The organism is Pseudomonas fluorescens (assembly GCF_001307275.1).
Classification (GTDB): domain Bacteria; phylum Pseudomonadota; class Gammaproteobacteria; order Pseudomonadales; family Pseudomonadaceae; genus Aquipseudomonas; species Aquipseudomonas fluorescens_AA.
The window spans coordinates 3,269,023-3,381,837 of the sequence record NZ_CP012831.1; the positions used below are offsets into that span (position 1 = coordinate 3,269,023).

General features: G+C 59.6%; 108 protein-coding genes, 6 tRNA genes and 3 rRNA genes (2 of these 117 cut by a window edge). 88 read left to right on the forward strand and 29 right to left on the reverse strand.

Annotated features, from left to right (window positions below):
• From AO356_RS14395 to trpE, 10 genes are all read left to right on the forward strand, one after another.
• On the forward strand, positions 1-2,366 hold the 3' portion of the coding sequence (locus tag AO356_RS14395) for a PAS domain-containing sensor histidine kinase (RefSeq protein WP_060740365.1). 31 nt of this gene lie to the left of the window's left edge; only the last 2,366 of its 2,397 coding nucleotides appear in the window; its start codon lies beyond the left edge, outside the window; it ends in the stop codon at positions 2,364-2,366.
• Between the two features lie 121 nt (positions 2,367-2,487).
• Positions 2,488-3,117, forward strand: coding sequence for a response regulator transcription factor (locus AO356_RS14400; RefSeq protein ID WP_060740366.1), 630 nt, complete (start codon positions 2,488-2,490; stop codon positions 3,115-3,117).
• 346 nt (positions 3,118-3,463) lie between these two features.
• A complete protein-coding gene (locus AO356_RS14405) occupies positions 3,464-4,588 on the forward strand; it encodes an ABC transporter ATP-binding protein (protein ID WP_060740367.1) in 1,125 nt (374 codons plus the stop codon).
• 49 nt (positions 4,589-4,637) lie between these two features.
• The gene (locus AO356_RS14410) at positions 4,638-5,681 is read left to right on the forward strand and encodes an ABC transporter substrate-binding protein (RefSeq protein ID WP_042730717.1); all 1,044 of its coding nucleotides are present in this window, start codon (positions 4,638-4,640) and stop codon (positions 5,679-5,681) included.
• A gap of 201 nt (positions 5,682-5,882) precedes the next feature.
• Positions 5,883-7,130, forward strand: a complete 1,248-nt coding sequence (locus tag AO356_RS14415) for an ABC transporter permease (RefSeq protein ID WP_060740368.1) — start codon at positions 5,883-5,885, stop codon at positions 7,128-7,130.
• 12 nt (positions 7,131-7,142) lie between these two features.
• Positions 7,143-7,967 carry an ABC transporter permease gene (locus tag AO356_RS14420; RefSeq protein ID WP_060740369.1) on the forward strand — a complete coding sequence of 275 codons (825 nt, stop codon included), beginning with the start codon at positions 7,143-7,145 and terminating at the stop codon, positions 7,965-7,967.
• Positions 7,968-8,169: 202 nt separating this feature from the next.
• Positions 8,170-9,318 (forward strand): iron-containing alcohol dehydrogenase, encoded by a 1,149-nt coding sequence (locus tag AO356_RS14425; RefSeq protein ID WP_060740370.1) that lies wholly within the window; start codon positions 8,170-8,172, stop codon positions 9,316-9,318.
• Positions 9,319-9,396: 78 nt separating this feature from the next.
• Entirely contained in the window at positions 9,397-10,071 is a 675-nt protein-coding gene (rpe, locus tag AO356_RS14430; RefSeq protein WP_060740371.1) for a ribulose-phosphate 3-epimerase, read from the forward strand.
• Positions 10,068-10,886 carry a phosphoglycolate phosphatase gene (locus tag AO356_RS14435; RefSeq protein ID WP_060740372.1) on the forward strand — a complete coding sequence of 273 codons (819 nt, stop codon included), beginning with the start codon at positions 10,068-10,070 and terminating at the stop codon, positions 10,884-10,886. The genes rpe and AO356_RS14435 overlap by 4 nt, the downstream gene beginning before the upstream one ends.
• A 70-nt stretch (positions 10,887-10,956) precedes the next feature.
• Entirely contained in the window at positions 10,957-12,438 is a 1,482-nt protein-coding gene (trpE, locus tag AO356_RS14440; RefSeq protein ID WP_060740373.1) for an anthranilate synthase component I, read from the forward strand.
• Positions 12,439-12,608: 170 nt separating this feature from the next.
• Here the strand turns inward: trpE and estP are convergent, their stop codons facing one another.
• On the reverse strand, positions 12,609-14,516 hold the full coding sequence (estP, locus tag AO356_RS14445) for an esterase EstP (protein ID WP_060740374.1): 1,908 nt from the start codon (positions 14,514-14,516) through the stop codon (positions 12,609-12,611).
• A 409-nt stretch (positions 14,517-14,925) separates the two neighbouring features.
• On the opposite strand from estP, the gene AO356_RS14450 reads away from it, so the two are divergent.
• The 4 genes from AO356_RS14450 to AO356_RS14465 are packed head-to-tail and all read left to right on the forward strand — an operon-like array spanning position 14,926 to position 18,116.
• Positions 14,926-15,519: an aminodeoxychorismate/anthranilate synthase component II gene (locus AO356_RS14450; RefSeq protein ID WP_060740375.1), complete on the forward strand. Its 594-nt coding sequence runs from the start codon at positions 14,926-14,928 to the stop codon at positions 15,517-15,519.
• A gap of 9 nt (positions 15,520-15,528) precedes the next feature.
• Positions 15,529-16,578 carry an anthranilate phosphoribosyltransferase gene (gene trpD, locus AO356_RS14455; protein ID WP_060740376.1) on the forward strand — a complete coding sequence of 350 codons (1,050 nt, stop codon included), beginning with the start codon at positions 15,529-15,531 and terminating at the stop codon, positions 16,576-16,578.
• Entirely contained in the window at positions 16,575-17,411 is an 837-nt protein-coding gene (gene trpC, locus AO356_RS14460) for an indole-3-glycerol phosphate synthase TrpC (RefSeq protein WP_060740377.1), read from the forward strand. The genes trpD and trpC overlap by 4 nt, the downstream gene beginning before the upstream one ends.
• Before the next feature lie 3 nt (positions 17,412-17,414).
• A complete protein-coding gene (locus AO356_RS14465) occupies positions 17,415-18,116 on the forward strand; it encodes a lipoyl protein ligase domain-containing protein (protein ID WP_060740378.1) in 702 nt (233 codons plus the stop codon).
• Here the strand turns inward: AO356_RS14465 and crp are convergent.
• Positions 18,113-18,757, reverse strand: coding sequence for a cAMP-activated global transcriptional regulator CRP (crp, locus tag AO356_RS14470; protein WP_060740379.1), 645 nt, complete (start codon positions 18,755-18,757; stop codon positions 18,113-18,115). The genes AO356_RS14465 and crp overlap by 4 nt on opposite strands.
• 233 nt (positions 18,758-18,990) lie before the next feature.
• On the opposite strand from crp, the gene AO356_RS14475 reads away from it, so the two are divergent.
• Complete coding sequence (locus AO356_RS14475) at positions 18,991-19,413, forward strand: OsmC family protein (RefSeq protein WP_003206127.1); 423 nt, start codon at positions 18,991-18,993, stop codon at positions 19,411-19,413.
• 106 nt (positions 19,414-19,519) lie between these two features.
• Here the strand turns inward: AO356_RS14475 and coq7 are convergent, their stop codons facing one another.
• The 6 genes from coq7 to hemJ all read right to left on the reverse strand — a co-directional run bounded on the left by coq7 (position 19,520) and on the right by hemJ (position 23,964).
• Positions 19,520-20,167, reverse strand: coding sequence for a 2-polyprenyl-3-methyl-6-methoxy-1,4-benzoquinone monooxygenase (coq7, locus tag AO356_RS14480; RefSeq protein ID WP_060740380.1), 648 nt, complete (start codon positions 20,165-20,167; stop codon positions 19,520-19,522).
• Between the two features lie 75 nt (positions 20,168-20,242).
• Complete coding sequence (locus AO356_RS14485) at positions 20,243-20,581, reverse strand: histidine triad nucleotide-binding protein (protein ID WP_060743122.1); 339 nt, start codon at positions 20,579-20,581, stop codon at positions 20,243-20,245.
• Between the two features lie 82 nt (positions 20,582-20,663).
• Positions 20,664-21,452 carry an SDR family NAD(P)-dependent oxidoreductase gene (locus AO356_RS14490; RefSeq protein ID WP_060740381.1) on the reverse strand — a complete coding sequence of 263 codons (789 nt, stop codon included), beginning with the start codon at positions 21,450-21,452 and terminating at the stop codon, positions 20,664-20,666.
• A 62-nt stretch (positions 21,453-21,514) separates the two neighbouring features.
• Positions 21,515-22,477, reverse strand: a complete 963-nt coding sequence (locus AO356_RS14495) for a DUF805 domain-containing protein (RefSeq protein ID WP_060740382.1) — start codon at positions 22,475-22,477, stop codon at positions 21,515-21,517.
• A 52-nt stretch (positions 22,478-22,529) separates the two neighbouring features.
• Positions 22,530-23,498: an NAD(P)H-dependent flavin oxidoreductase gene (locus tag AO356_RS14500; protein WP_060740383.1), complete on the reverse strand. Its 969-nt coding sequence runs from the start codon at positions 23,496-23,498 to the stop codon at positions 22,530-22,532.
• A gap of 34 nt (positions 23,499-23,532) precedes the next feature.
• Complete coding sequence (gene hemJ, locus AO356_RS14505; RefSeq protein WP_003206117.1) at positions 23,533-23,964, reverse strand: protoporphyrinogen oxidase HemJ; 432 nt, start codon at positions 23,962-23,964, stop codon at positions 23,533-23,535.
• A gap of 134 nt (positions 23,965-24,098) precedes the next feature.
• Between hemJ and argC the strand changes: the two genes are divergently transcribed.
• Positions 24,099-25,133, forward strand: coding sequence for an N-acetyl-gamma-glutamyl-phosphate reductase (argC, locus tag AO356_RS14510; protein ID WP_060740384.1), 1,035 nt, complete (start codon positions 24,099-24,101; stop codon positions 25,131-25,133).
• Positions 25,134-25,239: 106 nt separating this feature from the next.
• Positions 25,240-25,590 (forward strand): iron-sulfur cluster insertion protein ErpA, encoded by a 351-nt coding sequence (gene erpA, locus AO356_RS14515; protein ID WP_003177727.1) that lies wholly within the window; start codon positions 25,240-25,242, stop codon positions 25,588-25,590.
• A 68-nt stretch (positions 25,591-25,658) separates the two neighbouring features.
• On the opposite strand, the gene AO356_RS14520 is transcribed toward erpA, so the two are convergent.
• Together AO356_RS14520 and AO356_RS14525 are read right to left on the reverse strand one after the other, a co-directional pair.
• Complete coding sequence (locus AO356_RS14520) at positions 25,659-26,750, reverse strand: anhydro-N-acetylmuramic acid kinase (RefSeq protein ID WP_060740385.1); 1,092 nt, start codon at positions 26,748-26,750, stop codon at positions 25,659-25,661.
• Positions 26,751-26,753: 3 nt separating this feature from the next.
• Entirely contained in the window at positions 26,754-28,172 is a 1,419-nt protein-coding gene (locus AO356_RS14525; RefSeq protein WP_060740386.1) for a peptidoglycan DD-metalloendopeptidase family protein, read from the reverse strand.
• A 212-nt stretch (positions 28,173-28,384) separates the two neighbouring features.
• Between AO356_RS14525 and tyrS the strand changes: the two genes are divergently transcribed.
• The 56 genes from tyrS (at position 28,385) to bfr (ending at position 72,062) form a co-directional block, all read left to right on the forward strand.
• A complete protein-coding gene (gene tyrS / locus AO356_RS14530) occupies positions 28,385-29,584 on the forward strand; it encodes a tyrosine--tRNA ligase (protein ID WP_060740387.1) in 1,200 nt (399 codons plus the stop codon).
• Positions 29,585-30,133: 549 nt separating this feature from the next.
• A 16S ribosomal RNA gene (locus AO356_RS14535) occupies positions 30,134-31,670 on the forward strand.
• Between the two features lie 81 nt (positions 31,671-31,751).
• A tRNA-Ile gene (locus AO356_RS14540) sits at positions 31,752-31,828 on the forward strand.
• 30 nt (positions 31,829-31,858) lie between these two features.
• Positions 31,859-31,934, forward strand: a tRNA-Ala gene (locus tag AO356_RS14545).
• Positions 31,935-32,179: 245 nt separating this feature from the next.
• Positions 32,180-35,071: ribosomal RNA gene (locus AO356_RS14550) — 23S ribosomal RNA — on the forward strand.
• Positions 35,072-35,241: 170 nt separating this feature from the next.
• Positions 35,242-35,357, forward strand: a 5S ribosomal RNA gene (gene rrf / locus AO356_RS14555).
• The 16S, 23S and 5S rRNA genes sit together here with 2 tRNA genes alongside, the layout of an rRNA operon.
• A gap of 133 nt (positions 35,358-35,490) precedes the next feature.
• A complete protein-coding gene (birA, locus tag AO356_RS14560; protein ID WP_060740388.1) occupies positions 35,491-36,447 on the forward strand; it encodes a bifunctional biotin--[acetyl-CoA-carboxylase] ligase/biotin operon repressor BirA in 957 nt (318 codons plus the stop codon).
• Positions 36,437-37,186, forward strand: coding sequence for a pantothenate kinase (locus AO356_RS14565; RefSeq protein WP_060740389.1), 750 nt, complete (start codon positions 36,437-36,439; stop codon positions 37,184-37,186). Before birA ends, AO356_RS14565 begins: the two co-directional genes overlap by 11 nt.
• Before the next feature lie 7 nt (positions 37,187-37,193).
• On the forward strand, positions 37,194-37,649 hold the full coding sequence (locus AO356_RS14570) for a hypothetical protein (protein WP_060740390.1): 456 nt from the start codon (positions 37,194-37,196) through the stop codon (positions 37,647-37,649).
• Positions 37,650-37,791: 142 nt separating this feature from the next.
• Positions 37,792-37,876, forward strand: a tRNA-Tyr gene (locus AO356_RS14575).
• A gap of 24 nt (positions 37,877-37,900) precedes the next feature.
• Positions 37,901-37,974, forward strand: a tRNA-Gly gene (locus AO356_RS14580).
• A 26-nt stretch (positions 37,975-38,000) separates the two neighbouring features.
• Positions 38,001-38,076: transfer RNA gene (locus tag AO356_RS14585), tRNA-Thr, on the forward strand.
• Positions 38,077-38,160: 84 nt separating this feature from the next.
• Entirely contained in the window at positions 38,161-39,354 is a 1,194-nt protein-coding gene (tuf, locus tag AO356_RS14590) for an elongation factor Tu (protein WP_003186103.1), read from the forward strand.
• A 53-nt stretch (positions 39,355-39,407) separates the two neighbouring features.
• Positions 39,408-39,483, forward strand: a tRNA-Trp gene (locus AO356_RS14595).
• A gap of 45 nt (positions 39,484-39,528) precedes the next feature.
• The gene (gene secE, locus AO356_RS14600; RefSeq protein ID WP_003206102.1) at positions 39,529-39,897 is read left to right on the forward strand and encodes a preprotein translocase subunit SecE; all 369 of its coding nucleotides are present in this window, start codon (positions 39,529-39,531) and stop codon (positions 39,895-39,897) included.
• Positions 39,898-39,906: 9 nt separating this feature from the next.
• Positions 39,907-40,440 carry a transcription termination/antitermination protein NusG gene (nusG, locus tag AO356_RS14605; protein ID WP_003186097.1) on the forward strand — a complete coding sequence of 178 codons (534 nt, stop codon included), beginning with the start codon at positions 39,907-39,909 and terminating at the stop codon, positions 40,438-40,440.
• A 117-nt stretch (positions 40,441-40,557) separates the two neighbouring features.
• The gene (rplK, locus tag AO356_RS14610; protein WP_003176435.1) at positions 40,558-40,989 is read left to right on the forward strand and encodes a 50S ribosomal protein L11; all 432 of its coding nucleotides are present in this window, start codon (positions 40,558-40,560) and stop codon (positions 40,987-40,989) included.
• Positions 40,989-41,684, forward strand: coding sequence for a 50S ribosomal protein L1 (gene rplA / locus AO356_RS14615; RefSeq protein ID WP_003186095.1), 696 nt, complete (start codon positions 40,989-40,991; stop codon positions 41,682-41,684). The genes rplK and rplA overlap by 1 nt, the downstream gene beginning before the upstream one ends.
• A 198-nt stretch (positions 41,685-41,882) precedes the next feature.
• Positions 41,883-42,383: a 50S ribosomal protein L10 gene (gene rplJ / locus AO356_RS14620; protein ID WP_060740391.1), complete on the forward strand. Its 501-nt coding sequence runs from the start codon at positions 41,883-41,885 to the stop codon at positions 42,381-42,383.
• A 78-nt stretch (positions 42,384-42,461) separates the two neighbouring features.
• Positions 42,462-42,827: a 50S ribosomal protein L7/L12 gene (gene rplL, locus AO356_RS14625; RefSeq protein ID WP_027617682.1), complete on the forward strand. Its 366-nt coding sequence runs from the start codon at positions 42,462-42,464 to the stop codon at positions 42,825-42,827.
• 220 nt (positions 42,828-43,047) lie between these two features.
• A complete protein-coding gene (rpoB, locus tag AO356_RS14630; protein ID WP_060740392.1) occupies positions 43,048-47,121 on the forward strand; it encodes a DNA-directed RNA polymerase subunit beta in 4,074 nt (1,357 codons plus the stop codon).
• A gap of 64 nt (positions 47,122-47,185) precedes the next feature.
• Positions 47,186-51,385, forward strand: coding sequence for a DNA-directed RNA polymerase subunit beta' (gene rpoC, locus AO356_RS14635; RefSeq protein WP_047230482.1), 4,200 nt, complete (start codon positions 47,186-47,188; stop codon positions 51,383-51,385).
• 216 nt (positions 51,386-51,601) lie between these two features.
• On the forward strand, positions 51,602-51,973 hold the full coding sequence (gene rpsL, locus AO356_RS14640) for a 30S ribosomal protein S12 (protein ID WP_003186084.1): 372 nt from the start codon (positions 51,602-51,604) through the stop codon (positions 51,971-51,973).
• A gap of 102 nt (positions 51,974-52,075) precedes the next feature.
• Entirely contained in the window at positions 52,076-52,546 is a 471-nt protein-coding gene (gene rpsG, locus AO356_RS14645) for a 30S ribosomal protein S7 (protein WP_003186074.1), read from the forward strand.
• Positions 52,547-52,576: 30 nt separating this feature from the next.
• Positions 52,577-54,682 carry an elongation factor G gene (gene fusA, locus AO356_RS14650; RefSeq protein ID WP_060740393.1) on the forward strand — a complete coding sequence of 702 codons (2,106 nt, stop codon included), beginning with the start codon at positions 52,577-52,579 and terminating at the stop codon, positions 54,680-54,682.
• A gap of 31 nt (positions 54,683-54,713) precedes the next feature.
• Positions 54,714-55,907: an elongation factor Tu gene (gene tuf, locus AO356_RS14655; protein ID WP_003186103.1), complete on the forward strand. Its 1,194-nt coding sequence runs from the start codon at positions 54,714-54,716 to the stop codon at positions 55,905-55,907.
• A 155-nt stretch (positions 55,908-56,062) separates the two neighbouring features.
• The gene (gene rpsJ / locus AO356_RS14660) at positions 56,063-56,374 is read left to right on the forward strand and encodes a 30S ribosomal protein S10 (RefSeq protein ID WP_003186070.1); all 312 of its coding nucleotides are present in this window, start codon (positions 56,063-56,065) and stop codon (positions 56,372-56,374) included.
• An 80-nt stretch (positions 56,375-56,454) separates the two neighbouring features.
• Complete coding sequence (gene rplC / locus AO356_RS14665) at positions 56,455-57,090, forward strand: 50S ribosomal protein L3 (protein WP_003186059.1); 636 nt, start codon at positions 56,455-56,457, stop codon at positions 57,088-57,090.
• 12 nt (positions 57,091-57,102) lie between these two features.
• On the forward strand, positions 57,103-57,705 hold the full coding sequence (gene rplD / locus AO356_RS14670) for a 50S ribosomal protein L4 (RefSeq protein ID WP_003186057.1): 603 nt from the start codon (positions 57,103-57,105) through the stop codon (positions 57,703-57,705).
• Complete coding sequence (gene rplW, locus AO356_RS14675; RefSeq protein ID WP_002555488.1) at positions 57,702-58,001, forward strand: 50S ribosomal protein L23; 300 nt, start codon at positions 57,702-57,704, stop codon at positions 57,999-58,001. The genes rplD and rplW overlap by 4 nt, the downstream gene beginning before the upstream one ends.
• A 14-nt stretch (positions 58,002-58,015) precedes the next feature.
• On the forward strand, positions 58,016-58,840 hold the full coding sequence (gene rplB / locus AO356_RS14680; protein WP_003186055.1) for a 50S ribosomal protein L2: 825 nt from the start codon (positions 58,016-58,018) through the stop codon (positions 58,838-58,840).
• Positions 58,841-58,856: 16 nt separating this feature from the next.
• A complete protein-coding gene (rpsS, locus tag AO356_RS14685) occupies positions 58,857-59,132 on the forward strand; it encodes a 30S ribosomal protein S19 (protein WP_002555486.1) in 276 nt (91 codons plus the stop codon).
• An 11-nt stretch (positions 59,133-59,143) separates the two neighbouring features.
• Positions 59,144-59,476: a 50S ribosomal protein L22 gene (gene rplV / locus AO356_RS14690; protein ID WP_003103908.1), complete on the forward strand. Its 333-nt coding sequence runs from the start codon at positions 59,144-59,146 to the stop codon at positions 59,474-59,476.
• A gap of 13 nt (positions 59,477-59,489) precedes the next feature.
• Positions 59,490-60,176: a 30S ribosomal protein S3 gene (gene rpsC / locus AO356_RS14695; protein ID WP_003176422.1), complete on the forward strand. Its 687-nt coding sequence runs from the start codon at positions 59,490-59,492 to the stop codon at positions 60,174-60,176.
• A gap of 12 nt (positions 60,177-60,188) precedes the next feature.
• Entirely contained in the window at positions 60,189-60,602 is a 414-nt protein-coding gene (gene rplP, locus AO356_RS14700) for a 50S ribosomal protein L16 (protein ID WP_025215754.1), read from the forward strand.
• Positions 60,602-60,793, forward strand: a complete 192-nt coding sequence (gene rpmC / locus AO356_RS14705) for a 50S ribosomal protein L29 (protein ID WP_002555481.1) — start codon at positions 60,602-60,604, stop codon at positions 60,791-60,793. Before rplP ends, rpmC begins: the two co-directional genes overlap by 1 nt.
• Positions 60,794-60,795: 2 nt before the next feature.
• Positions 60,796-61,062 (forward strand): 30S ribosomal protein S17, encoded by a 267-nt coding sequence (gene rpsQ, locus AO356_RS14710; RefSeq protein ID WP_003194644.1) that lies wholly within the window; start codon positions 60,796-60,798, stop codon positions 61,060-61,062.
• 23 nt (positions 61,063-61,085) lie between these two features.
• Positions 61,086-61,454 carry a 50S ribosomal protein L14 gene (gene rplN / locus AO356_RS14715; protein ID WP_002555479.1) on the forward strand — a complete coding sequence of 123 codons (369 nt, stop codon included), beginning with the start codon at positions 61,086-61,088 and terminating at the stop codon, positions 61,452-61,454.
• Positions 61,455-61,465: 11 nt separating this feature from the next.
• On the forward strand, positions 61,466-61,780 hold the full coding sequence (gene rplX, locus AO356_RS14720) for a 50S ribosomal protein L24 (protein ID WP_003186046.1): 315 nt from the start codon (positions 61,466-61,468) through the stop codon (positions 61,778-61,780).
• A gap of 20 nt (positions 61,781-61,800) precedes the next feature.
• A complete protein-coding gene (gene rplE / locus AO356_RS14725; RefSeq protein WP_003186044.1) occupies positions 61,801-62,340 on the forward strand; it encodes a 50S ribosomal protein L5 in 540 nt (179 codons plus the stop codon).
• Positions 62,341-62,353: 13 nt separating this feature from the next.
• On the forward strand, positions 62,354-62,659 hold the full coding sequence (gene rpsN, locus AO356_RS14730) for a 30S ribosomal protein S14 (RefSeq protein ID WP_003186042.1): 306 nt from the start codon (positions 62,354-62,356) through the stop codon (positions 62,657-62,659).
• 210 nt (positions 62,660-62,869) lie between these two features.
• Positions 62,870-63,262, forward strand: coding sequence for a 30S ribosomal protein S8 (gene rpsH / locus AO356_RS14735; RefSeq protein WP_017848802.1), 393 nt, complete (start codon positions 62,870-62,872; stop codon positions 63,260-63,262).
• Between the two features lie 12 nt (positions 63,263-63,274).
• Positions 63,275-63,808: a 50S ribosomal protein L6 gene (rplF, locus tag AO356_RS14740; RefSeq protein WP_003186039.1), complete on the forward strand. Its 534-nt coding sequence runs from the start codon at positions 63,275-63,277 to the stop codon at positions 63,806-63,808.
• 10 nt (positions 63,809-63,818) lie between these two features.
• Positions 63,819-64,169, forward strand: coding sequence for a 50S ribosomal protein L18 (rplR, locus tag AO356_RS14745; protein WP_003186037.1), 351 nt, complete (start codon positions 63,819-63,821; stop codon positions 64,167-64,169).
• 3 nt (positions 64,170-64,172) lie between these two features.
• The gene (gene rpsE / locus AO356_RS14750; RefSeq protein WP_003186035.1) at positions 64,173-64,673 is read left to right on the forward strand and encodes a 30S ribosomal protein S5; all 501 of its coding nucleotides are present in this window, start codon (positions 64,173-64,175) and stop codon (positions 64,671-64,673) included.
• A 2-nt stretch (positions 64,674-64,675) separates the two neighbouring features.
• On the forward strand, positions 64,676-64,852 hold the full coding sequence (rpmD, locus tag AO356_RS14755) for a 50S ribosomal protein L30 (protein WP_003176408.1): 177 nt from the start codon (positions 64,676-64,678) through the stop codon (positions 64,850-64,852).
• Between the two features lie 3 nt (positions 64,853-64,855).
• On the forward strand, positions 64,856-65,293 hold the full coding sequence (gene rplO, locus AO356_RS14760; protein WP_003186032.1) for a 50S ribosomal protein L15: 438 nt from the start codon (positions 64,856-64,858) through the stop codon (positions 65,291-65,293).
• Complete coding sequence (gene secY / locus AO356_RS14765; RefSeq protein ID WP_003186029.1) at positions 65,294-66,622, forward strand: preprotein translocase subunit SecY; 1,329 nt, start codon at positions 65,294-65,296, stop codon at positions 66,620-66,622. It abuts the gene before it with no gap.
• 30 nt (positions 66,623-66,652) lie between these two features.
• Positions 66,653-66,769, forward strand: coding sequence for a 50S ribosomal protein L36 (gene rpmJ, locus AO356_RS30960; protein ID WP_002555468.1), 117 nt, complete (start codon positions 66,653-66,655; stop codon positions 66,767-66,769).
• Between the two features lie 130 nt (positions 66,770-66,899).
• Positions 66,900-67,256, forward strand: a complete 357-nt coding sequence (rpsM, locus tag AO356_RS14770; RefSeq protein ID WP_003186020.1) for a 30S ribosomal protein S13 — start codon at positions 66,900-66,902, stop codon at positions 67,254-67,256.
• Positions 67,257-67,286: 30 nt separating this feature from the next.
• Entirely contained in the window at positions 67,287-67,676 is a 390-nt protein-coding gene (rpsK, locus tag AO356_RS14775) for a 30S ribosomal protein S11 (RefSeq protein WP_002555466.1), read from the forward strand.
• A gap of 18 nt (positions 67,677-67,694) precedes the next feature.
• Entirely contained in the window at positions 67,695-68,315 is a 621-nt protein-coding gene (rpsD, locus tag AO356_RS14780) for a 30S ribosomal protein S4 (protein WP_003176404.1), read from the forward strand.
• 22 nt (positions 68,316-68,337) lie between these two features.
• Positions 68,338-69,339 (forward strand): DNA-directed RNA polymerase subunit alpha, encoded by a 1,002-nt coding sequence (locus AO356_RS14785; protein WP_003186012.1) that lies wholly within the window; start codon positions 68,338-68,340, stop codon positions 69,337-69,339.
• 42 nt (positions 69,340-69,381) lie between these two features.
• A complete protein-coding gene (rplQ, locus tag AO356_RS14790) occupies positions 69,382-69,768 on the forward strand; it encodes a 50S ribosomal protein L17 (protein ID WP_003186009.1) in 387 nt (128 codons plus the stop codon).
• Positions 69,769-69,991: 223 nt separating this feature from the next.
• The gene (locus AO356_RS14795) at positions 69,992-71,440 is read left to right on the forward strand and encodes a catalase (RefSeq protein WP_060740394.1); all 1,449 of its coding nucleotides are present in this window, start codon (positions 69,992-69,994) and stop codon (positions 71,438-71,440) included.
• A 157-nt stretch (positions 71,441-71,597) separates the two neighbouring features.
• Complete coding sequence (bfr, locus tag AO356_RS14800; RefSeq protein ID WP_003186005.1) at positions 71,598-72,062, forward strand: bacterioferritin; 465 nt, start codon at positions 71,598-71,600, stop codon at positions 72,060-72,062.
• Positions 72,063-72,219: 157 nt separating this feature from the next.
• On the opposite strand, the gene uvrA is transcribed toward bfr, so the two are convergent.
• Positions 72,220-75,054 carry an excinuclease ABC subunit UvrA gene (gene uvrA, locus AO356_RS14805; RefSeq protein ID WP_060740395.1) on the reverse strand — a complete coding sequence of 945 codons (2,835 nt, stop codon included), beginning with the start codon at positions 75,052-75,054 and terminating at the stop codon, positions 72,220-72,222.
• A 179-nt stretch (positions 75,055-75,233) separates the two neighbouring features.
• On the opposite strand from uvrA, the gene AO356_RS14810 reads away from it, so the two are divergent.
• Both AO356_RS14810 and AO356_RS14815 read left to right on the forward strand, forming a co-directional pair.
• Positions 75,234-76,631 (forward strand): MFS transporter, encoded by a 1,398-nt coding sequence (locus AO356_RS14810; protein ID WP_053125859.1) that lies wholly within the window; start codon positions 75,234-75,236, stop codon positions 76,629-76,631.
• A 9-nt stretch (positions 76,632-76,640) separates the two neighbouring features.
• Positions 76,641-77,162, forward strand: a complete 522-nt coding sequence (locus AO356_RS14815) for a single-stranded DNA-binding protein (protein WP_003206078.1) — start codon at positions 76,641-76,643, stop codon at positions 77,160-77,162.
• 124 nt (positions 77,163-77,286) lie between these two features.
• Here AO356_RS14815 and AO356_RS14820 read toward each other — a convergent pair whose 3' ends face one another.
• From AO356_RS14820 to AO356_RS14830, 4 genes are all read right to left on the reverse strand, one after another.
• On the reverse strand, positions 77,287-77,907 hold the full coding sequence (locus AO356_RS14820; protein WP_203225781.1) for a hypothetical protein: 621 nt from the start codon (positions 77,905-77,907) through the stop codon (positions 77,287-77,289).
• A 146-nt stretch (positions 77,908-78,053) separates the two neighbouring features.
• Complete coding sequence (locus AO356_RS33065) at positions 78,054-78,236, reverse strand: hypothetical protein (protein WP_237140815.1); 183 nt, start codon at positions 78,234-78,236, stop codon at positions 78,054-78,056.
• 93 nt (positions 78,237-78,329) lie between these two features.
• On the reverse strand, positions 78,330-78,908 hold the full coding sequence (locus tag AO356_RS14825; protein WP_237140816.1) for a hypothetical protein: 579 nt from the start codon (positions 78,906-78,908) through the stop codon (positions 78,330-78,332).
• A 171-nt stretch (positions 78,909-79,079) separates the two neighbouring features.
• Positions 79,080-81,005 (reverse strand): MAC/perforin domain-containing protein, encoded by a 1,926-nt coding sequence (locus AO356_RS14830; protein ID WP_060740396.1) that lies wholly within the window; start codon positions 81,003-81,005, stop codon positions 79,080-79,082.
• 211 nt (positions 81,006-81,216) lie between these two features.
• Here AO356_RS14830 and AO356_RS14835 point away from each other — a divergent pair, with 211 nt between their 5' ends.
• Entirely contained in the window at positions 81,217-84,516 is a 3,300-nt protein-coding gene (locus AO356_RS14835; RefSeq protein ID WP_060740397.1) for an AAA family ATPase, read from the forward strand.
• Positions 84,517-84,597: 81 nt separating this feature from the next.
• Here AO356_RS14835 and AO356_RS14840 read toward each other — a convergent pair whose 3' ends face one another.
• Positions 84,598-85,152, reverse strand: a complete 555-nt coding sequence (locus AO356_RS14840) for a cysteine hydrolase family protein (RefSeq protein ID WP_060740398.1) — start codon at positions 85,150-85,152, stop codon at positions 84,598-84,600.
• 98 nt (positions 85,153-85,250) lie between these two features.
• Here AO356_RS14840 and AO356_RS14845 point away from each other — a divergent pair, with 98 nt between their 5' ends.
• From AO356_RS14845 to AO356_RS14855, 3 genes are all read left to right on the forward strand, one after another.
• Complete coding sequence (locus AO356_RS14845; RefSeq protein WP_060740399.1) at positions 85,251-86,246, forward strand: GlxA family transcriptional regulator; 996 nt, start codon at positions 85,251-85,253, stop codon at positions 86,244-86,246.
• A 371-nt stretch (positions 86,247-86,617) separates the two neighbouring features.
• The gene (locus AO356_RS14850) at positions 86,618-87,721 is read left to right on the forward strand and encodes a DUF3182 family protein (RefSeq protein ID WP_060740400.1); all 1,104 of its coding nucleotides are present in this window, start codon (positions 86,618-86,620) and stop codon (positions 87,719-87,721) included.
• A complete protein-coding gene (locus AO356_RS14855; RefSeq protein WP_060740401.1) occupies positions 87,711-88,469 on the forward strand; it encodes an alpha/beta hydrolase family protein in 759 nt (252 codons plus the stop codon). The genes AO356_RS14850 and AO356_RS14855 overlap by 11 nt, the downstream gene beginning before the upstream one ends.
• A 132-nt stretch (positions 88,470-88,601) precedes the next feature.
• Here the strand turns inward: AO356_RS14855 and AO356_RS14860 are convergent, their stop codons facing one another.
• From AO356_RS14860 to AO356_RS14875, 4 genes are read right to left on the reverse strand one after another with little or no spacing between them, the layout of a single operon-like run.
• Positions 88,602-89,603, reverse strand: a complete 1,002-nt coding sequence (locus AO356_RS14860; protein WP_060740402.1) for a lysylphosphatidylglycerol synthase domain-containing protein — start codon at positions 89,601-89,603, stop codon at positions 88,602-88,604.
• The gene (clsB, locus tag AO356_RS14865) at positions 89,590-90,888 is read right to left on the reverse strand and encodes a cardiolipin synthase ClsB (protein ID WP_060740403.1); all 1,299 of its coding nucleotides are present in this window, start codon (positions 90,886-90,888) and stop codon (positions 89,590-89,592) included. The genes AO356_RS14860 and clsB overlap by 14 nt, the downstream gene beginning before the upstream one ends.
• Positions 90,885-91,694, reverse strand: a complete 810-nt coding sequence (locus AO356_RS14870) for an endonuclease/exonuclease/phosphatase family protein (RefSeq protein ID WP_060740404.1) — start codon at positions 91,692-91,694, stop codon at positions 90,885-90,887. The genes clsB and AO356_RS14870 overlap by 4 nt, the downstream gene beginning before the upstream one ends.
• A complete protein-coding gene (locus tag AO356_RS14875) occupies positions 91,691-92,617 on the reverse strand; it encodes a DUF72 domain-containing protein (protein WP_060740405.1) in 927 nt (308 codons plus the stop codon). The genes AO356_RS14870 and AO356_RS14875 overlap by 4 nt, the downstream gene beginning before the upstream one ends.
• 257 nt (positions 92,618-92,874) lie before the next feature.
• Here AO356_RS14875 and AO356_RS14880 point away from each other — a divergent pair, with 257 nt between their 5' ends.
• Positions 92,875-94,962, forward strand: a complete 2,088-nt coding sequence (locus AO356_RS14880) for a mechanosensitive ion channel family protein (RefSeq protein WP_081015362.1) — start codon at positions 92,875-92,877, stop codon at positions 94,960-94,962.
• A gap of 126 nt (positions 94,963-95,088) precedes the next feature.
• Here the strand turns inward: AO356_RS14880 and AO356_RS14885 are convergent, their stop codons facing one another.
• Entirely contained in the window at positions 95,089-99,402 is a 4,314-nt protein-coding gene (locus AO356_RS14885; protein WP_060740407.1) for a DEAD/DEAH box helicase, read from the reverse strand.
• Between the two features lie 293 nt (positions 99,403-99,695).
• Here AO356_RS14885 and AO356_RS14890 point away from each other — a divergent pair, with 293 nt between their 5' ends.
• On the forward strand, positions 99,696-100,580 hold the full coding sequence (locus AO356_RS14890) for a sugar nucleotide-binding protein (RefSeq protein WP_060740408.1): 885 nt from the start codon (positions 99,696-99,698) through the stop codon (positions 100,578-100,580).
• Positions 100,573-101,502, forward strand: a complete 930-nt coding sequence (locus tag AO356_RS14895; protein WP_060740409.1) for an NAD-dependent epimerase/dehydratase family protein — start codon at positions 100,573-100,575, stop codon at positions 101,500-101,502. Before AO356_RS14890 ends, AO356_RS14895 begins: the two co-directional genes overlap by 8 nt.
• A gap of 104 nt (positions 101,503-101,606) precedes the next feature.
• On the opposite strand, the gene AO356_RS14900 is transcribed toward AO356_RS14895, so the two are convergent.
• The 5 genes from AO356_RS14900 to AO356_RS14920 all read right to left on the reverse strand — a co-directional run bounded on the left by AO356_RS14900 (position 101,607) and on the right by AO356_RS14920 (position 105,806).
• A complete protein-coding gene (locus AO356_RS14900; protein ID WP_060740410.1) occupies positions 101,607-102,305 on the reverse strand; it encodes an OmpW/AlkL family protein in 699 nt (232 codons plus the stop codon).
• 248 nt (positions 102,306-102,553) lie between these two features.
• Positions 102,554-103,072: a DUF3299 domain-containing protein gene (locus AO356_RS14905; protein WP_025215734.1), complete on the reverse strand. Its 519-nt coding sequence runs from the start codon at positions 103,070-103,072 to the stop codon at positions 102,554-102,556.
• An 11-nt stretch (positions 103,073-103,083) separates the two neighbouring features.
• On the reverse strand, positions 103,084-104,349 hold the full coding sequence (locus tag AO356_RS14910; RefSeq protein ID WP_060740411.1) for an ABC transporter permease: 1,266 nt from the start codon (positions 104,347-104,349) through the stop codon (positions 103,084-103,086).
• A gap of 1 nt (position 104,350) precedes the next feature.
• The gene (locus tag AO356_RS14915; protein ID WP_060740412.1) at positions 104,351-105,061 is read right to left on the reverse strand and encodes an ABC transporter ATP-binding protein; all 711 of its coding nucleotides are present in this window, start codon (positions 105,059-105,061) and stop codon (positions 104,351-104,353) included.
• Between the two features lie 157 nt (positions 105,062-105,218).
• Positions 105,219-105,806: a DUF2796 domain-containing protein gene (locus AO356_RS14920; protein WP_060740413.1), complete on the reverse strand. Its 588-nt coding sequence runs from the start codon at positions 105,804-105,806 to the stop codon at positions 105,219-105,221.
• Positions 105,807-105,926: 120 nt separating this feature from the next.
• Between AO356_RS14920 and AO356_RS14925 the strand changes: the two genes are divergently transcribed.
• Complete coding sequence (locus AO356_RS14925; RefSeq protein ID WP_060740414.1) at positions 105,927-106,277, forward strand: hypothetical protein; 351 nt, start codon at positions 105,927-105,929, stop codon at positions 106,275-106,277.
• Positions 106,278-106,376: 99 nt separating this feature from the next.
• Here the strand turns inward: AO356_RS14925 and trxA are convergent, their stop codons facing one another.
• From trxA to AO356_RS14940, 3 genes are all read right to left on the reverse strand, one after another.
• Positions 106,377-107,249 (reverse strand): thioredoxin, encoded by an 873-nt coding sequence (trxA, locus tag AO356_RS14930; RefSeq protein ID WP_060740415.1) that lies wholly within the window; start codon positions 107,247-107,249, stop codon positions 106,377-106,379.
• A gap of 186 nt (positions 107,250-107,435) precedes the next feature.
• On the reverse strand, positions 107,436-108,089 hold the full coding sequence (locus tag AO356_RS14935; protein ID WP_060740416.1) for a class I SAM-dependent methyltransferase: 654 nt from the start codon (positions 108,087-108,089) through the stop codon (positions 107,436-107,438).
• Positions 108,086-108,550 carry a YbaY family lipoprotein gene (locus AO356_RS14940; RefSeq protein ID WP_060740417.1) on the reverse strand — a complete coding sequence of 155 codons (465 nt, stop codon included), beginning with the start codon at positions 108,548-108,550 and terminating at the stop codon, positions 108,086-108,088. The genes AO356_RS14935 and AO356_RS14940 overlap by 4 nt, the downstream gene beginning before the upstream one ends.
• Before the next feature lie 127 nt (positions 108,551-108,677).
• Here AO356_RS14940 and nrdR point away from each other — a divergent pair, with 127 nt between their 5' ends.
• The 5 genes from nrdR to ribE all read left to right on the forward strand — a co-directional run.
• On the forward strand, positions 108,678-109,142 hold the full coding sequence (nrdR, locus tag AO356_RS14945) for a transcriptional regulator NrdR (RefSeq protein WP_013694316.1): 465 nt from the start codon (positions 108,678-108,680) through the stop codon (positions 109,140-109,142).
• A complete protein-coding gene (gene ribD, locus AO356_RS14950; protein WP_060740418.1) occupies positions 109,139-110,272 on the forward strand; it encodes a bifunctional diaminohydroxyphosphoribosylaminopyrimidine deaminase/5-amino-6-(5-phosphoribosylamino)uracil reductase RibD in 1,134 nt (377 codons plus the stop codon). Before nrdR ends, ribD begins: the two co-directional genes overlap by 4 nt.
• A 46-nt stretch (positions 110,273-110,318) precedes the next feature.
• On the forward strand, positions 110,319-110,996 hold the full coding sequence (locus AO356_RS14955; RefSeq protein WP_028237110.1) for a riboflavin synthase: 678 nt from the start codon (positions 110,319-110,321) through the stop codon (positions 110,994-110,996).
• 16 nt (positions 110,997-111,012) lie between these two features.
• Positions 111,013-112,104, forward strand: a complete 1,092-nt coding sequence (ribBA, locus tag AO356_RS14960; protein WP_003206026.1) for a bifunctional 3,4-dihydroxy-2-butanone-4-phosphate synthase/GTP cyclohydrolase II — start codon at positions 111,013-111,015, stop codon at positions 112,102-112,104.
• Positions 112,105-112,352: 248 nt separating this feature from the next.
• Positions 112,353-112,815 carry the 5' portion of a 6,7-dimethyl-8-ribityllumazine synthase gene (ribE, locus tag AO356_RS14965; RefSeq protein ID WP_003206025.1) on the forward strand. Its footprint extends 14 nt past the window's final position, so the window shows 463 of its 477 coding nt (coding positions 1-463); the start codon lies at positions 112,353-112,355; its stop codon lies beyond the right edge, outside the window.

Here is a 112,815-nt window from a genome sequence, read left to right on the forward strand (position 1 = left end):
GCTGTTTATGGCTTCCCTTGATGGCGTGGGCCGCGCCCGCGCCGTCGGCGCCTGGGGTGCAATTGAATGCAGGGCAGCGCCAATGGCTGGTGCAACATCCGCAGTGGCGGGTCGGCCTGGTCTTGCAGGCGCCCTATGCGCAATACGACCGGCGCTTGCAGCGTTTGTCCGGCACCAATGTCGAGTTGATGCAATGGCTGGGCAAGGCGCTGAACGTCGAGCTGACCTGGCGCAACTTCCAGGACGTGGCGCAACTGGAAGCGGCATTGCGTGCCGGCGAGGTGGACATCGCTCCGGGCCTGACCCAATCCCCAGGCGGGCTCAAGCTCTGGCAGTTTTCCGATCCCTACATGCGCGTGCCGCAATTGATCGTCGGTGCGCAGAAAGGCGCCGAGGGGGTGGAGTTGGAAAAACTCGACGCCCAGGCCCGCGTTGTGGTGCGCATGCCCAGTGCCACGGCCGATTACCTGCGCAGCAACTACCCGACGCTGAACCTGCAAGGCGTGCCGATGGAGCGCGAGGCCCTGCAATTGCTGCTGACCCAGCAGGCCCGGTACGCGGTGGTCGACGAGGCGCAACTGGGCAGGTTGATGGTCGAACCCGAATTCGCCGAGCTGGCGGTGGTGGGCGACATTGGCCTGCCGCAGTTGCTACGGGTTGCCACACGCCGGGACTGGCCGGAGCTGGCAGAAATCATCGACAGAGGGTTGCAGGCAATCCCGGCCAAGGAGCTGGAGCAACTGCACAGTCGTTGGCTCAAGCCAAAATACCCGCGCCTGACCGAGACCCCGGGTTTCTGGCAGAACCTGACCCTGTTGATCCTGGCCCTGCTGCTCAGCAGCGTTGCCATCGTGTTCTGGCAGCGCCGCCAGCAACGTGGACTGGAGCGCCGCCTGCGTGCCGCGAGGGAAGACATCGCCCAGCGTGCAGCCAGCGAAGAAGCCTTGCGCCTGACCCAGTTCTCCATCGATCAAAGCACGGTCGGCATCCTGTGGGTCAATTGGGACAGCCACGTGCGTTATGCCAACCGAGCGGCCGAAACCATGCTCGGCTACGCCTCGGGCGCCATCATCGAACGGCCCTTGATCGACTTCGAGCCGGGCTTGCACATGGATCGCTGGTTGAATCTGTGGAAGCGCGCCCGGGCCAGTGAAGAGGGGCCGCTGAGCTTCGAAACCGAGTGCGTGCGAGCCGATGGCAGCATTCTGCCGACCGACGTTTCCCTGAGTTTCCTGCGTTTTCGCGACGCCGAATACCTGGTGGTCTACCTCAATGATGTGACCGAGCGCCGACGTGCGCTGGCGGCGTTGCGCGAAAGCGAGGCGCGGCTGCAAGGCATCGCCGCCAACGTGCCGGGCCTGGTCTTTCGCCTGGAGCGGGCGCCGGTGACCGGCCAGATCGACTTTGCCTACATCAGCGAAGGCAGCGAAAGCCTGGTGGGCTATTCCCCTGCAACCCTGGCCCGCAGCGACACCGGGCTGCGCAGTCTGGTGCATCCGCAGGACAAGGCCGATTATCACCGCACCCAGGACCAGGCGCTGGATACCGACAGCGACTGGTCATGGCAGGGCCGTATCCTGACCCGCGAAGGCCAGGAGCGTTGGGCCGAGATCAAGGCGATCACTCGGCGTCTCGAAGATGGCGCCTATGTCTGGGACGGTATCGTCTGGGACATCACCGACAGCAAGCGCATCGAACTGGAGTTGGCCAGTTCCCGGGAGCAGTTGCGCGAGTTGTCGGCGCACCTGGAAAGCGTGCGGGAAGAGGAAAAAGCGCGGATTGCCCGGGAGGTCCACGACGAGCTGGGCCAGATGCTGACGGTGTTGAAGCTTGAAACTTCCATGTGCGAATTGGCTTACGCGCAGCTCGACCCGGGCCTGCATGAGCGGCTTAACAGCATGAAGCGCCTGATTGCTCAGCTGTTCCAGCTGGTGCGGGATGTGGCGACGGCGTTGCGCCCGCCAATTCTGGATGCCGGCATCGCTTCGGCCATCGAATGGCAGGCCCGGCGCTTCGAGGCGCGAACGCAGATTCCTTGCCTGGTGCAGGTGCCGGACAACCTGCCACCCCTGAGCGACGCCAAGGCCATCGGCCTGTTTCGGATTCTCCAGGAGGCGCTGACCAACGTGATGCGCCATGCCCAGGCGCATACTGTGGAGTTGACGCTGGTTCAGCAAGGCGCTGATTTATGTCTGACCGTCAGCGACGACGGTGTAGGATTTATTGCCGATACGAGCCGGCCAACGTCCTTTGGCCTGGTCGGCATGCGTGAACGGGTGTTGATCATGGGCGGAGAGTTGACCCTGGACAGTGAGCCGGGGGAGGGCACCACCCTGTCGGTGCGGGTGCCGTTGAATGAGGCCTGATGGTTTGGATTGCCTGGGCTGACGCTATCGCGAGCAAGCTCGCTCCCACATCGATTGAGGTGTACACACACCGTGTGGGAGCGAACTGGCTCGCGATGAGATCCTGAATCTGGAGAGTAATGTGATCCGTGTACTGGTAGCCGAAGACCACACCATCGTCCGCGAAGGCATCAAGCAGTTGATCGGCCTGGCCAAGGATCTGCTGGTGGTGGGGGAGGCGAGCAATGGCGAACAGTTGCTCGAAACCCTGCGCCAGGTGCCCTGCGAAGTGGTGCTGCTGGATATCTCCATGCCGGGTGTCAACGGCCTGGAAGCGATCCCGCGGATCCGTGCGTTGAACAATCCGCCGGCCATCCTGGTGCTGTCGATGCATGACGAGGCACAAATGGCCGCCCGTGCCCTGAAGGTCGGCGCCGCGGGTTACGCAACCAAGGACAGCGACCCGGCCTTGCTGCTCATGGCGATTCGCAAGGTCGCGGCGGGCGGGCGCTACATCGACCCGGACCTGGCCGACCGCATGGTCTTCGAAGTCGGCCTGACGGACACGCGACCGCTGCACTCGCTGCTGTCCGAGCGTGAATTCTCGGTCTTCGAACGCCTGGCCCAGGGCGCCAACGTCAACGACATCGCCCAGCAACTGGCCCTGAGCAGCAAGACCATCAGCACCCACAAGGCGCGGCTGATGCAGAAACTCAACATCACCTCATTGGCCGAGTTGGTGAAATATGCGATGGAGCACAAGTTGCTCTGAGCCCCGCAATTTCCACTTGTGGGAGCGAGCTTGCTCGCGATGGCGGCGGCACATTCAATATTGATGTCGGCTGACACTCCGCTATCGCGAGCAAGCTCGCCCCCACAGGGTTTTGTGTTGGCATATCCATTTGCGACACACCCCGACAGCGCTTTTTGCCCTTACTTGCAGCTTGGCGCTTGAAACGCGCCGCCGCACTTACCCAATCCCGCCATCCTTGTAGGGCGATCCCTACCCCGACTCTTCCATCCGGCTGAGGCGATTCTCTCCTGCGCCCCGATTTGCGCGGACCCCAGGGTCCACTAGGCTTGATTCACAAGCAGTCATCAAAACAAAAGGTGCGGGTATGAGCCAGGTCGATTCAAGCGCGGGGGCCAGCGATGTGCTGGTCAGCTTTCGTGGTGTGCAGAAGAGCTACGACGGCGAGAACCTGATCGTCAAAGACCTCAACCTGGACATTCGCAAAGGCGAATTCCTGACCCTGCTCGGGCCTTCCGGCTCCGGCAAGACCACCAGCCTGATGATGCTCGCCGGGTTTGAAACCCCAACCGCCGGCGAGATCCTGCTGGCCGGGCGTTCGATCAACAATGTGCCGCCGCACAAGCGCGACATCGGCATGGTGTTCCAGAACTACGCCTTGTTCCCGCACATGACCGTCGCCGAGAACCTGGCTTTCCCGTTGACCGTGCGAGGCCTGAACAAGAGCGACGTGAGTGATCGGGTCAAGCGTGTCCTGAGCATGGTCCAGCTGGACAGCTTCGCCCAACGCTACCCGGCGCAATTGTCCGGCGGCCAGCAACAACGGGTGGCCCTGGCCCGGGCGCTGGTGTTCGAGCCGCAGTTGGTGCTGATGGACGAACCCCTGGGGGCGCTGGACAAGCAATTGCGTGAACACATGCAGATGGAAATCAAACACCTGCACCAGCGCCTTGGCGTGACCGTGGTCTACGTGACCCACGACCAGGGCGAAGCCTTGACCATGTCCGACCGCGTGGCGGTGTTCCACCAGGGTGAAATCCAGCAGATCGCCCCACCGCGCACCCTGTATGAAGAGCCGAAAAACACTTTCGTCGCCAACTTCATCGGCGAAAACAACCGTCTCAACGGTCGCCTGCACAGCCACACCGGCGATCGTTGCCTGGTGGAGTTGGCGCGCGGCGAGAAAGTCGAGGCCCTGGCGGTGAATGTCGGTCAGCCGGGCGAGCCGGTGACCCTGTCGATTCGTCCGGAGCGGGTGAGCCTCAACGGCGTCAGCGAACAATGTGTCAACCGCTTCTCAGGGAGGGTGGCGGAATTCATCTATCTGGGCGACCACGTCCGGGTTCGCCTGGAAGTCTGTGGCAAGAACGACTTCTTCGTGAAGCAACCGATTGCCGAGCTCGATCCCGGGCTCGCCGTCGGCGACGTGGTTCCGCTTGGCTGGCAAGTCGAGCATGTGCGTGCGCTCGATCCCCTTCTAGAGGCGAATTGATCGCCCCCTGCTGTACCAACACCAACCCTGCACGTGGAGAGAACAATAAATGTTGAGATCCCTGAAGTTCACAGCCCTGACACTGGGCATGATGGGTGCGGCAAGCGCGATGGCGGCGGGCCCGGACCTGACCGTGGTGTCTTTCGGCGGGGCGAACAAGGCGGCTCAGGTCAAAGCCTTCTACGCACCGTGGGAAGCGGCTGGCAACGGCAAGATCGTGGCTGGCGAGTACAACGGCGAAATGGCCAAGGTCAAGGCCATGGTCGATACCAAGAGCGTTTCCTGGGACCTGGTGGAAGTCGAGTCTCCGGAATTGTCCCGTGGTTGTGACGAAGACATGTTCGAGCAACTGGACCCGGCCCTGTTCGGCAAGACCGAAGACTACGTCAAGGGCGCCATCCAGCCTTGCGGCGTAGGTTTCTTCGTGTGGTCGACCGTGTTGGCCTACAACGCCGACAAACTCAAGACCGCGCCGACCAGTTGGGCAGACTTCTGGGACACCAAGCAATTCCCGGGCAAGCGCGGCCTGCGCAAAGGCGCCAAGTACACCCTGGAATTCGCCTTGATGGCCGACGGCGTAGCGCCGAAAGACGTCTACAAAGTGCTGGCCGGCAAAGATGGCCAGGACCGTGCGTTCAAGAAGCTCGACGAGCTCAAGCCGAATATCCAGTGGTGGGAAGCCGGCGCCCAGCCGCCGCAATACCTGGCTTCCGGTGACGTGGTCATGAGCTCGGCCTACAACGGCCGGATCGCTGCGGTACAGAAAGAAAGCAACCTGAAAGTGGTGTGGAACGGCGGTATCTACGACTTCGACGCCTGGGCCATCCCGCGCGGCCTGGACAAGACTCGCGCCGAAGCGGCGAAGAAATTCATCGCCTTCTCGGTCGCACCGCAGCAGCAGAAGACCTACTCGGAAAACATCGCCTACGGCCCGGCCAATACCCAGGCTGTGCCGTTGCTGGCCAAGGATGTCCTCAAAGACATGCCGACCACCCCGGAAAACATCGCCAACCAGGTGCAGATCGACGTCAGCTTCTGGGCTGACAACGGTGAGCAACTGGAGCAGCGCTTCAACTCCTGGGCGGCCAAGTAACCCGACGCTCTGAAGCTGGATGAAATCCATGTGGGAGCGAGCTTGCTCGCGATAGCGGTTTGTCAGACACATCAATGTTGAATGTGCCGTAGCCATCGCGAGCAAGCTCGCTCCCACAGGTTTTTGCTCCAAGCGGGTGTTTCAAAAGAACAGAGGCGGCCCGCCGCCCCTGTAACGATAAAAAGATTTGCGGAGTTCGCCATGGCCATCGCCGTTCCACTGAACGCGGGCACCAGCCCCACCCTCAAGCAACGGCTCAAGCGCGCCGAGCGGGTCAACCGCTGGAAGGCCCAGGCCTTGATCGCGCCGCTGGTGCTGTTTCTGTTGCTGGTGTTCCTGGTGCCGATCGTGGCACTGCTGTTCAAAAGCGTCAGCAACCCGGAAGTGGTGGGCGCCATGCCTCGCACGGTCGCTGCCGTCGCGGCCTGGGACGGACGCGGTTTGCCGGGCGAGCCGGTGTACAAGGCTGCCAGTGAAGACCTGGCCGAAGCCCGCAAGAATCAGACCCTGGGTGACTTGTCCAAGCGCCTGAACATGGAACTGGCCGGCTATCGCAGCCTGCTGACCAAGACTGCTCGGGCGTTGCCGTTTGCCACCGAGCCGGCTTCCTATAAAGAAGCCATGGAGAACCTCGATGAGCGTTGGGGCGACCCGGCGTACTGGCAGGTGGTCCGCCGCAACACCAGCAACGTCACCCCGTACTACCTGCTGGCGGCCGTCGACCACCGCATCGATGACCTGGGGGAACTGGCCCCGGCGACTCCCGACCAGGCGATTTACCTGGATATTTTCACCCGCACGTTCTGGATGGGCCTGGTCATCACCGCGATCTGCCTGGTGCTGGCCTATCCGCTGGCCTACCTGCTGGCGAACCTGCCGTCGCGCCAAAGCAACCTGTTGATGATCCTCGTGTTGCTACCGTTCTGGACCTCGATCCTGGTGCGCGTCGCCGCGTGGATCGTGCTGCTGCAGTCGGGCGGCCTGATCAACAGTGGCCTGATGGCCATGGGCATCATCGATAAGCCCCTGGAGCTGGTGTTCAACCGCACCGGTGTCTACATCTCCATGGTCCATATCCTGCTGCCGTTCATGATCCTGCCGATCTACAGCGTGATGAAGGGCATCTCGCCCACCTACATGCGGGCGGCGATTTCCCTGGGCTGCCATCCGTTCGCCAGTTTCTGGCGGGTGTATTTCCCGCAGACCTATGCCGGTGTCGGCGCCGGTTGCCTGTTGGTGTTCATCCTTGCCATCGGCTACTACATCACGCCGGCGCTGCTGGGCAGCCCGAACGACCAGATGGTCAGCTATTTCGTCGCGTTCTACACCAACACCAGTATCAACTGGGGCATGGCCACGGCGCTCGGCGGGCTGCTGTTGCTGGCGACCGTCGTGCTTTACCTGATTTACAACCGGCTGGTGGGCGCCAGTCGCCTGCGCCTGAGCTAAGGGGAGATCGAAATGCTGAGTCCTTACATGTCTCCCGTCGAACGGGTGTGGTTCTACACCTTGCGCACGCTCTGCGGGCTGATCCTGTTGTTCCTGATCCTGCCGGTGCTGGTGATCATTCCGCTGTCGTTCAACTCCGGCAGTTTCCTGGTGTACCCGCTGCAAGGCTTCTCGCTGCAGTGGTACCACGATTTCTTCGCCTCGGCCGAATGGATGCGGGCGCTGAAAAACAGCATCATCGTGGCCCCGGCGGCGACGTTGCTGGCGATGATCTTTGGCACACTGGCGGCCATCGGCCTGACCCGCGGTGACTTCCCGGGCAAGGCGCTGGTGATGGCCCTGGTGATTTCGCCCATGGTGGTGCCGGTGGTGATCATCGGCGTGGCCAGCTATCTGTTCTTCGCACCGCTCGGGATGGGCAACAGTTTCCTCTCGCTGATCGTGGTCCACGCCGTGCTGGGGGTACCGTTCGTCATCATCACGGTGTCGGCGACCTTGCAGGGGTTCAATCACAACCTGGTCCGCGCCGCCGCCAGCCTCGGGGCTTCGCCACTGACGGCGTTTCGTCGGGTGACCCTGCCGTTGATCGCCCCGGGCGTGATCTCCGGCGCCCTGTTCGCCTTCGCGACGTCGTTCGATGAAGTGGTGGTGACCCTGTTCCTGGCCGGCCCCGAGCAGGCAACGTTGCCACGGCAGATGTTCAGCGGCATCCGCGAAAACCTCAGCCCCACCATCGCCGCGGCGGCGACGCTGCTGATTGCCTTCTCGGTGATCCTGCTGCTGACCCTGGAGTGGTTGCGTGGGCGTAGCGAGAAGTTGCGCACGGCCCAGGTCTGAAGGTCAGCGTTGTCCAAATGTGGGAGCGAGCTTGCTCGCGATAGCGGTAGAGCATTCAACATTGATGCTGAATGTCAGTGCGCTATCGCGAGCAAGCTCGCTCCCACAGGGTTTCTCATTGCATTCATAAGCTGAATGGCAGACAACCCTCAATACCGAGCTATCCTTGTGCCAGCCCATACTCGAATAAGAGGCCGCGCACATGAGTCTTTCCTCATTCAAGATCGCCCATAAACTGATCACCGGTGCCGCTGCCATCGAGCAACTGGCCGCCGAGTTGACGCGCCTGGACGTCGACAACCCGCTGATCGTGACCGATGCGGCGTTGGTCCAGTCCGGCACTGTGGAACTGGCCCTGCAACATCTGGGAGGACGCGACTACGAGATTTTCGACCGGGTCATGCCGGACCCGGAAATCGCCATCGTCGAGGATTGCATGCAAGCCTACCGCGACGGTGGTCATGATGGCCTGATCGGCCTGGGCGGCGGCAGTGCCATCGACATTGCCAAGTGCGTGGGCGTCTATGCCGGGTACCACGGCGAGCTGCAAGATATGTTCGGCGTCGATCAGGTGCCGCGCAAAGGCCCGCCCATGATTGCCATCCCCACCACAGCCGGGACCGGTTCGGAAGTCACCAATGTGGCGATCCTTTCCGACAAGGCCGCGCAGCTGAAAAAAGGCATCGTCAGCGATTTTCTGTTGCCGGACGTGGCGCTGGTCAGCCCGCAGATGACCCTCACGTGCCCCCGTGGCGTAACGGCGTCCAGTGGTGTCGACGCGCTGGTCCATGCCATCGAGGCCTACCTGTCGCTCAATGCGTCGCCGATCACCGATGCCCTGGCTATCGGCGCGGTCAAGCTGATCAGCAAGGCGTTGCCCAAGGCCTACGCCAACCCCGCGCATCTGCAAGCCCGTGAGGACATGGCCACGGCCAGCCTGATGGCCGGCATGGCCTTCGGCAATGCCGGGGTTGGCGCGGTGCACGCGCTGGCCTATCCGTTAGGTGGGCGCTTTCACGTTTCTCACGGCGTCGCCAATGCATTGTTGCTGCCGTACGTCATGGCGTGGAACAAGATGGCGTGCGTCGAGCGCATGCGTGACATCGCCGAAGCCATGGGCATCAGGACTGCCCATCTGAGCGATATGGAGGCCGCCGACGAAGCCGTGGAAGCCATGGTCGCCTTGTGCGCCGCCGTGGAAATTCCCAAGGGCCTGAGTACCCTGGGCGTGACCGAGGACGTGATTCCGTCCATGGCCCTGGAGGCCGTGGGGATCGAGCGGTTGATGCGCAACAACCCACGCAAGCTGACCGCCAGCGACATCGAGAAGATCTACCGCGCGGCGTATTGATCGACGGTCACGGTGGGCGCGCCAAATCTTGAGGTATACAATGCGCGCCATCGTGATTTCGCTCAAAACAGGTGCGTCATGCAGCCCTTCGCTATTGCTCCGTCGATTCTCTCCGCCGACTTCGCCCGCCTGGGCGAGGAAGTGGACAACGTTCTGGCCGCCGGGGCCGACATCGTGCACTTCGATGTCATGGACAACCACTATGTACCCAACCTGACCATCGGCCCGATGGTCTGCGCGGCGCTGCGCAAGTACGGCGTCACCGCGCCGATCGACGCGCACCTGATGGTCAGCCCGGTGGACCGCATCGTCGGTGACTTCATTGAAGCCGGTGCCACCTACATCACCTTCCACCCAGAAGCCACGCTGCACATCGACCGCTCCCTGCAGTTGATCCGCGAGGGCGGTTGCAAGGCCGGCCTGGTGTTCAACCCGGCGACGCCCCTGGACGTGCTCAAGTACGTGATGGACAAGGTCGACATGATCCTGCTGATGAGCGTCAACCCTGGCTTCGGCGGCCAGAAGTTCATCCCGGGCACCCTCGACAAGTTGCGCGAAGCCCGGGCGCTGATCGACGCCTCGGGGCGTGACATCCGCCTGGAAATCGACGGTGGCGTGAACGTGAACAATATCCGTGAAATCGCCGCGGCCGGCGCCGACACGTTCGTCGCGGGCTCGGCGATCTTCAACGCCCCCGACTACAACGAGGTGATTGCAAAAATGCGCGCCGAACTGGCCCTGGCGCGCCCATGAGCGGCTTCGAGCAGCTGTTCCCCGGCAGCTTGCCGCGTCTGGTGATGTTCGACCTCGATGGCACATTGGTCGATTCGGTCCCGGATCTCGCGGCGGCCGTGGACAGTATGCTGCTCAAGCTCGGGCGTCCGTCCGCCGGCATCGACTCGGTGCGCCACTGGGTGGGCAACGGCGCCCCCATGCTGGTGCGCCGGGCCCTGGCCAATCACATCGATGCCCAGGGCGTCGATGACGCCGAGGCCGAGCGGGCGCTGGAGCTGTTCAACGAAGCCTACGAAGGCAACCATGAGCTGACGGTGGTCTACCCCGGTGTACGCTCCACGCTCAAGTGGCTGAAAAAGCAGGGTGTGGAAATGGCCCTGATTACCAACAAGCCGGAGCGCTTCGTTGCGCCGTTGCTGGACCAGATGAAAATCGGCCGCTATTTCCGCTGGATCATCGGCGGCGATACCTTGCCACAGAAAAAACCTGACCCGGCCGCGCTGTTCTTCGTGATGAAAATGGCCAACATCCCGGCCTCCCAATCCTTGTTCGTCGGCGACTCGCGCAGCGATGTGCTGGCGGCCAAGGCGGCAGGGGTCAAATGCGTGGCGCTGAGTTACGGCTACAACCACGGCCGGCCCATCGCCGAAGAGTTTCCGACGCTGGTGATCGACGATTTGCGCCTGTTAATTCCCGGTTGCCTGGACCCGGCCGCTGAGATAACGTTGCCCGACGCTGTTCAATCCTCTTCTGGAAACGCCATCGTGGTGGTCACTCGCAAACTCTGGATGAAAGTCATGAAGGCCCTGGCCCGCTGGCGTTGGCGCGCCTGACGTGATCCTGGCCGGTTATCCGGCGCGTTTGCATACCTGACTGTCAGCTCCTCTTGCCACGAGGCACCCCATGATCCGCGAAGAATTCCTGCGTCTAGCCGCTGCCGGCTACAACCGCATCCCCCTTGCCTGCGAAACCCTGGCCGACTTCGACACGCCGCTGTCGATCTACCTCAAGCTGGCCGACCAGCCCAACTCCTACCTGCTCGAATCGGTACAGGGCGGGGAAAAGTGGGGCCGTTATTCCATCATCGGCCTGCCGTGCCGTACGGTGCTGCGGGTCCATGACCATCGCATCAGCGTGACCCACGACGGCGTCGAAATCGAAAGCCTCGACGTCGAAGACCCGCTGGCGTTCGTCGAAACCTTCAAGGCCCGCTACAACGTGCCGACCATCCCTGGCCTGCCGCGCTTCAACGGTGGCCTGGTGGGGTATTTCGGCTACGACTGCGTGCGCTACGTGGAAAAACGCCTTGGCACCTGCCCGAACCCCGATCCCCTGGGCGTGCCGGATATCTTGCTGATGGTCTCCGACGCCGTCGTGGTCTTCGATAACCTCGCCGGCAAGATGCACGCCATCGTCCTGGCTGACCCGTCCCGGGAAGATGCCTACGAGCAAGGTCAGAAAAGCCTGCAGGCGCTGTTGGAAAAACTCCGTCAGCCGATCACGCCGCGTCCGGGCCTGGATTTCAGCAAGCAGTCGGCGGCCGACCCGGTGTTCCGTTCCAGTTTCACCCAGGACGATTACGAACGCGCCGTCGATACCATCAAGGAATACATCCTGGCGGGCGACTGCATGCAGGTGGTGCCGTCGCAACGGATGTCCATCGACTTCAAAGCCGCGCCCATCGATCTCTACCGGGCGCTGCGCTGCTTCAACCCGACGCCCTACATGTACTTCTTCAACTTCGGCGATTTTCATGTCGTGGGCAGTTCGCCCGAAGTGCTGGTGCGGGTCGAAGACAACCTGATCACCGTGCGACCGATTGCCGGCACTCGCCCCCGTGGCGCCACGGAGGAGGCTGACCGGGCGCTGGAAGAGGACCTGCTGTCGGACGACAAGGAAATCGCCGAGCACCTGATGCTGATCGACCTGGGGCGCAACGATACCGGGCGGGTCTCGGAAATCGGTTCGGTGAAACTCACCGAGAAGATGGTCATCGAGCGCTATTCCAACGTGATGCACATCGTCTCCAACGTCACCGGCCAATTGAAGGCCGGGCTGACGGCCATGGATGCCTTGCGGGCGATCCTGCCGGCGGGCACCTTGTCCGGCGCGCCGAAAATCCGCGCGATGGAAATCATCGACGAACTGGAGCCGGTCAAGCGGGGGGTGTACGGCGGGGCCGTGGGTTATTTCGCCTGGAACGGCAACATGGACACCGCGATTGCTATCCGCACCGCGGTCATCAAGAACGGCGAACTGCACGTGCAGGCCGGCGGCGGCATCGTCGCCGACTCGGTGCCGGCATTGGAATGGGAAGAAACCCTGAACAAACGCCGGGCGATGTTCCGCGCCGTGGCGCTGGCCGAGCAGACCTCGAACGACTGAAAACCTCCAACAACTGTGGCGAGGGAGCGAACGTCCTCGCCACAGGTCCTTCAGCGACTCGATCAAAATGTGCGAGCGAGCTTGCTCGCGATGAGGCTGTCATATTCAACCCATAGGTCGCCTGACAGTCCGCTATCGCGAGCAAGCTCGCTCCCACCGGCTCGCCTCGATCAGAAGTCCAGGCTGACGCCCAGGCTCACCTCCTGCTGGGTCAAGTCATCATCCTTGCGCAACGTATAACCGCCCCGCAGCGCCAGGTCGTTGGTCAATTTGTGGCTGACCCCCAGGCTCAGGCGGTTCAGGTGGCTCTGTGGCGTGTAGCCTTCCAGCGTGAAATCGTTGGCTGGCAGGCTGTTGAGGGCGATGTTGACCTTTTGCGTGTCGTCTTCGTACTCGCGCTCGTGGGCATATTCGCCAAATACCTGGGTCTGCCGGGTGATGTTGTATTTGCCCTGCAAGCCAATGCCCAGGCGTTTCGAGTCGCGGGTCTGGTCATCGAAGGTCAGGGCCGTGGAGCGGTTGCTCTTTTCCGAGTAGCCATCGACTTCCACCTTCGCATAGTCAGCGCTGATAAACGGCGAGAGGTGCCATTCGCTGCCCGGCTGGGCAATGTCGTAGCCCACCCGTGTGCTGAATGCCCAGAGATGGCCGTCGGTGTCGCCTTTCTCTTGGGCTTCGTTGACGCCCAGGTCGAACTTGCGTTCCAGGTTGTCGTAGTCGAGTTTGCCGCCAGTCAGTGCCGCATCGGCCCACCAGCGGTTTTGCTGGAACTGGGCGAAGGCGGTGGCCAGGTAGCTGTTGAGCTTGTACTGCGAATCGTTATGGCCTGCTTCCATGTCCTGGCGGTAGAGGCCGGCGGCGACACCTACGCGCCAAGCCTCGTTGAGGCGATAGCTGCCGCCGACGTTGAGGCTGTAGCCGCTGCCATCGGCGCTGGCGCCGCTGCCCTGGCTGTCCATGTCCAAGTGTTGGCCGCCACCTGCCACGATGGCTCGCCACTGGCCGACCGCCTGCCAGTCCTCCCAGTCCGATTGCCACTGGCTGCGCAACTCGTCCTGGTGAGCACGCAGGGTCGAGTGGGCCATTTCCGGCAGCAACGTCAATTCCCAGGGCGCCGCGAGCAGAGAATAGGCGTAGTCGGCGATCAACTTTTGCCCGGTTTCGGTTGGATGGACCGCGTCGTTGTAGATCAGCTTGCTGGGGTCTGGTGTGGCACTGTTGATGCCGTAGGTGGCGTTTTCCGTGCAGCCGTTGCCGCTGAAGCAGGTTGCAGTCAGGTTCTCCCCGGTGGCAAGGCCGAATCTTGCCGGATCGGCGAAGCTTTCCTTCAGCAAGAGCGGAATGTTCAGTGGAATGATTTCAGCGTCGATGCCTTGCAGGCGTGTGATCAGTTGTTGGTTGAACTGATTGCCCAGTTGCGAAAAGGTGTCCTGCAAGGGGCCGCCGTTGAGGGCCGGCGTCAGGCCCAGGTCGGGCAACAGCCAGACCATCACATAGCGGGCACCGGCCGTTTGCAGCACTTGGACGCTGTCGGCCAGGCGGTCCGCGGCGGCGTTCGCTTGCGCGGTGTTCAATACCCGGCCTTGGAGGAAGTCGTTACCGCCACCGGAAAGGTAATACAGCGCATTCGGATCGGCCCGCAGGCCATTGGACTGCAGGTAGCCGGGACGGCTGCGCTCGCCGGTGTCGGATACACCGGTGATCGATTCGAGGATCTGGTCGGTACGATAACCGCCCACCGCCCAGTTGTTGCCGTCTGCCAGCCCTTGGTCGGCGCGGACCGCCGAGGTGGAGGCGGCGGTCTCGTCGGCGGAATAGCCCAGGCGCCCACCGAGCAGTTGGGTGGAGTTGGCCGAATAGGCTTCACCGCTGCCGTCCGTGTAGATCGGACCGGTTCGGTTGGTATAGCGCTCGGTCGAGCCGGGCGGGCCATTCGGGTCGGCGAACTGGCCTGCATCGTTGAGGCTGTCGCCGAACACAATGAATTTGGAGTACGGGTTGGGGGCGGCGCTCGCCTGGGCGCAGGCCATCGCCAGCAGGCAACCGGCAATCGGTACGAACAACGTCTTTTTGATCATGGGGAAATCCGTTTTTATTTTTTTGTTGTTAGAAAACGAAACGACAGTACCAAAAACTTTCGGCATTTTGCCATCTATCCGGAACGTCGCGATTGTTTCAAAGCCCTTCGGGAACGGTCATATTGCGTGCTCCGCCCAGCTAAGCTACTGTGCCGGAACGTATGAACGAGACTTCCCCTGTGTCGATTGCCAGCAAACTTCTGGATCAAATGATCAAGGCACACGCCCGTTGGCGTTGGCGCGCCTGAACATTCTCCGCCGGCTTCGCCGGACCTGTACCGATTTGCCTTCTTTACCCGCTGTAGAACCGCTTCGCCGGGGCATCAACCGCCTCGCCAAGCGCAGCAGCGTGCGGGTCACTCTCTGAAGGCTGTGTTCAAAGTCAGTGAATTCAATAGGTTGCTTAGCCATGTTGCTGATGATCGATAACTACGACTCTTTTACCTACAACGTTGTGCAATACCTTGGCGAGCTGGGCTCCGAGGTCAAGGTCGTGCGCAACGACGAACTGACCATCGCCGAAATCGAAGCCCTCAAGCCTGAGCGCATCGTGGTTTCCCCCGGGCCATGCACGCCGACCGAAGCGGGCATTTCCATCGACGCCATCAAGTATTTCGCCGGCAAGCTGCCGATCCTGGGCGTCTGCCTGGGGCATCAATCGATCGGCCAAGCGTTCGGCGGCGATGTCGTGCGCGCCCGACAAGTCATGCACGGTAAGACTAGCCCGGTATTCCATGAGGACAAGGGCGTGTTCGAGGGACTGAATCGTCCGCTTACCGTAACCCGCTACCACTCTTTGATCGTCAAGCGCGAAACGCTGCCTGACTGCCTGGAGTTGACGGCCTGGACCCAGCTTGAAGACGGCTCGGTCGATGAAATCATGGGGCTGCGCCACAAGACATTGAACATCGAGGGTGTGCAATTTCATCCCGAGTCTATTCTCACCGAGCAGGGCCACGAGCTGTTCGCCAACTTCCTCAAACAAACCGGCGGCACGCGCTAAGGACTTTTCATGGATATCAAGACAGCCCTGAGCCGTATCGTCGGCCATCTCGACCTGAGCACCGACGAGATGCGCGACGTGATGCGCGAGATCATGACCGGCCAATGCACGGATGCGCAGATCGGTGCGTTCATGATGGCCATGCGCATGAAGAGCGAGAGCATCGATGAAATCGTCGGCGCCGTGTCGGTGATGCGCGAACTGGCGGACAAGGTCGAACTCAAGACGCTGGACGGTGTGGTCGATGTGGTCGGCACCGGTGGTGATGGCGCCAATATCTTCAACGTTTCCACCGCCTCGTCGTTTGTGGTCGCGGCGGCCGGTTGCACCGTAGCCAAGCACGGTAACCGCGCGGTCTCAGGCAAGAGCGGCAGTGCCGATTTGCTGGAGGCCGCCGGCATCTACCTGAACCTGACACCGATTCAAGTGGCGCGTTGCATCGACAATGTCGGCATTGGTTTCATGTTTGCCCAGACCCACCATCGTGCCATGAAACACGCTGCCGCGCCGCGCCGTGACCTGGGCCTGCGTACGCTGTTCAACATGCTCGGCCCGCTTACGAATCCGGCCGGCGTGAAGCATCAAGTGGTTGGGGTGTTCAGCCAGGCGTTGTGCCGGCCATTGGCCGAAGTCCTGCAACGCCTGGGCAGCAAGCACGTGCTGGTGGTTCATTCGAAGGATGGCCTGGATGAATTCAGCCTGGCGGCGCCCACATTCGTGGCCGAACTAAAAAATGATCAGATCAGTGAGTATTGGGTCGAACCTGAAGACCTCGGCATGAAAAGCCAGAGCTTGCATGGCCTGGCGGTCGATGGGCCGGCCCAGTCGCTGGAGCTGATCCGCGATGCCCTGGGGCGCCGCAAGACCGAGAATGGCCAGAAAGCCGCCGAGATGATCGTGCTCAATGCCGGTGCTGCGTTGTACGCCGCCGACCACGCCAGCAGCCTCAAGCAAGGCGTGGAACTGGCCCATGACGCACTGCACACTGGCCTGGCCAGGGAAAAACTCGAAGAGTTGGGTGCATTTACCGCCGTATTCAAAGTGGAGAACGAAGGATGAGCGTGCCAACGGTTCTGGAAAACATTCTGGCTCGCAAGGTCCAGGAAGTGGCTGAGCGCAGTGCTCGCGTCAGTCTGGCCGAGCTGGAAAACCTGGCGCGTTCAGCGGATGCGCCGCGCGGTTTTGCCAAGGCGCTGATCGATCAGGCCAAGAAAAAACAGCCGGCGGTCATTGCTGAAATCAAGAAGGCCTCTCCCAGCAAGGGCGTGATTCGCGAACACTTCGTTCCGGCCGATATCGCACGGAGCTACGAGAAAGGCGGTGCGACCTGCCTCTCGGTGCTGACCGACGTCGACTTTTTCCAAGGGGCCGATGACTACCTGAAGCAGGCGCGGGCGGCGTGCAAGTTGCCGGTGATCCGCAAGGATTTCATGATCGACCCGTACCAGATCGTCGAGGCGCGTGCGCTGGGCGCCGATTGTGTGCTGTTGATCGTCTCTGCCCTGGATGACGTGAAAATGGCCGAGCTGGCGGCCGTGGCCAAGAGTGTCGGGCTGGATGTCCTGGTGGAAGTCCATGATGGCGATGAGTTGGAGCGAGCCCTGAAAACCCTCGATACCAAACTGGTCGGCGTGAACAACCGCAACCTGCACACGTTTGAAGTCAGCCTGGAAACCACCCTGGACCTGTTGCCACGCATCCCGCGTGATCGCTTGGTCATCACCGAAAGCGGCATCCTCAACCGGGCCGATGTCGAGTTGATGGAAGTCAGCGATGTGTACTCGTTCCTGGTGGGCGAGGCGTTCATGCGGGCCGAGAACCCGGGTACTGAATTGCAGCGACTGTTCTTTCCTGAACGAGGCCTGCCGGTGAGCGGCTCGACGCTGGACTGATCCATGTCGCCTGTGATTTCCCTCTCCGTCGAAGCTGGCCTGCAAGCCGAACAGGACCTGTTGGCCAGCATCTGCGCGGGCGACGCCGAGTTCGGCCTGCTGTTCTGGCAGCCCAATGACCGCGCGCTGGTCATGCCGCGCCGCTTGAGTCGACTGCCGGGGTTCGAGCACGCCAGTGAAGTATCGGCCGGCCAAGGCTGGCCAGTCCTGCTGCGTGAAACCGGTGGTGAGCCGGTGCCGCAATCGGTCGCTACGGTCAATATCGCCTTGGTCTACGCGCCACCGCGCAGCGAAGGCGACCATGGCCGCATCGAAACCGGGTATCGCCGGTTGTGCGACCCCATCTGCCAGCTGTTGGATGAATTGGGCGGGGTGGCTTCGCTGGGAGAAGTGGAAGGGGCCTTTTGCGACGGGCGCTTCAACGTCAACCTCGACGGCCGGAAAATGGTCGGCACCGCTCAACGCTGGCGCCAGAGCAAGGGTGGCCAGCGTCCGGTGGGGCTGGTGCATGGCGCGCTTTTGCTGGAGAACGAGCGCGAGTCCATGGTCGCGGCGGTCAATCGCTTCAATGAGGCCTGTGGCCTGGAGCAGCGAGTGCGTGCCGAGAGTCACATTGCCTTGCGTGAAAAATTCCCGGCGCCGCACGCACTGGAGCGACTCGACGTGCTGTACCGGGAACTGCTGACCCAACTGCTGGGTGCTTAACGCGTTCCGAACACCACCATGGTCTTGCCTTTGACGCTGACCAGGTTGCGCTCTTCCAGGTCCTTGAGTACGCGACCGACCATTTCACGGGAGCAACCGACAATCCGGCCAATCTCCTGGCGGGTCACCTTGATCTGCATGCCGTCCGGGTGGGTCATGGCATCGGGCTGCTTGCACAGCTCCAACAGACAACGTGCGACACGTCCAGTGACGTCGAAAAATGCGAGATCGCCGACCTTGCGGGTGGTATTGCGCAGGCGCTGTGCGATTTGTCCGCTGAGGACGTAAAGAATGTCCGGGTCTTGCAGGGACAGTTCTCGGAATTTGGCGTAGCTGATTTCCGCAACTTCACATTCAATCTTGGTCCGCACCCAGGCACTGCGTTCCTGTTCCTTGCCCGCCTGTTCGAACAACCCCAGCTCACCGAAAAAATCTCCGGAATTGAGGTAGGCGATGATCATTTCCCGACCGTCATCATCTTCTATCAGGATAGTGACCGAGCCCTTGATGATGAAAAACAGCGTCTCGGAACGATCTCCCGCACAAATGATGTTGTGTTTGGCTGGGTAGCGGCGGCGCTGGCAATGCATCAAGAGCTTGTCGAGATTCTTGATCTTGAACGTGGGAGTAATGGCAACCATGGTTGTATCCCGAAAGACTGCGCGGTGTGGTGGTTTGTTTTTGTATGAAGGCGAATAGCTATCGCTAAAAGCTGGCCATACGCCAGCGAGTTGGCGCCAGCTTAACAGAGGCGTCCTTAATAGATTTGAGAATTTACCTACAGGCTGGCAGGACGGGGCTCTAAGACGAAGAGCGGTCATGGCGAAGCGCTGTGCTAAGCTGGCGACCCTTTTTTAACAGTGGAGTCTTGGCGATGAAGGCACGCATCCAATGGGCTGGCGAAGCCATGTTCCTCGGTGAGTCAGGCAGTGGTCATGTGGTCGTCATGGACGGCCCGCCAGAGGCCGGTGGTCGGAACCTGGGTGTTCGGCCGATGGAAATGCTCCTGTTGGGCGTAGGCGGTTGCAGCAATTTCGACGTGGTCAGCATTCTTAAAAAGTCCCGCCAGGCCGTCGAAAGCTGCGAAGCGTTCCTGGAAGCGGAGCGTGCCACCGAAGATCCAAAGGTATTTACCAAGATCCACATGCATTTCGTGGTGAAGGGGCGAGCCTTGAAGGAAGCCCAGGTCAAGCGGGCCATTGAGCTGTCCGCCGAGAAATACTGCTCGGCTTCGATCATGCTCGGCGCCGCCGGCGTCGAAATCACCCACGATTATGAAATCATCGAATTGGGTTGAGTCGATCTCGATGGCGAAGCCCGCGACTCGCCGTGTTGAAGTCCTGAGCTAATGAAAAAGGCGACTCCCGCTGGAAGTCGCCTTTTTCATTGGTGTTGCAATGGCGTCAAATCCGATAAGTGCTCTTGGTCATGACCTTGGCCAGCAGGCTCATGCCGAACTTCACCGGCGCCGGAAAACGGAAGCCGCCGGCGTCAAGCGCACTTTCGGCATGGTGTTCTTCATCCACGCGCATCTGCTCGAGGATCGCCCGGGACTTTTCATCCTCGGCCGGCAGTTGCTCCAGGTGTTCGTTCAAGTGCTTGCACACCTGATGCTCGGTCGCGGCAACGAAGCCGAGGCTGACTTTATCGCTGATCAGGCCGGCGACGGCGCCGATCCCGAATGACATCCCATAGAACAGCGGGTTCAGGACGCTGGTGTGGCTGCCCAGCTGGCGAATGCGTTGTTCACACCAGACCAGATGGTCGATTTCTTCCTCGGCGGCGTGTTCCATTGCCTCACGCACCTGGGGCAGCTTCGCTGTCAGCGCCTGGCCCTGATACAGCGCCTGGGCACAGACTTCGCCGGTGTGGTTGATACGCATCAGGCCGGCGACGTGGCGGGTTTGCTCGTCACTCAGTTGCGCGTCCGGCTGCACGATAGCCGGTGATGGGCGGTACGGCTGGCCACTGAAGGGCAGCAGGGTGCGCATCGCGGTATCGGCTTGCAGCAACAGACGGTCAATCGGCGAGTAGTGACGTTGGGTAGTCATGCTTACCTCCGGGAAAAATCACGGCGGCCAGTTTAACCCAATCGGCCGCCGAAGATTTGCGTTGGGTCAGGGCTATCAGCCCGGCGGCCAGTGCATCTGGCGCTGACCCAGCACATGCATATGAATGTGATAGACCGTCTGCCCACCCAGTTCATTGCAATTCATCACCACGCGAAAACCTTCTTCGCAGCCCAACTCCAGCGCCAGGCGCTGGGCAGTGAACAGAATGTGCCCGGCCAGGCCCTTGTCTGCTTCGGTGAGGTCATTGAGCGTACGGATCGGTTTTTTCGGAATGACCAAAAAATGCACGGGGGCTTGCGGGGCGATGTCGTGGAAGGCCAGTACCTGGTCATCCTCGTAGATGATCTTTGCCGGGATTTCCCGGTTGATGATCTTGGTAAACAGAGTATCCACGGCTGTTTTCTCCATTGGGTTCGTCGAGGTCCGATGTCATGAAGGCTCCGGTTTAGGCGCCTGGTTGTTCAACGTGAAGGGATCAGCGCGGGCAATAAGCCTTGTTGATCATGCCGGCGATGTTCCGGACCAGCCATCGCGATCCCAGTCGCGGCAGTGCGGCCAGCCAGCGATTGCGGCGTCCAGGAATGATGATGGCGCGGTTCTTGTCCAGTGCGCGTACGGCGTACAGGGCAACTTCCTCCGGGCTCATCAGCAACTTGCTGTCGATGAGTTTCTGTTCGTCCATCTGCGCCCTGGCGAAAAAGCCGGTCCGGGTCGGCCCAGGGCAAAGCACCGAGACCTTGATCGCGCATTTCTTCAGTTCAACTCGCAGGGCTTCGGAAAAGTGCAGTACATAGGCCTTGCTGGCGTAGTACGTACTCATCCAGGGGCCGGGTTGGAAGGCGGCGATCGAGGCAACGTTGAGGATCTGGCCGCCGCCGAGCAGCGCCATGCTATTACCGACGGCGTGACAAAGCCGTGTCAGGGCGAGGATGTTGACTTCGATCAGGTCCTGCTCGGTCATCCAGTCCTGGCCCAGGAACGGCCCGCTGGTGCCGATGCCAGCACAATTGACCAGCAGATCGATCTGTCGCTCGCCTTCCTCCAGTTCCAGCAGAAAGCCTGAAAGCCTCAGCGGTTCGCCCAGGTCACAGGCCCGGAACAATACTTCCACGCCAAACCGCTGAGTCAGTTCGATTGCAATACTTTCCAGCCGATCACGCTGTCGAGCCACCAGTATCAGGTTGCGGCCGCGCCGGGCCAGCGCTTCGGCCATGGCCAGGCCGATACCGCTGGAAGCGCCAGTGATCAGTGCGTAACGGGTCATGCAGTTCTCCATCGCAACAGCCCGCCGCCAGTTGACTGGGCTGTCACCGGCATGAAGCGCGCTTATTGTTCCTCTTCTTCATAGTCTACAGAAGGCGGAGCGGGCTCGGCTGCCTCGACGGCGGGCTCTTCAGAGGTTTCGTTGCTGGATTCGCTGCTTTCATAGCTGCTCAGGCTGCTGCTGTCGTAGTCCTCCTGAAGGGCTCCGAAGATGCCGGCGAAGGTGGCCATGAAAATCAGGACGATCATCACCAGCCAGAGCGAGGCCAGCAATTTGACCGCTGTGGTATTGCGCGGCGGCGGGGGGCCGTACTGGTTTGCGCCGGTATTGCCCGGAGCGATGATGAGGATGAAGGGGAAGATGCTGCCCACGAATGGAACCAGGTTGATCAGCCACAACCATCCCGACCAACCGAGATCATGCAGGCGCTGGACGTTGAACTGGATGCTCACGAAGGCAAAGGCTAGCACGACGACTGCGGCGAGCAGGCCGCCGACGATGAGTCCCGCGACCGAGTCGGAAGCCAGCAGCCAGGCCGTGGCCAACCAGAAGCCTATGCCGACCAGGGGCAGTAGGGCCAGGGTCAACACCATGGTCCAGGCCAGGTAGCGTAGACGGCCGATACGCCCATCGAAGCTGAAGGGCTTGAGTGTGCCGTACTCGGCAAGCGCTTCACCGACTTGGGCGCGGGGAGGCGCGTATGGCGAGACAGGCTCGACGATCGAATCGGGATGGCGTCCACTCGGTTGCCGTGGTGCCTCCTGTACCTCGCCAAGGTTCAATTGGACAACGGGTTCGGCTTCGATCCTGGCATCGATTCCGCTCTTGTTGAGCGCTTCCAGGTACTGCTGCGCCTCGCTCTGGGACAGGTTGCTCTTGAGGGCTACCTTGCGACCGGTGAACAGCCGTTCAATGGCGCTGACATCGCTTTTGAACAGCTCGGCGAGGTTGAGTTTGGCGGTGGTGGTATCGACGCCCGGCATCAGGCCGCCGTCGAATACGATGTTGAAACGGGTTTCGCTCATGCCTGGCATCCTTGTCTCTAATAAGTTGATTGGTTGTTTTGTTCAGGCTGATTCAGCGGGGCCATTGCCCGCCAAGCTGCGTCGCCCGGGCTTGTGCCTGACGGTATTCTTCATCCAGGCGTGCCACCAACTGATCGACACTGGGCAAATCATCGATTTCACCCACGCCCTGGCCAGCGGACCATACGGTTTTCCAGGCCTTGGCTTCATCGTTCAGCGGTTTGAGTTTCGAGCCGAAATCCACGGCGCCTTTGTTCTGCAGGGCGGCCAGATCGAAACCGGCGTTCTCCAGGCTCTGGCGCATGAAACTGGCCGGTACCCCGGATACAGCAGGAGTATGCACGATGTCTGCGGCTCTGGATGTGAGCAACATCTCTTTATAAGCGTCAGGTGCGTGGCTTTCGCTCGTACCGATAAAGCGTGTACCGAAGTAGGCCAGATCCGCGCCGAGCAATTGTGCGGCCAAGATCTGATGGCCGTGGTTCAGGCATCCTGCCAGCAGCAGGGTCTTATCGAAAAACTGCCGGATCTCGGCGATCAGTGAAAACGGGCTCCAGGTCCCGGCGTGCCCGCCTGCGCCAGCGGCAACGGCGATCAAGCCATCGACACCGGCTTCGGCGGCTTTCTCGGCATGCCGTCGGGTCGTCACGTCATGGAACACCAGGCCGCCGTAACCGTGAACCGCGTCCACCAGCTCTTTCACCGCACCCAGGCTGGTGATGACAATCGGCACCTTGTGTTCGATGCAGATGGCCAGGTCGGCCTGAAGTCGCGGATTGCTGTGATGAACAATCAGGTTTACCGCGTAGGGCGCCGGGTTTTCCAGGGTTGCCAAGCCTGCTTCGATTTCTTCCAGCCAGGCCTTGAAGCCGCTGCTTTCGCGTTGGTTCAACGCCGGAAAGCTGCCGACAATGCCATTGCGGCAGCAGGCCAGCACCAGTTGTGGATTGGAAATCAGGAACATTGGCGCCGCCACGACGGGCAGTCGCAAGCGTTGTTCAAGCAGAGCGGGCAACGACATGGGAAGTACCCCGGAAATGGATGCTGATTGGAGGTTAGAACGGTCGAACGACGACCAGAATTACGATAGCCAGCAATATCAGAACCGGCACTTCATTGAACCAGCGATAAAAGACATGGCTGCGGGTGTTTTCGCCACGGGCGAAGCGCTTTACCTGGGCGCCGCACATATGGTGGTAACCGATCAGCAGCACGACCAGGGTCAACTTGGCGTGCATCCAGCCTCCCTGGGTGAAGTAGGCGCCGGCATTGAGGCTGAGCAACCAGATGCCGAATACCAAAGTGGCAATCATCGCCGGGCCCATGATGCCGCGGTACAGCTTGCGCTCCATGACGCTGAAGCGCTCTTTGCTGACACTGTCTTCGCTTTGGGCGTGATAGACAAACAGGCGAGGCAGGTAGAACAGGCCGGCGAACCAGCAGACCATGCTGACAATGTGAAGTGCTTTGAGCCACAGATAGAGCATTTTTAGTTATTCCTCGATTCACGGTAGCCCGATAGTAGAGGTTAGAGCGGCCACACGTCACCTTGACGGTTGTCGCAACGCCCTGCGGCCCCTATTATCGACGGCTTTCCAGTGGGTTCGTTGAGGGCAGGTTTATGGTCAAGGTCGGTATCGTCGGCGGCACGGGTTACACCGGTGTCGAACTGCTGCGTCTTCTGGCACAGCATCCGCAGGCTGAGGTGGTGGTCATCACTTCCCGATCCGAGGCCGGCCTGGCCGTCGCCGACATGTATCCGAACCTGCGCGGCCATTACGACGGCCTGGCGTTCAGCGTTCCGGACGTCAAGACCCTCGGTGCCTGCGATGTGGTGTTCTTCGCCACGCCCCACGGTGTCGCCCACGCCCTGGCCGGTGAACTGCTGGCCGCCGGGACCAAGGTGATCGACCTGTCGGCGGACTTCCGTCTGCAGGACGCCGATGAGTGGGCCAAATGGTACGGTCAGCCCCACGGTGCGCCGGAGTTGCTCGAGGAGGCGGTCTACGGCTTGCCGGAAGTCAATCGCGAGAAAATCAAGCAGGCTCGACTGATCGCCGTACCGGGTTGCTATCCGACCGCGACACAGTTGGGCTTCTTGCCGTTGCTTGAGGCCGGTCTTGCCGATACTTCGCGTCTGATTGCCGACTGCAAATCCGGGGTCAGCGGCGCCGGGCGTGGCGCCAGTGTCGGCTCGCTGTATTCCGAGACGTCGGAAAGCATGAAGGCGTACGCGGTCAAGGGGCATCGCCACCTGCCGGAAATTCGCCAGGGGTTGCGCCGGGCTGCGGGCAAGGACGTCGGCCTGACCTTCGTGCCGCACCTGACGCCGATGATTCGTGGCATTCACTCCACCCTCTATGCGACCGTCGTCGATCGTTCGGTGGACCTGCAGGCATTGTTTGAAAAACGTTACGCCAACGAACCGTTTGTCGATGTAATGCCCGCTGGCAGCCATCCAGAGACCCGCAGCGTGCGCGGTGCGAACGTTTGCCGGATCGCCGTGCATCGCCCACAGGACGGTGACCTGGTGGTGGTATTGTCGGTCATCGATAACCTGGTCAAGGGCGCGTCCGGCCAGGCGGTGCAGAACCTGAACATCCTGTTCGGCCTGGATGAGCGCCTGGGGCTGTCCCATGCGGGGATGTTGCCTTAAAAGCAGTTTGCCGCAGCTCCGCAAATAGTTGACCGATTTTGTAGGAGAAGCGGATAATGCCCGCCATCACGCATTATGGCGGCGTAAGCGCCGGGAGATATTCAGCATGAGCGTCGAAACCTTCACCCCCACGGCTTTGCAATTCACCCACGGTGCCGCGCACAAGGTGAAGAGCCTGGTCGATGAAGAGGGCAATGATCGTTTGAAGCTGCGCGTATTTGTTACGGGTGGCGGTTGTTCCGGTTTCCAGTATGGCTTCACTTTCGATGAGGAAGTGGCTGAAGACGACACCATCGTCGAGCGCGAAGGGGTCAGCCTGGTGGTCGATCCGATGAGCTTCCAGTACCTGGCAGGTGCCGAGGTGGATTATCAGGAAGGTCTGGAAGGGTCGCGTTTCGTGATCAAGAACCCTAACGCCACCACGACCTGTGGGTGCGGTTCTTCGTTCTCGATCTGAGACAGCTCCAATAAAAACGCCGCAGTGCCTTACGGTCCTGCGGCGTTTTTTTGTCCGTAATCCTGATCTCAGGCCGGGTAGATGGCGCCGAGTACGCGCAAGCCACGGGCGCCAGTGACACTCGGCCGATTGCCCGGAATGCCTTCAAGGCAGCAATGGGCTAGCCAGGCGAAAGCCATGGCTTCGACCCAATCCGGGTCCACGCCATACACCGCCGTACTGCTGACCTTGGTACCCGGCAGCAACTCAGCCAGGCGTTTCATGAGCGCCTGGTTGTGCGCGCCGCCGCCGCAAATCAGCAACTCCTGGGTATTCGATTGGGCATGCTGCAGTGATTCGACGATGGTCAGGGCGGTCAGTTCGAGCAACGTCGCCTGTACGTCTTGCGGGGCGAAGGTTGGCAACTGCGACAAATGCTGGCTCAGCCAAGGCAGGTTGAATACCTCGCGGCCAGTACTTTTCGGCCCCTTGGTGACGAAGAACGGATCGCTGAGCAGTGCCTTGAGCAGGGCTGGCTCGACTTTCCCGCTGGCAGCCCACTGGCCGTCACGGTCGAAATGGTCGCCTCGTTGTTGATGTATCCAGGCATCGAGCAAGACGTTGCCTGGACCACAGTCGAAACCGGCTACAGGTTTTGCGGGCTCTATCAGGCTGAGATTGCTGAAGCCACCGATATTCAATACGGCACGATTACCAGCTCGTTCTTCGAACAGTGCTTCGTGAAACGCCGGTACCAGTGGGGCGCCTTGTCCGCCAGCGGCAACATCACGGCTGCGGAAATCGCTGACGACGGCGATGCCGGTCAATTCGCTCAACAGGGCCGGATTGCCGATTTGCACGGTAAACCCACGGGCTGGTTCATGGCGGATGGTCTGGCCGTGGCTGCCAATCGCCGTGATGTCTTCAGGCTTGAGTTTCTGTTCGTCGAGTAGGGTATGGATACCCTGGGCGGCCAGCTTTACCCAGTTTTGCTGGGCAATGGCAGAGCGGGCGATTTCATCGGGCCCGCTGCTGCACAGTCCGAGTAATTCGGCGCGCAGGGCGGCGGGCATGGGGATGTAGTGCGTGGCAATCAATTTGATCGCCGGGGCCAGTTCGATCAGTGCGATATCCAAGCCATCCAGGCTGGTCCCGGACATCACACCGATATAGAGCGCCATGGCTTAGCGCTTGCTCGAGGCCAGCATGGTGGCTTTCTCTTGATCCATGCGAGCCATCAAGGGTTGGCTTTGCGCCAGGAAACGCGCGCGCTCGGCCTTGGCGATCGGATCGGCCATCGGCAACTTCTGGCCAAGCGGATCGACATGGACGCCGTTGACCTGGAACTCATAGTGCAAGTGCGGTCCGGTGGACAACCCGGTGGTACCGATGTATCCGATCACCTGGCCTTGCTTGACGGTGCCGCCAGTCTTCACGCCTTTGGCGAAGCCCTGCATGTGGCCGTACAGCGTGCGATAGGTGTTGCCGTGCTGGATGATCACGGTATTGCCATAACCGCCGCGACGTCCGGCCAACAATACCTTGCCGTCGCCGGCCGCCTTGATGGGCGTACCACGGGGGGCTGCGTAGTCGACACCTTTATGGGCGCGGATCTTGTTCAGGATCGGATGCTTGCGGCCGGCGGAGAACTTCGAGCTGATGCGGGCGAAATCAACCGGTGTACGGATGAATGCCTTGCGCATGCTGTTGCCGTCGGCGGTGTAGTAGCTGCTGTTGCCTTGTTTGTTGGTGTAGCGCACCGCGGTGTATGTCTTGCCGCGGTTGGTGAAGCGCGCGGAAAGGATCGGGCCGTTGCCGACGCTCTTGCCATTGACCACTTTCTGCTCATAGATGACGTCGAATTCGTCACCCTGGCGAATGTCCTGGGCGAAGTCGATGTCGTAGCCGAAGACGCTGGCCATGTCCATGGTCAGGCTATGGGAAAGGCCGGCGCGGGCAGCTGACTGGGACAATGAACTGTTGATGACACCATGGACATAGGCCGAGCGAACGGTAGGCTTGGCGGTGACGCGGTTGAATACGTAACCCTTGTCATTTTTGGTCAGGGTGATGCTTTCCAGGTCGCTCAGCTTGGTGTGCAGATTGTTCAGCTGTCCATCTGGATTGAGTTCGAATTCGAGCTTCTGACCGCGTTGCAGTTGAGTGAACTGCTTGGCTTGCTTGTCGCTGGCCAGGATTTCGTGGACCGATGTGGAGGGCAGGCCAACCTTTTCGAAGAGGGTGGAAAGCGTGTCGCCCTTGGCAACAATCACTTCGCGATGTTCCGGTCCTTTCTTTTCTTCCACGACAGGCGCTTCTACCGGAGCGGCGGCCTGGGCAGTGTCTTCCGGGCTGCTTTCAATCTGCGCAAAAGGAGAGGCGGCCGGTTCGTTTGTGGCTTGAACGGCTTCGGCGGCGTCTTGTTCTTGTGTCAGTTGTTCAGCAGGGCTTTCCAGTTCAAGACTCAGAGTCGTCTTTTTGGCTTCAACATCGCTGGAGGGAAACACCAGGAGCGCCAGGCTTAGGAGGGCTGCGATGCCACTGGCGGCAAGCAGGTGGGTCTTTGGGTAAAGCGGCGGCGCTTTAGACGGTTCTGTGGTCATAAGTAATTTTGACTTTTGAAAAGATGAATTGGAAAAGATGAATGACATGATGAAGATGAAATAACTGTATAAAATATAACCAAAACCCCTGCGAAGCAAGCCCGCGAATGCTCTGTTCTGTGGATCGGCGTCCGTGCGCCGGGCAAACCTTGTATTTGGTGCACGATCTTGTATGGTTGGGGCCCTTTGAATCTGAGCCTTACGGGTCTGTTATGAAGTCGGTTGAAGAGCAGCTAGCGCTGATCAAACGTGGTGCGGAAGAACTGTTGGTCGAGTCCGAGCTGATCGAAAAGCTCAAGCGCGGGCAGCCGCTGCGTATCAAGGCTGGCTTCGATCCGACGGCACCCGATCTGCACCTGGGTCATACCGTGCTTATTAATAAGCTGCGCCAGTTCCAGGATCTGGGGCACCAGGTCATCTTCCTTATAGGGGACTTCACCGGCATGATCGGTGATCCGAGCGGGAAGAGTGCGACGCGCCCGCCGCTGACCCGCGAGCAGGTTCTCGATAACGCCGAGACCTACAAGACTCAGGTTTTCAAGATTCTTGATCCGGCCAAGACCGAAGTGGCATTCAACTCCACTTGGATGGATCAGATGGGGCCGGCGGATTTCATTCGCCTGACGTCCCAGTACACCGTGGCTCGCATGCTCGAGCGCGATGATTTCGACAAGCGCTATACAACCAATCAGCCAATCGCCATCCATGAGTTCCTCTACCCGCTTGTTCAGGGTTATGACTCGGTCGCGTTGCGCGCTGACGTTGAGCTTGGCGGTACCGACCAGAAGTTCAACCTGTTGATGGGGCGTGAGTTGCAGCGTGGTTATGGTCAGGAGGCGCAGTGCATCCTGACCATGCCATTGCTGGAAGGTCTGGACGGCGTGAAGAAGATGTCCAAGTCGTTGGGCAACTACGTGGGCATCCAGGAAGCGCCGGGCGTCATGTACAGCAAGCTGGTCTCCATTCCTGATGTGCTGATGTGGCGTTACTTCGAGCTGTTGAGCTTCCGGTCCATGGATGAGATCAATGCGTTCCGTGCTGATGTAGAGGCCGGGGCCAACCCGCGGGACATCAAGATCAAGCTGGCTGAAGAGATCGTTGCGCGTTTCCATGGTGAGGAGGCTGCGGCCAATGCTCATCGTGCGGCGGGTAATCGTATGAAAGATGGCGAGCTGCCGGATGATCTGCCGGAGATCGAGTTGACTGCGGCTGAGAATATGCCAATCGCGGCGGTTCTTAATAAGGCTGGCCTGGTCAAGAATGCGGCGGTGGCGCGAGATCTCCTGGGTTCGGGTGGCGTGCGTATAGATGGTGAGGTTGTGGATCGCACCTATATATATGAGCTGGGCTCTACTCATGTATGCCAGGCCGGCAAGAAGGCTTTCGCCCGTATTACGCTGAAATCTGAATAAAGCGAAATTAAGGGTTGACGGCAGATTCTGGAAGTCTATAATTCGCCCCACTTCCGGCGCAGTCGAAACGGAAAACTCCTTGAGATTCAACGAGTTAAGTAGGTTTCGAAGGCGCAGGGCTTCAGTTCATCGAAGTCCGGAAGGAGCAGGTAGAGCAGTGTTGTTTGGCTCTATGTGCGGTTCGATCTTCTCGGTCGAAAGCGGTGAAAAAGAGGTGTTGACAGCAGCGAGTAACGCTGTAGAATTCGCCTCCCGCTAACGAGAGATCGGAAGCGCAAGTGGTTGAAGTTGAAAAGGAAACTTTGAAAACTTCTGAAAATAACCGCTTGACAGATGCACGGGGCGCTGTAAAATGCGCGCCTCGGTTGAGGCGAAAGACTCAGCCAACCGCTCTTTAACAACTGAATCAAGCAATTCGTGTGGGTGCTTGTGGAGTCAGACTGCTAGTCAACAGATTATCAGCATCACAAGTTACTCCGCGAGAAATCAAAGATGTAACCAACGATTGCTGAGCCAAGTTTAGGGTTTTCTCAAAACCCAAAGATGTTTGAACTGAAGAGTTTGATCATGGCTCAGATTGAACGCTGGCGGCAGGCCTAACACATGCAAGTCGAGCGGTAGAGAGGTGCTTGCACCTCTTGAGAGCGGCGGACGGGTGAGTAATGCCTAGGAATCTGCCTGGTAGTGGGGGATAACGCTCGGAAACGGACGCTAATACCGCATACGTCCTACGGGAGAAAGCAGGGGACCTTCGGGCCTTGCGCTATCAGATGAGCCTAGGTCGGATTAGCTAGTTGGTGAGGTAATGGCTCACCAAGGCGACGATCCGTAACTGGTCTGAGAGGATGATCAGTCACACTGGAACTGAGACACGGTCCAGACTCCTACGGGAGGCAGCAGTGGGGAATATTGGACAATGGGCGAAAGCCTGATCCAGCCATGCCGCGTGTGTGAAGAAGGTCTTCGGATTGTAAAGCACTTTAAGTTGGGAGGAAGGGCATTAACCTAATACGTTAGTGTTTTGACGTTACCGACAGAATAAGCACCGGCTAACTCTGTGCCAGCAGCCGCGGTAATACAGAGGGTGCAAGCGTTAATCGGAATTACTGGGCGTAAAGCGCGCGTAGGTGGTTCGTTAAGTTGGATGTGAAAGCCCCGGGCTCAACCTGGGAACTGCATTCAAAACTGTCGAGCTAGAGTATGGTAGAGGGTGGTGGAATTTCCTGTGTAGCGGTGAAATGCGTAGATATAGGAAGGAACACCAGTGGCGAAGGCGACCACCTGGACTGATACTGACACTGAGGTGCGAAAGCGTGGGGAGCAAACAGGATTAGATACCCTGGTAGTCCACGCCGTAAACGATGTCAACTAGCCGTTGGGAGCCTTGAGCTCTTAGTGGCGCAGCTAACGCATTAAGTTGACCGCCTGGGGAGTACGGCCGCAAGGTTAAAACTCAAATGAATTGACGGGGGCCCGCACAAGCGGTGGAGCATGTGGTTTAATTCGAAGCAACGCGAAGAACCTTACCAGGCCTTGACATCCAATGAACTTTCCAGAGATGGATTGGTGCCTTCGGGAACATTGAGACAGGTGCTGCATGGCTGTCGTCAGCTCGTGTCGTGAGATGTTGGGTTAAGTCCCGTAACGAGCGCAACCCTTGTCCTTAGTTACCAGCACGTTATGGTGGGCACTCTAAGGAGACTGCCGGTGACAAACCGGAGGAAGGTGGGGATGACGTCAAGTCATCATGGCCCTTACGGCCTGGGCTACACACGTGCTACAATGGTCGGTACAGAGGGTTGCCAAGCCGCGAGGTGGAGCTAATCCCACAAAACCGATCGTAGTCCGGATCGCAGTCTGCAACTCGACTGCGTGAAGTCGGAATCGCTAGTAATCGCGAATCAGAATGTCGCGGTGAATACGTTCCCGGGCCTTGTACACACCGCCCGTCACACCATGGGAGTGGGTTGCACCAGAAGTAGCTAGTCTAACCTTCGGGGGGACGGTTACCACGGTGTGATTCATGACTGGGGTGAAGTCGTAACAAGGTAGCCGTAGGGGAACCTGCGGCTGGATCACCTCCTTAATCGACGACCGCAGCTGCTTCATGAGCTCCCACACGAATTGCTTGATTCATTGAAGAAGACGAAAGAAGCAGCCCGAAATTGGGTCTGTAGCTCAGTTGGTTAGAGCGCACCCCTGATAAGGGTGAGGTCGGCAGTTCGAATCTGCCCAGACCCACCAATTTTGTGTGGGAAACGCCTGTAGAAATACGGGGCCATAGCTCAGCTGGGAGAGCGCCTGCCTTGCACGCAGGAGGTCAGCGGTTCGATCCCGCTTGGCTCCACCACTACTGCTTCGATTGTATAAAGCTTAGAAATGAGCATTCCATCGGTTCGATGGTGAATGTTGATTTCTAGTCTTTGACTAGTTCGTTCTTTAAAAATTTGGGTATGTGATAGAAAGATAGACTGAACGTTACTTTCACTGGTAACGGATCAGGCTAAGGTAAAATTTGTGAGTTGCTCTTTGAGCAAGATCGAATTTTCGGCGAATGTCGTCTTCACAGTATAACCAGATTGCTTGGGGTTATATGGTCAAGTGAAGAAGCGCATACGGTGGATGCCTTGGCAGTCAGAGGCGATGAAAGACGTGGTAGCCTGCGAAAAGCTTCGGGGAGTCGGCAAACAGACTGTGATCCGGAGATGTCTGAATGGGGGAACCCAGCCATCATAAGATGGTTATCTTGTACTGAATACATAGGTGCAAGAGGCGAACCAGGGGAACTGAAACATCTAAGTACCCTGAGGAAAAGAAATCAACCGAGATTCCCTTAGTAGTGGCGAGCGAACGGGGACTAGCCCTTAAGCTTCTTTGATTTTAGCGGAACGCTCTGGAAAGTGCGGCCATAGTGGGTGATAGCCCTGTACGCGAAAGGATCTTAGAAGTGAAATCGAGTAGGACGGAGCACGAGAAACTTTGTCTGAATATGGGGGGACCATCCTCCAAGGCTAAATACTACTGACTGACCGATAGTGAACTAGTACCGTGAGGGAAAGGCGAAAAGAACCCCGGAGAGGGGAGTGAAATAGATCCTGAAACCGTATGCGTACAAGCAGTGGGAGCCCACTTTGTTGGGTGACTGCGTACCTTTTGTATAATGGGTCAGCGACTTATTTTCAGTGGCGAGCTTAACCGAATAGGGGAGGCGTAGCGAAAGCGAGTCTTAATAGGGCGTCTAGTCGCTGGGAATAGACCCGAAACCGGGCGATCTATCCATGGGCAGGTTGAAGGTTAGGTAACACTGACTGGAGGACCGAACCGACTACCGTTGAAAAGTTAGCGGATGACCTGTGGATCGGAGTGAAAGGCTAATCAAGCTCGGAGATAGCTGGTTCTCCTCGAAAGCTATTTAGGTAGCGCCTCATGTATCACTGTAGGGGGTAGAGCACTGTTTCGGCTAGGGGGTCATCCCGACTTACCAAACCGATGCAAACTCCGAATACCTACAAGTGCCGAGCATGGGAGACACACGGCGGGTGCTAACGTCCGTCGTGAAAAGGGAAACAACCCAGACCGTCAGCTAAGGTCCCAAAGTTATGGTTAAGTGGGAAACGATGTGGGAAGGCTTAGACAGCTAGGAGGTTGGCTTAGAAGCAGCCACCCTTTAAAGAAAGCGTAATAGCTCACTAGTCGAGTCGGCCTGCGCGGAAGATGTAACGGGGCTCAAACCATACACCGAAGCTACGGGTATCACGTAAGTGATGCGGTAGAGGAGCGTTCTGTAAGCCTGTGAAGGTGAGTTGAGAAGCTTGCTGGAGGTATCAGAAGTGCGAATGCTGACATGAGTAACGACAATGGGTGTGAAAAACACCCACGCCGAAAGACCAAGGTTTCCTGCGCAACGTTAATCGACGCAGGGTTAGTCGGTCCCTAAGGCGAGGCTGAAAAGCGTAGTCGATGGAAAACAGGTTAATATTCCTGTACTTCTGGTTATTGCGATGGAGGGACGGAGAAGGCTAGGCCAGCTTGGCGTTGGTTGTCCAAGTTTAAGGTGGTAGGCTGGAATCTTAGGTAAATCCGGGATTCTAAGGCCGAGAGCTGATGACGAGTTACCCTTTGGGTGACGAAGTGGTTGATGCCATGCTTCCAAGAAAAGCTTCTAAGCTTCAGGTAACCAGGAACCGTACCCCAAACCGACACAGGTGGTTGGGTAGAGAATACCAAGGCGCTTGAGAGAACTCGGGTGAAGGAACTAGGCAAAATGGCACCGTAACTTCGGGAGAAGGTGCGCCGGTGAGGGTGAAGCACTTGCTGCGTAAGCCCACGCCGGTCGAAGATACCAGGCCGCTGCGACTGTTTATTAAAAACACAGCACTCTGCAAACACGAAAGTGGACGTATAGGGTGTGACGCCTGCCCGGTGCCGGAAGGTTAATTGATGGGGTTAGCTAACGCGAAGCTCTTGATCGAAGCCCCGGTAAACGGCGGCCGTAACTATAACGGTCCTAAGGTAGCGAAATTCCTTGTCGGGTAAGTTCCGACCTGCACGAATGGCGTAACGATGGCGGCGCTGTCTCCACCCGAGACTCAGTGAAATTGAAATCGCTGTGAAGATGCAGTGTATCCGCGGCTAGACGGAAAGACCCCGTGAACCTTTACTATAGCTTTGCACTGGACTTTGAATTTGCTTGTGTAGGATAGGTGGGAGGCTTTGAAGCGTGGACGCCAGTTCGCGTGGAGCCATCCTTGAAATACCACCCTGGCAACTTTGAGGTTCTAACTCAGGTCCGTTATCCGGATCGAGGACAGTGTATGGTGGGTAGTTTGACTGGGGCGGTCTCCTCCTAAAGAGTAACGGAGGAGTACGAAGGTGCGCTCAGACCGGTCGGAAATCGGTCGTAGAGTATAAAGGCAAAAGCGCGCTTGACTGCGAGACAGACACGTCGAGCAGGTACGAAAGTAGGTCTTAGTGATCCGGTGGTTCTGTATGGAAGGGCCATCGCTCAACGGATAAAAGGTACTCCGGGGATAACAGGCTGATACCGCCCAAGAGTTCATATCGACGGCGGTGTTTGGCACCTCGATGTCGGCTCATCACATCCTGGGGCTGAAGCCGGTCCCAAGGGTATGGCTGTTCGCCATTTAAAGTGGTACGCGAGCTGGGTTTAGAACGTCGTGAGACAGTTCGGTCCCTATCTGCCGTGGACGTTTGAGATTTGAGAGGGGCTGCTCCTAGTACGAGAGGACCGGAGTGGACGAACCTCTGGTGTTCCGGTTGTCACGCCAGTGGCATTGCCGGGTAGCTATGTTCGGAAAAGATAACCGCTGAAAGCATCTAAGCGGGAAACTTGCCTCAAGATGAGATCTCACTGGGACCTTGAGTCCCCTGAAGGGCCGTCGAAGACTACGACGTTGATAGGCAGGGTGTGTAAGCGCTGTGAGGCGTTGAGCTAACCTGTACTAATTGCCCGTGAGGCTTGACCATATAACACCCAAGCAATTTGTAAACTCCAAGCCCCAGGGCGAACGAGACCAGATTGCGGTGTGTGAAGACGAAACGAACCGAAAGTTCGCGACGCTCGATTGCAACACACAAACTATCGCATACCCATTCGCTGGAACGTGACCGCAAGGCACGCGCTGGCTACCGAATTTCTTGACGACCATAGAGCATTGGAACCACCTGATCCCATCCCGAACTCAGAAGTGAAACGATGCATCGCCGATGGTAGTGTGGGGTTTCCCCATGTGAGAGTAGGTCATCGTCAAGATTAAATTCCGAAACCCCTATCTGCTGACGCAGGTAGGGGTTTTGTTTTGCCCGCAGGAAAGTCATTTTGTGTTTCTATGCAACTGTCTTGCGCATGGCTATCATGCGGGCCTCATTATCAGGGCGCAGTCCGCATGCTCACGTTGCTAAAACTTCTGAAGGATGGCCGCTTTCATTCGGGGCAAGCGCTGGGTGCTGCACTGGGTATCAGTCGTAGTGCTGTATGGAAGCAGTTGCAGCACTTGGAGGCGGATTTAGGGCTGTCTGTTCATAAAGTTCGAGGTAGGGGCTATCAGTTGGCTAAGCCCCTGCTGCTTTTGGATGCGACAGATATCTGCGCAAAGGGCCTTCATGGATGGCCTGTCCATATATTTGACTCTATCGATTCCACTAACGCCGAGGCGCTGCGTTTCATTGAGCGCGGAGGAGTGGCGCCGTTCATGGTTTTGGCTGAGCGACAGATAGCGGGCCGTGGTCGTCGTGGCCGTAAGTGGGTCAGCCCATTTGCAGAAAACCTCTACCACAGCCTGGTGTTACGCATTGATGGTGGTATGCGACAAATCGAAGGTCTGAGCTTGGTTGTCGGGCTTGCGGTCATGCATGTCTTGCGCGATATGGGGATCGCGGCTGCGGGGCTGAAATGGCCTAATGATGTCTTGGTGGGTGAGAAAAAGATCGCCGGCATTTTGCTTGAATTGGTTGGAGATCCTGCAGACGTTTGCCATGTTGTCCTGGGCGTAGGGATCAATGTGAATATGCAATCGACTGATGAGGTCGATCAGCAATGGACATCCATGTGCCTTGAAGCGGGCAGGGATTTTGATCGAAATGAGCTGGTGGCACGATTGGGTGCGAAGCTGCAGCAATATCTGGAGCTTCATCACGTATCGGGGTTTGGTGCGATCCAGTCGGAATGGGAGCAATACCATCTTTGGCAGGGGCGGGCTGTGTCTCTGATTGCCGGTGTTAATAAAATTGACGGCATTGTGCTGGGCATTGATCACCAGGGTGCGCTGCGTTTGAAGGTGGATGGTGTGGAAAAAAACTTTAGCGGTGGTGAGCTCAGTTTGAGGTTGCGTGATGATTCTTGAGCTCGACTGCGGCAACAGCTTTATCAAATGGCGCGTTCTGCGCCCTGACGGGATAACGCCGGTCGAGGGTGGTGTGGTCGGCTCTGACGACGATTTGCTCGCGAGCCTGAATGACGCGAAGAAGTTCCAGCTCAAGAAGTGTCGTCTTGTTAGCGTGAGGACCCAGGCGGAGACGGATTCATTGGTCGCTTCGCTGGTCGATGTGTTCGGGGTATCGGTCGTTCGTGCTGTGCCCTCCCGGGAAATGGCGGGTGTGAGAAACGGCTACGAGGATTACGACCGGCTTGGCCTTGATCGATGGTTGGCTCTGCTTGGTGGTTTTCATCTCGCTTCGGGGGCGTGCCTGGTGCTGGATTTTGGTACTGCCGTCACGGCCGATTTCGTGGCTGCGGATGGTGGGCATCTGGGAGGGTTCATTTGTCCTGGCATGCCTCTGATGCGTAATCAATTGCGTACCCACACGCGGAAAATTCGTTATGACGATATAGCGGCGGAGCGAGCCCATGAGAGCCTTGCTCCAGGTCGTGCGACTGTCGAGGCGGTCGAGCGCGGTTGCATGCTGATGCTCAGGGGGTTTGTCCTGACCCAGCTTGAATTGGCGGAGCAATATTGGGGAAAGGATTTCGTGGTGTTTCTTACTGGGGGGGATGCCAATCTGGTTTCCGGGGTCGTTCCAGATGCCAGGGTGGTGCCTGACCTGGTTTTCGTTGGTTTGGCGATGGCCTGTCCTTTGTCCTGAGGTTTCTATGCGGTGGCTGTTTCTGTTATTGCTGGTTTTGAATGTCTTCTACTACATCTGGCATCAGCAGGAGGCCCCGCTTCGCGCCAAGGATGTCACGCCGCTGAGTTTATATCGCGGATCGCAACAGGATATTCATCTCTTGAGCGAAACGGCGGATGCCCTTGTCAGGCGCGATTCGGCTAAGTCTGCTGAGGCGCTCAAAACTTGTGTCTACCTGGGTGGTTTTGCTCGTCCGGAGCTGGCCAGGCAACTGGAGCAGCGCCTGGCGGCTTTGGGGGTCGTAGGTCGTCCTGTGGCGTCGAGCGCGCAAAATCTCCCTGAGGGAGGAGGTTTCTGGGTTCAGGTTTCCCAGGAAGGCGCGGGAAAGGTGAATGAAACGCTGCTCCAAAACCTTTCTAAAGAATTCAATGAGTTAAAACATAAAATAATGCCATGCGAAGGGGTTGCACCCGCAGGGTAGTTTGCATAGAATGGCGCCCGCTTCGCAGCGAAGACCTTTAAAGGTAAGCGCCACGAAGCGATGTCAACGCAGCTAACCTCAGGTTTTTAATGAGAAAATGCTTGACAGAAGGCTGGCATGATATAGAATGCCGGCTCGCTTAGGAGGGGTTCCCGAGCGGCCAAAGGGATCAGACTGTAAATCTGACGTCTACGACTTCGAAGGTTCGAATCCTTCCCCCTCCACCATTTTTAGCGTGAGCTGCAAGCTCCGCGGGTATAGTTTAGTGGTAGAACCTCAGCCTTCCAAGCTGATGATGCGGGTTCGATTCCCGCTACCCGCTCCAAGTTTGCAGGTTGTGCAAAGTGTTTTGCTCTTGTAGCTCAGTTGGTAGAGCACACCCTTGGTAAGGGTGAGGTCAGCGGTTCAAATCCGCTCAAGAGCTCCATATTACAAGGCAGATATGCAAATATCTGCCTTTGTTTTAATGGCTTGTGTGACTCGCTAAATTCTTCTCCTAGGGGTGATTTCGATGGCTAAGGAAAAGTTCGAACGTAATAAGCCGCACGTCAACGTTGGTACTATCGGTCACGTTGACCATGGTAAAACCACGCTGACCGCTGCTCTGACCCGTGTCTGCTCCGAGGTTTTCGGTTCGGCCAAGGTTGACTTCGACAAGATCGACAGCGCCCCGGAAGAGAAAGCTCGCGGTATCACCATCAACACCGCTCACGTTGAATACGATTCGGCCGTGCGTCACTACGCACACGTTGACTGCCCAGGTCACGCCGACTACGTAAAAAACATGATCACCGGTGCTGCCCAGATGGATGGCGCGATCCTGGTTTGCTCGGCCGCTGATGGTCCGATGCCACAAACCCGTGAGCACATCCTGCTGTCCCGTCAGGTAGGCGTTCCGTACATCGTTGTCTTCCTGAACAAGGCTGACATGGTTGACGACGCTGAGCTGCTGGAACTGGTTGAGATGGAAGTGCGCGACCTGCTGAGCACTTACGACTTCCCAGGTGATGACACTCCAATCATCATCGGTTCGGCTCTGATGGCTCTGAACGGCCAAGACGACAACGAAATGGGCACCACTGCTGTCAAGAAGCTGGTGGAAACTCTGGACAGCTACATCCCAGAGCCAGAGCGCGCTATCGACAAGCCGTTCCTGATGCCAATCGAAGACGTATTCTCGATCTCCGGTCGCGGTACTGTTGTGACTGGTCGTGTTGAGCGTGGCATCGTCCGTATCCAGGAAGAAGTTGAGATCGTCGGTCTGCGCGACACTCAGAAAACTACCTGCACCGGCGTTGAAATGTTCCGCAAGCTGCTCGACGAAGGTCGTGCTGGCGAGAACTGCGGCGTACTGCTGCGCGGCACCAAGCGTGACGACGTTGAGCGTGGCCAGGTTCTGGTCAAGCCAGGCACCGTCAAGCCGCACACCAAGTTCACCGCAGAAGTCTACGTTCTGAGCAAGGAAGAAGGCGGCCGTCACACTCCGTTCTTCAAAGGCTACCGTCCACAGTTCTACTTCCGTACAACTGACGTGACTGGTAACTGCGAGCTGCCAGAAGGCGTTGAAATGGTAATGCCGGGTGACAACATTCAGATGACTGTTACCCTGATCAAGACCATCGCGATGGAAGACGGTCTGCGTTTCGCTATCCGTGAAGGCGGTCGTACCGTCGGCGCTGGCGTCGTAGCTAAAGTCATCGAGTAAACAGTTGTAATGTCTTTTTCGGGCCGGCATAATGGTCGGCCTGATTTTGTTTTAGGTCAGTAGCTCAATTGGCAGAGCGACGGTCTCCAAAACCGTAGGTTGGGGGTTCGATTCCCTCCTGACCTGCCAGATTCACTCAGTGTGTCTGGCTTTCTTTTCACAGGATCTTCATAGATGACTCCTAAAGCTGAAGCTCAAGGCTCTCGCTTCGATCTGCTCAAGTGGCTAGTGGTAGTCGCTTTGGTGGTTATTGGCGTTGTTGGCAATCAGTATTATTCTGCTTCGCCGATCCTGTACCGTGTACTTGCATTGCTCGCCATTGCTGCTGTTGCTGCCTTTGTAGGCTTGCAGACGGCCAAGGGCAAGTCTTTCTTTGTACTCGCTAAGGAAGCTCGCACCGAGATTCGTAAAGTCGTATGGCCGACTCGCCAAGAAACCACGCAGACCACGTTGATCGTTGTGGCTGTTGTTCTGGTAATGGCGTTGCTGTTGTGGGGGCTCGATTCCCTGCTCGGCTGGCTTGTTTCCTTGATTGTTGGCTAAGGGTGTCCCGTGGCTAAGCGTTGGTACGTTGTGCATGCTTACTCGGGTTACGAGAAGCATGTCATGCGCTCGCTGGTAGAGCGCGTAAAGCTGGCTGGCATGGAAGACGGCTTTGGCGAGATTCTGGTCCCCACTGAAGAAGTGGTTGAAATGCGTAATGGCCAGAAACGCAAAAGTGAACGCAAGTTCTTTCCGGGCTACGTGCTGGTACAGATGGATATGAACGAAGGGACTTGGCACTTGGTCAAGGATACCCCTCGGGTGATGGGTTTCATCGGCGGTACTGCCGACAAGCCCGCGCCGATCACGGATAAAGAGGCAGAAGCGATTCTGCGTCGCGTCGCTGATGGTAGCGACAAGCCGAAGCCGAAGACGTTGTTTGAACCGGGTGAGGTTGTACGTGTCACCGACGGTCCATTCGCCGACTTCAATGGCACGGTTGAAGAAGTTAACTACGAAAAGAGCCGGATCCAAGTGGCAGTGCTCATTTTCGGTCGCTCTACTCCGGTAGAGCTAGAGTTCAGTCAGGTCGAAAAGGTCTGATTGAGCAGGCATCCCAACCCCGCAGCCCAAGGCTGTGGGGTTTTGTCGTCACTGGGATAAACGCGCAAGTAACCGGGGAGCCTTTCGAGGCGTTCGAACCCGTAATTGGAGTGCCTCATGGCCAAGAAAATTACCGCTTACATCAAGCTGCAAGTGAAGGCCGCTCAGGCTAACCCAAGCCCACCTGTTGGTCCTGCACTGGGTCAGCACGGCGTGAACATCATGGAATTCTGCAAGGCCTTCAACGCCCGTACTCAGGGTCTTGAGCCAGGTCTGCCGACTCCAGTGATCATCACTGTCTACAGCGACCGTAGCTTCACCTTCGAAACAAAAAGCACCCCAGCTTCGGTTCTGCTGAAGAAGGCTGCAGGTTTGACCAGCGGTTCCGCTCGTCCAAACACCGTTAAGGTTGGCACCGTTACCCGTGCTCAGCTGGAAGAAATCGCGAAAACCAAAAACGCGGATCTGACTGCAGCTGATATGGATGCAGCCGTGCGTACTATCGCCGGTTCTGCTCGTAGCATGGGCCTTAACGTGGAGGGTGTGTAATGGCTAAGCTGACCAAGCGTCAAAAGGCTATCGCCGGCAAAATCGAAGCAGGCAAGGCCTACAACTTTGTAGACGCCGCCGCTCTGCTGGCTGAGCTGTCGACTGTCAAGTTCAGCGAGTCGTTCGACGTTGCTGTGAACCTGGGCGTTGACCCACGTAAATCCGACCAGGTCGTTCGTAGCGCTACCGTGCTGCCACACGGCACTGGCAAGACCGTTCGTGTAGCTGTCTTCACCCAGGGCCCAGCAGCTGAAGCTGCTCTGGCTGCTGGCGCTGATCGCGTCGGCATGGACGATCTGGCTGCCGAAATGAAAGGCGGCGACCTGAACTATGACGTAGTGATCGCATCTCCGGATGCCATGCGCGTTGTAGGCCAGTTGGGTCAGATCCTCGGTCCACGTGGTCTGATGCCTAACCCTAAAGTCGGCACCGTAACGCCAGACGTAGCCACCGCGGTTAAAAACGCCAAGGCTGGTCAGGTTCGTTATCGCACCGACAAAAACGGCATCATCCACACTTCCGTTGGCAAGATCGGCTTCGACGCCGTCAAGCTGAAGGAAAACGTTGAAGCCCTGATCGCTGATCTGAAGCGTATCAAGCCAGCTTCTTCGAAAGGCATCTACGTCAAGCGCGTTACCCTGAGCACCACCATGGGCCCAGGTCTGGTCATCGACCAGAGCTCGCTCGACGCGTAAGACTCGGGTTGGCGCGAGCAATCGCGCCAATCAAAAAATTGGGGTCCCTGCCTGGCGGGGGCTGTCCAAGACCGTAGGCGACGCAAGTCTTAAACCACAAGCCTACGCAGATGGTGCTCCCGGTTCCTTACCGAATCAGACACCAAAACGACATTCGGTTTCGACCGAATGAAACGGTAACAAGCAGGAGTTAAACCCGTGGCAATTAATCTCGAAGACAAGAAGGCCATCGTCGCTGAAGTCAACGAGGCTGCCAAAGTCGCTCTGTCCGCTGTTGTGGCTGATGCCCGCGGTGTGACGGTAGGCGCTATGACCGGACTCCGTAAAGAGGCTCGTGAAGCTGGCGTATACGTACGTGTTGTACGTAACACCCTGCTCAAGCGCGCCGTTGCTGGCACTGAATACAGTGTCCTCAACGACGTGTTCACTGGCCCGACTCTGATCGCGTTCTCCAAGGATCATCCAGGCGCTGCTGCCCGTTTGTTCAAGGAATTCGCCAAGAGTCAGGATAAGTTCGAGATCAAGGCAGCTGCGTTCGAGGGCAAGTTCCTCGCAGCTAACCAAATCGACGTACTGGCAACACTGCCGACCCGCGACGAAGCCATTTCGCAGCTGATGAGCGTGATTCAAGGCGCTACCAGCAAGCTGGCTCGTACTCTGGCTGCAGTTCGCGAGCAAAAAGAAGCTGCCGCAGCCTAAGGCTGAGCATTTTCTCTCGCGTATTTTTGTTTATTTCGATGGCCGCGTAGGCCGTCCCCCAATTCAGGAAATACAGCAATGTCTATCTCCCAAGACGATATCCTCAACGCCGTAGCTGAAATGTCGGTTCTGCAGGTTGTTGAGCTGATCAAAGCTTTCGAAGAAAAATTCGGCGTTTCCGCTGCCGCTGCTTCCGCCGGTCCAGCTGCTGCTGCCGCCGTTGTTGAAGAGCAAACCGAATTCAACGTCATGCTGACCGAAGCTGGCGAGAAGAAAGTAAACGTGATCAAGGCAGTACGTGAACTGACCGGTCTGGGCCTGAAAGAAGCCAAGGCTGTAGTTGACGGCGCTCCTGCCATGGTTCTGGAAGCTGTTGCCAAAGACGCAGCTGACAAAGCCAAGGCCGCTCTGGAAGAAGCAGGCGCTAAAGTCGAGCTGAAGTAAGCATCGACTTTGCGTCTCCAGCCCGAGCGTTAAGCGACAGGCTGATGGCTGGTGGCTCTTGCCACCGGCCTTTTTCCGTTATTGGCAGCCGACTGGGTCGGCGCCGATAGCGAGCTGTAACCACCCGATGTGGTGGCGCAAACCATGGGGTTTGCACGATTTTCTGGCTGCTCCCGTCGGGAGGGGCCAAACAAGCAGGTGACCAAGCTGGGGAACGCTGATGGCTTACTCATATACTGAGAAAAAACGTATCCGCAAGGACTTTAGCAAGTTGCCGGACGTCATGGATGTGCCGTACCTCCTGGCCATCCAGCTGGATTCGTATCGTGAATTCTTGCAAGCGGGAGCGACTAAAGATCAGTTCCGCGACGTGGGCCTGCATGCGGCCTTCAAATCCGTTTTCCCGATCATCAGCTACTCCGGCAATGCTGCGCTGGAGTACGTCGGTTATCGCCTGGGCGAACCGGCATTTGATGTCAAAGAATGCGTATTGCGCGGTGTTACTTACGCCGTACCTTTGCGGGTAAAAGTGCGCCTGATCATTTTCGACAAAGAATCGTCGAACAAAGCGATCAAGGACATCAAAGAGCAAGAAGTCTACATGGGTGAAATCCCCCTGATGACTGAAAACGGTACCTTCGTAATCAACGGTACCGAGCGTGTAATCGTTTCCCAGCTGCACCGTTCCCCGGGCGTGTTCTTCGACCACGACCGTGGCAAGACGCACAGCTCCGGCAAACTGCTTTACTCCGCGCGCATCATTCCTTACCGCGGTTCGTGGCTGGACTTCGAGTTCGACCCGAAAGACTGCGTATTCGTGCGTATCGACCGTCGTCGCAAGCTGCCTGCATCGGTACTGCTGCGCGCGCTCGGCTATACCACCGAAGAAGTGCTGGACGCGTTCTACACCACCAACGTCTTCCACGTGCAAGGTGAAAACCTCAGTCTGGAACTGGTGCCTCAGCGCCTGCGCGGTGAAATCGCTGTCCTCGATATCCAGGATGACAAAGGCAAGGTTATTGTCGAGCAGGGCCGTCGTATCACCGCTCGCCACATCAACCAGCTGGAAAAAGCCGGGATCAAAGAGCTGCAGGTACCGATCGACTACGTCCTGGGTCGCACCACGGCCAAGGTCATCGTGCATCCGGCCACCGGCGAAATCCTTGCAGAGTGCAATACCGAGCTGACCACCGAGATCCTGGCGAAAATCGCCAAGGCCCAGGTCGTTCGTATCGAAACCCTGTACACCAACGACATCGACTGCGGTCCGTTCATCTCCGACACGCTGAAGATCGACTCCACCGGCAACCAGCTGGAAGCCTTGGTCGAGATCTATCGCATGATGCGTCCTGGCGAGCCGCCAACCAAGGATGCAGCCGAGACCCTGTTCAACAACCTGTTCTTCAGTCCTGAGCGCTATGACCTGTCTGCGGTCGGCCGGATGAAGTTCAACCGTCGTATCGGTCGTACCGAGATCGAAGGTTCGGGCGTGCTGAACAAGGATGACATCGTTGCGGTCCTCAAGACCCTGGTCGACATCCGTAACGGCAAAGGCATCGTCGATGACATCGACCACCTGGGTAACCGTCGTGTTCGCTGTGTAGGCGAGATGGCCGAGAACCAGTTCCGTGTTGGCCTGGTGCGCGTAGAGCGCGCGGTCAAGGAACGTCTGTCGATGGCTGAAAGCGAAGGCCTGATGCCGCAAGACCTGATCAACGCCAAGCCTGTGGCTGCGGCGGTGAAGGAGTTCTTCGGTTCGAGCCAGCTGTCCCAGTTCATGGACCAGAACAACCCGCTGTCCGAGATCACCCACAAGCGTCGTGTCTCCGCACTCGGCCCAGGCGGTCTGACCCGTGAGCGTGCAGGCTTCGAAGTTCGAGACGTACACCCGACTCACTACGGTCGTGTCTGCCCGATCGAAACGCCGGAAGGTCCGAACATCGGTCTGATCAACTCCCTGGCGGCCTATGCGCGCACCAACCAGTACGGCTTCCTCGAGAGCCCGTACCGCGTGGTGAAAGACGCCCTGGTTACCGACGAGATCGTGTTCCTGTCCGCCATCGAAGAAGCCGATCACGTGATCGCCCAGGCTTCGGCCACGATGAACGACAAGAAAGTCCTGGTCGACGAGCTGGTAGCTGTTCGTCACCTGAACGAGTTCACCGTCAAGGCGCCGGAAGACGTCACCTTGATGGACGTATCGCCGAAGCAGGTAGTGTCGGTTGCAGCGTCGCTGATCCCGTTCCTCGAGCACGACGACGCCAACCGTGCGTTGATGGGTTCGAACATGCAGCGTCAAGCTGTACCAACGCTGCGTGCCGACAAGCCGCTGGTCGGTACCGGCATGGAGCGTAACGTTGCCCGTGACTCCGGCGTTTGCGTCGTGGCTCGTCGTGGTGGCGTGATCGATTCCGTCGATGCCAGCCGTATCGTGGTTCGTGTTGCCGATGACGAAGTTGAAACTGGCGAAGCCGGTGTCGACATCTACAACCTGACCAAATACACCCGCTCCAACCAGAACACCTGCATCAACCAGCGTCCGCTGGTAAGCAAGGGTGATCGGGTTCAGCGCAGCGACATCATGGCCGATGGTCCGTCCACCGATATGGGTGAACTGGCGTTGGGTCAGAACATGCGCATCGCGTTCATGGCATGGAACGGCTTCAACTTCGAAGACTCCATCTGCCTGTCCGAGCGTGTGGTTCAGGAAGACCGCTTCACCACGATCCACATCCAGGAACTGACCTGTGTGGCCCGTGACACCAAGCTTGGCCCAGAGGAAATCACTGCGGACATCCCGAACGTGGGTGAAGCCGCACTGAACAAACTGGACGAAGCCGGTATCGTTTATGTAGGTGCCGAAGTCGGCGCAGGCGACATCCTGGTGGGCAAGGTCACTCCGAAAGGCGAGACCCAGCTGACTCCGGAAGAAAAACTGCTGCGTGCCATCTTCGGTGAAAAAGCCAGCGACGTTAAAGACACCTCCCTGCGCGTGCCTACCGGCACCAAAGGTACCGTCATCGACGTACAGGTCTTCACTCGCGACGGCGTGGAGCGTGATGCTCGTGCACTGTCCATCGAGAAGACTCAGCTCGACGAGATCCGCAAGGACCTGAACGAAGAGTTCCGTATCGTCGAAGGCGCAACTTTCGAGCGTCTGCGTTCCGCCCTGGTCGGCCACAAAGCCGAAGGCGGCGCCGGCCTGAAGAAAGGTCAGGAAATCACCGACGAAGTCCTCGACGGTCTTGAGCATGGCCAGTGGTTCAAACTGCGCATGGCTGAAGATGCTCTGAACGAGCAGCTCGAGAAGGCCCAGGCCTATATCGTTGATCGCCGCCGTCTGCTGGACGACAAGTTCGAAGACAAGAAGCGCAAACTGCAGCAAGGCGATGACCTGGCTCCAGGCGTGCTGAAAATCGTCAAGGTTTACCTGGCAATCCGTCGTCGCATCCAGCCGGGCGACAAGATGGCCGGTCGTCACGGTAACAAGGGTGTGGTCTCTGTGATCATGCCGGTTGAAGACATGCCGCACGATGCCAATGGCACCCCGGTCGATGTGGTCCTCAACCCGTTGGGCGTACCTTCGCGTATGAACGTTGGTCAGATCCTTGAAACCCACCTGGGCCTCGCGGCCAAGGGCTTGGGCGAGAAGATCAACCGGATGATCGAAGAGCAGCGCAAGGTCGCTGACCTGCGTAAGTTCCTGCACGAGATCTACAACGAAATCGGCGGACGCAACGAAGAGCTGGACACCTTCTCCGACCAGGAAATCCTGGACCTGGCGAAGAACCTGCGCGGCGGCGTTCCAATGGCTACTCCGGTGTTCGACGGTGCCAAGGAAAGCGAAATCAAGGCCATGCTGAAACTGGCAGACCTGCCGGAAAGTGGCCAGATGCAGCTGTTCGACGGCCGTACCGGCAACAAGTTCGAGCGCCCGGTTACCGTTGGCTACATGTACATGCTGAAGCTGAACCACTTGGTAGACGACAAGATGCACGCTCGTTCTACCGGTTCTTACAGCCTGGTTACCCAGCAGCCGCTGGGTGGTAAGGCGCAGTTCGGTGGTCAGCGTTTCGGGGAGATGGAGGTCTGGGCACTGGAAGCGTACGGTGCTGCATACACTCTGCAAGAAATGCTCACAGTGAAGTCGGACGATGTGAACGGCCGGACCAAGATGTACAAAAACATCGTGGACGGCGATCACCGTATGGAGCCGGGCATGCCCGAGTCTTTCAACGTGTTGATCAAGGAAATTCGTTCCCTCGGCATCGATATCGATCTGGAAACCGAATAACACGTGACGCGAATCGAGAGCGGGGCTGTTTTGCCCGCTCTCTGCTCCGCCAGGAGGAAAGGCCTTGAAAGACCTACTGAATTTGCTGAAAAACCAGGGTCAAGTCGAAGAGTTCGACGCCATCCGTATTGGATTGGCCTCGCCTGAGATGATCCGTTCGTGGTCGTTCGGTGAAGTTAAAAAGCCGGAAACCATCAACTACCGTACGTTCAAACCTGAGCGTGACGGCCTGTTCTGCGCCAAGATCTTTGGCCCGGTAAAGGATTACGAGTGCCTGTGCGGTAAGTACAAGCGCTTGAAGCACCGTGGTGTGATCTGCGAGAAGTGCGGCGTTGAAGTCGCGCTGGCAAAAGTTCGTCGTGAGCGCATGGCGCACATCGAGCTGGCCTCGCCGGTTGCCCACATCTGGTTCCTGAAATCGCTGCCGTCCCGTATCGGCCTGCTGATGGACATGACCCTGCGTGATATCGAACGTGTTCTCTACTTCGAGAGCTACGTCGTTATCGATCCAGGCATGACCACCCTTGAAAAAGGTCAGTTGCTGAACGACGAGCAGTACTTCGAAGCGCTGGAAGAATTCGGCGACGATTTCGATGCTCGCATGGGTGCCGAAGCTGTCCGCGAACTGCTGCACGCTATCGACCTGGAACACGAGATTGGCCGCCTGCGCGAAGAAATTCCGCAAACCAACTCCGAAACCAAGATCAAGAAGCTGTCCAAGCGTCTGAAGTTGATGGAAGCCTTCCAGGGTTCCGGCAACCTGCCAGAGTGGATGGTGCTGACCGTTCTGCCGGTACTGCCGCCAGACCTGCGTCCACTGGTTCCGCTCGATGGCGGTCGCTTCGCGACTTCCGATCTCAACGATCTGTATCGTCGAGTGATCAACCGTAACAACCGCTTGAAGCGCCTGCTCGATCTGTCCGCTCCGGACATCATCGTGCGCAACGAAAAGCGTATGTTGCAGGAAGCGGTCGACGCATTGCTCGACAACGGTCGTCGTGGCCGCGCTATCACCGGTTCCAACAAGCGTCCTCTGAAATCCCTGGCTGACATGATCAAGGGTAAGCAGGGTCGTTTCCGTCAGAACTTGCTCGGTAAGCGTGTTGACTACTCCGGTCGTTCGGTTATTACCGTAGGCCCGACCCTGCGTCTGCACCAGTGCGGTCTGCCTAAGAAAATGGCCTTGGAACTGTTCAAGCCGTTCATTTTCGGCAAGCTGGAAATGCGTGGTCTCGCTACCACCATCAAAGCGGCCAAGAAAATGGTCGAGCGCGAGCTGCCAGAAGTCTGGGACGTTCTCGCTGAAGTGATTCGCGAACACCCAGTGTTGCTCAACCGTGCACCGACCCTTCACCGTCTGGGTATCCAGGCGTTTGAACCGGTACTGATCGAAGGTAAGGCTATCCAGCTGCACCCGCTGGTCTGTGCTGCGTACAACGCCGACTTCGACGGCGACCAAATGGCCGTGCACGTGCCGCTGACGCTGGAAGCCCAGCTCGAAGCGCGCGCGTTGATGATGTCGACCAACAACATCCTGTCGCCAGCCAACGGTGAGCCAATCATCGTTCCGTCGCAGGACGTTGTATTGGGTCTGTACTACATGACTCGTGAGGCGATCAACGCCAAGGGCGAAGGTCGTGTGTTCGCGGATCTGCAGGAAGTTGACCGTGTGTTCCGTGCCGGCGAAGCCGCACTGCATGCCAAGGTCAAGGTGCGGATCAACGAAACCGTGAACGACCGTGATGGCGGCAGCGTGACCAACACCCGTATCGTCGACACCACCGTCGGCCGTGCGCTGTTGTTCCAGGTTGTGCCAAAAGGCCTGTCCTTCGACGTCGTCAACCTGCCGATGAAGAAGAAGGCGATCTCCAAGCTGATCAACCAGTGCTACCGCGTGGTTGGTCTGAAAGAGACCGTGATCTTCGCTGACCAGTTGATGTACACCGGTTTTGCCTATTCGACCATTTCCGGCGTTTCCATCGGCGTTAACGACTTCGTTATCCCGGATGAAAAAGCCCGCATCATCGGTGCTGCCACCGAAGAAGTGAAAGAGATCGAAAGCCAGTATGCCTCCGGCCTGGTAACCCAGGGCGAGAAGTACAACAAGGTGATCGACCTCTGGTCCAAGGCGAACGACGAAGTCTCCAAGGCGATGATGGCCAACCTCTCGAAAGAGAAAGTCATCGACCGTCATGGCAACGAAGTCGACCAGGAATCGTTCAACTCGATGTACATGATGGCCGACTCGGGCGCACGGGGTTCTGCTGCGCAGATCCGTCAGCTCGCCGGTATGCGTGGCCTGATGGCCAAGCCGGACGGCTCCATCATCGAGACCCCGATTACCGCGAACTTCCGTGAAGGCTTGAGCGTACTCCAGTACTTCATCTCCACTCACGGTGCTCGTAAGGGTCTTGCGGATACCGCGTTGAAAACCGCGAACTCCGGTTACCTGACTCGTCGTCTGGTAGACGTCGCGCAGGATCTGGTCGTGACCGAGATCGATTGCGGCACCGAACATGGCCTGGTCATGACGCCGCACATTGAAGGCGGTGACGTTGTAGAGCCGTTGGGTGAACGCGTATTGGGTCGTGTCATCGCTCGTGACGTATTCAAGCCGGGTACCGAGGACGTGATCGTTCCTGCCGGCACCCTGGTTGACGAGAAGTGGGTCGAGTTCATCGAACTCAACAGCATCGACGAAGTGATCGTGCGTTCGCCGATCAGCTGCGAAACCCGCTATGGCATCTGCGCCAAGTGCTACGGTCGCGACCTGGCACGTGGTCACCAGGTGAACATCGGTGAAGCGGTCGGCGTTATCGCTGCCCAGTCCATCGGTGAGCCGGGTACCCAGCTGACGATGCGTACGTTCCACATCGGTGGTGCGGCAAGCCGGACCTCCGCTGCCGACAGCGTCCAGGTGAAGAATGGCGGTACTGTCCGTCTGCACAACCTCAAGCACGTAGAGCGCGTGGACGGTCACCTGGTGGCTGTATCCCGTTCCGGTGAGTTGGCCATCGCTGACGACTTCGGTCGCGAGCGCGAGCGTTACAAGCTGCCTTACGGTGCTGTGATTTCGGTCAAGGAAGGTGACAAGGTCGACGCTGGCGCCATCGTGGCCAAGTGGGACCCGCACACCCACCCGATCGTGACCGAGATGAAAGGTACCGTGACCTACGTGGGCATGGAAGAAGGCATCACGATCAAGCGTCAGACCGACGAATTGACCGGTATGACCAACATTGAAGTACTCGACGCGAAAGATCGTCCAGCTGCCGGCAAGGACATCCGTCCGGCCGTGAAGATGGTCGACGACAACGGCAAGGATCTGTTGCTGCCAGGCACTGACGTAATCGCTCAGTACTTCCTGCCAGCCAACGCCCTGGTCGGTGTAGCGGACGGTGCGCGGATCGCGATCGGTGATGTTATCGCCCGTATCCCGCAGGAAACTTCGAAAACCCGCGACATCACCGGTGGTCTGCCGCGTGTTGCCGACTTGTTCGAAGCCCGTCGTCCGAAAGAAGCCTCGATTCTGGCTGAAGTCAGCGGCACCATCGCGTTCGGTAAAGAGACCAAGGGCAAGCGCCGCCTGGTCATTACACCGAACGACGGTAGCGATCCGTACGAAGAGCTGATTCCGAAGTGGCGTCACCTGAACGTCTTCGAAGGCGAACAGGTAAACCGCGGCGAAGTTATCTCGGACGGCCCGAGCGATCCACACGACATCCTGCGTCTGCTGGGTGTGAGTGCACTGGCCAAGTACATCGTGAACGAGATCCAGGACGTTTACCGTCTGCAAGGCGTGAAGATCAACGACAAGCACATCGAGACCATCCTGCGTCAGATGCTGCGTAAGGTCGAGATCGCTGAATCCGGCGACTCGAGTTTCATCAAGGGCGACCAGATGGAACTGACTCACGTACTGGTGGAAAACGAGCGCCTGGCGACCGAAGACAAGTTTGTCTCCAAGTTCACTCGCGTGCTGCTGGGTATCACCAAGGCGTCGTTGTCCACCGAATCGTTCATCTCGGCGGCTTCCTTCCAGGAAACCACCCGTGTACTGACCGAAGCGGCGGTAACCGGCAAGCGCGATTACCTGCGCGGCCTGAAAGAAAACGTGGTCGTGGGTCGTCTGATCCCGGCCGGTACCGGTTTGGCCTATCACAGCGAGCGCAAGCGTCGCCGTGATGCCGACAAGCCGTTGCGCGTAAGCGCCAGTGAAGTGGAAGCTGCACTGACCGAAGCACTGAACTCGAGTGGTAACTGAGTTCTGCGGTAATTGAGTGCCTGGCCCTGGTCGCCCCGTTCGGCGGATCGAGACAAATTGTCGAGATCCGGCGGGCGGGGAGGTCGGGGCCTTGCCTTGACTGGGGACAAGATCCTCTTTAGACTCTTGATCCCCTAAATTTGGCGGGAATTCGTTCCTGCCATTTTGCTTTTCTTGTAAGACAATAGCGTCGCAAGACAACAGTGGAGCTAGTAGATGGCAACTATCAACCAGCTGGTACGTCAGCCGCGTAAGCGTATCGTCGAGAAATCCGACGTGCCTGCGCTGCAGAACTGCCCGCAACGTCGTGGCGTATGCACTCGTGTGTATACCACCACGCCGAAAAAACCTAACTCGGCACTGCGTAAAGTATGCCGTGTGCGTCTGACCAACGGTTTCGAGGTTTCCTCGTACATCGGCGGTGAAGGCCACAACCTGCAAGAACACAGCGTGGTCCTGATCCGCGGCGGTCGTGTAAAAGACTTGCCAGGTGTTCGTTACCACACCGTTCGCGGCTCTTTGGATACTTCCGGCGTTAAAGGTCGTAACCAAGGTCGTTCGAAGTACGGTACCAAGCGTCCGAAATAATCGGCCGTTTAGCAGTTTTTAATTTTATTGAGTCGATAAGAGTAAGGTCGGGCACGCATCCGCTGTCCCGGGCTAACCTGAAGACCGTTTGAGGGCTTATCAATGCCAAGACGTCGCGTAGCAGCCAAACGTGAGATTCTGGACGATCCGAAATACGGAAGCCAGATTCTCGCCAAGTTCATGAACCACGTAATGGAAAGCGGCAAGAAAGCCGTTGCCGAGCGTATTGTTTATGGCGCACTGGACAAAGTTAAGGAACGCAAGAACAGCGATCCCCTGGAAATCTTCGAGAAAGCTCTCGACGCCATCGCTCCGCTGGTCGAAGTGAAGTCGCGCCGTGTAGGCGGTGCTACTTACCAGGTTCCGGTCGAAGTTCGTCCGTCCCGTCGTAACGCCCTGGCAATGCGCTGGCTGGTAGACTTCGCCCGCAAGCGCGGCGAGAAGTCCATGGCTCTGCGTTTGGCTGGTGAACTGTTGGACGCTGCTGAAGGTAAAGGTGCTGCAGTTAAGAAGCGTGAAGACGTGCACCGTATGGCTGAAGCCAACAAGGCTTTCTCGCACTACCGCTTCTAATTTTAGCGTCACTCAATTTGCGAGGGCTTTATGGCTCGTACTACACCGATTAACCGCTACCGTAACATCGGTATCGTTGCTCACGTGGATGCTGGTAAGACCACCACCACCGAGCGCGTCCTTTTTTACACCGGCAAGAGTCACAAAATGGGCGAGGTGCATGACGGCGCCGCGACCACAGACTGGATGGTGCAGGAGCAGGAGCGTGGTATTACCATTACTTCTGCTGCTATCACTGCCTTCTGGAAAGGTTCCGAGAAGCAGTACCCGCACGAGCACCGCTTCAACGTTATCGATACCCCGGGCCACGTAGACTTCACCATCGAAGTTGAACGTTCCCTGCGCGTACTCGACGGCGCTGTCGTTGTGTTCTGTGGTACTTCGGGTGTTGAGCCTCAGTCGGAAACCGTATGGCGTCAGGCCAACAAATACGGCGTTCCACGTCTTGTTTACGTAAACAAGATGGACCGTGCTGGTGCCAACTTCCTGCGCGTGATCGCTCAGATCAAGCAGCGCCTGGGTCACACTCCGGTGCCGATCCAGCTGGCTATCGGTTCCGAAGACAACTTCCAGGGTCAGATCGATCTGATCAACATGCAAGCTGTCTACTGGAACGATTCCGACAAGGGCATGGTCCCTGTTCGCAAGGACATTCCTGCCGAGCTGTTGGAAGAAGCCGAGCAATGGCGCAGCAACATGGTTGAGGCTGCGGCCGAAGCCAGCGAAGAGCTGATGAACAAGTACCTCGAAGGTGAAGAGCTCACCAACGAGGAAATCAAGGCCGCTCTGCGTCAGCGTACTATCGCTGGTGAGATCGTTCTGGCTGTTTGCGGTTCTTCCTTCAAGAACAAGGGTGTTCCCCTGGTTCTCGACGCCGTTATCGACTTCCTGCCTGCTCCAACCGACATTCCTGCTATCAAGGGTTCCAACCCGGATAACGAGGAAGAGGAAATGGAGCGTCACGCAAGTGACGACGAGCCGTTCGCGGCTTTGGCGTTCAAGATCGCTACCGACCCATTCGTGGGTACCTTGACCTTTGTTCGAGTTTACTCGGGCGTGTTGGCCTCCGGCGACGGTGTGATCAACTCGGTAAAAGGCAAGAAAGAGCGTGTGGGTCGTATGGTGCAGATGCACGCAAACGCCCGTGAAGAAATCAAGGAAGTACGCGCTGGCGACATCGCGGCCTTGATCGGCATGAAGGACGTCACCACCGGTGAAACTTTGTGCAACGCTGACAAGCCAATCATCCTGGTTCGCATGGACTTCCCGGAGCCGGTTATTTCGGTTGCCGTTGAGCCTAAGACCAAGGACGACCAGGAAAAAATGGGTATCGCTCTGGGCAAGCTTGCTCAGGAAGACCCGTCTTTCCGCGTCAAGACCGATGAAGAGACTGGTCAAACGATCATCTCCGGCATGGGCGAGTTGCACCTGGACATCCTGGTTGACCGGATGCGCCGTGAGTTCAACGTCGAAGCCAACATCGGTAAGCCTCAGGTTTCCTATCGTGAGCGCATCACGAAGAGCTGTGAAATCGAAGGCAAGTTCGTTCGCCAGTCCGGCGGTCGTGGCCAGTTCGGTCACTGCTGGATTCGTTTTGCACCGGCTGACGAAGGTCAGGAAGGTCTGCAATTCCTGAACGAAGTCGTAGGTGGTGTGGTTCCTAAGGAATACATCCCGGCGATCCAGAAGGGTATCGAAGAGCAGATGAAGAACGGCGTTGTCGCCGGCTATCCGCTGATCGGCCTGAAGGCGACTGTGTTCGATGGTTCTTACCATGACGTCGACTCCAACGAGATGGCGTTTAAGGTGGCTGCCTCCATGGCAACCAAGCAGCTGGCCCAGAAGGGTGGCGGTGAGTTGCTTGAGCCGATCATGGCGGTGGAAGTCGTTACGCCTGAAGACTACATGGGTGATGTCATGGGCGACCTTAACCGTCGTCGTGGCATGATTCTGGGTATGGAAGATACGGTTTCCGGCAAAGTGATTCGTGCCGAGGTGCCGTTGGGCGAGATGTTCGGTTACGCAACCGACGTTCGTTCCATGTCTCAGGGTCGCGCAAGCTACTCTATGGAATTCAAAAAATACAATACAGCTCCGTCGCATATCGTCGAGACTGTTACCAAAAAGCAAGGCTGATTCAGCCCCTTTAAGCTAGGAGTTAATTGTCGTGGCTAAAGAAAAATTTGAACGGAACAAACCGCACGTCAACGTTGGCACCATCGGTCACGTTGACCACGGTAAAACCACGCTGACCGCTGCTCTGACCCGTGTCTGCTCCGAAGTTTTCGGTTCGGCCAAGGTTGACTTCGACAAGATCGACAGCGCCCCGGAAGAGAAAGCTCGCGGTATTACCATCAACACCGCTCACGTTGAATACGATTCGGCCGTGCGTCACTACGCACACGTTGACTGCCCAGGTCACGCCGACTACGTAAAAAACATGATCACCGGTGCTGCCCAGATGGATGGCGCGATCCTGGTTTGCTCGGCCGCTGATGGTCCGATGCCACAAACCCGTGAGCACATCCTGCTGTCCCGTCAGGTAGGCGTTCCGTACATCGTTGTCTTCCTGAACAAGGCTGACATGGTTGACGACGCTGAGCTGCTGGAACTGGTTGAGATGGAAGTGCGCGACCTGCTGAGCACTTACGACTTCCCAGGTGATGACACTCCAATCATCATCGGTTCGGCTCTGATGGCTCTGAACGGCCAAGACGACAACGAAATGGGCACCACTGCTGTCAAGAAGCTGGTGGAAACTCTGGACAGCTACATCCCAGAGCCAGAGCGCGCTATCGACAAGCCGTTCCTGATGCCAATCGAAGACGTATTCTCGATCTCCGGTCGCGGTACTGTTGTGACTGGTCGTGTTGAGCGTGGCATCGTCCGTATCCAGGAAGAAGTTGAGATCGTCGGTCTGCGCGACACTCAGAAAACTACCTGCACCGGCGTTGAAATGTTCCGCAAGCTGCTCGACGAAGGTCGTGCTGGCGAGAACTGCGGCGTACTGCTGCGCGGCACCAAGCGTGACGACGTTGAGCGTGGCCAGGTTCTGGTCAAGCCAGGCACCGTCAAGCCGCACACCAAGTTCACCGCAGAAGTCTACGTTCTGAGCAAGGAAGAAGGCGGCCGTCACACTCCGTTCTTCAAAGGCTACCGTCCACAGTTCTACTTCCGTACAACTGACGTGACTGGTAACTGCGAGCTGCCAGAAGGCGTTGAAATGGTAATGCCAGGTGACAACATTCAGATGACTGTTACCCTGATCAAGACCATCGCGATGGAAGACGGTCTGCGTTTCGCTATCCGTGAAGGCGGTCGTACCGTCGGCGCTGGCGTCGTAGCCAAAGTCATCGAGTAAGTCTCTTTTAGAGTCAGCTTGATGAGTTGAAAAGCCCCCGCTTAGCGGGGGCTTTTTTATTGGGTTGACACCTATCAGGGGCGTCTATAGAATTGCGCCTCCTTTTAACGGGCGTATTGCGCCCGGTGGGAATAGCAGCCGGAGTCTGAAATCCAATGCAAAATCAGCAAATCCGTATCAGGTTGAAGGCTTTTGACCATCGCCTGATCGACCAATCCACCCAGGAAATCGTGGAAACCGCGAAACGTACTGGTGCTCAAGTGCGTGGTCCAATTCCACTGCCTACCCGTAAAGAGCGGTTCACCGTTCTGGTCTCCCCGCACGTCAACAAAGACGCGCGTGACCAGTACGAGATCCGTACTCATAAGCGCGTTCTGGACATCGTCCAGCCAACGGATAAAACCGTTGATGCTCTTATGAAGCTTGATCTTGCGGCCGGTGTGGAAGTGCAGATCAGCCTCGGCTAAGACTCGGTCTTAGTCGTGTAACGCTCTGAAATGGGCGGCCATAGCGGGTGAAAGCCCCGTACACTCATGAGGTTTACAACATGACTATTGGTGTAGTCGGTCGTAAATGCGGTATGACCCGTATTTTCACCGAAGAAGGTGTCTCCATTCCGGTCACGGTCATTGAGATCGAGCCGAATCGCGTCACCCAGTTCAAAACTGAAGAGACCGATGGCTATCGTGCAGTGCAAGTCACTGTCGGCGAGCGTCGTGCTTCGCGTGTAACAGCAGCTCAGGCTGGCCACTTCGCCAAGGCGAACGTTGCCGCTGGTCGTACCGTAATGGAATTCCGCCTTGAAGAAGGCGAGTACCAGGCCGGCGATCTGATCAACGCTGAAATCTTCGCCGCTGGCCAACTGGTTGATGTAACCGGTCAGTCCAAGGGTAAAGGCTTCCAGGGTACGATCAAGCGTTGGAACTTCCGCGGGCAAGATAACACCCACGGTAACTCCGTATCCCACCGCGTTCCAGGCTCTATCGGCCAGTGCCAGACTCCTGGTCGTGTATTCAAGGGCAAAAAAATGTCCGGTCATATGGGCGCTGAGCGCGTGACCGTGCAGTCCCTCGAAGTAGTGCGCGTGGACGCTGAACGCAATCTGTTGTTGGTCAAGGGCGCTGTTCCTGGCGCTACTGGCGGCAACTTGGTTGTACGTCCAGCAGCCAAGGCTCGCGGTTAAGGGGAAGCTGACATGCAATTAAATGTAAATGACGCTCAAGCGATCGAAGTTTCCGAACTGACATTTGGCGGCGAATTCAACGAGACGCTGGTTCACCAAGCAGTCGTGGCCTACATGGCCGGCGGCCGTCAAGGTAGCAAGCAGCAAAAGACCCGTTCCGACGTTTCCGGTGGCGGCAAGCGCCCATGGCGTCAGAAAGGTACTGGCCGTGCTCGTGCCGGTACTATCCGTAGCCCAATCTGGCGTGGCGGCGGTACCACTTTCGCAGCTCGTCCTCAGGATCACTCCCAGAAGCTGAACAAGAAGATGTATCGCGCAGCAATGCGTTCCATCCTTGCTGAGCTGGTGCGTACTGATCGTCTGGTCGTGGTTCAGGACTTCGCTGTTGAAGCACCGAAAACCAAAGATCTGCTGAACAAGCTGAACGGCATGGGCCTGACTGACGTCCTGATCGTGTCTGACGCTGTTGATCAGAACCTGTACCTGGCTGCTCGCAACCTGCCACACGTCGACGTTCGTGACGTGCAGGGTTCCGATCCGGTCAGTCTGATCGCATACGACAAGGTGTTGATCACCGTGTCGGCCGTGAAGAAATTCGAGGAGCTGCTGGGATGAACCAGGAACGCGTATTTAAAGTTCTGCTTGGCCCGCACGTTTCCGAGAAGGCTACGGTTCTGGCAGACAAGAAAGGCCAGTTCGTTTTCAAGGTTGCTACCGACGCAACCAAGCTGGAAATCAAGAAGGCCGTCGAAAGCCTGTTCAGCGTGAAAGTAGAGCGCGTGACTACCCTGAACGTTCTGGGTAAAAGCAAGCGCACTGCTCGCGGTCTGGGCAAGCGTAATGACTGGAAGAAGGCAGTTATCTCCCTTCAGCCAGGCCAAGATCTCGATTTCAGCAGCAGTGCTGAGTAAGGAAGGGGTGCATCATGGCAATCGTTAAATGCAAACCGACTTCCCCTGGCCGCCGTTTTGTGGTCAAGGTGGTCAACCAGGAGCTGCATAAAGGCGCTCCTCACGCACCGCTGCTCGAGAAAAAATCGAAGTCTGGTGGTCGTAACAACAATGGCCGTATTACCACTCGTCACATCGGTGGTGGTCATAAGCAGCATTATCGTCTGGTCGACTTCCGTCGCAACGACAAGGATGGCATCGCTGCCACCGTCGAGCGTATCGAATACGATCCAAACCGTACTGCTCACATCGCTCTGCTGCTGTACGCAGATGGCGAGCGTCGCTACATCATCGCCCCTAAAGGCGTGAGTGCTGGCGACCAGCTGATCGCAGGTGCCCTGGCACCGATCAAGCCGGGCAACGCTCTGCAACTGCGTAACATTCCAGTTGGTAGCACCGTACACGGCATCGAATTGAAGCCAGGTAAAGGCGCACAGATCGCTCGTTCCGCTGGTGCTTCGGCTCAGCTGATCGCTCGTGAAGGTGTCTACGTGACCCTGCGTCTGCGTTCTGGTGAGATGCGTAAAGTACTGGCTGAATGCCGTGCGACCCTGGGCGAAGTCTCGAACTCCGAGCACAGCCTGCGTTCGTTGGGTAAAGCTGGTGCCAAGCGCTGGCGTGGCGTTCGCCCAACCGTTCGTGGTGTTGCCATGAACCCGGTTGACCACCCACATGGTGGTGGTGAAGGTCGTACCTCTGGTGGTCGTCATCCGGTATCGCCATGGGGCTTCCCGACTAAGGGCGCGAAGACTCGTGGTAATAAGCGTACCGACAAAATGATCGTCCGTCGTCGCAAGTAAATAGAGGGATACGACAGTGCCACGTTCTCTGAAAAAAGGTCCTTTTATTGATCTTCACCTACTGAAGAAGATCGAAGTGGCGGCGGAAAAGAATGATCGCAAACCAGTTAAGACCTGGTCGCGTCGTTCGATGATCCTGCCACAAATGGTCGGTCTGACCATCGCAGTACACAACGGTCGCCAACACGTCCCAGTTCTCGTGAACGAAGACATGGTCGGCCACAAACTGGGCGAGTTCGCCGGTACCCGCACATACCGTGGGCACGTGGCTGACAAGAAAGCCAAGCGTTAAGGGGTAAGGAAATGGAAGTAGCCGCTAAGTTGTCGGGCGCTCGAATCTCCGCCCAGAAAGCCCGCTTGGTCGCCGACCAGATCCGCGGGAAGAAGGTGGGCGAAGCGCTCAACCTGTTGGCTTTCAGCAGTAAGAAAGCCGCCGAGATCATGAAGAAAGTGCTGGAGTCGGCCGTAGCCAACGCCGAGCATAACGAAGGCGCAGACGTTGATGACCTGAAGGTCAGCACCGTTTTCGTCAACGAAGGGCGTTCGCTGAAGCGCATCATGCCACGTGCCAAAGGCCGTGCTGATCGCATCGTCAAGCGGTCTTGCCATATCACTGTCAAGGTTGCTGACAAGTAACGGAGTCGAAGAGATGGGTCAGAAAGTACATCCCATTGGCATTCGCCTGGGAATCGTCAAGGAGCACACCTCCGTCTGGTACGCAGACGGTCGGACTTATGCGGACTACTTGTTCGCTGATCTGAAGGTGCGTGAGTATCTCCAAGACAAACTAAAAAGCGCGTCCGTAAGCCGTATCGATATCCATCGTCCGGCGCAGACTGCACGTATCACCATCCACACCGCTCGTCCAGGTATCGTTATCGGGAAGAAAGGTGAAGATGTTGAGAAACTGCGTCAGGACCTGACCAAGCAAATGGGTGTGCCTGTGCACATCAATATCGAAGAGATCCGCAAGCCGGAGCTCGACGGTATGCTGGTTGCGCAGAGCGTAGCTCAGCAGCTGGAGCGTCGCGTAATGTTCCGTCGCGCTATGAAGCGCGCTGTACAGAACGCCATGCGCATTGGTGCCAAAGGCATCAAAATCCAAGTGAGCGGTCGTCTCGGCGGTGCTGAAATCGCACGTACTGAATGGTATCGCGAAGGTCGTGTGCCACTGCACACCCTGCGTGCCGACATCGACTATGCCAACTACGAAGCTCACACCACCTACGGTGTGATCGGTGTAAAGGTTTGGATCTTCAAAGGCGAAGTAATTGGTGGTCGCCAAGAAGAACTGAAGCCACAAGCACCAGCGCCTCGTAAAAAAGCTGCTAAGTAAGGGGTACGCCAAATGTTGCAACCAAAGCGTACGAAGTTCCGCAAGCAAATGACCGGTCACAACCGTGGCCTGGCATTGCGCGGTAGCAAAGTCAGCTTCGGCGAGTTCGCGCTGAAGTCTGTTGCTCGTGGTCGTCTCACCGCTCGTCAGATCGAGTCAGCGCGTCGTGCTCTGACCCGTCACGTAAAACGTGGCGGCAAGATCTGGATCCGTGTATTCCCGGACAAGCCTATTTCCAAGAAGCCACTCGAAGTTCGGATGGGTAAAGGTAAGGGTAACGTCGAATACTGGGTTGCCCAGATTCAGCCAGGCAAAGTCCTGTATGAAATCGAGGGTGTAACTGAAGAGCTGGCGCGTGAGGCTTTTGCCCTGGCTGCTGCAAAGCTGCCGCTCGCCACCGCCTTTGTTAAACGGACGGTGATGTGATGAAAGCGAATGAACTTCGTGAAAAATCAGCACAGCAGCTGAACGAGCAACTGCTCGGCCTGCTGCGCGACCAGTTCAATCTGCGTATGCAGAAAGCAACTGGCCAGTTGGGGCAGTCTCATCTGCTCTCGCAAGTTAAGCGTGATATCGCTCGCGTGAAAACTGTGCTCAACCAGCAGGCAGGTAAGTAATCATGGCTGAAGCCGAAAAAACTGTCCGTACGCTGACTGGCCGTGTTGTCAGCGACAAGATGGACAAAACCATCACCGTTCTGATCGAGCGTCGCGTTAAGCACCCGATCTACGGTAAATACGTTAAGCGTTCGACTAAGCTGCACGCGCACGACGAAACCAATCAGTGCCACATCGGCGACAAAGTCACTATTCGTGAAACTCGTCCGATGGCCAAGACCAAGTCTTGGGCGCTGGTTGATGTTCTCGAACGCGCTGTGGAAGTCTAAGGGCTAGGGGTCGGAGAAATTATATGATTCAGACTCAATCCATGCTCGATGTGGCCGATAACAGCGGCGCTCGCCGTGTTATGTGCATCAAGGTGCTGGGTGGCTCCCATCGTCGTTACGCTGGTATCGGTGACATCATCAAAGTTACCGTCAAGGAAGCAATTCCTCGCGGTAAGGTGAAAAAAGGCCAAGTGATGACTGCTGTCGTAGTCCGCACTCGCCATGGCGTTCGTCGTGCTGACGGCTCCATCATCCGCTTTGATGGCAACGCTGCTGTTCTGTTGAACAACAAGCAAGAGCCGATCGGCACCCGTATCTTTGGGCCAGTGACCCGTGAACTTCGTACTGAGAAGTTCATGAAGATCGTCTCGCTCGCCCCAGAAGTGCTGTAAGGAGATCCGACATGCAAAAGATTCGTCGTGACGACGAGATCATCGTGATCGCCGGCAAAGACAAAGGTAAGCGCGGTAAGGTGCTGAAGGTTCTTGCTGACAACCGTCTGGTTGTTGGTGGTCTGAACCTGGTCAAGCGTCATACCAAGCCTAACCCGATGTCGGGCGTACAGGGCGGTATCGTCGAGAAAGAAGCGCCACTGCACGCTTCCAACGTCGCCATCTTCAACGGCGAAACCAACAAGGCTGACCGCGTTGGTTTCAAAGTAGAAGACGGTAAGAAAATTCGTGTCTTCAAGTCGACCCAAAAAGCGGTTGATGCTTGAACACTGCTAGGTAGAAGACCATGGCACGACTAAAAGAGATTTACCGGAAGGAAATCGCACCGAAACTTAAGGAAGAACTTAAGCTTTCGAACGTGATGGAAGTTCCGCGCGTTACCAAAATCACCCTGAACATGGGTCTGGGCGAAGCGATCGGCGACAAAAAAGTCATCGAGCACGCTGTTGCTGACCTGGAAAAGATCACCGGTCAGAAAGTCGTCGTGACTTACGCTCGGAAATCCATCGCTGGCTTTAAAGTCCGTGAAGGTTGGCCGATCGGCGTCAAAGTGACCCTGCGCCGTGAGCGTATGTACGAGTTCCTGGATCGTCTGCTGTCGATCTCCCTGCCTCGGGTTCGCGACTTCCGCGGCCTGAATGCCAAGTCCTTCGATGGTCGTGGCAACTACAGCATGGGCGTTAAAGAGCAGATCATTTTCCCGGAAATCGATTACGACAAGATCGACGCTCTCCGCGGTCTGGACATTACCCTGACCACCACTGCTCGGACGGATGACGAAGGTCGCGCACTGCTGCGCGCTTTCAAATTCCCGTTCCGCAACTGATTGGAGTAGGAAAATGGCCAAGAAGAGCATGAAGAACCGTGAGCTGAAGCGTCAGCTCACCGTTGCCAAGTACGCCACCAAGCGTGCAGCGCTGAAAGCTATCATCGTTGATCTGAACGCAAGTCCAGAAGCGCGTTGGGAAGCTACCGTAGCCCTGCAGAAGCAGCCACGTGACGCAAGCGCCTCGCGCATGCGTAACCGCTGCCGCCTGACTGGTCGTCCGCACGGCGTGTACCGCAAGTTCGGCCTTGGCCGTAACATGCTGCGTCAAGCTGCAATGCGTGGTGACGTTCCAGGTCTGGTTAAAGCCAGCTGGTAAGCACTGTCAAAGTCGCGGCGTTCGGGATCGCAAGATCCTGACCGTCGGTGGCCTTGAACTTGAATCAAGCCCCTATTGGGGCTTGATTCATTTGTGGGGTGTGTCTAGAATACCCGGCTCGCCTGAGCCCGTGTTTTTATTGCGCGGATGTGCTCGGCGACACGTACTAGCCGAAAGGCTAATTTTTTGTGTATTAGGAGCGTCTAGCCCATGAGTATGCAGGACCCGTTAGCGGACATGCTAACTCGTATCCGTAATGCCCAGATGGCTGAAAAGTCCGTCGTAAGCATGCCATCTTCTACGTTGAAGGTAGCTGTTGCCAAAGTCCTGAAGGACGAAGGTTACATTGCGGGTTATCAGATCAGCAGCGAAATCAAGCCTCTGCTGTCCATCGAGCTGAAGTACTTCGAAGGCCGTCCGGTCATCGAGGAAGTGAAGCGCGTTAGCCGTCCTGGCCTGCGTCAGTACAAGTCCGTCGAGGATCTGCCAAAAGTTCGTGGCGGCCTGGGCGTGTCTATCGTCTCCACCAACAAAGGTGTGATGACGGATCGTGCTGCGCGCGCTGCCGGTGTCGGCGGCGAAGTTCTTTGCACTGTGTTCTAAGGGGGGATAAGCATGTCACGCGTCGCTAAGAACCCCGTTAAGCTGCCAGCCGGTGTCGAAGTCAAATTCGCAGGCCAACAGCTTTCGGTGAAGGGTGCCAAGGGCACTCTGCAACTGAACATCCATTCGTCCGTTGAGATCGTTGAAGAAGCTGGTGAGCTGCGTTTCGCTGCTCGCAATGGCGATCAACAGACTCGCGCAATGGCTGGTACCACTCGTGCGTTGGTAAACAACATGGTCCAAGGCGTAAGCCAAGGCTTCGAGCGCAAGCTCCAGCTGGTCGGTGTTGGTTACAAAGCGCAAGCAAAAGGCACAGTGCTGAACCTGGCTCTTGGCTTCTCGCACCCAGTGGATTATGAACTGCCGGAAGGCATCACCGCTGAGACTCCTAGCCAGACCGATATCCTGATCAAGGGCATCGACAAGCAGCTGGTAGGTCAAGTGGCCGCCGAGATCCGCGACTTCCGTCCACCAGAGCCGTACAAAGGCAAAGGTGTGCGCTACGCGGACGAAGTCGTCCGTCGTAAAGAAGCCAAGAAGAAGTAGGGCATAGCAAATGACCGACAAAAAAGTTACTCGACTGCGTCGCGCTCGCAAAGCACGCCTGAAAATGCACGAACTCGAAGTCGTGCGTCTCTGCGTGTTCCGCTCGTCGCAGCACATCTACGCCCAGGTCATTTCGGCCGACGGCAACAAAGTCCTGGCAAGTGCCTCGACTTTGGATAAAGAACTGCGTGATGGCGCCACTGGCAACATCGACGCGGCCACTAAGGTTGGCCAGCTGGTCGCTACGCGTGCTAAAGCCGCTGGCGTCTCGCAGGTGGCTTTCGACCGCTCTGGCTTCAAGTACCACGGCCGCGTCAAGGCGCTGGCTGATGCTGCTCGTGAAGCTGGGCTGGAGTTCTAAGTTATGTCAAATAACGACCAAAAGCGCGACGAAGGCTACATCGAGAAGCTGGTTCAAGTTAACCGCGTAGCCAAAACCGTTAAAGGCGGCCGTATCTTCACTTTCACTGCGTTGACCGTAGTGGGTGATGGTAAAGGCCGTGTTGGCTTCGGCCGTGGCAAGTCGCGTGAAGTGCCTGCTGCGATCCAGAAGGCAATGGAAGCTGCTCGCCGCAACATGATCCAGGTTGATCTGAACGGCACCACCCTGCAGTACGCAATGAAGTCCGCCCATGGCGCTTCGAAGGTGTACATGCAGCCTGCTTCTGAAGGTACCGGTATCATCGCTGGCGGCGCTATGCGTGCTGTCCTCGAAGTTGCTGGCGTTCAGAACGTTCTGGCCAAGTGCTACGGCTCGACTAACCCGGTAAACGTGGTTCACGCCACTTTCAAGGGTTTGAAAGCAATGCAGTCTCCTGAATCCATTGCCGCCAAGCGTGGCAAAAGCGTCAAGGAGATCTTCTGATCATGGCTACCGTAAAAGTAACGCTGATCAAAAGCATGACCGGCCGCATCCCTAACCACAAACTGTGTGTTAAGGGTCTGGGTCTGCGTCGCATCGGTCACACTGTAGAAGTCCAGGATACTCCCGAGAATCGCGGGATGATCAACAAGGCTTACTACATGCTGCGTGTCGAGGGTTAATCGATGAAACTCAATGATCTGAGTCCGGCGCCGGGTTCCCGTCGCGAAAAGCATCGTCCGGGCCGTGGTATCGGTAGTGGTTTGGGCAAGACCGGTGGCCGTGGCCACAAAGGTCAGACCTCCCGCTCCGGTGGCACCATTGCTCCAGGCTTTGAAGGCGGTCAACAGCCGCTGCATCGTCGCCTGCCGAAGTTCGGTTTCGTTTCCCTGAAAGCCATGGACCGCGCAGAAGTGCGTCTGTCCGAGCTGGCCAAAGTGGACGGCGACATCGTCACCGTGCAGTCCCTGAAGGATGCCAACGTGATCAACCAGAACGTACAGCGTGTGAAAATCATGCTGTCGGGCGAAGTTGCTCGTGCTGTCACCATCGGAAAGGGAATCGGCGCCACCAAAGGTGCGCGTGCGGCTATCGAAGCAGCTGGCGGCAAGTTCGAGGAATAAATGGCTAAGCAAGGTGCTCTCTCTGCGCTCGGCAAAGGCGGTATGTCTGAACTCTGGGCTCGTCTGCGTTTTCTGTTCCTGGCGATTATCGTCTACCGAATAGGCGCACACATCCCGGTTCCAGGTATCAACCCGGACCGACTCGCGGACCTGTTTCGACAGAATGAGGGGACCATTCTTAGCTTGTTCAACATGTTTTCCGGCGGCGCGCTGGAGCGGATGAGCATCTTTGCACTGGGGATCATGCCGTACATTTCGGCATCGATCATCATGCAACTGATGAGCGCCGTCAGCCCGCAGCTGGAGCAGTTGAAGAAGGAAGGTGAAGCTGGCCGTCGCAAGATCAGCCAGTACACCCGCTACGGCACTGTCGTCCTCGCTCTCGTTCAGGCCATTGGCATGTCCATTGGCCTGGCGGGGCAGGGCGTTTCGTTCACTGCTGACTTCAGCTTTCATTTCGTTGCGGTAACCACGTTTGTGGCGGGCGCGATGTTCATGATGTGGCTGGGTGAGCAGATTACTGAGCGTGGTGTTGGCAACGGTATCTCGATGTTGATCTTCGCAGGTATCGTCGCCGGTCTTCCGAGAGCGATCGGGCAGTCTTTCGAGTCTGCGCGTCAGGGTGATATCAACATTTTCGCCCTGGTTGCCATCGGTCTGCTGGCAGTAGCGATTATCGGTTTCGTGGTGTTCATCGAGCGTGGTCAGCGGCGTATTGCCGTTCACTACGCCAAGCGTCAGCAGGGCCGCAAGGTGTTTGCTGCGCAGACCAGCCACTTGCCGTTGAAGGTGAACATGGCCGGCGTAATTCCGGCTATTTTCGCGAGCAGCATCCTGCTGTTCCCGGCTTCGTTGGGTGCCTGGTTCGGCCAGTCTGAAGGTATGGGCTGGTTGCAGGACATCTCGCAGTCGATCGCTCCTGGTCAGCCGTTGAATATTCTGCTGTTTAGTGCAGGGATTATTTTCTTCTGCTTCTTCTATACGGCGTTGATGTTCAATCCGAAAGACGTAGCGGAAAACCTGAAGAAGTCCGGTGCCTTTATTCCGGGCATCCGTCCAGGTGAGCAGTCTGCGCGCTACATTGATGGCGTTCTGACTCGCTTGACCATGTTCGGTGCTCTTTACATGACGGCCGTCTGTCTGTTGCCCCAGTTCCTGGTGGTTGCGGCAAACGTACCGTTCTACCTTGGCGGGACCTCGTTGCTGATCGTGGTCGTGGTTGTGATGGACTTCATGTCCCAAGTACAATCGCACCTCGTTTCGCACCAGTACGAATCCCTGATGAAGAAAGCCAACCTGAAGGGCTACGGCAGCGGCATGTTGCGCTGAGTAGCGTCCATAAGGTTCGAGGAGTTGGTGATGAAAGTTCGTGCATCGGTGAAAAAGCTGTGCCGCAACTGCAAGATTATTCGCCGCGAAGGTGTTGTTCGGGTAATTTGCAGCGCGGAACCGCGTCACAAACAGCGCCAAGGCTGAGTGTGATTGTGCTTTAAGCCCGGCAGCTAGTGCGCTGCCGGGTTGATTATTTGTTATTACAGCGATATTATCTCGCGCCCTATTTCTTGGCTTCCGGGGCGTAGGTAGCTGTCAATTGGAGTCCCACTGAATGGCCCGTATTGCAGGCGTCAACATTCCAGATAACAAGCATACTGTTATCTCGCTGACCTACATCTATGGTGTTGGTCGCACTACTGCACAGAAAATTTGTGCAGTGACTGGGGTCAACCCAGCGGCAAAGATCAAAGATCTGAGCGACGAGCAGATTGAACAGCTGCGTGGCGAAGTGGCGAAGTTCACCACTGAAGGTGACCTGCGTCGCGAAATCAACATGAAAATCAAGCGCTTGATGGACCTCGGTTGCTATCGCGGTCTGCGTCATCGTCGTGGTCTGCCAGTACGCGGTCAGCGTACCAAGACCAACGCGCGTACCCGTAAAGGTCCGCGTAAGCCGATCCGCAAGTAATCGCCCCAGCGAATCGACAGGAATTTAATCATGGCAAAACCTGCTGCTCGTCCTCGTAAAAAAGTTAAAAAGACAGTGGTTGATGGCATCGCCCACATCCATGCTTCTTTTAACAACACCATCGTGACCATTACCGACCGTCAAGGTAACGCTCTTTCCTGGGCTACCTCCGGTGGTTCGGGTTTCCGCGGTTCCCGCAAGTCCACCCCGTTCGCTGCTCAAGTAGCTGCTGAGCGTGCTGGTCAAGCTGCGCTGGAATACGGCCTGAAAAACCTCGACGTGAACGTCAAGGGTCCAGGTCCAGGTCGTGAATCCGCAGTCCGCGCTTTGAACGGCTGTGGCTACAAGATCGCCAGCATCACCGACGTGACGCCAATCCCGCACAACGGGTGCCGTCCGCCGAAGAAGCGCCGCGTGTAATCCAGGAGATTGTAAAGAATGGCTCGTTACATTGGTCCAAAATGCAAACTCGCTCGTCGCGAAGGCACCGATCTTTTTCTGAAGAGCGGCGTGCGCGCGATCGAATCGAAGTGCAACATTGAAGCAGCACCTGGTATCCACGGCCAACGCCGCGGTCGCCAGTCCGATTACGGCACCCAACTGCGTGAAAAGCAGAAGGTCCGTCGTATCTACGGCGTTCTCGAGCGTCAATTCAGCGGCTACTACAAAGAAGCAGCTGGCAAGAAAGGCGCAACCGGCGAAAACCTGTTGCAACTGCTCGAATGCCGTCTGGACAACGTTGTATACCGTATGGGCTTCGGTTCTACTCGTGCCGAATCCCGTCAGCTGGTATCGCACAAGTCGATCAGCGTTAACGGTCAGACCGTAAACGTTCCGTCCTACCAGGTTCGTGCTGGTGACGTGGTTGCTGTTCGCGAGAAAGCAAAGAACCAACTTCGCATTGTCCAAGCTCTCGATCTGTGTGCCCAACGTGGCCGCGTAGAATGGGTAGAAGTAGACACTGAGAAGAAGTCGGGCGTTTTCAAGAACGTTCCTGCTCGCAGTGATCTGTCCGCCGACATCAACGAAAGCCTGATTGTCGAGCTCTACTCCAAGTAAGGGCTAGAAAATAGGTGCATCCATGCAGATTTCGGTAAATGAGTTCCTGACACCCCGCCATATTGATGTGCAGGTTGTCAGTCCAACCCGCGCCAAGATCACACTCGAGCCTCTCGAGCGTGGTTTCGGCCACACCCTGGGCAACGCGCTGCGCCGCATCCTGTTGTCCTCAATGCCCGGCTGTGCAGTAGTCGAGGCCGAGATTGACGGTGTGCTCCACGAGTACAGCGCCATCGAAGGTGTACAGGAAGACGTAATTGAAATCCTGTTGAACCTGAAAGGTCTGGCTATCAAGCTGCACGGTCGTGACGAAGTTACGCTGACCTTGTCGAAGAAGGGTTCGGGGGTGGTTACCGCTGCCGATATTCAGCTGGATCATGATGTCGAGATCGTTAACCCCGATCACGTAATCGCTAACCTGGCGTCTAACGGCGCCCTGAACATGAAGCTCACCGTAGCTCGTGGTCGTGGTTATGAACCGGCAGACTCGCGTCAGAGCGATGAAGACGAAAGCCGCAGCATCGGTCGCTTGCAGCTTGACTCTTCGTTCAGCCCGGTTCGCCGTATCGCATACGTGGTGGAAAACGCCCGTGTCGAACAGCGTACCAACCTGGACAAGCTGGTTATTGATCTGGAAACCAACGGTACCCTGGATCCTGAAGAGGCTATCCGCCGTGCTGCAACCATCCTGCAACAGCAGTTGGCTGCGTTCGTCGACCTCAAGGGTGACAGTGAGCCAGTGGTTGTCGAGCAGGAAGACGAGATCGATCCGATCCTGCTTCGCCCGGTTGACGATCTGGAACTGACTGTACGTTCGGCTAACTGCCTTAAGGCGGAAAACATCTACTACATCGGCGACCTGATTCAGCGTACCGAAGTAGAGCTGTTGAAGACTCCGAACCTTGGCAAGAAATCCTTGACTGAAATCAAGGACGTTCTGGCCTCCCGCGGTCTGTCCCTCGGCATGCGCCTCGACAACTGGCCGCCTGCAAGTCTTAAGAAGGACGACAAGGCGACTGCCTGATCGTCGTAATCACCGAACGTTGTGTTTGGTAAGGAATGAACCATGCGTCATCGTAAAAGTGGTCGTCACCTGAGCCGCACCAGCTCGCACCGCAAGGCCATGTTCCAAAACATGGCGGTGTCGCTGTTCGAGCACGAGCTGATCAAAACTACACTGCCGAAAGCCAAAGAACTGCGTCGCGTTGCTGAGCCGCTGATCACTCTGGCCAAGACAGATAGCCTGGCTAACCGCCGTCTGGCTTTCGACCGTACTCGTTCGAAAGCTATCGTTGGTAAGCTCTTCAACGACCTGGGCAAGCGTTACGCTACCCGTGAGGGTGGCTACCTGCGCATCCTCAAGTGCGGTTTCCGCGCTGGCGACAACGCGCCTATGGCGTACGTCGAGTTGGTTGATCGTGCTACCAGCGGTGAAGCTGTATCCGCTGAGTAAGTCGGCAACAAACGAAAAACCGGGCCTTGTGCCCGGTTTTTTGTTGCCTGCTGAAAAGTGCCCGGACCGTTTCGCCTGGTTCGGCTATCGGCAAGTCTTCAGCATTAGATAATGACTATCGATGTCCATGATTTAATGAATTTGGATACTGTCACTAACATGATCGATACTCCTTTCCAGCCGATTAGCCGGCAGTTTGAAGACCGACCTAGGAAGATTGAGCATGAGCCAGACCAAAACGCTTACGACCGCCAGCGGCGCTCCTGTCGCCGATAACCAGAACTCTCGTTCCGCCGGCCCGCGCGGCCCGCTGCTGCTCGACGATTTTCACCTGATCGAAAAGCTTGCTCACTTCAACCGCGAGAACATTCCCGAGCGTCGCGTGCACGCCAAAGGATCGGGGGCCTACGGCACCTTTACCGTCACCCAGGACATCACCCAGTACACCAGCGCCAAGTTGTTCGAGTCGATCGGCAAGCAAACACCGACCTTCCTGCGGTTCTCCACCGTGGGTGGCGAGCGTGGTTCGGCCGACACTGAACGCGATCCGCGGGGTTTCGCCCTGAAGTTCTACACCGAGGAAGGCAACTGGGACATCGTTGGCAACAACACGCCGGTGTTCTTCATCCGTGATCCGTTGAAATTTCCGGATTTTATCCACACCCAGAAGCGTCTGCCGCAAAGCAACCTGAAAAGTGCCCAGGCGATGTGGGATTTCTGGTCCCATTCGCCTGAGGCGCTGCACCAGGTCACCATCCTGTTTTCCGACCGAGGTATTCCGGATGGCTACCGCCACATGCACGGCTTCGGCAGCCACACCTACAGCCTGATCAGCGCACAGGGTGAGCGGCACTGGGTGAAGTGGCACTACAAGACCCTGCAAGGCATCAAGAACCTTGCGCCGGCAGAAGCGGCACGCCTGGCGGGTACCGACCCGGATTATGCCCAGCGTGACTTGTTCGAGGCCATTGAGCGCGGTGACTTCCCGAAATGGCGCGTCTGCATCCAGATCATGAGCGAGGCCCAGGCCGCGGCCCATTACGAGAACCCGTTCGACGTGACCAAGACCTGGTCGCAGAAAGAGTTTCCGTTGATCGAAGTGGGTGTGCTCGAACTCAACCGCAACCCGCTGAATTACTTCGCTGAAGTCGAGCAGGCGGCGTTTGGCCCGAGCAACATGGTGCCAGGGGTTGGTCTCTCGCCGGATCGCATGCTGCAGGGCCGTGTCTTCGCCTACGCCGATGCGCACCGCTACCGTGTGGGCACCAATCACCAGCAGTTGCCGGTGAATGCGCCACGTAGCCCGGTCAACACTTATCAGCGCGACGGTGCCATGGCGTTTGGCAGCAATGGCGGGGCGGCTCCGAACTACGAGCCTAACAGCTATGTGGAGGCACCGAAGCAGGCGCCGCGTTATGCGGAGCCGGCACTGGCCCTCAGTGGCGCGGCGGATCGTTACGATCATCGCGAAGACACGGACTACTACAGCCACGCCGGTGCGCTGTTCCGTTTGATGAGCGACGAGCAGAAAGCGTTGCTGATCAACAATATCGCCGGCGCGATGGCCGGTGTATCGGCGGATGTCGTTGACCGTCAGCTCCAGCATTTCTTCAGGGCGGACGCCGCTTATGGAGAAGGTATCGCAAAGGCGTTGGGCGTACAGCTTAACTAAGTCTAAACGAGAAGCAGAACCGCCCTCATTTGGGCGGTTTTTGCGTTATTTAGCCCGGTTTTCTCGGATTTTCTTCACTTTTATTGCGATGAACGAGTGACCTCTCCGTCAGGTTGGTTCAAACTAGAGCCTTCAAAGCTTGTGGAGATGTAGGGCGATGCAAGGTCACCCAGATGTAATCGATTACCTCAACACGTTGCTGACAGGCGAACTGGCAGCCCGTGATCAATATTTCATCCACTCGCGGATGTACGAGGACTGGGGTTTCACCGAGCTCTACGAACGTATCAACCATGAGATGGAAGAAGAAGCCCAGCACGCCGATGCATTGATGCGCCGGATCCTGATGCTCGAAGGCACGCCGCGGATGCGTCCGGATGACTTGGATGTCGGGACCACCGTGCCCGATATGTTGGCCGCTGACCTGCGCCTGGAATACAAAGTCCGCGCCGCGCTGTGCAAAGGCATCGAGCTCTGCGAGCAGCACAACGACTATGTGACCCGCGAGATCCTGCGTATCCAGCTTAACGACACCGAAGAAGACCACACCTACTGGCTGGAGAAGCAGTTGGGTCTGATCAAGTTGATTGGCCTGGAAAACTACCTGCAATCACAGTTCTGATCGCGTGTGGAGCGAGCTTGCTCGCGATTGCGGTTAAATCGTCGCATAAATGCAAACTGACACCGCGCTATCGCGAGCAAGCTCGCTCCCACAGAAGAAAAGCAAAAAGCCCCTGCCATCGAAGAGATGACAGGGGCTTTTTCGTGCCCGGGTGAAATCAGTCCCGATCACGCTCCAGCAACGGCTTGAGGTAGTAACCGGTGTAGGACTGCTTCATTTCGGCCACTTGTTCAGGCGTGCCCACGGCAATGATCTGGCCGCCCTTGGAACCGCCTTCCGGCCCCAGGTCCACCAGCCAGTCAGCCGTCTTGATCACGTCCAGGTTGTGTTCGATCACCACCACGGTGTTGCCGTGATCGCGAAGGCGATGCAGCACGTCGAGCAATTGCTGGATATCGGCGAAGTGCAGGCCGGTGGTCGGCTCGTCGAGGATATACAGGGTCTTGCCGGTGTCGCGCTTGGACAGCTCGCGGGACAACTTGACCCGCTGGGCTTCACCGCCGGACAGGGTCGTTGCCGACTGCCCCAGCTTGATGTACGACAGGCCGACATCCATCAGCGTCTGGAGCTTGCGCGCCAGGGCCGGCACCGCATCGAAGAACACCCGGGCTTCTTCGATGGTCATCTCCAGGGTTTCGTGGATGTTCTTGCCCTTGTATTTGATCTCCAGGGTCTCGCGGTTGTAGCGCTTGCTCTTGCACACATCGCACGGCACGTAGATGTCGGGCAGGAAGTGCATTTCCACCTTGATCAGGCCATCGCCCTGGCAGGCCTCGCAGCGCCCGCCCTTGACGTTGAACGAGAAGCGCCCTGGGCCGTAGCCTCGGGAGCGGGACTCCGGCACGCCGGCGAACAGTTCGCGGATCGGTGTGAACAACCCGGTATAGGTCGCCGGGTTGGAGCGCGGCGTACGACCAATTGGGCTCTGGTCGATGTCGACCACCTTGTCCAGGTGCTCCAGGCCCTTGATGCTGTCGTGGGCGGCAGCTTCGAGGGTGGTGGCGCCGTTCAGGGCCGTGGCGCTGAGGGGAAACAGGGTGTTGTTGATCAGCGTCGACTTGCCGGAGCCGGACACGCCGGTCACGCAGGTCAGCAGGCCGATCGGGATTTCCAGGTCGACGTTGCGCAGGTTGTTGCCACGGGCGCCCTTGAGGGTCAGCGACAGCTTCTTGTTGCGCGGCGTGCGTTTGGCCGGGACCTTGATCTTGACTCGGCCCGACAGGTATTTGCCCGTCAGCGAGTCAGGGTGCGCCATGACTTCGGCAGCCGTGCCCTGGGCAACGATATGCCCGCCATGGACGCCCGCGCCCGGGCCGATGTCCACCACGTAGTCCGCCAGGCGGATGGCGTCCTCGTCGTGCTCGACCACGATCACCGTGTTGCCGATGTCCCGCAGGTGCTTCAGGGTCCCGAGCAACCGGTCGTTGTCCCGCTGGTGCAGGCCGATGGACGGTTCGTCGAGGATGTACATCACCCCCACCAGGCCGGCGCCGATCTGGCTGGCGAGGCGGATACGCTGGGCTTCGCCGCCAGACAAGGTGTCTGCGCTGCGATCGAGGGTCAGGTAGTCCAGGCCGACGTTCACCAGGAACTGCAGGCGCTCGCGGATTTCCTTGAGGATCTTGTCGGCTATTTCGCCACGACGACCGGTGAGCTTCAAGCCGCCGAAGTAATCGGTGGCGTCGCCAATCGGCAGGTTGGTCACCGCCGGCAGCGTCTTCTCGCCGACCCACACATGCCGCGCTTCGCGACGCAGACGGGTGCCACGGCAATCGGGGCAGGGCTGGGTGCTGAGGAACTTGGCCAGTTCTTCGCGCACGCTGGCCGATTCGGTCTCGCGGTAGCGTCGCTCCAGGTTCGGCACGATGCCTTCGAACGGGTGGGAACGCTTGACGATGTCGCCACGGTCGTTGAGGTATTTGAAGTCGACATTCTGCGAGCCACTGCCGTGCAGGATGGATTTCTGCTGGTCGGCGGGCAACTCGTTGAACGGCTTGTCCAGGCTGAACTTGTAATGGGCCGCCAGCGAGCCGAGCATCTGGAAGTAATAGACGTTGCGCCGGTCCCAGCCGCGAATCGCCCCTTCGGCCAGGGTCAGCTCGCCATTGACCAGGCGCTTGGTGTCGAAGAACTGCTTGACCCCCAGGCCGTCGCACGTCGGGCAGGCGCCCGCCGGGTTGTTGAAGGAGAACAGCTTGGGTTCCAGCTCGCTGATGGCATGGCCGCAGATCGGGCAGGCGAAACGTGCGGAGAAAATGATCTCCTCGCCGGGCTCGTCGTCCATCGGTGCGACCAGGGCGATGCCGTCGGCCAGTTTCAGGGCGGTCTCGAAGGACTCGGCCAACCGCTGCTGCAAGTCGGCGCGGACCTTGAAGCGGTCGACCACCACATCGATCGAGTGCTTCTTCTGTTTATCCAGCTTCGGCAGTTCGTCCAGCTCGCACAGCTTGCCGTTGACCCGGGCCCGCACGAAGCCTTGGGCGCGCAGTTCTTCGAACACCATCAGGTGTTCGCCCTTGCGCTCGCGAACCACCGGGGCCAGCAGCATCAGCTTGCTGCCTTCGGGCTGGGCCAGCACCAGGTCGACCATCTGGCTGACGGTCTGGGCTTCCAGGGGAATGTCGTGGTCGGGGCAGCGAGGAATGCCGACCCGCGCATACAGCAGGCGCAGGTAGTCGTAGATCTCGGTGATGGTGCCGACCGTCGACCGCGGGTTATGGGAGGTCGACTTCTGTTCGATGGAGATTGCCGGCGACAGGCCTTCGATGGTGTCGACGTCGGGTTTTTCCATCATCGACAGGAACTGCCGGGCATAGGCCGACAGCGATTCGACATAGCGTCGCTGGCCTTCAGCGTACAACGTGTCGAAGGCCAGGGATGATTTGCCGGATCCGGACAGGCCGGTGATGACGATCAGCTTGTCCCGTGGCAGGGTCAGGTCGATATTCTTCAGGTTGTGGGTACGGGCCCCACGAATCAGGATCTTGTCCAAAGTGGCCTCGCTCGGCGGGCGTCGAAAACGTAGGAGTATACGGGCAAATACTGGATGGATGCACACTATTGAAGGCGCGATTGCAGCCATACATGAAGACTGCGCGGCAAACGGTCGCCATATACCCTCTCAATCGATGGGACTGGTAGAATCGCCGCCGGTTCACATGAGGTTTTTCCATGCAAGATCCCCACAGCGAACGCATGAGTCGTGGCGAGACACGCGCAGCAAGCGGTCTGGCCCTGGTGTTCGCCTTCCGTATGCTGGGCATGTTCATGGTGTTGCCGGTGCTGGCGACCTATGGCATGGACCTGGCAGGCGCCACCCCGGCCCTCATCGGCCTGGCGATTGGCGCTTATGGCCTGACCCAGGCGATCTTCCAGATCCCGTTCGGGATCATTTCCGACCGAATCGGCCGGCGTCCGGTTATCTACCTGGGGCTGATCGTCTTCGCCCTCGGCAGCGTGCTGGCGGCCAATGCCGACTCGATCTGGGGCGTGATCGCCGGACGCATCCTGCAGGGGGCCGGGGCCATTTCCGCGGCCGTCATGGCGCTGCTGTCGGACCTGACCCGCGAACAGCATCGGACCAAGGCCATGGCCATGATCGGCATGACCATCGGTCTGTCGTTCGCCGTGGCCATGGTGGTCGGTCCCTTGCTGACCCGGGCCTTTGGTTTGTCGGGCCTGTTCCTGGCGACCGGTGCCATGGCACTGGTGGGGATCCTGATCGTGGCGTTCATGGTGCCGCGCGCCACCGGGCCGTTGCAGCACCGGGAATCCGGGGTGGCGCGCCAGGCATTGATCCCGACGCTCAAGCACCCGGACCTGCTGCGCCTGGACCTGGGTATTTTCGTGCTCCACGCCATGCTGATGTCCAGCTTCGTGGCCTTGCCGCTGGCCCTGGTCGAGAAGGCCGGCCTGCCCAAGGAACAGCACTGGTGGGTTTACCTGACCGCGTTGCTGATATCGTTCTTCGCCATGATCCCGTTCATCATCTATGGCGAGAAACGACGCAAAATGAAACGAGTTTTGCTCGGCGCCGTCGTGACGCTGATGCTCACTGAGCTATTCTTCTGGCAGTTCGGCGATAGCTTGCGGGCCCTGGTGATCGGCACGGTGGTGTTCTTCACCGCGTTCAATCTGCTGGAAGCCTCGCTGCCGTCGCTGATCAGCAAGGTTTCGCCGGCGGGCGGCAAGGGCACGGCGATGGGGGTCTACTCCACCAGCCAGTTCCTGGGCTCGGCGTTGGGCGGGATCCTCGGCGGCTGGCTGTTCCAGCATGGCGGTTTGTCGGTTGTGTTCCTGGGATGCGCCGCGCTGGCTGCACTTTGGTTAGCCTTTGCTGTTACCATGCGCGAACCTCCCTATGTGACGAGCCTGCGCTTGCCCTTATCGCCCGAGGCGATTCGTGAGGCTGGCCTGACCGAGCGTCTGAAGGCCGTCGTTGGAGTAACCGATGCAGTGGTGGTCGCCGACGAGGCGGCCGTGTATATCAAACTCGACACCGAATTATTGGATCGCGCGACGCTCGAGCGCCTGGTGAACAACCCGGCCCCGACCACGTGCGAAGCCTAGGAGAACGTTATGGCCCGTGGGGTTAACAAAGTCATATTGGTCGGTACTTGCGGCCAGGATCCCGAAGTTCGCTACCTGCCGAACGGCAACGCCGTGACCAACCTGAGTCTGGCGACCAGCGAACAGTGGACCGACAAGCAGACCGGCCAGAAGGTCGAGAAGACCGAATGGCACCGCGTGTCGATGTTCGGCAAGGTGGCCGAGATTGCCGGCGAATACCTGCGCAAGGGTTCGCAGGTGTACATCGAAGGCAAGCTGCAGACCCGCGAGTGGGAAAAAGACGGCATCAAGCGCTACACCACCGAAATCGTGGTCGACATGCAAGGCACCATGCAATTGCTGGGTGGCCGTCCACAGGGCGACCAGCAACAAGGTGGCAACAACTACCAGCAGTCGGCTCCGGCCCCGCGTCAGCAGGCGCCTCGTCCACAGTCGGCACCACAGCCACAACGTGAGCGTCCGGCCCCACAACAGGCCGCGCCGCAACCGGCTCCGGATTTCGACAGCTTCGATGACGATATCCCGTTCTGATCCTCGCCTGAGCGGATTACGCAGGTAGGTCACGAAAGCCCCAAGCGCTCAGCACTTGGGGCTTTTTATTTGTCTGGCGCAAACCGATTCGTGAATTTGGGGACACGGGCAAGCCCGGTCTTGCTCACAGATCCAGGTCCAATACCTCCTGCATCCTCTCGCCAATCGACTGACTCAACCACGCGGCATGAAACGCCATGTCCTGATCCGTCAGATCAACCCCTACCCGAAGTGCGATGGCTTTGCCATCGCCTCCGGCGAAGCCCACCACAAAGTGACAGATGTTGGCGGAAGCGGTCGTTTTGTAAGGCTTGATGTAATGGATGTCGCTGTACGGCACGCATTCGTCGGTGGTTTGCCGGGCAGGGCGGCGTTGGGTGAAGGTGAGGCGTTGCTGGCGTTCGTCAAAGCAGAAGCCGAGCACCTTAGGTTCGGATGCCAGCCAGTTGAGCACGCAGACGGCCGCGAATGCGCTGATTAACATGAGCGCTATGAACAGAGGGTCCTCGATCACTCTTGTGTGGATGGGCGACAGGTTTTGTCCGACATGAAACAGCTTCGTCGATAGCACTGCCAGCCCGTAGACCGGCAAGGCCAGCAGTATCACCACGGCATACACCATCGTGCCCAGGTATCCCGGCCTCGATATCTCGCTTGAGCAATCCCACGTGGGCGGGTGCGGTGGCGCTGATGTAGCGGTCGGGAACGGGGATTCGACCAGGCGCGGCGGGCGTTTGCGTTTCATACGGCTGGCTCTTGGGAAAAATGCCCGGCCATTCTTATCGTTATTCTTCAAGTACGCCTAGTAAAAAACGGTTCGCCCGAGGTTGGGTTCTTCCTGGCCCCCGCCAATCCAGGTTTTATCTGTCTGACTTGCCGTGCTATCACCCCTCACGGCCGATAGTCCGCCGGTAATTCATGCCGCGTCGGCGCTTTTTCTTCGTGATAGTGCGGTTTGCCCTGGGGAGAGCTCATCAAGGTCGAATTGGCCAGGATTGTCTCCGTCAGCAAACAGTCTTCACCTTCCCCGAACCAGCAGGCCAGCGCCGAGTTTCGATTGCCGTGCAGGTCCACGACGGATGGCCAGTTTTCGACGCCATGGGCGTCACTGGGGGCGATGTCGGGGTAGTGCTTGGGCGGCAGGACCAGCGCATCGCCGGGCCGCAGCTATAGGTCGGCCAAATGGATTTCCCTTGACGCAGGCCGCCAGCGGGCGACGCTGATCACCAGCGGCAGGCGGCCATAACGGGAAAAGAACGCGTGGGGGAAGTTGTGGTATTCGAGGTCGGTCGGGTTGTAGGTCAGCAGCTCGCGCTGGCGCGCCGGGCCCAGGTAGGGCGACTGGTGGCCGGCCCATTTCCCGTAGGTGTATTGGCCCAGGATCAGTTGGTCGTATTCGAAACGCAGGCATTCGCCGTTGCCGAGCAGGGTCATGCCAAAGGCCTGCGCCGTTTCCTTGGTTGCCCAGATCGGTGCGTAGTGCACTTCGCTGGCGTGGAAGTCGAACGTCTTGATCCAGTAGGAACCGCTGTTCGTTGCAACCTCACGGTCCCGCCAACTGATGCCCGAGTAGCGAGTGCCCAGGGACAGGGCCGGGTTCTCGGGGCTGAGCTGGATCGGGTGGCCGCGCTCCTGGACACTCGGTCGTGCCAGGCCATGGTCGTTGAACAGGTAGGGAAACCGGCGGGGATCGAGGGCGGTTTCCACGCCATCGCCGATAAAGGGAACACTGTTGAAGACTTGCATCGTATGGGGACCACGCACGCAAGAAGGCTAGAGAAAAGGGCGCTCAATCGCCCGATGAACCTGTGGGAGCGAGCTTGCTCGCGATGGCGGCGGCACATTCAACATTGAAGCAAGCTGAAGCAGCGCTATCGCGAGCAAGCTCGCTCCCACAGGGGATGTCACTATCGGGTGTCAACTGTACGGACGATGCTGCTCACGCAACCAGTCCATGCCGTGAGGTTGGCGCCACGGCCGGACGGCGGCGCGCTTTTCAACCTGGGTCAGGCACAGGGCGTCCATCCAGTAGTAGACCATCAACAGGTGAAATACCTCATCGCCGCGTCGGTCCCAGATGACGTCGTCCTGCTGGCGACCCGGTTCGATGGGCTTGAGCCGGCAGTCGCCCTGGTCGTGCATGCCCTGCAGGCAGGTTCCCGTCTCGTAGTTGATCAGCAGCACCGGGTGGTTGATTTCCGGATAAGGTTTTTCCAGCTCGGGCATGTACCAGTATTGCCCTGGATTGTGCCTGTCCGGCGTCTGCATGGCGATACGGGTCCGGTTTTGCGGATCGACCGCCAGGGCCGGTTTGGCGTCGGTATTGTTGCGCACGATGTACAGCGCGGTGCGAGGGTCTTCCTCGGTCGTTGCGGTTTTTACCAACTTGACCTTGCCGAACGAGTCGTGGGAAAACCGAGCCTTGACCTTCACCGTTGGGTTGAGGTCCTTGCCTGCCTGGCCAAAACCGGCAATGAGTCCATCGACACCGGGTGCCTCGAAGTCATTTCCCGCCAGCACATAGGTCAGGCCGGACAACGGGTTGGGCTGCATGTGCTTGGTCAGCGTGTCCCAGCGCATCAGCGACACTTCGCTGGCGCCGTTGGACAGCAGGGCCTCACGCATGGCATACGTCGGGTAGTAGCGCGCGTCGCGCGGCCAGCGCTCAGTGGCCATCAGCAATTTTTGCCCGTTTTTTTGTCTCAGCAGCAGGGCCAGCGCATCCCAGAACTGTTCAAATTCCGTGGTCGATGCATTCGCAGCGGGTGGGTAGTGGAAGCTTTCGCTGGTTTCCTTGCTTTTGTTGTCGACGAACACCATTCGCAAGGCAGGGCGGGTTGCTTCGGCCTTGGAGGTGGCTTGCCGCCCGGAGCGGCCGAGGACAACCACCGAGTCTTGCCAAGTGGCTTCGATTTCCGCCTTGTAGCTGGTGTACCACTGGTAGGCCTGCTCCAGTGCCGTACGGGTCTCGCCTTCCTTGACGAAGCGATAGACCGGCGCGATTGCCAACTCCACGACGGTCGGGTCGTCGGGCAGCGATTCGCGCCATTTGCCGAACTCCGCATTGCAATTGTTCGGGTCCACTGAGTTGAAAGCGATGGCGTGCGTGCCACCCCGGGTGGTCAGGTTGGCGTTGCGATGGGCGATGTTTTTCTTGACCGTTTCCGAGACCGAGGTGGTCGCGCTGCCGCTGACAAAGGTGCCGTATTCGGCTTTGACCATGGCATCGAGGGTGTTGGTCTTGCTGAGGAAACTCTTGAGTGCGGTCATCGCATAGTTCAGCGAACCACCGACAGTCACTTCGCTGACGATATCGGCACCGAAGTCGACTAGGAAATTGAAGAATGGCGCCGGATTGCTCGAGTCGAAGGCCTTGGGCAACTCATCGATGCGCTTCTTGAACGCTTCCGTGGCATTGGCGGGGCTGACCTCGAGGGTCAGTTTCCATAACCGCACCGTGTGACTGTAGAGCGCGGCTTCACGCTCTTCGAGCGTCTTGATGTCGCTGCCGAAGGTGGCTTTGAAACCGGCGGAAAAGGCGCCGTATTTGCCGGAGGCTTCGACACTCGTCTGGGTATGTCTTTCGAATTCGTCGCGGGAGGCAAACGTCTCGGTGGAGAAGTTGTCGTTGGCCACGACCGTGGACATGGTGACGTTTTTCCCCACGTTGTAAGACGTTTTCCGGTACGGCACCGCACGTTTGCCCGACTCGGTATCGCCGACCTTCAGGCACTCCTTGCTGTCGCCGGCCCAATCGAGCCGGTTCAGTCCGCGCCCCAGTAATTGCGAGCCGCCGATATCCCGCACGTCATCGCCTGCGTTGCCCTTCAGTCCATCGCTCATCGCCTTTCTCCCATCGCTCAGGTTGTATCAACTGGGTGTCAATTGATGGGAGTGAGTATCGGGAGGGCGGTGATAGGCGGACAGTCCAGAGCGGTGTCAGTCCGGTATCAGTTTGGTATCAGGCAAAATGCCATCTTTTCATTAACCCGGGCGAGGCGCAGGAGTACACTCGATCGGCTGCCGTTGTCCCAGGGTTGAAAGGGCTATCGACATGGACTCCCGACCAAACACCTTTGTTGCCCTGCCCAGGCGTGATGCTTCGATATCCGACGGCCGTGTCCTGCTGGACGCCGTGTCGTTGAAAGGCCTGCGCAAACAGCATGGCCTGAGCCAGGAAACCCTGGCCGAGGCCTGCCTGAACCGGCATTTGTGCGTCTCGATCGCCTCCATCAAGCGGGCCGAAACCGGCAAGCCGGTGCTTTACCGCACGGCTCGGCACTTGGCGACGGCCTTCGGGGTCGATGTGAGTGAGCTGCTGAGCACTCCCGCCTCGGTGGCTTTGGCGCACATCCAACAGACGATGAACGCGGTGCACCAGACGGCCTTTGCGCAACAGGCGCTGAAACAGGTCGATGACAGCGTCATCCGCTACGTGCTGGAGCTGTCCTTTCGGATCGATGGGCTGCCCGTGACGACGTTCATGGAAGAAATCGAGCGCCTGGTGCGTCAGTTCGGTGGCGTTCCACTGGGGATGACGCAGGATGTGGTGATCGCCCAGTTCGGTTCGCCACAGGCCTATCGCAGCGATAGCGAGCGGGGCCTGCTCTGCGCGTTGGCCCTGAGTCGGGAGCAATTCGTCACGTCCGGGCATGCCCTGTTACTGCGGCTTGTGCGCCTGAGTGCCGACACCATGGAGCCTGCGGTCGAGCCTGTCTTGCTCGCGCAAAAGCCGCTGCTGGAGCGTCATGGGCACGCGCCGGTGTATGTTGCGCAAAACCTGCTGGAACAGCTCGCTGCACGGTTTGAGTTTTCGTCCGGCGACGATGAGTTCCAGGCCTATCGCAAATGCCTGCGCCCGCGCAGCCTCGACGAAAACGCGCCGCGCCCGTTGGTGGGGCGGGCCATCGAGCTCTTGCAGTTCAAGGCGGTGATCGAGGCCACCCAGGAATGCCAGGACGGGCACATCGTCTATGTGCGCGGCATGGCGGGTATTGGCAAGACCCGTCTGGTCAGCGAGTTTTTCGAAATGGCCCGGCAGCGTGGCTTTGCCTGCCATCGCGGCGATGTGCTGGATTTCGGCATGGACAACAGCCTTTGGCCCCTGGGGCAACTGCTGGCCAGCCTGCTCAACCTGGGGGGCGCGGCGTCCGTCAGCGCCTCGCTGTTGGATGCCGCGTTGTCCCGCCTGAAAGTGGCCGCCGAACATCGCATGTTCTTGCAAGTGCTGACGGGGGTGTCGTCTGCCGAGCCTCCGGCCCTGTATGCCGCGATGAGCAACCAGGCCCGTACCCAGGGGCTGTTCCAGGCCTTGCTCGACGTGTTGCTGCGCAGCGCGGTGCAACAGCCTTTGCTGATCTGCGTCGAAGACCTGCACTGGGGCGATGCTACGCTGTTTATGCTGCTGGGCAGGCTGCTCGATGCCACTGACGAAGCCCCCGTGGTCTGGCTGCTGACGTCCCGTCCCGAAGGCGATCCGCTGGAAAGCGAAATCCGTACGCATTCCTCCAGCCCCATGAGTCTGCTCGACATCGCGCCGATCCGGGCGCGTGAGGCCACGGTCCTGGCGGAGCAATTCACTGAGGTCGATCCGCGTTACCGGGCCGAATGTGTCGCCCGTGCCCAGGGCAACCCGCTGTACCTGACGCAACTGCTGTCGAGCCAGCAAGGGGTTTTCCCTGACAGCCTTAGGCATCTGGTCCAGACCCGCTTTGACAAATTGGCCCCCGAGCAACGTCGCGCCCTGCATTACGCCGCGGTGCTGGGCAATCGCTTCGAGCTGACGCTGTGGCGCGAAGCACTGGGGCAGCCCGCTTATCTGCCGACCGCGGACATGCGCCAGGGGCTGTTGCGGGAGGTCGAGCCAGGCAGCTATCTGTTTGTCCACGACCTGGTCATGCACTGCCTCTACGATTCAATGCCCACGTTGCTGCGCGAGCAGTTGCACGGTGAGGTGGCGAATCTCTATCGCGCGCGCGACCGGGTGCTTTATGCCCAGCATTTGCTGCGGGCCAACGATCCGGCGGCGTTCGACGCGCTGTTGGTGGCGATGGGCGAAAAACGACTGGCCTGCCAGTACGACAGTGTCCTTGCGCTGGCCCGGCAATGCTCGGCGTTTGCCGAACGTGCGCAGGGCAATTTCCCCTTCGCGTTGCTGTGCGGCCAGGCGTGCTCGGGCCTGGGCCAGACCGTGGAGGCCCGGGCGCATTTCCAGCGCGCCTTGGCATTGGCCGAGCAGCCGCAGGATCGGATCGAGGCCGCGTTGGGGCTGGCGGCAGTCCTCAATACCCTCGATTGCCTGGACGAGGAGGAGCGCCTGATCGAGGACATGCTGCCCATCGCCCGGTCCATGCAGGCCCATGCGGCGCTTGCCCGGTTGAATCACCTGCGCGGGAATATCTATTTCCCACGGGGTGATTACGCCGAGTGTCGCCGCCTTCACGAAGAGGCTTTGTCTTCTGCTCGCATCGGCCGGGACCTGGAAACCGAGGCCAAGGCCTTGAGTGGCATTGGCGACTCCTACTACGCACAAGGGCGCATGCAGACCGCCTACGAGGTCTTCGATCAATGCGTACGCCTGTGCGAGCGCAATGGGTGGACACACGTGGAGGCGGCCAACCGCAGCGCCCGTGGATCGGCGCAGTTGTACCTGGGTCAGCCAGAGCCCGCCTTGCGTGACGCCATGGAAGCCATCGAATGCAGCGCCCGGCTGGGCAATCATCGAGCGCAGGTTTTCTCGCGGCTCACTGCGGCCTGGGTGCTGGTGGCGGGCGGCCAGGATGCCTTGGCGGAACAAGAGCTGAACAGTGCCCTGACGTTGGCGCGCAGCCTTGGCGCCAGCCGTTTCGAAGCGATCCTGCTGGAAGGGTTGGCGCGGGTGGCGTTGCGCCAGGGCGAGCGCGGGCTGGCGCAGACCTTGATCATGGAGGCGGCGAGCCTGGTGGAACGCTTCGAGTTGCAGCGCTACATCGGGCCTTGGGTCTACGGCAGCCTGGCGATGATCAGCGATGACGGACCATTCAGCCAGCAGGCCTTGGCGAAGGGCGAAGCCCAGCTCACCCAAGCCTGCCTGGCCCACAACGCCTTGCGCTTTCGCGTGGCTGCCGCTGAAACCTGCCTGTTGGCGGGTAATACCGAAAAGGCTATCTGGCATGGGCAACAGATGGCGGCATTGCCCGAGTCGGCGTCGTGCGCCTGGATCAACCATCATGTGCGGTTGATCGATGTGGCGGGGCAGTGGCTGCGCAACGCCGATCAAGCCAGCGGCGAGAAGCTGAAGGGGATGACGCGCGAAGCGCAGCAGATGGGGTTCGTGGCGACGATGCCGCGGTTGTTGCTCGTGCTGGAGACTTGATCGCCTCCAGACACGCCGTTGATGCCCGAGGCAAAACCGCACTTGGGTGATGAAGCGCGGTTTTTTAGCTGTGCCGTGGGTTTACTGATGGTCGGCCAGGAATTGCTCGGTACTCACCACGCTCGCGTAGGCAAACCCCAGCGCTGCCATGAACGCTGCATGCACTTGGGCAGCCGGCACGACCACGCCGTTGAACTCCAGGTCGAGGGTCGCGCAGGCGTCGTGGATCACCGTGACGCCGTAGCCCAGGTCCGCCGCCGCCCGCACCACGCCATCGACGCACATGTGGCTCATGCTGCCGACCACCACCAATTGTTCGATGCCGTGCTGGTCGAGGAGTGCTTGCAGTTCGGTTTCGCGAAACGAATTGACGAAGTGCTTGAGGACCACCGGCTCATCGGCGCGGTTGAGTACCTTGGGGTGCAACTGTGCGCCTTCGGAGCCTGGGGTGAAGAAGGGCGCGTCGGCGGAGGTGAATTCGTGGCGGATGTGCACCACGCTGTCGCCGGCCTGGCGAAAGGCTTCGATCAACCGTGCGGCGTTATCGGCGGCGGCATGGGCACCGACCAACGGCCATTTTCCCTGGGGGAAGTAGTCGTTCTGGATATCGACTACGATGAGCGCTTGCTTGGACATGAGGGCTTCCTTGATCAGGTGGGGTAGGGCGCCAGTATTGGCCTTTACCGCCGGTTCGAGGATTGGCCGCAACGACAATAAGCGAGGGAAAACTGACAATGGCGCAGCAAAGGGCAGTCGCCGAGCTTGGCGTGCTCATCTACCCCGGCGCGCAAATGGCGGCGGTGCATGGCTTGACCGATCTGTTCGCCGTGGCCCAGCGGATCGCGGCCGAGCACGCCAGTGCTCCATTGCCACGGTTGCGGGTCAGTCACTGGCAGACCGACAACGGCGAGGCGCCGCGGCGGGTGTTCGACAGCGAAACCGGCCCGGCGGGCCATTTGGTGGCGTTGCTGATCCCGCCGTCCCTCGCCGGCTTCGATGACGACCTGGCCTCGCCGACGCTGATGGATTGGCTGCGTGCGCAGCATGCGGGCGGCACCGTGTTGGGCGGTGTGTGTGTTGGCTCGATCCTGTTGGCCGAAAGTGGCCTGCTCGATGGGCGCAGCGCCACCACCCATTGGAGCTCGGCCAAGGATTTCGCCGCCCGTTACCCGAAGATCAAGCTCAACGCCGACAAACCGATTGTCGACGACGGCGACTTGATCACCACCGCCGGGCTGATGGCCTGGTCGGAACTGGGACTGCGCCTGGTGGACCGCCTGCTCGGGCCCAGCATCGCCACGCGCACCGCGCAATTTCTGGTGATCGAACACAGCGACAGCGCGAGCCAGTGCGGCAGTAACTTCGCGCCCATCCTCGGCCATGGCGATGCGGCGATTCTCAAGGTCCAGCATTGGTTGCAAAGCAACGGCGCGGTGGAGGTTTCCCTCGGTGCGATGGCCGAACGGGCCGGGCTGGAAGAGCGCACCTTCCTGCGCCGGTTCCGGGCCGCCACCGGGCTCAAGCCCACCGAATACTGCCAGCACCTGCGGGTCGGCAAGGCCCGGGAAATGCTGGAGTTCACCAATGGCACCATCGACCACATTGCCTGGACCGTCGGCTACCAGGACCCCAGTGCCTTTCGCGCGACGTTCAGGAAAATCACCGGGTTGGCGCCGAGCGATTATCGGGCGAGGTTTGGGGTGAGCCCGACGGGCATTCCCAAAGGCTGACACTGGACCCTTTGTGGCGAGGGAGCTTGCTCCCGCTGGGTGTAGGAGCTGGCGAAGCCTGCGATCTTTTGATCTTTCGCTTGAGACTCAATGGGTGATGGAAAGATCGCAGCCTCGTTGCACTCGACAGCTCCTACAGGCGCACCCCAGCGGGAGCAAGCTCCCTCGCCACAGGGTGCTGCGTCTGCTGCTGGATATCGTGCAATTTGCGGGATGCCAAGCCTGTGTCGTGCAGAATGAAACAGGCCCGTTGCTATCAACTGCACACAAGTCGCCCGCTTGGCTGCCCCATCCTTGCCGATGACATCATTGGCCTGATCTCTGCACCTATCCTTATCTAAAGCCATCGAGCGCAGGAGGAAGGGCACCGCATGACATCAGTCAATCGCAACAAACGGGTCGTGGCCTATTCGGTCAATCCACAAGCGCCGCGCCATGAGGTCGAGACCAACCGTGCACTGGCCCAGTGGCTGGCGCAGATCCTGGGTTGGGAGTACGGCGACAGCCATGACCCCAGTGCCGGTCAGGATCTTTATCTGTTGCCCACGCAAACCCTGATCGGCACCGAAACCTTGATGCGCCTGGGGGTGAAGGGACCGGAGGATGTGTGGGGTGGGTATGTCGAGCATGATTTTATCTGCACCAAGGCGATTACCCACGGTCTGTTGAATAAGGACGCGGTGGCGCCCAAAGGCTGGTCGCCGCTGTTTGCCAAGCTGACGCGAGGCGCGGTGCTCGACGGCGTGACGGTCTTTTCGCTCATGGACGCCCGCCCGGCCGCCGAACATTTGCTCTACACCGGGCCGATCCGCATCAAGCCGATCCATGCCTGCGCCGGACGTGGTCAACGGCTGATCAAGAGCCTGGCGCAGTTCGATGAGATCGCCGCCGGGCCCGACGCCCAGGCGCTGTTTGGTGAAGGGGTGGTGCTGGAACAGCACCTCAACGAGGTCAAGACCCAGAGCGTCGGCCAGAGCTTCATCAACGGCCAGGTCCTGAGCTATTGCGGCGTGCAACACCTGACCCACGACAGCGAAGGGCTGGAGGTGTACGGCGGGTCGGACCTGCTGGTGGTGCAGGGTGGCTACATCGAGTTGCTCCGGCTCGAACTGCCCGACGATGTGCGCGAGGCGGTGCGGCTGGCGCAAGTGTTCGATGACGCCGCCAACCAGGCCTACCCGAGCTTTTTTGCGTCGCGGCGCAATTACGACATTGCCCAGGGCCTGGATGCCGCCGGCCAGCCCCGTGGTGGCGTGTTGGAACAGTCGTGGCGCATGGGCGGGGCCAGCAGCGCCGAACTGGCGGCGTTGCAGGTGTTCGTCGAAACGCCTGAGACCAACGCGGTGCGGGTGTCTTCGGTGGAAACCTACCTCGACCAACCGCTGCCAGCCGGGGCCAGGGAGGTTTATCGCGGCGAGGCCCACAACAGCGACTTTCTTCTCAAATACGTAACGGTTCAATCCTATGACGGCTAGAAGTGAAACCATTCAAATCGAAATAGACGATGAACGCATGGACGGGACGTTCCTGAGCCCCAAATCGAAGGTCCCTGGCGTGTTGTTCGTACACGGCTGGGGCGGCAGCCAGGAGCGTGACCTGGAACGGGCCAAAGGCATCGCCGGCCTCGGTTGCGTGTGCCTGACCTTCGACTTGCGCGGGCACACCGGCGGGGCGGGCATCCCGTTGTCCCGAGTGACCCGTGAGGACAACCTGCGGGATCTGTTGGCGGCATACGACCGCTTGCTCGCCCACCCCGCCCTGGATACCTCGGCGATTGCCGTGGTGGGCACCAGCTATGGCGGTTACCTGGCCTCGATCCTGACGTCGCTGCGCCCGGTGCGCTGGCTGGCCCTGCGGGTGCCGGCGTTGTACCGCGACGAGCAATGGCACACGCCCAAGCGCGACCTGGACAAGACTGACCTGCTGGATTACCGCAGCACCCTGGTGCACGCCAGCACCAATCGCGCGCTGCACGCGTGCTCGCAGTTCACCGGCGATGTGTTGCTGGTGGAATCCGAGACCGATGCCTACGTGCCCCATGCCACCATCATGAGCTACCGGGCGGCGTGCCAGCAGACCCATTCGCTGACCCACCGGATCATCGACGGCGCCGACCATGCCTTGAGCGACCCCGTGTCACAACAGGCCTACACCTCGATCCTGGTGGACTGGATCACGGAAATGGTGGTGGGAGAGCGGTTGAGCATTATTCAGGCGCGCTGATCGTGGGGCCTCATCGCGAGCAAGCTCGCTCCCACAGGAGGGTGTGTGGCGATCGAGATAGGTGTGTTCACGACCGATCCAATGTGGGAGCGAGCTTGCTCGCGATAAGGCCAGGCCAGGCAACCCATCACTTCACTTGACCCCAGGCTTGACCCGCAACGCCTTGGCCTTCGCCTCGATCACCAGGTACATCACCACGGTAATCAGCAACGGCAGGATGAAATAGATCGCCCGGTAAGCGATCAGCCCCGCCAGCAGACTGCCCCGCGACACCTCATGTTGCAGCAGGGCAACGAACACCGCCTCCAACACCCCGAGCCCCGCCGGAATGTGAGTGATGACCCCGGCAATGCTGCTGATCAGCAACACCCCGAGCACCATCGGGTAATCCAGTTTGCCGGGCAGCAAGGTGAAAATCACCGCCGCCATCAACGACCAGTTCAGTGCGCCCAACGCCAGTTGCAGCACCGCCATGCGCAGCGACGGCAGGTTGATCTCCATGCCGCGGATGGTCCAGGCCCGACGCTTGGAAAACCGGCAGGCCGCCAGGTACCCGGCACTCGCCAGCAACAACAGTACGCCCACGCCTTGCAACGCATCGCTGCTGAGTTTCCAGCCCGGCGGCATGGTCACCAGGCCGCTGCTGAACACCACCCCGGCCAGGGTCATGTAGCCAAACCAGTTGGTGGCCAGGCTCAGGCCGAGGATCTTGGCGATGTTCCCGCTGCTGACGCCCAGCCGCGAATACAGGCGATAGCGCATGGCGATACCGCCTACCCAGGCGCTGAGGTTGAGATTGAAGGCATAACTGATCACCCCCACCGGCAAAATCTGCCGCCAACCGAGTTTCTGGCGGATGTAGGTGCGTCCGATCAGATCGAAGCAGGCGTAGGTGATGAAGCTGGTGATGGTCAGCGCAGCGGCGATGATCAAGGTGCGCACCTTGAAATCGGCCAGGGTGGCGAACACCTCGGACCAATCGATGCGCCGGGCCAGGGTGGTGAAGAGCACGATCAACAGCAGGAAAAACGCCAGGGTCAGCGGTCTTTTCCAACGGCTCCAGCGGGATTTGGGCTTGGCCTGTTCCGGCGCATGGGCATCTCTCGGCGCGGTGTGCGCTTCAGAGTGGTTCATGGGGTTCGCTCCGGACCGCCGTCGGCGGTGAAAAAGGTTTCAGTCGCGGTTTATGGGCCGGCAGCCAGCCGGCCCAGGCCGGGAAATGGCGCAAGAAGTGGAACACCATGAAACCGATGGTCATGCGCCACAGCAGGCCCCGCGGCGCATGATTTTCGGGCATGACCGTGCAGTGTTCGCGGCTCAGGTAATCGAGGCGCTCGAACAGCTCGCGGTTGAACGTCCGGTCCCGGATCAGCACGTTGGCCTCCAGGTTCAGCGACAGGCTCAGCGGGTCGAGGTTGCTTGACCCCACCGTGCTCCAGTCCTCATCCACCAAGGCGACTTTGCCGTGCAGCGGCCGCTCGCAGTATTCGTAGATCACCACGCCGGCCTTGAGCAGATAGCTGTAGAGCATCCGGGCCGCGAGCTTGGCGATCATCATGTCCGGTTGCCCTTGCAGGATCAGCCGCACCTCCACGCCGCGCCGCGCCGCGTTGCGGATCTCGCGCAGCAACCGGTAGCCGGGGAAGAAATACGCATTGGCGATCACCACCCGCCGTTGGGCGCTGCGCAGCACTTGCAGGTAGACCTCTTCGATGTCGGTCTGATGCTCGTGGTTATCCCGGTAGACCAGGCGCACCTGGCCGTCATGGTCGCTGAAGGCCAGTTCGTTGCGGCGGCTGCGGCGGCGTTGCCACCAATACTTGGCCCGGGACGGACGGCCGCTTTGCAGCAGGGCGAAGTGATGGATGTCCACCACCGCCGGCCCCTTGATCTCCACGGAATAGTCCTGCTTGGCCTCGGGGCCGAAATCCCCCAAGTGGTCGGCGGAAAAGTTGATCCCGCCGATGAAGGCAATCACCCCGTCCACCACCACGATCTTGCGGTGCAGGCGGCGGAACCAGTTGGTGCGGATGCCCAAGCGCCGGGGGGCCGGGTCGAACATCTGCAAGCGCACCCCGGCGTCGCTCAAGGAGGCCAGGAAAGCGGTGGTCAACTCACCGCAGCCGAAGCCATCGAGGCTGACGGTGATGCGTACGCCACGCTGGGCGGCTTCCACCAGCAGGTCCCGCAGTTCGTAGCCGACCTTGTCCTCGAACAGAATGAAGGTCTCAAGCAGGATTTCTGTTTCGGCCCGGCGAATGGCCTCGAAGACCCTGGGGAAATATTCCTCGCCGTTTTCCAGCAACGTGACGCGATTGTTGCCGTGCCAGCTGTATTCGATATCGGCCAGCGCCGGGTTGCGTTCGGTGGGCGTCGTGTCGACCTGTTCCACCGTCGCCTTGTCCATCGTCGCGCTCATAATTCGATCTCCACCGACAGCGGTGCATGGTCGGAAAGGTGCGACCAGGGTCGTACGTTCAACACCTTGGGATGATGGGCCTTGAGGTTGCGCACGTAGATGCGGTCCAGGCGCAGGATCGGCAGGCGTGCCGGAAAGCTGCGGGCCGGCTTGCCCCACTGCTCGGCGAACACTTCCCGCAGGCCGCAGGGTTCGAGCAGTTCACTGGCTTTGCCGCGCCAATCGTTGAAGTCGCCGGCAACGATCACCGGTGCATCGGCCGGCAGTTCGCTCAAGCGTTGGCGAAGCAGCTTGAGTTGCTCGACACGATGACCCTCGCGCAGACCCAAGTGGACGCAGATGGCATGCACATCCTGCCCATCGCCCGGCAGGCGCAGCACGCTGTGGAGCATGCCGCGGTTTTCGTGGCCGCTGATGGACACGTCCAGGTTGTCGTGGCGAATGATCTGGAATTTCGACAACAACGCATTGCCATGGTCGCCCGCCGGGTACACCGCGTTGCGCCCATAGGCGAACTGTGGCCAGAGGGTATCGGCGAGGAATTCGTATTGCGGCATGCTCGGCCAGTTGCTGTAGCGCTGGGGATGGTGTTCGTGGGTGCCGTGGACTTCCTGCAGGAACACCACGTCGGCGGACACGCTGCGCACCGCTTCGCGCAGTTCCGGCAGGATGAAGCGCCGGTTCAGGGCGGTGAAGCCCTTGTGGGTGTTGACGGTCAGCACGGTGAAACGGCTCACCCTGTCGAGATCCTGCCCCCCTTGTCGGGTCGGCTCGCAGGTCGCTTCGCTGGTTTGCGGACGGTTCATGGCAACACCCCTTCGGCTGGTCGCTGGCCGGGCGCGGTGGCGAGGTCCTTGTCCAGATGGAAATGTTCCAGCAAATGGCGTGCGTCGTAGGGCGCGCGGACTTTGATGTCGTTGTCGAAATAGCAGAATACTTCCCGGCTCTGGCGTGCCCGGGGTTTCTTGTCCGGGTCGATCAGGTGCGCGTCGCTCGGCTGCTTGCCGTGGCTCCAGGCCTCGATCCGGTCGCCCCAGCGCTTCAACGCCTCGTCGGTGTAGCCGCTGGCGTACAGCTCCTCGGCGCCATGCAGGCGCAGGTAGACGAAATCGCTGGTGACGTCTTCACGATAGGGCCATTTGCCGGCCGTGTCGGCGATCACCAGGGCCACGTCGTAGCGCTTGAGCAACGTGATGAAGTGCGGATCGATAAAACTCTCATGACGGATTTCCACGGCGTGGCGCAGCGGCCGTTTTTTATCGGTCTCGGTGCTGGCGTGGCCGTCCAGGCGCGGCTCATGCTCCCGGGCCAGGGCGGCGGCGCCTTCGGTGTCGTGGGGCAATTGCTTGAGGAAGTCTTCGAACAGCTCGGGGTCGAATTTGAAGCTGGGTGGAAACTGCCAGAGGATCGCGCCCAGTTTTTCCTTGAGTTCCAGCACGCCGGAGGCGAAGAAGTTGGCCAAAGGCTTGCGGATGTCCCGCAGGCGCCTGATGTGGGTGATGAAGCGCGGGGCCTTGACGCTGAACACGAAGCCGGGCGGCGTCTCGGCATACCACTGGGCATACCGTTCGGGGCGTTGCAGGGCGTAGAACGATCCATTGATTTCGATACTGTTGACCGCTCGCGAGGCAAATTGCAGTTCCCGTTTCTGGGTCAGCCCCTTGGGGTAGAAATCTCCCCGCCAAGGCGTGTAGCGCCAGCCGGAAATGCCAATGTGGATCGCCGTCATGTATCCCTCCCGTGCCAATGACCTCGTACCGCCTGTGTCTTTTGATGACTGTTGCGCGGCCCGGAAAGTTTCGATGGGATGCCCGGCGGCAGTGAACCTGTGACGAGGGAGGCGCAGCAGTCCCAAAAACAGGGCCGCTGCGCGCCCCAGCGGGAGCAAGCTCCCTCGCCACAAGGTTTGTATTGGCCTTGTGAGCGAACTTGCCGGCGCAATATTGATCAGTTCCTTACCGATCCCGCGTGAAGGAGCCTCGCGTTTTGTCTCGATTGAGCACTGTATTGCTGCTGTTCTTGCTGGCGCTGACCGGCACCAGCGCCTACGGGACCGCCGCCGTCCCTGGCACCTCCAAGCCCGATGAACCGCCCGCCGAACCTGCGCCGCTGGTGCAGGGCGGTTTATTGGGGGCCATCAGTTCGAGCATCGACGACGTCCAGGACAAACTCGACCTCAACCAAAGCCTGGTGGATGCCTGGCGCCTGCGGGCGGACCGGGCGGCGGACGAGGTGGACCGGCTGGTGGACCAGACATCCCGTTCGTCCTGGCGCGTGGCGGGGGATTTCCTGTTGTTGTCCAGTGTCTGGCTCGGCGCGTTTGCGCTGATCTGGTCCGCGGCGCGGTTGCTGTTGCGACATCTGGGCCACCGGCGCTGGCTGCGCACGCGCCGGCGCCTGCGCGACCTGCTCGGTTATCTGCTGCCGTACACCGCTGCGGCATTGATCTGCCTGCCGTTGACCCTCTATGTCAGTCACTTTCTGCAAGTCTCGGTCGGTCGCGCCCTGGCGTTGTGCTTCGCCTACGCCACCAGCAGCGGTATTTTCTCCACCTCGGTGTTGCTGTGCGTGATCGTGATGTTCAACGCCGGCCACAAACGCCGGGCGGTGGCGATGATCCGGCGTTTCAGCCCCCGACCGTTGTTCCTGATCGGCTTTCTCGCCGCCCTCAGCGATGCCCTGACCAGCCCGCAGATCGCCCGGCAACTGGGGGGCAACATCACCAGCAGCATCGCGGTGTTCACCGGGTTGTCGGCGTCGATGATCTTTGGCTGGCTGGTGATCCGCATGCGCCGACCGGTGGCGCACCTGATCCGCAACCGCCCGCTGGCCCAGCGCTTGAAACAACCGGCCTTGCAGGAGTCGCTGCGGATTTTTTCCGGGCTCTGGTATTGGCCGATCCTGTTGATGGTGCTGGTGTCGGCGGTGAGCCTGATCGGTGTCGGCGAGGACAACCAGAAAGCCCTGCGTTGCGCGCTGTTCACCACCATCCTGCTGATCGCCACGGTGTTTCTCAGCACGGTGTTCCAGCATGTCTTCAAGTCACCCAAGGCCGAGGCTATCCAGCACAACAGCGCCTACAAGGGGCGGCTGTTGAGCCTGTTGCACGCTTTGTTGCGGATCGTCATGGCGGTGGTATTCATTGAAGTCCTCGGGCGGATCTGGGGCATTTCCCTGTTCGAGTTCGCCTCGCGCAACGCCATAGGCCGGGCGATCAGCGATTCCTTGAGCCGCATCGGCCTGATCTTCCTGATGACCTGGCTCACGTGGGTGGTGCTCGACACGGCGATCCAGGAAGCCTTGAAGCCGCCACTGAACAAGCGCGGGGCCCGCCAGCCCAGCACCCGGGTCAAGACCATCCTGCCGCTGTTGCGCAACGCAGCGAAAATCATCCTGGTGGTGATTTGCGCAATCACCACCATGGCCAACCTGGGCATCAACGTTGCGCCGTTGCTGGCCGGGGCCGGAGTGGTGGGGCTGGCGATCGGTTTCGGTTCGCAGCAACTGGTGCAGGACGTGATCACCGGGCTGTTCATCATCATTGAAGACACGCTGTCCATCGGCGACTGGGTGGTGCTCAGCTCGGGCCACGCCGGCACGGTCGAAGGCCTGACCATCCGCACCCTGCGCCTGCGCGACGGCAAGGGTTTCGTGCACTCGGTGCCGTTCGGCCAGATCAAGGCGGTGACCAACCAATCCCGGCAATTCGCCTTTGCGTTTTTCTCCGTGCAATTCACTTACGACACCGATGTCGACCAGGCCATCGAGCTGATCCGCGAAGCCGGGCGCTCGATCGCCGAAGACCCGTTCCTCAAGTTCAACCTGCAAGGGCCGCTGGATGTGTTCGGCGTGGACAAGATGGACCTCAACGGCGTGGTGCTCACGGCGCAGTTCCGCACCGTGTCGGGTGGGCAATATGCGGTGAGCCGGGCGTTCAACCAGCAGTTGAAGAAGCTTGTGGATAACCACCCGGCGGTGCACTTTGCGCAGACTTATCCACAGCAGGTGATGTTGCCCAAGCGGTTGGTTGAGGAGAGGAAAGAGGGGGAGGAGGTACCTGATCAACCTCGGTAGTGGGTGAGGTTTGTGGTGGGGTTGCCGGCCCTATCGCGAGCAAGCTCGCTCCCACAGTAGGTTTGTGGTGAATGTACAACCCCTGTGGGAGCGAGCTTGCTCGCGATAGGGCCCGTCCAGACACCCTCAACCTTTCTGAACAAGCTTGTTCCGGACCTCAGCCATCCCTTGAGCATCCAACTCGATCCAAAGATGCTGCTTGCCGGCAATCTGCGCCGCCACCGGCAAGCCGTCCCGATACACCAGCCGATTACTCGCCAGCGCCGGCACTTTCGCCCCCGGCAGCAAGGTGCCGGCCAGGTTCAGCGGGTCGACCCCGCACACCGCCACCAAGCTGCCATCGGTGGGGCGGCGGCGGGTTTCGCGCAGCAGCGGAATCGCTTCGGGCAGGGCGAACTGTTCCCCCGCCAGGCCGCTGACAAACCGCCCGCCGCGAATCTCGCCCCGCGCCTCCAGGCGATGGAACGTGCGCAATAGCTCGCGCCAACTCGGCAGCCACTCGGCCTCCCGCTCCAGCAAGCGCCAGAACACCACGCCGTAACGGCGCAGCAGGGTCATGGCGATGTGTTCCAGGGTCTGCGGCGCGGTGGGCGCCGGGCGGTGGCCTTCCACGGGGGCGGGTTGGCTGCGGCGCAACAAGGCCCAGCGCCCGGCGTCGTCCATGCCGCCGACAAACGCGCCGCGCCCGCGCCGGCTGCTGCGGGCCTGACGTTTGCTGGCCGGGGTGATCAGCGCGCGCAAGCCGGCAAAGCTGTCGGCATTCACCAAGCCGGCGCCCACCAGTTCCTGCAAGGCGATTTCCAGTTCGCTGCGCAGCAGGTGGGCTTCATGGGCCAGTTCATCGAAAAACAGCGCGCCATGCTCGCTCAGGGCCTGATGGACTTTCTGCGTCTTGGGTGACAACTCATCAAGGGCTGTTTGCCCGGCCAGGCTGCTCCACAACGCCACCTGGCTGCGCGGCAGCAACACCACCGGCGTACTGCGCAGGGCACTGGCGGACGGCTTCTGGCGCGCGCTCAGGCGCGTCCATACCCACTTGCCGCTGCGGCACAACTCATCGAGCCAACTGGGTGAATAGTCCTTGATCCGCCCGGGCAACAGGTCGCTGTCCCAGGCCGAGGCGGCGGCCGGGTAGCCTTCGAACTGGCCGAGGATCGACGGCAGCACGGCATTGCCCCGGCCCTGGGTGGACGACGACAGGTGCTGCCAGTCGAACAGGAACCGCATGAAGTCCTGCAACATCACCGGCTCGATTTCCCGGCGCAGGCGCTTGACCGTGTAGCGATGGATCCGCGCCAGCAAATGCCGCTCGCACCATTCCTCCTGCCCGATGCCCGGCGTGAAGCGCCCGCGCAGCACGTAGCCTTGCTGCTCGAGCTGCGCCAGGGCCTGGGTGACCTGCGGGGTCGATAACCCCAGCGGGTAGGCGATGGCCTTCAACGGCAGCGGACCGAAGGCACTGAGCCGGGCGCGGAGCACTTCCACCAGGGCTTCGTCGACGTTCCAGGCTTCATCGAAATCGGCCGGTGGGGTCAGCGCCGGTTCCCAGCGAGCCTGTGGATAAAGGGCTTGCAAGCAGGTCAGGCGCTCCAGCGGTACCCACAGACCTCGCTCGGCGCTGATCTGTATGTGGCTGGCGCGACCACTCGCGGCCAGTGCCCGCAGCCAATCCCGCCACGATGGGTGGGCGTCGGCTTCGCTGTCGGCGATGCAGGCCAGGCTCATCAAGGCTTCGTGCATCTCATCGAGATTGGCCGGCGTCGGCCAGGCCTCATCCCGGACCGACTGGATGGCTTCGGCGTCCAGCGCGCCAAGGTCGTCGGTGGATTGTGGATCGCTCCAGCGCCGGTTGATCACCGCCTGGGTCCGCCGTTCTTCCAGCGGCGCGTCGTCGAGAAAGGTGTAGGGACGGGCGCTGAGGATTTCTGCCGCCAGCGGCGAGGGCACCGGCAGGTCGCGGCTGATCAGGCGAATCTGGCCCGCTTCCATGCGCCGCAACAGCGTCAGCCAACCTTCGCTGTCCATGGCTTCGTGCAGGCAATCGTCGAGGGTCTGTTCCACCAGCGGGTGATCGGGGATCTCCCGCTCGCCGGCGAGGTTTTCCAGGCAGGCGATCTGGTCCGGAAACACACTGGCGATCAGGTCTTCGCTTTTCATCCGCTGGATCTGCGGGGCGACTTTGCGCCCGCCGGTGTAGCGCGGCAGGGCCAGGGCCACGCCGGCGTTCCAGCGCCAGCGCACGCCGAACAGCGGTGCATCCAGCACCGCCTGGATCAGGATCTGTTCGGCGCTGTGGCTGTTCAGGTAACGCCAGACCTCGTCCAGTTCGAAGCTGTGGCTGGTGGACAGCGAGAGCACGATGGCGTCTTCACTGGCGGCGGCCTGCAATTCGAAGTTGAAGGTGCGGCAGAAGCGCTTGCGCAAGGCCAAGCCCCAGGCGCGGTTGATGCGGCTGCCGAAGGGCGTGTGGATGATCAGTTGCGTGCCGCCGGACTCGTCGAAAAACCGCTCCATCAGCAGCGTGTCCTGGGACGGCAGGGCGCCGAAGGCCAGGCGCGCCGGGGCCAGGTAGTCGACCAATTGTTCGGCGCTGGCGAGGTTCAGGCGCAAGGTACCGGTCAGCCAGTCGAGGGCCGGTTGCAGGTTGCCCGGCGTGGCGCCGAGCAGGTGGTCGAGCCGGGCTTGCAGGCGTGCCACGGCCCAAGACAATTCGTCGCTGCGCCCCGGGGCTTCGCCGAGCCAGAACGGAATGGTCGGCGGTTGGCCCTGGGCGTCCTCGACCCGCACGCGACCGGTCTCGACGCGGATGATGCGGTAAGACGTATTGCCCAGTTGGAACACATCGCCAGCAATGCTCTCCACCGCGAAGTCTTCGTTGACGCTGCCGATGTTCAAGCCCTGGGGTTCGAGCAGCACGCTGTAGTCGGCGTTGTCCGGAATGGTGCCGCCGCTGGTCACCGCCGTCAGTTTGCTGCCCCGACGCCCGCGCAGGGTCCGGGTCACGGCGTCGCGGTGCAGGTAGGCGCTGCGCACGCCCTGGCGGCCATTGAGGCCTTCGGCGAGCATCTGCAACAGCGCCTGGTAATGCCCTTCGTCCAGCTCGGCGTAGGGCGCGGCGCGGCGGAAGGTCTCCAACAGCGCCTGTTCCGGCCATTCCTGGCAACTGACTTCGGCGACGATCTGCTGGGCCAGCACATCCAGCGGCGCCTTGGGGATGTGCAGGATGTCGAGTTCGCCGCGGCGCACGCAATCGAGCAGGGCGGCGCATTCGATCAAGTCGTCGCGGGTGGTGGCGAACAGGCGGCCCTTGGGCGTGCCGCCGACCTGGTGGCCAGAGCGTCCCACTCTTTGCAGGAACGCCGAGATCGAACGGGGCGAGGCAATTTGGCAGACCAGGTCGACATCGCCGATATCGATGCCCAGCTCCAGGGAGGCGGTGGCGATCAGTACCTGCAGTTCGCCGCGCTTGAGGCGTTGTTCGGCGTCGAGGCGAAACTCCTTCGCCAGGCTGCCGTGGTGGGCGGCCACGGCGTCCTTGCCCAGGCGTTCGCTCAGATGACGACTGAGGCGTTCGGCCAGGCGCCGCGTGTTGACGAACACCAGGGTGGTGCGATGCGCCCGGGCCAGCTCGGCGAGACGGTTGTAGACCAGCTCCCACACGTCATTGGCCATCACCGCCGACAGCGGCACCGGTGGCACCTCGATGTCCAGGTCCCGGGGACGGGCGTGGCCGATGTCGACGATTTCACAGGCGCGGCCTTCACCGACGAGAAACCGTGACACCGCTTCGATGGGCTTTTGCGTGGCCGACAGGCCGATGCGCATCAGGGGTTCGGCGCACAGGGCTTGCAGGCGCTCCAGGCTCAAGGCCAGGTGGCTGCCGCGCTTGCTGGCGGCGATGGCGTGGATTTCATCGACGATCACCGTGCGGGTGCTGGCGAGCATCTGCCGGCCGGAATCGGAACCGAGCAGCACGTAGAGCGATTCAGGCGTGGTCACCAGGATGTGCGGCGCGGTCTTGCGCATTGCCGAGCGGTCTTTTTGCGGCGTGTCGCCGGTGCGTACGGCGGTGGTGATCGGCAAGGGTGGCAAGCCCATTCGTTGCAACTGCTCGGTGATGCCGGCCAGGGGATTCTGCAGGTTGATCTGTATATCGTTGCTCAGGGCCTTGAGCGGCGAGACGTAGACCACCAGGGTCTGGTCCGGCAGGCCGCCTTGTTCCAAGCCGCGGTGCACCAGGTCATCGAGCACCGCGAGAAACGCGGTCAAGGTCTTGCCCGAGCCGGTGGGTGCCGCGACCAGCACCGAACGCCGCTGGCCGATCAACGGCCACGCCCGGGCCTGGGCGGCCGTGACCGCCGGGAAGGTCTGGCTGAACCAGGCGCGAACGGCGGGGTGAAAGCCTGCCATGGCGTGGTCGGCTGCAAGGGGCAGATTCATAGGGCAGTTTATGCGGACGGAGCGGGGGAGATGCAAGTATCGGCTGAGAGATCCATCGCCTGTCAGGGCCTCATCGCGAGCAAGCTCGCTCCCACACAAGATATCAGTGCCTATGCGATCCCTGTGGGAGCGAGCTCGCTCGCGATAGCGGCATCAAGGCGCACACAAATGCCGGATCCACACTTTACGGGTGACGGTTGCGCACTAAACCCGCAAAATGCAACGATTCCGGCAACGCCTGCGGGCGTTGTCGACCCAATTTTTTGTGCCAATAGAGTGGGCCTGCTGACTTTATGCGAATGCGCCTTATGTTACTGGGCGGCGGAAATGCCCTTGGGCAGGCGCTGATTCGCCTCGGTGCAGAAGAAGACATCGGTTTTCTTGCCCCCCGCCCGCCCGAAGACGGCTGGGATGCCGCGAGCCTGACGCAACTGCTCGACGACACCCGCCCGGACGCCTTGATCAACCTGGCGTACTACTTCGACTGGTTCCAGGCCGAGGCCGTCAGCGAGCAGCGCCTGGCCAGCCAGGAGCGCGCTGTCGAGCGTCTGGCCGGGCTGTGCCAGCATCACAACATCATCTTGCTGCAACCGTCGAGCTATCGAGTGTTCGACGGTTCCCGTGCCACCGCCTACAGCGAGAAAGACGAGCCCGTGCCCCTGGGCGTGCGCGGCCAGGCGCTGTGGCGGATCGAGCAAAGCGTGCGCGCCACCTGCCCGCAGCATGTGTTGCTGCGTTTCGGCTGGCTGCTGGACGACAGCGCCGATGGTACCCTCGGCCGTTTCCTGGCCCGGGCCGAGCAGCCCGAAGAACTGTTGCTGGCTGACGACCGCCGGGGTAATCCGACGCCCGTGGACGATGCCGCGCGGGTGATCATCTCGGTGCTCAAGCAGCTCGATTGCGCGGCGCCGCTGTGGGGCACCTATCATTACGCCGGGCATGAGGCGACCACGCCACTGGCGCTGGGCCAGGCGATCCTCACCGAAGCCCGCGCCCTGCATCCGCTGGCCATCGAGTCGCCCACGCCCCAGGCTCATGCCGCACGGCCGGACGCCGCGGAGGAACCGCAGCACGCGGTGCTGGCCTGCAAGAAAATTCTGCACACTTTCGGGATCAAGCCCCGCGCCTGGCGCGCCGCACTCCCGGGCTTACTGGATAGGTTTTATCGCCATGGCTGAAGGCCCTGTTTTAATCACCGGCGGCGCGGGTTTCATTGGTTCGCACCTGACCGACGCCTTGCTCGCCAAGGGGCATGCGGTGCGCATCCTCGATGACCTGTCCACCGGCAAGCGCAGCAACCTGCCGCTGGACAACCCGGCGGTCGAACTGATCGAAGGCGACGTCGCCGATGCCGCGCTGGTGGCCCGGGCCATGGCCGGTTGCAGCGCCGTGGCGCACCTGGCGGCGGTGGCCTCGGTGCAAGCCTCGGTGGACGACCCCGTGCGCACCCACCAGAGCAATTTCATCGGCACGCTGAATGTCTGCGAAGCCATGCGCCAGGCCGGTGTGAAGCGGGTGTTGTTCGCTTCCAGCGCAGCGGTCTACGGCAACAACGGCGAAGGCGAGTCCATCGACGAAGAAACCCCTAAGGCCCCGCTCACGCCCTATGCCTCGGACAAGCTGGCCAGCGAGTTCTACTTCGATTTCTATCGCCGCCAGCACGCGCTGGAACCGGTGGTGTTCCGCTTCTTCAACATCTACGGGCCGCGCCAGGATCCGTCATCGCCGTACTCCGGGGTCATCAGCATCTTCAGCGAACGGGCACAGAAAGGCCTGCCAATCACTGTATTCGGCGACGGCGAGCAGACCCGTGACTTTGTCTATGTCGAAGATTTGGTGGACTTGCTGGTGCAGGCCATCGAGAAGCCCGAGGTGGAAGTGGGCGCGGTGAACGTCGGCTGGAACCAGGCCACGACCCTCAAGCAGATGCTCCAGGCCCTGGCCGCCGTGGTGGGCGACCTGCCACCGATCAGCTACGGCCCGGCGCGTTCCGGTGACATTCGCCATTCCCGGGCCGACAACCACCGGTTGTTGGAGCGCTTCAGCTTTCCTCCGCAAACACCGATGAGTGTGGGGTTGGCGCGGTTGCTGGGGCGCTAAAACTGTGGGAGCGAGCTTGCTCGCGATAGCGCTGGGTCAGTCAGCATCATTGCTGGCTGATCCACCGTCGCTCCCACAGGGATATTCGTACCTTTAAGTTCGGCTTAGAACTTGTAGCCCAACCCCACCATGTAGATGAACGGATCCACGTCGACATCCACCTTGGCCCGGGTACCGCCGGCCACGGCGTTGTTGTCCACATAGGCGGTGGTATCGATGTCGATGTAGCGGATCTGGCCGTTGATCATGATGTTGTCGGTCAGCATGTAGTCGGCACCGACTTGCCAGGCCATGCCCCAGCTGTTTTTCGCCCGGAAGTTGCTGAAGCCATTGGCGCTGGCTTCGCTGCCCACGTGTTCGTCGTAGATCCAGGTGTAGTTGATACCGGCGCCGACATAGGGCTGGAACGCCGACTTGGCGTCGAGCGGGTAGTAGACCAGGCTCAGTGTGGGCGGCAGGTGCTTGAGGGTGCCGAGCTTGCCATTGGCCGCGCCGAGGGCGGTGCCTTTGATTTTCACGTCGTGCTCGAACGGCGAGGCCGCCAGCAGTTCGATACCCCAATTGTTGGTCAGCATGTAGGCGAAGTTCAGGCCCAGTTGCGTGTCGCTGCTCATGGTGGCCTTGCCACCCAGGTCGGCGCCGGCCAGCGGGCCACGGTCGACCTTGACGCTGGAGCTGTCGGCCTCTGGATTGACGGTGATAGCGCCGGCGCGAACGATGATGTCACCGGCCGTATGGGCCTGGGCGAGCGGGGCTGCGAGCGCGAGGGCAACGAGGGAAGCGCTGAGCAAGGACTTGTGCATGGGGGCTCCAGAGGACATTTCAAAATTGATGTCCCATGGTACGGAGCCGCCTGGCCCGGTCTTTTGACACAGCTCAATGAGTCTTGGTCGATTAATTGACCCAGCTCAATGAAATGATGATGAGCAAGCCTTGACGGCCCCATCGCGAGCAAGCTCGCTCCCACACAGGTCGCATAGGCACTGAGATCTCCTGTGGGAGCGAGCTTGCTCGCGATAGCTATCTGACGGACTGCCCATCACCACCCGATTCACTCCGGCAACTCATACACATAAATCTTCTGCGCCTCCATCTGATACCCGGCGTCGGCCAGTTCACTGGTGGACGGCTTGACCTGCATCGGCCCCTCGACCCAATACGGCTGGTACAACTCGTCGAGCTTCACGCCGACCTCGCTTTTCACATGCACGATCTGGTTCGACGGCGGTGGCGGCACGTGGATGCAGGCGCCGAAATACGGCACCAGCAGGAAGTCCGTGGTGCGACCTTCCTCACTGACTTCCAGCGGCACGATGTAGCCCGGCAAGCGAATCTGCTGGCCATCGAGGGCCTTGACCACCGGCGCGTTGGGCAAATCCTGCTTGGCGGCTGGAGCGGACTCGGCGGCCAGGGCGTCGCTCATCTTCGACAGGTCGTGCAGCGGCGTCATGTTCGGTACTTCCGGCGGTGCGTCCGGCGGGATCATTTCCGACCAGGCCAGGTCCCTCGGCTCGGCCGCCCACAGCGGCAGGGCGACCATCATCAACAGCGCTAGCAGGGCGCGGGGCATCTTCAAGGTCCTCATAGACGGATCGACAGGCCGTCGGCCAACGATTGGCGATACGCGCGCCAGGCCGGCACGCTGCCCATCAGCAGGGCGGCGACCAGGATGCCAGCCAGCAGCGTCCATTCATATTCGCTCGGCCACGCCAGTGGCAGGTACAGGCCATAGGCCGACTGCACGTAGCCCTGGGCGGCGGCGATACCGATGTACAGCAACGCCAGCCCGGCGGTGACCCCGGCGAGCGCTAGGGCAAAGGCTTCAAGTACCAGCAGCGTCGCGATATGCCACGGCCGCGCGCCCACCGAACGCAGGATCGCCATTTCCCGGCGACGCTCGTTGAGGCTGGTGAGGATCGCTGTGAGCATGCCGATCAACCCGGTCAGGACCACGAACAGCGAAATCACGAACAAGGCCTTTTCCGCCGTGCCCATCAGGCTCCACAACTCCTGCAGTGCTACGCCAGGGAGGATGGCCAGCAGCGGTTCGCCACGGAACTCATTGATCTCGCGTTGCAAGGCAAAGGTCGAAATCTTGCTGTTGAGGCCGAGCATGAACGCGGTGATCGCTTGGGGCGTGAGGTCCATGTTACGGGCTTGGTCGGCGCTGATGCGCCCATTGCCCTGGGCTGGCACGCCGTTCTTCCAGTCAATGTGAATCGCCTCCATGCCGCCGAGGCTGATGTGCAGCGTGCGGTCCACCGGGGTGCCGGTGCGCTTGAGAATCCCGACCACGGTGAAGGGCTTGTCGTCATGCTTGACCAGGCTGATCGCCGCCACGCCGTGGGCCAGCACCAGCTTGTCACCGAGCTTGTAGTGCAGCGCCTCGGCCACTTCGGCACCGAGCACCACTTCGAACGGATCGGTGGCGAAGGCCCGGCCATCGGCCAGTTCCAGGTGTTGCTGGCGGCCGTACTGGTAATGCTCGAAGTAGGCCTCGGTGGTGCCCATCACCCGATAGCCGCGATGAGAATCGCCCAGGGACATGGGGATCGCCCACTTCACTTTCGGGTTTTGGGCGAACTGTTCGAAGCTGTCCCAGCGGATGTTGTTGGTGGCGTTGCCGATGCGAAACACCGAATACAGCAGCAGGTTCACCGAGCCGGAGCGGGCTCCGACGATCAGGTCGGTGCCGCTGATGGTGCTGGCGAAACTGGCTCGCGCTTCGGTGCGCACACGTTCCACCGCCAGTAGCAGACAGACCGAGAGGGCGATGGCAAACGCGGTGAGAATCGCGGTGAAGCGGCGGTTCGCCAGGCTGGCCATGGCTAGACGGAACAAATACATCTCAGACCTCGAGTGGCGTGGCGGCGCGATTGAGATCGGCCAGCGAGAGGTGGCGGTCGAACAGCGGCGCCAGGCTCTGGTCGTGGCTGACGAACAACAGGCTCGACCCGGCCTCGCGGCATTCGGCGAACAACAGCCGCAGGAAGTTTTCCCGGGCGTCGTAGTCCAGGGCTGAAGTCGGTTCGTCGGCGATCACCAGTTCCGGTTGACCGATCAAGGCCCGGGCGGCGGCGACCCGTTGTTGCTGGCCGATGGACAACGAGTCGGCGCGACGCTCCAACAGGTTCGGGTCGGTCAAGCCCAGGTGGGCCAGCAACGTGGCGGCCGCTTGATCGACACTGCCATGGCGCTGGGTGGCCCGCTGCGCGCGCAGTTTCGAGAAGTGGCAGGGCAGTTCGACGTTCTCGCGTACCGAGAGAAACGGCAGCAGGTTGAACTGCTGGAAGATGTAGCCGGTATGGTCCACGCGAAAGCGGTCGCGGCGGCCGGCGGCCAGTTCGCTGAGTTCCTGGCCGAGCAGGCGGATGCTGCCGCGATCCGGCGTTTGCACCCCGCCCAACAGCCCTAGCAGCGTGGTCTTGCCGCTGCCACTCGGGCCCTTGAGGAACAAGGTTTCACCCGCTTCCAGGCGAAACGCCGGGATATCCAGCAAGGGCGGATGCCCGGGCCAACTGAAGCCCAGGTCGGACAGTTCGATGAGTGCTTGGGTCATGTTTGTCGTTTCAAAGTGGAACCTGCGGGAGACCTGTGGGAGCTGAGCTTGCTCGCGATGAGGCCATCACCTTCAACTTGGATGTTGACCGTTGGACCGCTATCGCGAGCAAGCTTTGCTCCCACCAAGCTCGCTCCCACATTGGGTTTGCGGTGAATCAGAATTTCAGGGTTGGCGCCTTGGCCGTCACTTCCACGCCTTGTTGGCCAGTCGGGCTGATCAGTTGTACCTGAATTTTCTGGGTGGCCGGGAAGGTTTTGAACAGTGTCGCCAGGTCCAGGTTCTTCAAGGCGCCAGGGACGGTGCAGGTGAATTGATAGTGGGCATGGATCTCACTGTGCTCGTGATGTTCGTCGCCATCGGCGTCTTCGTCATGGTCTTCGTGGTCCGGTTCATCGCCGAACAACGGGCTTTCCAGTTCCTGTTGGGCCACGGTGCACTTGGCGGCGGCCGGCAGGTTGAACAGTGCCAGCGGCTTGTCCAACTGCGCCCGTACCGCGGCGACCTTGGCCTTGTCGGCATCGCTGGTGGCGGCGTGTTCGAAGCCCACCAGGTTCATCGCCGGGCTTTCCAGTTCCAGCTCCAAGGTCTGACCATCCAGTGCCGCGTTCAGTCGAGCAACGCCGTGTTCATGGGCACCGAGGCTGCCATGTTCGTGATCATGGTCGTGGTCATGCTCCACCGCCGCATGAGCGACGGCCAATGGCAGCAGGGCGAACGGCAAAGCGAGAAGCAGACGACGCATGACGAGTCTCCGAAAAGGTTATGTAATCTTATAACGAAAGTGCGGAGAGTTTGACCGTCTGCTTGGCGTCGCGCAAGGGCCATGGGAGCATGCGTACATGAAATATTCAGGAGCACGGTGATGTTGCGGATACGCGGAACCGTCGGCGAGTGGCCGGTGGACTTGACGATCGAAATGGATGAGGGCGACTGGGCGCAGCTCGGCGCGCAGTTGCAAGTGGCCAAGTCCGAAGGCACGGCGGCACCGGCGGCCAAACCGACGAACCAGGACGATGCCCAATGGCAGATCGCCAAGGAACTGCTGCGCAAGGCCGGCCAACTGAGCGGTCCGGACCTGCTGGAGCAGCTCGAAGGCCTGACCGGCAGTGCCTCGGCGGGCAAGCGCCTGTTGGTGCGCCTGCGCCATAGCCCGGATGTAAAAGTCATCAGTGGCGGCGACACACCACTCTATAGCTGGCACGAAACCGCGTAGGAGCTGACGAGCGAAGCGAGGCTGCGATCTTTCCCCTGACGCTTGAGTCTCAAGCGAAAGATCAAAAGATCGCAGCCTTCGGCAGCTCCTACAGGGGAGTCAATACAACGCCGCGAACAGCTTGCGGCGATAGGTCGTCACCAGCGGGTGATCGTTGCCCAGCAGTTCGAACACTTGCAGCAAGGTCTTGTGGGGCAGGCCTTCGCTGTAGCTGCGGTTACGCACGAACAGCTTGAGCAGCGCATCCAGGGCCGCTTCGTACTGTTGGCGCGCCAGTTGCTGGATCGCCAGTTGGTACACCGCTTCGTCGTCTTGCGGGTCTTTCGCCAGGCGCGCCTTGAGATCGGCGGCGTCCGGCAGGTGCTTGGCCAGGCCGAGGAACTGGATCTGCGCCTTGGCACCGGCGAGGGCGGCCTTGTGCTCATCGCTTTTCACCGCGTCGAGCACCGTCTGCGCTTCGTCCAGCTCGCCACGCTCGGTCAGGCAGCGGGCATACAGGATCAGGGCCTTGGCGTTGGTGTTGTCTTCACCCAGCAAGACGGTGAGCACGGCTTCGGCGTCGGCGAAACGACCGTCGTCGAACAGCGCCTGGGCCTGTTCGAACGGGTCGGCGGCGGCCGGCGGTGGCATCTGCACATGGGGTTCGAGCATCGTGCGTACCGCCGATTCCGGCTGGGCACCGGCAAAGCCATCAACGGGCTGACCGTCCTTGAACAACACCACCGTCGGCAGGCTGCGAATGCCGAAGCGGGCCACAATGTCCTGCTCGATGTCGCAGTTGACCTTGGCCAGCAGCAATTCGCCTTGATAGCTCTCGGCAATGGTTTGCAGCATTGGCATCAGAGCCTTGCACGGCGCACACCACTCGGCCCAGAAATCCACCAGTACCGGTTTGTGGAAAGAGTTCGCGATCACCGATTGGTCGAAATCGGCCGTGGTGGCGTCGAAGATGTAGGGCGTTTCCTGAGTCATGGGCAATCTCGTAGAGCGCTTGAATGGGGCAACTATACGGCGTGGTGGGGGGTGGCTGAAAGCGGGGTGGTCTTTCGCCCTGTGATGTCTGACAGGACGCCTTCGCGAGCAAGCTCGCTCCCACAAGGGATCTCAAGTGTTCATGCGCCCCCTGTGGGAGCGAGCTTGCTCGCGATGCTTTCAGGGTCAGCGCCGCGCGTGGTACAGGCTCACATGCCGAAACTCTTCCGGCTCGGCCAGGTCCGGCAGGGTCATGGCCTGGAGCATTTCGATGCGCCGGTACAGCGGATGCTGGAAATCCCGCACCCGGGAATCGGCCACCAACGCCTCGCGACCACGGCTGAGGAACTGGTCGAGCAGCGGCAGGTTGGCCCGGTCGTAGAGCACGTCGGCGACCAGGATCAGGTCGAAGCGATCAGCTTCGGCGAAAAAGTCTGTCGAATAACCCAACTTCACGTCATTGAGCGCAGCATTGGCCTGACAGGCGGCAATCGCCAGTGGGTCGAGGTCGCAGGCCACCACCTCCAGCGCCCCAGCCTTGATCGCTGCGATGCCCGCCACGCCGGAACCGGCCCCAAAGTCCAGCACCCGCTTGCCTTCGACCCACTGCGGCTGCTCGGCGAGGTAGCGGGCCATCGCCAAGCCGCTGGCCCAGCAGAAACTCCAATAGGGCGGCTCGTGGAGAATGCGCCGGGTTTCTTCCGGGCTGAAGGCGCGGTCCATGTTGTCGCCGTCGATCAGCCACAACTTCAAGTCAGCGCCGGGTAGCGGGCAAGCCACCAGGCGCGCGTCGCCAAGCAATTCACTCAACGCCCGTTGCAGGTATTGCGGTGCACTCATGGCGCTTTGACGAATTGCAGGGTGCCCAACGCCTGGGTGGTCGGTTGGCTGATGCGTTGTTCCGGCAAGTGCAGGATCAACTGGCCGGACTGGCTGGCGCGGCCACGCAGTTCCACGCGGGCGCCCACCGGGAAGGCTTCCGGGTTGAAGCGCAAGCGGAAGGGCAGGGCCTGGTTGGTGCCGATCAGGCTGGAACTGGCAAGCAGTTGTTGTGGACGGTCCTTGTCGTCGATCACCAGCAGCGCCAGTTCCACTTCGGCTCCGGCCGGCACGCCTTGCAGGGTGCCGCTCAACTCGCGCTGGTACGCCGGCAGCGGTCCCAGCTCGGTGGCCTGCCGGGCCTTTTCCTGGGCCTGTTTCGGCGCGGGGGCCGGAGCGGGAGCGGCGGGCTTGGGGGCATCGCTGCTGCACGCCATCAGCAGGCTGAAAAAACTGAGCAAAACGAGCGATCGTAGCGGCATGTGTGGCTCCAGCAAGGTGAATTCCATGGATCTGACGGTAAGCCCGTCTGTATACCGTAAACCCTATGGCTTGTCTTGCCAGTGGGATGCGCTACCATGGCCCTCCCTTTTTTTGTTGCCTGCCACCATGCACTGTCCCTTCTGCGGTGCCAACGACACCAAGGTCATCGACTCGCGACTGGTCGCCGAGGGCGAACAAGTCCGCCGCCGCCGCGAATGCCTGGCTTGCGGCGAGCGTTTCACGACGTTCGAGACCGCTGAACTGGTGTTGCCGCGCCTGATCAAAACCGACGGCAGCCGCCAGCCGTTCGACGAAGAAAAACTGCGCGCCGGCATGCAGCGCGCCCTGGAAAAACGCCCGGTGAGCGTCGAGCGCCTGGAAGCGGCGCTGGTGCACATCAAGCACAAGCTGCGGGCGACCGGCGAGCGCGAGGTCAAGTCCCTGGTGGTCGGAGAGTTGGTGATGGCCGAGCTGCAGAAGCTCGACGAAGTCGCCTACATTCGTTTCGCCTCGGTATACCGGCGCTTCCAGGACCTGAACGAATTCCGTGAAGAAATCGACCGCCTGGCCCGCGAACCGGTGAAAGAATGACTGTCCCGGCGCAGCAGGCCGTCCTCGACGCCCACTACATGGCCCGCGCCCTGGAGTTGGCGCGGCGCGGTCACTACACCACCCACCCCAACCCCCGGGTCGGTTGCGTGATCGTGCGTGACGGGCAGATTGTCGGCGAAGGCTGGCACATCCGCGCTGGCGAGCCCCATGCCGAAGTCCATGCCCTGCGGGCCGCCGGTGACAACGCCCGGGGCGCCACGGCCTACGTGACCCTCGAGCCTTGCAGTCATCACGGGCGTACCCCGCCTTGTGCCGATGCGCTGGTCAATGCCGGCGTGGCGCGGGTGGTGGCAGCGATGCAGGACCCTAACCCGGCAGTCGCCGGGCGCGGCCTGCAACGCCTGGCCCAGGCCGGCATCGCCACCGAAAGCGGCGTGCTGGAAGGTGAGGCGCGCAAGCTCAATGAAGGTTTTCTCAAGCGCATGGAACAGGGCCTGCCGTTCGTGCGGGTCAAGCTCGCCATGAGCCTGGATGGCCGCACCGCCATGGAAAGCGGCGAAAGCCAGTGGATCACCGGCCCGGCCGCACGTTCGGCGGTCCAGCGCCTACGCGCCCAGGCCAGTGTGGTGCTGACCGGCGCCGACACGGTGTTGGCGGACAATGCCCGGCTGACCGTGCGCGCCGATGAACTCGGGCTGGATGCCGAGCAGACTGCGTTGGTCATGAGCCGTCCGCCGTTGCGGGTACTGGTGGACGGGCGCTTGCGGGTGCCGCTGGATGCGCCGTTTTTCAAGGCCGGCCCGGCGCTGGTCGCTACCTGCATGGCGGTGGAAGAACAATACGCCAACGGTCCTGAATGCATGATCGTGGCGGGCGATGACGGCCAGGTCGATCTGCGTAGGCTGCTGGTGGCGCTGGCTGCCCGGGATGTCAATGAGGTGCTGGTGGAGGCTGGTCCGCGCCTGGCGGGGGCTTTTGCCCGGCAGGGGCTGGTGGACGAGTTCCAGATTTTCATCGCCGGCAAGTTCCTCGGTTCTTCGGCGAGGCCACTGCTGGACTGGCCGCTGGCGCAGATGAAGGACGCTCCCCAGTTGAAAATCACCGAAATCCGTGCCGTGGGCGATGACTGGCGAGTCATCGCCGTTCCCGTGCCACCGGCCAGCGTATAATTCCCGGCTTTCGCTCACGCGGCGGCCCGTTCTCGAGGAGGACTCCATGTTTACCGGCATCATCGAATCCATCGGCAGCATCCGTGCACTCACCCCCAAGGGCGGCGATGTGCGGGTCTACGTCGAAACCGGCAAGCTCGACCTGAGCGACGTCAAGTTGGGCGACAGCATCGCGGTAAACGGCGTTTGCCTGACCGCCGTTGAACTGCCAGGCAACGGCTTCCTGGCGGACGTCAGCCGCGAAACCCTCGACTGCACGGCCATGAACGACCTCAAGAGTGGCAGCCCGGTCAACCTGGAAAAAGCCCTGACCCCCACCACTCGCCTGGGCGGGCACCTGGTCAGCGGCCACGTGGACGGCGTCGGCGAAGTGGTCTCGCGCACGGATAACGCCCGGGCCGTGGAGTTTCGCATCCGCGCCCCGAAGGAGCTGGCCAAGTACATCGCCCATAAAGGCTCGATCACCGTCGACGGCACCAGCCTGACGGTCAACGCGGTGGATGGCGCCGAATTCCTGCTGACGATCATTCCCCACACGCTGAGCGAAACCATCATGGCTTCGTACCGGCCAGGTCGCCGGGTCAACCTGGAAGTCGACTTGCTGGCCCGTTACCTGGAACGCCTGCTTATGGGAGACAAGGCCGCAGAGCCTGACTCTTCACAACGGCGGGCCGGTAACATCACCGAAAGTTTTCTGGCCGCCAACGGCTACCTCAAATCCTGACCCAAGGGGGTGCCGCGTGGCGCTCAATAGCATCGAAGAACTGGTTGAAGACATCCGCCAAGGCAAGATGGTCATCCTCATGGATGACGAAGACCGCGAGAACGAAGGCGACCTGATCATGGCCGCCGAGTGCTGCAAGGCCGAACACATCAATTTCATGGCCAAGCACGCCCGTGGGCTGATCTGCATGCCGATGACCCGCGAGCGCTGCGAACTGCTGAAGTTGCCGCTGATGGCGCCACGCAACGGCTCGGGCTTCGGCACCAAGTTCACCGTGTCCATCGAGGCCGCCGAAGGCGTGACCACCGGGATCTCCGCCGCTGATCGCGCGCGCACCGTACAGGCTGCCGCCGCCCGGGACGCCAAGGCCGAAGACATCGTCAGCCCCGGCCACATCTTCCCGCTGATGGCCCAGGCCGGTGGCACCCTGGCCCGCGCCGGCCACACCGAAGCAGCGTGCGACCTGGCGCGCATGGCCGGCTTCGAACCCAGCGGCGTGATCTGCGAAGTGATGAACGACGACGGCACCATGTCCCGTCGTGCGGAACTGGAAACCTTCGCCGCCGAACACAACATCAAGATCGGCACCATCGCCGACCTGATCCACTACCGGATGATCCACGAACGTACCGTTCAGCGGATTGCCGAGCAGCCGCTGGACAGCGAACTGGGCCAGTTCAACCTGGTGACCTACCGCGACTCGGTGGAAGGCGACGTGCACATGGCGCTGACCCTGGGTACTGTATGCGCCGAAGAGCCGACCCTGGTGCGCGTGCACAACATGGACCCGCTGCGCGACCTGCTGATGGTCAAGCAACCCGGCCGCTGGAGCCTGCGGGCCGCCATGGCCGCGGTGGCCGAGGCCGGCAGCGGCGTGGTGTTGCTGCTCGGCCACCCGCTCGATGGCGACGTGCTGCTGGCGCACATTCGTGAAACCGGCGATCAGGCAGCGGTGAAAAAACCGACCACCTACAGCATCGTCGGTGCCGGTTCGCAGATCCTTCGCGACCTGGGCGTGCGTAAAATGCGCCTGATGAGCGCACCGATGAAATTTAATGCGATATCCGGTTTCGATCTGGAAGTTGTAGAATACGTGCCCTCCGAATAATGGCCCGGAGATTCCGGCATTGTTGTTCACTTAAGGCTAATTAGATTCATTGTGGCAAGGGAGCTTGCTCCCGCTTGGGTGCGCAGCACCCACAATAGGGCCGCTTCGTAGCCCAGCGGGAGCAAGCTCCCTCGCCACAAAAGCTTGAAAATGAACAGCATGGCGGGATTTCCGATGCAGTATTCGTGGCTAATATCACTGAAGGAGCGCGTATAGAACGCGCTCTGGCTCTTTAAGAGATCTGACGAATGACCCTGAAGACCATCGAAGGTACCTTCATCGCCCCTAAAGGCCGCTACGCTCTGGTAGTGGGCCGTTTCAACAGTTTCGTGGTCGAGAGCCTGGTTGGCGGTGCGGTCGATGCCCTGGTTCGCCATGGCGTGAGCGAAAGCGACATCACCATCATCCGTGCCCCTGGCGCCTTCGAAATTCCGCTGGTTGCGCAGAAAGTCGCTCAAAAGGGCGAATATGCGGCGATTATCGCCCTGGGCGCGGTCATTCGTGGCGGTACTCCGCACTTCGAATACGTGGCTGGCGAATGCACCAAGGGCCTGGCCCAGGTGTCCATGGAATTCGGCGTGCCGGTCGCTTTTGGCGTGCTGACCGTTGACTCCATCGAACAAGCCATCGAACGTTCCGGCACCAAGGCCGGTAACAAAGGTGCCGAAGCTGCCCTGTCCGCCCTGGAAATGGTCAGCCTGCTGGCGCAGT

Bases quoted from the DNA above. Each gene is read 5' to 3' on its own strand.
- AO356_RS14405 (WP_060740367.1), top strand. From the start codon at position 3,464: ATGAGCCAGGTCGATTCAAGCGCGGGGGCCAGCGATGTGCTGGTCAGC.
- AO356_RS14410 (WP_042730717.1), top strand. From the start codon at position 4,638: ATGTTGAGATCCCTGAAGTTCACAGCCCTGACACTGGGCATGATGGGT.
- AO356_RS14415 (WP_060740368.1), top strand. From the start codon at position 5,883: ATGGCCATCGCCGTTCCACTGAACGCGGGCACCAGCCCCACCCTCAAG.
- AO356_RS14420 (WP_060740369.1), top strand. From the start codon at position 7,143: ATGCTGAGTCCTTACATGTCTCCCGTCGAACGGGTGTGGTTCTACACC.
- AO356_RS14425 (WP_060740370.1), top strand. From the start codon at position 8,170: ATGAGTCTTTCCTCATTCAAGATCGCCCATAAACTGATCACCGGTGCC.
- rpe (WP_060740371.1), top strand. From the start codon at position 9,397: ATGCAGCCCTTCGCTATTGCTCCGTCGATTCTCTCCGCCGACTTCGCC.
- AO356_RS14435 (WP_060740372.1), top strand. From the start codon at position 10,068: ATGAGCGGCTTCGAGCAGCTGTTCCCCGGCAGCTTGCCGCGTCTGGTG.
- trpE (WP_060740373.1), top strand. From the start codon at position 10,957: ATGATCCGCGAAGAATTCCTGCGTCTAGCCGCTGCCGGCTACAACCGC.
- estP (WP_060740374.1), bottom strand. From the start codon at position 14,516: ATGATCAAAAAGACGTTGTTCGTACCGATTGCCGGTTGCCTGCTGGCG.
- AO356_RS14450 (WP_060740375.1), top strand. From the start codon at position 14,926: ATGTTGCTGATGATCGATAACTACGACTCTTTTACCTACAACGTTGTG.
- trpD (WP_060740376.1), top strand. From the start codon at position 15,529: ATGGATATCAAGACAGCCCTGAGCCGTATCGTCGGCCATCTCGACCTG.
- trpC (WP_060740377.1), top strand. From the start codon at position 16,575: ATGAGCGTGCCAACGGTTCTGGAAAACATTCTGGCTCGCAAGGTCCAG.
- AO356_RS14465 (WP_060740378.1), top strand. From the start codon at position 17,415: ATGTCGCCTGTGATTTCCCTCTCCGTCGAAGCTGGCCTGCAAGCCGAA.
- crp (WP_060740379.1), bottom strand. From the start codon at position 18,757: ATGGTTGCCATTACTCCCACGTTCAAGATCAAGAATCTCGACAAGCTC.
- AO356_RS14475 (WP_003206127.1), top strand. From the start codon at position 18,991: ATGAAGGCACGCATCCAATGGGCTGGCGAAGCCATGTTCCTCGGTGAG.
- coq7 (WP_060740380.1), bottom strand. From the start codon at position 20,167: ATGACTACCCAACGTCACTACTCGCCGATTGACCGTCTGTTGCTGCAA.
- AO356_RS14490 (WP_060740381.1), bottom strand. From the start codon at position 21,452: ATGACCCGTTACGCACTGATCACTGGCGCTTCCAGCGGTATCGGCCTG.
- AO356_RS14495 (WP_060740382.1), bottom strand. From the start codon at position 22,477: ATGAGCGAAACCCGTTTCAACATCGTATTCGACGGCGGCCTGATGCCG.
- AO356_RS14500 (WP_060740383.1), bottom strand. From the start codon at position 23,498: ATGTCGTTGCCCGCTCTGCTTGAACAACGCTTGCGACTGCCCGTCGTG.
- hemJ (WP_003206117.1), bottom strand. From the start codon at position 23,964: ATGCTCTATCTGTGGCTCAAAGCACTTCACATTGTCAGCATGGTCTGC.
- argC (WP_060740384.1), top strand. From the start codon at position 24,099: ATGGTCAAGGTCGGTATCGTCGGCGGCACGGGTTACACCGGTGTCGAA.
- erpA (WP_003177727.1), top strand. From the start codon at position 25,240: ATGAGCGTCGAAACCTTCACCCCCACGGCTTTGCAATTCACCCACGGT.
- AO356_RS14520 (WP_060740385.1), bottom strand. From the start codon at position 26,750: ATGGCGCTCTATATCGGTGTGATGTCCGGGACCAGCCTGGATGGCTTG.
- AO356_RS14525 (WP_060740386.1), bottom strand. From the start codon at position 28,172: ATGACCACAGAACCGTCTAAAGCGCCGCCGCTTTACCCAAAGACCCAC.
- tyrS (WP_060740387.1), top strand. From the start codon at position 28,385: ATGAAGTCGGTTGAAGAGCAGCTAGCGCTGATCAAACGTGGTGCGGAA.
- birA (WP_060740388.1), top strand. From the start codon at position 35,491: ATGCTCACGTTGCTAAAACTTCTGAAGGATGGCCGCTTTCATTCGGGG.
- AO356_RS14565 (WP_060740389.1), top strand. From the start codon at position 36,437: ATGATTCTTGAGCTCGACTGCGGCAACAGCTTTATCAAATGGCGCGTT.
- AO356_RS14570 (WP_060740390.1), top strand. From the start codon at position 37,194: ATGCGGTGGCTGTTTCTGTTATTGCTGGTTTTGAATGTCTTCTACTAC.
- tuf (WP_003186103.1), top strand. From the start codon at position 38,161: ATGGCTAAGGAAAAGTTCGAACGTAATAAGCCGCACGTCAACGTTGGT.
- secE (WP_003206102.1), top strand. From the start codon at position 39,529: ATGACTCCTAAAGCTGAAGCTCAAGGCTCTCGCTTCGATCTGCTCAAG.
- rplK (WP_003176435.1), top strand. From the start codon at position 40,558: ATGGCCAAGAAAATTACCGCTTACATCAAGCTGCAAGTGAAGGCCGCT.
- rplA (WP_003186095.1), top strand. From the start codon at position 40,989: ATGGCTAAGCTGACCAAGCGTCAAAAGGCTATCGCCGGCAAAATCGAA.
- rplL (WP_027617682.1), top strand. From the start codon at position 42,462: ATGTCTATCTCCCAAGACGATATCCTCAACGCCGTAGCTGAAATGTCG.
- rpoB (WP_060740392.1), top strand. From the start codon at position 43,048: ATGGCTTACTCATATACTGAGAAAAAACGTATCCGCAAGGACTTTAGC.
- rpsL (WP_003186084.1), top strand. From the start codon at position 51,602: ATGGCAACTATCAACCAGCTGGTACGTCAGCCGCGTAAGCGTATCGTC.
- rpsG (WP_003186074.1), top strand. From the start codon at position 52,076: ATGCCAAGACGTCGCGTAGCAGCCAAACGTGAGATTCTGGACGATCCG.
- fusA (WP_060740393.1), top strand. From the start codon at position 52,577: ATGGCTCGTACTACACCGATTAACCGCTACCGTAACATCGGTATCGTT.
- rpsJ (WP_003186070.1), top strand. From the start codon at position 56,063: ATGCAAAATCAGCAAATCCGTATCAGGTTGAAGGCTTTTGACCATCGC.
- rplC (WP_003186059.1), top strand. From the start codon at position 56,455: ATGACTATTGGTGTAGTCGGTCGTAAATGCGGTATGACCCGTATTTTC.
- rplD (WP_003186057.1), top strand. From the start codon at position 57,103: ATGCAATTAAATGTAAATGACGCTCAAGCGATCGAAGTTTCCGAACTG.
- rplW (WP_002555488.1), top strand. From the start codon at position 57,702: ATGAACCAGGAACGCGTATTTAAAGTTCTGCTTGGCCCGCACGTTTCC.
- rplB (WP_003186055.1), top strand. From the start codon at position 58,016: ATGGCAATCGTTAAATGCAAACCGACTTCCCCTGGCCGCCGTTTTGTG.
- rplV (WP_003103908.1), top strand. From the start codon at position 59,144: ATGGAAGTAGCCGCTAAGTTGTCGGGCGCTCGAATCTCCGCCCAGAAA.
- rpsC (WP_003176422.1), top strand. From the start codon at position 59,490: ATGGGTCAGAAAGTACATCCCATTGGCATTCGCCTGGGAATCGTCAAG.
- rplP (WP_025215754.1), top strand. From the start codon at position 60,189: ATGTTGCAACCAAAGCGTACGAAGTTCCGCAAGCAAATGACCGGTCAC.
- rpmC (WP_002555481.1), top strand. From the start codon at position 60,602: ATGAAAGCGAATGAACTTCGTGAAAAATCAGCACAGCAGCTGAACGAG.
- rpsQ (WP_003194644.1), top strand. From the start codon at position 60,796: ATGGCTGAAGCCGAAAAAACTGTCCGTACGCTGACTGGCCGTGTTGTC.
- rplN (WP_002555479.1), top strand. From the start codon at position 61,086: ATGATTCAGACTCAATCCATGCTCGATGTGGCCGATAACAGCGGCGCT.
- rplX (WP_003186046.1), top strand. From the start codon at position 61,466: ATGCAAAAGATTCGTCGTGACGACGAGATCATCGTGATCGCCGGCAAA.
- rplE (WP_003186044.1), top strand. From the start codon at position 61,801: ATGGCACGACTAAAAGAGATTTACCGGAAGGAAATCGCACCGAAACTT.
- rpsN (WP_003186042.1), top strand. From the start codon at position 62,354: ATGGCCAAGAAGAGCATGAAGAACCGTGAGCTGAAGCGTCAGCTCACC.
- rpsH (WP_017848802.1), top strand. From the start codon at position 62,870: ATGAGTATGCAGGACCCGTTAGCGGACATGCTAACTCGTATCCGTAAT.
- rplF (WP_003186039.1), top strand. From the start codon at position 63,275: ATGTCACGCGTCGCTAAGAACCCCGTTAAGCTGCCAGCCGGTGTCGAA.
- rplR (WP_003186037.1), top strand. From the start codon at position 63,819: ATGACCGACAAAAAAGTTACTCGACTGCGTCGCGCTCGCAAAGCACGC.
- rpsE (WP_003186035.1), top strand. From the start codon at position 64,173: ATGTCAAATAACGACCAAAAGCGCGACGAAGGCTACATCGAGAAGCTG.
- rpmD (WP_003176408.1), top strand. From the start codon at position 64,676: ATGGCTACCGTAAAAGTAACGCTGATCAAAAGCATGACCGGCCGCATC.
- rplO (WP_003186032.1), top strand. From the start codon at position 64,856: ATGAAACTCAATGATCTGAGTCCGGCGCCGGGTTCCCGTCGCGAAAAG.
- secY (WP_003186029.1), top strand. From the start codon at position 65,294: ATGGCTAAGCAAGGTGCTCTCTCTGCGCTCGGCAAAGGCGGTATGTCT.
- rpmJ (WP_002555468.1), top strand. From the start codon at position 66,653: ATGAAAGTTCGTGCATCGGTGAAAAAGCTGTGCCGCAACTGCAAGATT.
- rpsM (WP_003186020.1), top strand. From the start codon at position 66,900: ATGGCCCGTATTGCAGGCGTCAACATTCCAGATAACAAGCATACTGTT.
- rpsK (WP_002555466.1), top strand. From the start codon at position 67,287: ATGGCAAAACCTGCTGCTCGTCCTCGTAAAAAAGTTAAAAAGACAGTG.
- rpsD (WP_003176404.1), top strand. From the start codon at position 67,695: ATGGCTCGTTACATTGGTCCAAAATGCAAACTCGCTCGTCGCGAAGGC.
- AO356_RS14785 (WP_003186012.1), top strand. From the start codon at position 68,338: ATGCAGATTTCGGTAAATGAGTTCCTGACACCCCGCCATATTGATGTG.
- rplQ (WP_003186009.1), top strand. From the start codon at position 69,382: ATGCGTCATCGTAAAAGTGGTCGTCACCTGAGCCGCACCAGCTCGCAC.
- AO356_RS14795 (WP_060740394.1), top strand. From the start codon at position 69,992: ATGAGCCAGACCAAAACGCTTACGACCGCCAGCGGCGCTCCTGTCGCC.
- bfr (WP_003186005.1), top strand. From the start codon at position 71,598: ATGCAAGGTCACCCAGATGTAATCGATTACCTCAACACGTTGCTGACA.
- AO356_RS14810 (WP_053125859.1), top strand. From the start codon at position 75,234: ATGCAAGATCCCCACAGCGAACGCATGAGTCGTGGCGAGACACGCGCA.
- AO356_RS14815 (WP_003206078.1), top strand. From the start codon at position 76,641: ATGGCCCGTGGGGTTAACAAAGTCATATTGGTCGGTACTTGCGGCCAG.
- AO356_RS14820 (WP_203225781.1), bottom strand. From the start codon at position 77,907: ATGAAACGCAAACGCCCGCCGCGCCTGGTCGAATCCCCGTTCCCGACC.
- AO356_RS14825 (WP_237140816.1), bottom strand. From the start codon at position 78,908: ATGCAAGTCTTCAACAGTGTTCCCTTTATCGGCGATGGCGTGGAAACC.
- AO356_RS14830 (WP_060740396.1), bottom strand. From the start codon at position 81,005: ATGAGCGATGGACTGAAGGGCAACGCAGGCGATGACGTGCGGGATATC.
- AO356_RS14835 (WP_060740397.1), top strand. From the start codon at position 81,217: ATGGACTCCCGACCAAACACCTTTGTTGCCCTGCCCAGGCGTGATGCT.
- AO356_RS14840 (WP_060740398.1), bottom strand. From the start codon at position 85,152: ATGTCCAAGCAAGCGCTCATCGTAGTCGATATCCAGAACGACTACTTC.
- AO356_RS14845 (WP_060740399.1), top strand. From the start codon at position 85,251: ATGGCGCAGCAAAGGGCAGTCGCCGAGCTTGGCGTGCTCATCTACCCC.
- AO356_RS14850 (WP_060740400.1), top strand. From the start codon at position 86,618: ATGACATCAGTCAATCGCAACAAACGGGTCGTGGCCTATTCGGTCAAT.
- AO356_RS14855 (WP_060740401.1), top strand. From the start codon at position 87,711: ATGACGGCTAGAAGTGAAACCATTCAAATCGAAATAGACGATGAACGC.
- AO356_RS14860 (WP_060740402.1), bottom strand. From the start codon at position 89,603: ATGAACCACTCTGAAGCGCACACCGCGCCGAGAGATGCCCATGCGCCG.
- clsB (WP_060740403.1), bottom strand. From the start codon at position 90,888: ATGAGCGCGACGATGGACAAGGCGACGGTGGAACAGGTCGACACGACG.
- AO356_RS14870 (WP_060740404.1), bottom strand. From the start codon at position 91,694: ATGAACCGTCCGCAAACCAGCGAAGCGACCTGCGAGCCGACCCGACAA.
- AO356_RS14875 (WP_060740405.1), bottom strand. From the start codon at position 92,617: ATGACGGCGATCCACATTGGCATTTCCGGCTGGCGCTACACGCCTTGG.
- AO356_RS14885 (WP_060740407.1), bottom strand. From the start codon at position 99,402: ATGAATCTGCCCCTTGCAGCCGACCACGCCATGGCAGGCTTTCACCCC.
- AO356_RS14890 (WP_060740408.1), top strand. From the start codon at position 99,696: ATGCGAATGCGCCTTATGTTACTGGGCGGCGGAAATGCCCTTGGGCAG.
- AO356_RS14895 (WP_060740409.1), top strand. From the start codon at position 100,573: ATGGCTGAAGGCCCTGTTTTAATCACCGGCGGCGCGGGTTTCATTGGT.
- AO356_RS14900 (WP_060740410.1), bottom strand. From the start codon at position 102,305: ATGCACAAGTCCTTGCTCAGCGCTTCCCTCGTTGCCCTCGCGCTCGCA.
- AO356_RS14905 (WP_025215734.1), bottom strand. From the start codon at position 103,072: ATGCCCCGCGCCCTGCTAGCGCTGTTGATGATGGTCGCCCTGCCGCTG.
- AO356_RS14910 (WP_060740411.1), bottom strand. From the start codon at position 104,349: ATGTATTTGTTCCGTCTAGCCATGGCCAGCCTGGCGAACCGCCGCTTC.
- AO356_RS14915 (WP_060740412.1), bottom strand. From the start codon at position 105,061: ATGACCCAAGCACTCATCGAACTGTCCGACCTGGGCTTCAGTTGGCCC.
- AO356_RS14920 (WP_060740413.1), bottom strand. From the start codon at position 105,806: ATGCGTCGTCTGCTTCTCGCTTTGCCGTTCGCCCTGCTGCCATTGGCC.
- AO356_RS14925 (WP_060740414.1), top strand. From the start codon at position 105,927: ATGTTGCGGATACGCGGAACCGTCGGCGAGTGGCCGGTGGACTTGACG.
- trxA (WP_060740415.1), bottom strand. From the start codon at position 107,249: ATGACTCAGGAAACGCCCTACATCTTCGACGCCACCACGGCCGATTTC.
- AO356_RS14935 (WP_060740416.1), bottom strand. From the start codon at position 108,089: ATGAGTGCACCGCAATACCTGCAACGGGCGTTGAGTGAATTGCTTGGC.
- AO356_RS14940 (WP_060740417.1), bottom strand. From the start codon at position 108,550: ATGCCGCTACGATCGCTCGTTTTGCTCAGTTTTTTCAGCCTGCTGATG.
- nrdR (WP_013694316.1), top strand. From the start codon at position 108,678: ATGCACTGTCCCTTCTGCGGTGCCAACGACACCAAGGTCATCGACTCG.
- ribD (WP_060740418.1), top strand. From the start codon at position 109,139: ATGACTGTCCCGGCGCAGCAGGCCGTCCTCGACGCCCACTACATGGCC.
- AO356_RS14955 (WP_028237110.1), top strand. From the start codon at position 110,319: ATGTTTACCGGCATCATCGAATCCATCGGCAGCATCCGTGCACTCACC.